Below are 109,744 nucleotides of genomic sequence, written 5' to 3' on the forward strand. Positions count from 1 at the left end.
CCATGGCAAAGGCCTCATGCTGATTGTGGGTCACAAGGAGGGCGCTGACACCGATATCCTTGAGTATGCTGCGCACATCGATGCAAAGCCGTTCCCGCAAAGCAACATCGAGGTTTGAAAAGGGTTCATCCAAAAGCAATAATTCCGGATTGGGTGCCAGGGATCTGGCCAGAGCCACGCGTTGCTGCTGGCCGCCGGACAATTCATGGGGGTATTTTCCAGCTTCGCCGGTCAATCCGACCAGATCGAGCATCTTCCCGACGCGATTATTTCTTTCTTTCGCTGGCAGATGGCTGAGACCAAATGCAACATTTTTCTCAATCGTTAAATGGGGAAAGAGGGCGTAATCTTGGAAAACCATTCCCAGCCGTCTGAGTTCAGGAGGAACCTGCCTGGTTGGGCTTGATACCAGCTGCCCGTCTATTCGGATAATGCCCGCGTGAACGGGTTCGAATCCGGCCATGCAGCGCAACGCAGTGGTTTTGCCGCAACCGCTCTCTCCCAACAGACAACCAATCTGGCCTTTCTCAAGATCAAGCGATAACGCGCTGATCACACATCTTTCGTTAAAGGCTTTTGAAATCGAATCTATCTGTAGCGCCATCGACATTTTCATGTTCCTTTATCATTAAAACGTTGCCCCTTCAGCCTTTTTGTTAAGCAGCATCAAGGGGATCAAACCTGCGGCTACCAGGGTGATGGATGGCAATGCCGCCCTTTGCCACTCGCCCTCCGATGTCAATTCAAACACTTTGACCGCAAGGGTATCCCACCCGAATGGACGCGTCATCAGTGTGATCGGCATCTCTTTCATCACATCCACAAATACCAGCATCGCAGCGATAAGAAGACCGTTTTTCAGGATGGGGATGTGGACGCGTCTAAGCAGGTCGATACCGGTAACCCCGATCAGGGTTGCGGCTTCATCCATGTTCCTGGTAATTCGAAGCATGCTGTTGTTGATGGTGTTGAATCCTGCAGTCAGAAAACGAACCGTATACGCGAACAGAACAACGACAATGGTGCCGTTCAACACTGAAGACAACTCGATGCCCAAAAGTTCCCTGAACATCCAGACCATCGGTTTGTCGGCCCAGTTGACGATGATGACGATGCCCACTGCCAGCACCGTTCCCGGCAAGGCATATCCCATCGTGGATAGCCGGATAAGCCATTTCGTAAAAAGATCGGTGTGTTGGCGTTGGATGTAGGCCAACAACACTCCAAGAAAGGTGATCGATGCAGCGGCCATTGAGGAAAACAGCAGACTTCTGAATAATAGCCCGAAGTAACGGCCATCCAGTTCAACGGATATCGTGGCCGTGGACCAGGCGATCAATTGCAGGCAGGGAATGACAAACGCAATTAATACGATCGACATCAGTGAAATGCAGGCCGTCCATTTTTTCCACCCCTCTAGCCTGAGTCGGTTCGCTGCAAGCGATATTTTCCCCACCTGATGGAACTGCATTTTGCTGCGCATCCGTTGCTCGACGATGATGATTAGAAAGACGAATACGAGGAGCATGGAAGAGAGTTGTGCGGCGGCGTTCAGTGAAAAGAAGCCGAACCAGGCCTTGTATATGCCGGTGGTAAAGGTATCGTAATTGAATATGGACACCGCACCGAAATCGGCCAATGTTTCCATCAGCACCAGCATCATGCCGCTGGCGATCCAGGGCCTGGCCATGGGCAAGGCCGCCTTGAAGAATGCCTTTGTGGGGCTATGCCCAAGGGCACGTGACACTTCCAGAACGCTTTTGCCCTGGGTTGCGAACGCATTGCGTGCCAGCAGATAGACATACGGAAACAACGCCAACGACATGACAAGGATGACACCCCCGGCTGAGCGGATATTGGGGAACCAATTTGCTGAAAGATTAAGCTGCTCTCTAAGAAACGTCTGTACGGGACCAGAGAAATCCAGCAGCCCGATAAAAACAAAGGCCAGCACGTAAGTCGGCATCGCCAGTGGCAGCACCAGCGCCCAGTTGAAAAATGATCGTCCAGGAAATTCACACACGGCTGTCAACCATGCCGACCCAACGCCGATAAAAAAGGTTCCCACCAATACACCCACACTCAAAACAAAGGTGTTTTTCAGCAATTCAAGTAAAAGCGTGTCAACGATGTGTTGCCAGATCTTGGTTTCCGGCTGGAGGATGGAAGAGGCGATCACCAGGAGCGGCAACAAAACACCACATGCCGCAATCACGGCAACGGCTCTAATGCTCAACATCGCCCGCAGCCAGTTCAGCAGGGTATTTCCTGAACGGTATTGAAGCTTACTGTCTGGTGCACAAATAGATATGGTCATGGCACGATTTGAAGCTGCCCATGCCCCCATCTGCCATGTTTAAATTTCACATTAGCGGGCACGCGCATTTAGATAAATAACATATTATACCAATTAGTTGTATCCCACGCGGTCCATCAACTGAATGGCAGCCGTCTGGTTTTCACCGGCATTCGCCAGGTTGATTTCACTTTGCTTGAACGACCCCCATACTGCGACGGTAGGGTTAATGGGAACGTTGGGGTTGACCGGGTATTCCATATTCACATCGGCAAATATCTGCTGGGCGCTCTCAGTTGAAAGCCATTCCAGGAAAGCGATGGCACTATCTTTATTTTTAGACGCGGCCACAACCCCGGCTCCGGATACATTTACATGGACGCCTCCGGTAGACTGATTCGGCCAGAACAGTGCGATGGGGATATTTGGATCTACTTTGGCCAAGCGGCCAAAGTAGTAGGTATTCACAATTCCCACGTCACCCTGACCGGCGATGATGGCCTCCATCGTCTTGGTGTCGTTTGAAAACGGAGGTGCCGCAAGGTTGTCCACCCAGCCTTTAACGATTTCAGCCGTCTTTGTTACGCCGTGTTCCTTGATCAACATGGCGACGAGGGACTGATTATATACCTTCTTTGAAGTCCTGAGGACCAGTCGCCCTTTCCATTCAGGATTGGCCAGGTCTTCGTAGGTGGTCAACTCACCGGTTTTAACGCGTTCAGTGCTGTACACGACTGTCCTTGCCCGCAATGACAGGCCAAACCATCGATTATCAAGATCACGCAGATGACTGGGAATGTTGGCTGCCAGCACTTCCGATTCCACCGGGTGGAGCACACCTTCCTTGGCGGCATGCCATAAATTGCCTGCATCGACCGTGATCAGCAGATCTGCCGGTGTGTTGCTTCCCTCAGCCTTGATTCGCTGGAGCAACACAGGTGCCTTATCCGTAATATACTTGATGGTGACGCCGGTCTCTTTTTTATAAAGTTCAAATACCGGCTTGATCAGGTGATCGTTGCGGGCGGAGTAAACAACGAGCTCTTGGCTGAATGCTGTTGTCGCATAAGCGATAATACCGAACAATGAAATGAGCAGAATTGCGCTGCGGTTCAATTGGTTCATCGAAACAGAATCTCCTTTTTATATTATTTATAATGTTTTTAGACACCTTTAACATAAGCACGCTTCGATTAATATGTTTGATATGTCAAACATTTTAATTAGTCAACGACATTTTTTTAAATGGCAATAAATTTTTGACATTTTGAATAAATTGTGCCATTTGTGTTTTATGAAAAGATGAATCCAAGATGGAAGGGGCTGAGACGATGGAGGGGTTGTCGGAAAATTTAGAGGATTATCTTGAAACCATTCTGGTCCTCCAAAATGAAAATAAAGTGGCGCGGGTGAAAGATATTGCTGAAAAGATTGGTGTCCTCAGCGGGACAGTTACTTCGGCATTACGAACACTCTCTGAAAAAAAGCTAATCAATTACAAGCCTTATAGCTTTATTACCCTCACAAAAAAAGGCGAAACCATCGCAAAGGAAGTCTTGAGACGGCATCATGTGGTTAAGGACTTTTTACAGTGCGTACTTCTATTGGATGAAAAGAAAGCCGAGGAGAACGCCTGCCGCATGGAGCACTCCATGGACAAAATTGCGATCAACCGGTTGGTTCAGTTTATAGAATACATATATCAATGCCCCCGTACCGGGGAGGATTGGATCAGCAACTTCACTACTTTCTATACGCAAAACAAAATCGCCGAGGCCAATTGTCCGGAGTGTTTAGAAAATTGCTTGAATCGGTACAAAACTAATGTTGCCCATGAAAGAAAATAATTTCTTTGAAGTAAAGACAGTCCAGGTCGTTCAAAATATCGATTGCAAAGACAACAGCCCGACCAACTGATCATCAGTCTTATACACCGCATCGAAACATTTTCCGGGAACATCACCGATGTTGGCCGGTGGCGCTTCAATCTCGCTCGGATCAACGGTGACTACATTTCCGATTCGATCGACCATCAGACCCACAGATTCCTCATCGGCATTAACGATTATGGTTCGCATGTCATCACTATTGTCGATCGCGGATAGACCAAAAAGCTTCCCAGTGTCAATCACCGTTACGATCTTACCCCGCAGATTGATAATCCCCATAACATAATCCAGCGATTGGGGGACGACAGTCAATGCTGATGGCTTGTTGATCTCCTGAATATTTGAAAGTGAAATGCCACATAGCGCATCCTTTAGATAAAAGGTCGCATATTCTGAAACCTCAAATTTTCTGATGTTCCGGGATCTATCCATTGACTCACGCCTCATTGAAAAAATCGGGTTTAACAATTTCAATAATTTGCTGAATGTCGAGTATCAGCGTCGTTTTCTCCATTAATAAAGCCGACCCCATCACTCCGGGCTGTTTCAGCGTTTTTGTATCCAGGGCTATCTCTACTTCGGCAGCATCTATGGGTGGTGTTGAAAGAACACCGATTTCTTTTCCGTCGATGTTGAAACAGATCACCAGATAATGATTTCTCTCCGGAAGCGGAGTGACCAAAAGGGCATCTTCCAAAGCTATCAGCGGCAGCGTTCCGCCACGGTATTTAAGCACCCGTTGCCCGCCAACGATTTCAATTTTTGTGGCTTCGATCTTTTCGATGCGTTCAACCATGTCTAACGAAACAGCAAATCGCTCCTTCTCGGAACTACAGAAAAACAAGTGGGACTGTGAAGAAGCGTTTTCAGTCGGTTTCACATTCTCAATACTGCTGATGTGTTTGGATGGTTTATTGTGGCTATCCGATTTCAGCTTGGTGATTTCAGCGATGCTGGCCACATCAAGAATTAATGCAACCTTCCCGTCACCCATAATGGTTGCACCGGCAAAACCGGTGCATCCTTTCAAATGTTTTCCAAGCGGTTTGACAACGATCTCCTCCGAGTCGTTCAATTCATCGACCACTAAACCGTATTTATATTTACCGGTCGAAACCACGGCGATGTTCAGCGCACTATGGGCATGGTATCGTCGGTCCTGATCCAGGCGTCGTTCCCGCCCGTCATAGTCCGTTTCCGGAGTTGCATGGTTTTTGGATCTTCGATCGGAAATGCTTTGACGTTTCTCCGGGTGAAGAAGTCCATCAGATGGATGTCTAAAAGAACGCACAACCCCAAGAATCTCGGAAAGATTGATCAACGGCAGCAGTTCGCCCCGCAGCCGGATCACACTGGCATCCCCAACCTTTTCAATGGTATGTTTGACCTGGTTGGCCGAAATCCTTAACAGTTCGCTCAGGTTCACTTGGGGGATCGCGAAACGTTCCTCACCCAGTTTGATAATCTGGCTTGGTATAATGGACAGTGTCAGCGGCAGTTTTATGCGGGCATGTGTTCCCTGTCCCAATTTAGAAATTACATCTATGGTGCCGCCGACCTTTTCAAGGCGGGAGTTAATCTCATCAATACCGGCCACCTGACCAAAAGGGTTGGATTCTTTTTGGTCAGCGAACAGTCCCGGCAAAAAAATATACTTCATTTTATCGGGCTCGGAAATGGCTTCAACTGCCATTTCTTCTGAAATCAGCCCGCTTTCGATAGCTTTGCGAACGATTGCATCTGGATCGATGCCTTTTCCGTCATCGATGATTTCAACGCTGACCTGACCGGCTTCATGGCAAGCCTTGATTTGAATGATTGCCTGCTCTTGCTTTTTCAGATCCTTGCGGATTTCGGCCGATTCAATACCCTGATCAACCACCTTTCGAATCATCCATGTCAATGGCTGCTCGATAGCTTCCATGATCGTTTTATCAAGTTCGACATCCTCACCAGCAACAGAGAGGTCAACCTGTTTTCCGGATCGAAGGGCAAGATCTCTGACGACGTGGGAAAGCCTGTCGAAAAGCATCCCCATGGGCTGCATACGCGTGCGCATGATCTGCTCCTGAATTTCGGAGGTCACCATGTTGATGCGCTGACTTGTTGTTTCCAGAAGCCGTTTGTCGTCGGCGCTGATGGCTTGCAGCAACTGGTTGCGGCCCAGAACCAGTTCTCCTGCCAGATTCATCAACGCATCAAGTGCAGTGATTTCAATGCTAACATTGGTGTTTTCATTAAGGGTTTGCATGGTTGTCCTCGTATGAATAAAAAACAGCGGGAACCTATTTCACCTGTTCCCGCTGCTCGTCAATGGATCAAATTTTAAACTGATCCACCAGATGCTTAAGATTCTCTGATAGGCTGGAAAGCTCCTGGGCGCTGAGATTGACCTGACTGCTGCTGGTGGACATTTCATTCATGGATACACTGACACCGGCGATGTCTCTGGAAATTTCACCGGACACCGACGAACTCTGGTTGACGTTCTCGTTGACTTCCTGGATGCCCTGGGATGCCTGGGCCACGTTGGTGGCAATCTCCTTGGTGGCAGCGGATTGCTGCTCGACGGCAGTTGCGATATTGCCAACCACATCATTGACATCGTTGATGACTTGTGTGATCTCAGTGATCTGTCCCACCGTCATGGACGTGGTCCCCTGAATTCCTTCGATTTTTTCTTTAATATCCTGGGTAGCGGCGGCAGTCTGTTTGGCCAATTCCTTGATCTCGTTGGCAACAACCGCAAAGCCCTTGCCGGCTTCACCGGCGCGGGCCGCCTCGATGGTGGCATTGAGGGCCAACAGGTTGACCTGTTCGGAAATGTCGGTAATGGTCTCGATGACTTTGCCGATGGAATTGGCTGCAGCACCCAATTGATCCATGTTGGTCGAGGCACTTGAAGCTTTGTGGGCTGCCTCATCGGATATCCCCCTGGCCTTTTCTGCATTTTTGGCGATTTCGCCAATCGTGGCGGACATCTCTTCGGATGCCGTGGCCACCATGTTCGTATTGGTGGACGACTGCTCCATGGCCGCGGCCACGGTGTTCATGTTGGCGCTCATCTCTTCAGCCGCGACGGATACGGTGTTGGACTTGTCGGATACATTCTGAATGCCCTGGGTCATCTGTTCAGAGATTGCTGAAAGTTCAGTTGACGATGAAGACAGGGTCTGAACGCCGTTAGTGATTTCCTTGATGATGCCCTGCAGTTTTTCGATGAACACGTTGAACCATTTGGCCAGTTCACCGACTTCGTCCCGGCTGGTGGCTTCCAGACGCATGGTTAGGTCGCCTTCGCCCTGGGCGATGTCCTTGAGACCGGCAACGGCTGCATTAATCGGTCTTACGATGGTTCGTGCGGCAAAGAGGATGACGATGGCCGTGATCAAACCGGCAATAACAGTCACCAGCATGTTTGAATTACGGATAGACCGTGAGGCTGCTAGAAACTCATCCTGGTTCTGGGTCCCGCTGATAGACCAACCGTTTATGCCCACTGGGGCAAAACCGGCAATTTTAGGTGTGCCTTTAAAAATGTATTGCTCCACGCCGGACTTCCCGGCCATCATTTGGTTATTAATGGATTCCATTTCCTTTGCGCTGGTAAGGTTTAACTTGAGCACATATTCAGGTTTCGGGTGAGCAAGGATTAATCCGTCTTTATCGATCATATAACCGTAGCCGGTTTCGCCGATTTTCCTGCCGGAGATGAGGTCTGCAAAATACTCCGCTTTGATTACGGTTCCCAATACGCCGAGGAACGCGCCACCGTCTGACTTGATCGACACACACGCCATGACAATGGGTTTTCCAGTCGCCTTGGAAATGGTCATTTCGCTGATGATTGGAGCATTGCTGTTTTTGGCTCGCACGAAAAATTCACGATCAGCGATGTTAATCCCTTTATAAACATCTCCATTTTCCAGAACGCCGTTGAATATCTGACCTGTTGCATCGGAGATATAGATCCCCTGGTAATGATCGCCCATTTGTGCAAATTGTCGCTTCAGCGACTCGAAGACCGCTTCGGCTTGCTGGCTGGATGCTTCAATTCCGGATGCTTTCACTGAGGCGACAAGATCGACAATCGGTTTTTGCGTTGCCATTGCTGCAACTTTGTCCTTTTCAGTTTCCAGGGTATTACGGGTCATTCTGGCTAAATCCGATGCAATTCCCTGGGCTTGTCCTTCAGATAGTGTCAAAAGGGCGGTCTCAGCTTTGGAAAAGGAAAGATAACCCACAATGACCATGGGTATCAGAACGGCGGCCAGACCACCCATAATCAGTTTCGAAGAGATGGATTGAAGATTGATTTTCATTTCAGTTGCTCCTTGCAGATCAAGTTAACATTAATAAAATGACTTATGGCAGAACAGATTCAAGCCATGGACAATTTGACTGGCCTCTTTTTCAGCCTGATATGCTTTAATCAGATCAGACATGACATATTCGGGAAGGTCCGAGAGCAAAAGCATCTCAAGCCTGCCATTGATCACTGCCAGATGCCGGTTGATTACTTGGAGTGCATTCAATATGGTTTTCCCAGTATCATCCGTCGTGTCTTCAAAGCTTGCATTCTTTATCCCCATCTTCTTTGGGCCTCCAAATATGGTCTTGGTGTGCAGATGTTCCGGTCTTTTTTCAAAGCAACACGCCTATTGTTCTTTTGTATCGGCAAAGGAGATGGGGGCTTAAGGATGAAAGAAACGGGGTAAAATGGGGGGTAAAAACACCTGTTATGGTCTGTGCCGAGGAGCTATTTAATCGCCAAGTGAAGCCAGGTAGTTGTAAAGATTGACTTTCTTATTGGTCAATCCAAGCTTTTCGCGAATGTTTTTCCGATGCCATTGCACTGAACTCGGTGAGAGTCCAAGCATTTGGGCAATCGCCTTGGAATTCTTGCCGTCACGGATAAAATCGGCGATACGAATCTCTGTGGGGGTAAGATTCATATATTTGGCGAATACGGTTTTTGAATAGTTGGAGACGATATCGTTCAGATTGGTATTGATGATATTCACATATGCCTTGGCATCAGCACTGATTTTGCACCCGTCCAGTTCTTCGAGATAGGGAAATACGAAGCGCTTTAATTTAATGAACATATTTTCTTCCACAGACCGTTTTTCAATCTCCCGATGATCAAGGGAAGCTTTCAAAGCCTGGTTGACTTTTTCAAGATAGCTGCTCTTTTCATCCAGTTCCCTTTGCCGCTCTTGAAGGGCGTGGATCATTGTTTTTCGTTCAGTGATATCCCGAACAATTGCTATTCCGTGGGGTGAATCAAGAATCATGAACCGGGTAAGGCTGACCTCCGCGTCGAATTGAGAACCGTTTTTTCTGATAAACCGCCATTCAAAGAATTGGGGCACATCCTTTAGCGCAACTGCTTGTTTTTTAATAATTCCATCCTTTGAGAACTCTCCACCGGGTTGGATCTCCGGTGAAAGCTCCAAAGGGGAAAGACCAATCATTGCTTTGCGGTTAGTGTTAAACATCTCCGACGCTATTTGATTGTAATCCACGATAAGCCCATCCTTGAGTATGAAGATGGCATCATTGGCGGATTCAAAAAGCTGACGGTAGCGGGACTCGCTGGCCCGAAGTTCCTGCTCCGCAATTCGTCGATCGGTGATGTCCTGAAGGGTTTCGATGGCACCGGTCACCCTGCCTTCCTTATCTTTTAGCGGAGCTGCAGTAAAGAACAGCCATTTGCCGTTTTCCCCTAGCTTCGGAAAAAAATCCTCGCCTTGGTAGCCCTCGCGCACCAAACCGGAATTGCTGAATTTATTACCATAGAATTTGGCAAGTTCATTGGAGCTCGCATTCTTTACGATAAGGTCGGCCATCAGTTCCCGGCGTTCAGCATAAAAGGCCTCGCGGTGTTTGTCGGTGCCGATCATATCCCTTGCCGGAATATTTGTCAGGATTTCGCAGGCCTTATTCCAATGGGTGATTTTGCTCTCGGTATCAACGACAAAGGTGGGGATAGGGCTTCCTTCTATAATCTGGGCCGACTTTTGGGTTTCGCCTTCTCGACGTGAAATTTCTTTCATGAGTGTTGATTGCGCAGCGGCGATAATATTTTTTCTTTCTTTCAGCCTCATGTGGCTGAAACCGAATTCGATTATCATTTCTACAAGTTGCTTCAGAGAATGTAAAATGGATTTGATCCGCTTTCCCGGCAAAATGGGCACAGCTGACAGCGCTTCAAGATAAGCGTCTTCATCAAACCCCCATTTCATTGCCCGTTGCTTATATTCTTCAATAGTAATTGCATCCGGAGATTTGAACAGGAATTGACCGGTAAACAGGTTGGCGATATGTTGAGCGTCAATGATAATTGGTACAGCTGCATCGATCATCCCATGAGGGCACTGGTAAATCGCACATCCAGTCCCAGTCAATAATTCATCATTAATTTTAATATCACTTTGAATACACATTCTTTCAGATTCGGGGTGTCTACGGTGAAAATCAGTGCAGATCTTCTGCCAGCCTGAGCCAATCAAAATTTTTCCATCAAGCGAAATAATGGATGCCGAAATCCCCGTTGCCGAATAAAATGCATCGAAAAGACTCTGGAGGCGGTCTACGTTAATCAATTCATCTATGATCAAGCTCATTATTTACCTATCAATTTTATTCATTATTTGTGTCTTACGGGCATGATTACCCGAGCAGGGAATTCATCCATCGGTTTCACTCTACATACCATACTTATAGTGATTTTCGGCCGATGGTGGGTTTTCTTAAAGGAAGATACTGATTTCTAAGGGAAGCTTTGGGTTGGTAGATAGGGTATAATAGGAAGCGATTTACGTAAACCGCTATTTCTTCAATTCGGGATAGATCACATCCTTACAATCTGGACAAATGGTGTGCGTAAAGTCTGAGTTTGTGTGCTCCCTGACGTAGATGTCCAAGGGTCACCACTTCCCATCATCGTCACGGATTCGCTTGCAGGCACTGCAAATAGGTAATAACTCCCGAAGCACCTTGATCTCATCAAGCAGTTTTTGTTTGTCCACCAACGCTTTGGCCAGTTCTCGATTCTGTTTCATCAGCAAATTTTCGAGGTTGTATCACACCCAAATAAGACACATTTGTAGCATATTCTTCATGAAAATTATTTTCCGAGCTCTTCTTTCACTACGATGCCAAGATTCTCTAACGTAAATGGCTTTCTTATATATTTCCCCGCACCCAGCTGTTGAGCTTTTTTAACATCATTTGTTTCAGCAAAACCACTTGCTATGATTGCCTTTTGGTTTGGGTTGTTTTCCAATATCCTTTCATATGTCTCTCGTCCGTTGATACCAGGGTCCATAATCATATCCAGGAGTAGCAAATCTACTTCATGTTTTTTCAAATATTCAATTGCTTCCTCTCCGCTGGACACAGAGATTGCCGAATATCCCAATCTTTCCAAAATCTTCATGGCAATTTCCCTTTGACTTTCGATATCGTCAACAACCAGAATTACTTCCCCATTTCCTTTGTAATCTTCTATCGGCTTGTGCAATTTTTTATCGGAGATAGCTTCTCTGGTTGCCGGAAAAAACAGATCAAAAGTTGTGCTGTTGGCCCCACTTTTCAAATCGATAAACCCTTTATGGTCCTGAACCACATTCCAAACCACAGCCAAGCCCAAACCGGTGCCACTTCGTCCCATCTTTTTTTTTGTGTAGAACGGTTCAAAGATTCTCTCTAAATCTTCTTTTGAAATTCCCGAACCATCATCGGAAACAGAGAGAACTACATATTCGCCTTCATGGAAATCATCAAACCCACGAAAAGGTTTGTCGATATACCGATTTTGGGTTGAGATCGTGATCTTGCCATTTTTCTCAATTGCCTCCGCTGCATTGGAAACCAAATTCATAACAACTTTTCGGATATGAACCTGAGACCCATTGATATTGAATACATTGTTATCCAGATTGGTTTCAATTTTGATGCTTTCATGGAACTGTTTGAGTTTTTCATATTCAGGTGACTTCAAGTAATCAATGATCAAATCATTGAGATTCGTGGGTTCTTTAGTTGTAGCAACACCTCTTGCCACGGTCAGAAGATCCAAAACGATAGCAGCAGCCCTCTGCCCAGATTCCTGTATAGTCTGAATTGGTTTTCGAAGGTTGCTGTCCTCCGGCAAATCCAACAAGAGCAGTTCCGGGTAACTTACGATACCCGATAAAAGATTGTTCAAATCATGTGCAACACCACCCGCCAATAGACCCAACGATTCCATCTTCCTGGATCTTGCTTTGATCTCCTGACTTTCCTGAATCATCCTTTCGGTTTGTTTCCTGTCGGAGATGTCGGACATGGTTGCCAATGCCCTGCCATCTGGTAAGAAAGTGCCCCGAAACTCAATATCTTTCACCTCGCCATTTTTACACGTGACCTTGAATTCGCGGATGACACTTTTTTGGCCCGTTGACATTCTCCAGTCAGCAAGTACCATGTCCCTATACTCAGGATCGGGGTAGGCTTTCGGGAACCAGTCTTTTAAAGTTTTGATTTCCTCCCTGGAATATCCGGTAATATCGGAAAAGCCCCTATTCGAAAGCAGCAGTTCGCCTTCCTGATTCCACACAGTGACCCCCAACATCACATTCTCGAACAAGCTGTCCAGGAGGTCTCGCTGGTTCCGAAGTTCAGTCTGTGCAATAGATTCCCTGCGCTGAAGCAGGTATTGTCGGACCAACAAGCAGACCATGCTGAAGGTAATGATTATGGCCAACACAAATAGCAGATTGACATTCAACAAAAATCGATCAAGTCTACTCCTCTGGTTTTCTAAAATTTTTTGAGCGCTGATTCTGGATTCGCGGATAAGTCCCCGAGATTTGTGATAGGCTTCCTGAATTCGTATCCATGCAATTGTTAACGTTTGCTTGGTCTCAGGACCGTACCCAGAAACACCATCAGATAGCCAGATCTGCAAATCGGCAATTGCCGGGGCAACGACCGCGTGAAAAGCGGACGCTTTTACCATATTGTCAAATACATAAGACTCCCGCAGACCAATGATTTCTTTGTAGACGGCATCAACTTTGGTTTTCAGAAGATTTAAATGCTTTGTGCTTGGTTGGGTCCTGGCTTGATCCGCAGCAGCAACGACCACCGCAAGATCTTCAAGCACGAAAGAAAGGTCATTAAGTTCAGAAAGGAGGGTATTCGGAAGATTTTTTTCGATTGAACGCAGGGTGATATTGGTCAAGATGCCTATTGTTATCATCCCGCCAATAACCACTGTCATGAAAAACCACAGTAGATTCTGAGAAAATGGACGACCATTCTTCATTGCTTTAAAGGCCATTAAAGCGTTTAGAATATTCCTGATAATACTTTTCTGCTCCGGGATGAAGTGGTATCGAGATGCCCACCAAAGCGGTTGCCGGTGTAATCGACTTGCCTTGGGCATGCCCCGTCTCAAACATGGAGTTCATCCGATGAGACCACAGGGCAGCCGTAATTTGATAAACCAACACATCATCCATTGATTCATTGACAACCAAAAGGGCGTGGACCTGAATCGTGGGTATCTCCGGAATGCCGGGGTATACGTTGGCCGGTATCTGACCGGGCACCAAATAAGGGTACTTCACTTCAATCCGGGCGGCGAATTCAGGCAGGATGGGAACAAGTGAGATTCCGATATTTGATAGCTGGCTGACTGCCGCCATGGGTGCACCGGCCATCATGACAAACCCCTGGAGCTCGCCGCTGACGATCTTCTCGTGCGTAAAGACCGGCTTCAGATAAACAGGTAAAAGGTCATTTTCGTTCATGCCGTATGCCTCCAAAACAATGCGCATAACAGCCAATGTCCCGGAACCAATTTCATCAATAGAGATTCTTTTTCCTCGAAGATCATGTACATTTCTTATGTTGGCGTCTTTCCGAGTGACGATTTGGAATTTTTCCGGATATAAGCTGGCAATCGCCCGAATGGATTTGGCCCGGTCGTTACCTGTAAATATCCGATCCCCCCCAAGAGCCCAGGCGGCAACATCTGCCTGAACCAATCCGGCTTCAATCGTACCAGAGACGACGCCTATGACGTTATCTATTGAACCTGCGGAATTTTGGGCAACACCGATGTACCCTGGTACGCCATTTTCGCCAGGTTTACCCGATTCCTCAATTGACGTGTCGCTTGTCAAGCCCCGAGCGATGATCTTACCAATTGGATAATAAACCCCTGTCTGCCCCCCTGTTCCGATGCGAAAAAGATTGGGTTCTTCGGCATTAGAAGATGTTGTCAGAAATAGAACCAATAAAATTAGCCATATACATTTATTGGTTTTCGACTTTAGTAAAAAAATTTTTTCAATTATATGCCGTATTGCGCCTTGCGGTTTTATCGACATTGTTTGAACCTCTTTCGATTACACCGGTTTTATAACGATTGAATAAGCATTCGTGTTGAATGCCTGTAGAAAAAACCAACGTGTGCAAAAAAAGAGCAATTCTGGCATTACCTGTTCTTTATCTTAGGGGAATTTCTAAGAAAATAGCAAGGGGCTCACTATCTTGCGGGTGTTTTTGGGTAAATGAAATGGAACCGGGAACTGTAGTTCGCTATTGGATCGATCGACAGGTGCTTGCTGAAAAGATCAGCCTGCGTAATGAACAGAGAATCATTCTTGCCCCGACCGTCTGGCATCCCAAATGAGGCGGCTATTCGGAAAGGCGATAGACCGATCGGGAATGCAGTCCTTTCATCACAAAAGATAGAAATTTCGATAGTTTATTTATTATTTAATTACAGATGGTTACAACAATGAATCGGAAATTGACAAATGATGGTGGAAAATCACCGGATATTGACAAAACTCATTAGCGGTCGTTGCCATTTTTCGTTGTGACTCGGTTAATATTGTCAATGATTTCAAGCCCCCCATTGTCACCGTTCGTTGGAGCTTACAGTGTATGTGGGTTCTCTCGAATGATGTCAATCCCACAACGAACGGTGACAATATTTCACAAGGAATGTTGTCATTGGAATAATTCCTTTTTATTCTAATGGGTTGACTTCTGAGAAGTCGGCCCATTTTTATTGGCATAACCTCATCACGCGGAATAAATGAATTGTTTCAATCGTTTTATCAGTTCTCACAAATTCGAAAAATGCCATTTAATGTTGGTCGCCGAGCACTGACGAAGGATCAAAACACACTATCTAATCTCTTCAAATCTAATCGCCTGCTCCAAAGCATCTTCAACAAAATCGATAAACCGAATGCCACAGCTATCGCAGTATGCGCTAAGCTCAGCATGAAGGTCAGGGTCAATTGGGATATGCGCTTTATCCATTAATGTTCCCAGTATCCTGTATTCTAAAAATTTTCTATTCGTTTGGGCAAGAAAGTAAACTGTTCAACCTTCATTAGCCTTATAGGACTTTGGATTTGCCTGCCAGATCCGAAACCGGACTTCGACGCCTTCGGGCACATAAACCACAACAGGCAAACGGCTATTATATCTGATTAGGTAGGGCTCTCCGCCGAGGCGGATAAATCGGTCCACCTTCGGTGCGTTTGGATCAACGGCCATCAGTGTGCCAGCCATTGGCCCCAACTCGCTGACCACATAGCGCGTAAAACCCCAGCCGACGATGGATTCTTTCTTAATTTGACCACCGAAAAAGTATTGGTTGCTTTCATCAATCTTGACGGTTTGGCCAACAATCAGTTCAACCTGATAATTTGATTCCTCATCTTGTTCGGCAAGTTGGATGACATAACGGATCTGCCCCTTATCAGGAGGTGGAAACGCTCTCATATTATCTCCGCCGTATACTGTAAATGCGATTAATGTGGAAAATATAGCTGTAACTGCTAACGCGACTTTCATTTTTTTCTCCGCTGTGAGGTTATTTATCCACGCAATATGTGCATATTGCATCTTAAATGATCTAATTTTCCTTCCTTCCTGAAATACCGATTAGTTATTAGGGCTATATTCATCACCCCCAACGATTTGAAGAATAGACTATCATTAACCAGAATCATCTTTTAGCATCAGATTTGCTCAGTTGAGATATTTACCCTTTTCAGAAGAAGTTCAAGATTCGCTACTGCAAAATTACATTATATTCGGTGTGTTATTAAGATTATCGTTCAATGGCCATATAAAGTTCAAAATCTTGAATTTTCTCCAATTAAACAATTGTAAATATAAATACAACGCTTTACGCTTTTGTTGAGTAAAAAAGGGTTTATAGTCGTGAATATTTTTCACAAAAACTTATGTCGTCAGCCAAGCCCACCAGAAAGAGCAATCGGCTGATATCACCTTAACATATTGTTATAGATAGGTATTAATTATTTCAATCATCACAATATCGAGTTCCGTCAAACTTGGCAAAGAATTTGCTTTGCAAGTATGTAACCTAATAATTTTTCATCTGTACTCCTCCTTAACGGTTAATCGGCTTCACCCCGGTTAACCGTTATCTTTTCTGATTGCTGAGAATTAGGTACTATCGAAAAACCGATCATTCTATGTCATGTTGCTCAATACGGCCACACCAAATTTCTGTTCAGGTTAAAAGACAACCACACTACGAAATCCAGCCCAACCTCCTTCATGAGATAGTTTTTTTTATTCCTCTGTAGTTGCCGATTTCCAAACCAAATACATAATTGAGATCAGTCCCGTCATTCAGTACCCCCCTCTGGAACATGAGTTCAATTTCAGAACAATTCGGGAAACCATGTTTTTCTTGAAGGTTGGTGTTTGGACACTAACAGAAAAAGGCAGAGCCCCGTTAGAGGCTCTGCCTTTATTGTTCCAACTGATCAGCGAGATAAATGATAGCTCTTGGTATATCGACGCTCTGCCGTTAATCATGCCCTCAGATCTTACAGGTTGCTCCTGATGTCCGGCCAGTCATACATCGGTTGATGAAGTAACTCAGCGTAAGCAGAGTAATCGCAGTTCCAATCATAGGGCACCGTCCTTTCAGTTAACCTGCAACATCGATCCCCATGTCACAGCCCAGGTTCGGGTCTTTGTTTTCACACTCGAAGTTTCTTTCGCGGGTGTCAACGTGTCCATCATTCTTGTTGTCAAAGTAATCCTGAATTCTATCGTCAGCCATGGTATCACCTCACAGGAATTTATTTAGTTGTTTGTTGGATTGACGGATGTTTCCGTTTCGTTGATAATAAATTACAGCATCCAGCCAAATATACAATGTGAGCCGGTTGACCGTATGGTAAGAGGTAAAAACTACCCACTCATTGTAAACTGACTGAGCCGTCGCCAACCTGCAGGATACCCGAACATCAGTCAGAACCTGATCTCGAAAATAAGGATCAGTGTTCAGGGCAAGGCTTGCAACGGCGAAAAAAGCGCAGCATACAGAAAGTATGTGAGCATGTTTAGCCGTTGCCTGACGCTGCCATGGGCGCTTAGACTATTTTTGATCAGGTTCTAATCTGATTTCCTGCACTTCATCTGCGGTGCACCAACCCCCCACGTGATCGACGCTTCGCCCCAATGCTCCCAATAGGTCTCGTTGCGGCCCTGATACTTTGCGCCACTGCCGCTGGGCTGCAGGTACATCAGCGAGACGCTGTCGCCGCGTTCGGCGATCACGGTCGGAGGATCGGTTGAAAAGAATGTGACGATGACCTCATTGGCGGGATTCCCGTCACAGATGAAGCGGACCGGGCCGATACCCTCAACCAGCCGATACTTGGCCTGCAGTTCGGCGATCCGACGTTGGTATTCGTCCTGGACGCATGCATGCGGGTCGTCGCTCTTCCAGCATTCGTTCCGCCCCTTGATCCAGCCGCGCTGCTCCGCCTTCAGAAAAGGCGGATGCGCGTTGGTCGCTTTCTTGGCTGCGGCGGAGTAGATGGCAGACAGCTTGCGATCGAGCGCGGACAAATCATCGTCCTTGCAGATCATCTCCTCGATGGTGTTGGCCCCTGCTTGGTCACAGTCGTACGAAGGGCCCGTTGAAAGGATCGAACCATTCAGGTTTTGATTATTTTCCGATGATGGGGCAAATCTTTCACGTACCATCTGATCGATGTGGCGGCACCAGGTTTGGCTGTCACGCCCGGGTAGATCCGGATTGCCTCGAATCCCGAGCTTAAACTCGATCACCGACTTCCATTCGTCAGTGCCGACATCCGGCCCGTGGCCGTGGTTGTCGCCTGTTGGTATGTTCGCTTCGATGAATCGGTACCACGGATCGGAGCAGAGCGTCCCCGCCGCCATGCCCGGCCGGCGATCATCGCTTGCCGGGGCGCACACGGCCATAAATGTGACGGCAATCGCTATCCACCTGATCATCGAGGGTCCTCCTGTATAACTGCTTTCATTGCATTCTTGACTTTCCCACAGCGATCACGACAGACCCCAACCGTTTTTCAGTCTCTACTCTTCGATGAGCATCGGCAGCCTGCTCAAACGAATAGACCTTGTCGACGATTGATTTGATTTTACCCGCTTCAATCATCTCCTTGAGAACGAGCAGTTCTTCTTCCTTTTCTCCGGCAAAGGCAAAAATCGCCTTCTTGTCCGTAAATGCTGAGGTCAGAACAGACCTCAGCATGTCGGAAATACGCGGATTGGCCATCAGGTAGCGCCCCTTGGGCGTCAGGGCATTAACGCACCCGGTATAGGAACTTTTGGCAACCATGCTGAAAATCACGTCATATTGCTGACCGCGTTTTGTGAAGTCTGCTTTTGTATAGTCGATGAAATGGTCGGCTCCGATGCGGCGCAGCATTTCTTCTTTGATGGTGCTGTCGACCGCCGTCACCTCGGCACCCATCGATTTGGCAATCTGAACCCCAAACGTGCCGATGCTTCCGCCTGCGCCGTTTATCAGGATTTTTTCTCCATTTTGGATATTCGCTTTTCTTAAAAAGTGAAGGGCGTTCAAGCCGCCCAGAGGCACCGCCGCAGCCTCTTCAACGCTCACATTGCACGGTTTCGGCGCCAGGGTGCAGCTGGCCGGCAGACATACGTATTCAGCATGTGCGCCCAACCGCAATCCGGCAGACCCAAAAACCGGGTCCCCCTTCTTGAATTTCGAAACCGCTTTACCGACGGATTCCACCTTCCCGGCAAAATATCCGCCCAGGATCTGTTTCTTTGGTTGTTTAAGTCCCCATGCAACCCGCAAAGGCAGCCAAAACCACTTGACCTGGAAATTGAAGCTTCGCATTTCACAGTCAGCCTTTGTCACCTCTGCCGCATGAACGTGAATCAGGATTTCATCGGCTTTGGGTACTGGTTTCTCAACCGTTTTGACCTGAAGCACATCTGGTGATCCGTATGTTGTGTATACAACCGCTTTCATCGATAGGCGTCCAGGGATGTTTTCGTTCAATTTTTCAAAATCCACCCTGAGGGCAGGGGTTTCTTCCTCGGATAGCACCCAAACTATCATAGGATTAAGAACGGCGACAAAGAAAAACAAAGGAGGCGGAAGCATGGCGACATCGATTGCTTTGGTAAAAATCCAGTAGTCTGGAACGGAAAAATTAACAAGGGGGTCGCCGTTTAGCGGGCGACCCCTTTTCCGCATCCCCATTTCCCGCCCGATCCACCGCCATCTGTTCGCCTGGCGAAAAGAACTACCGGGGCTGCTTTGCCGGCACCACCAGCAGGCGGGGTATCAGCACCTCGTCGGGCTGTTCGAGGATAAAGCGGACGCAGCGGGCCACGTCTTCAGGTGCCAGCATCCCCTGGGCCGGATCGAACTTTTGTTTCTCGGCCCAGTGTTCGAAGAGGTTGGTGTTCGTCCGGCCCGGCTCGACCACGGCCACCTTGACCCCGCTTCCGGCCAGCTCCATTCTCAGCGCGTCGGTCAACGCTTCCACGGCGAACTTGGTGCCGTTGTATACGCCCAGGTTGGGGAAGGTCTTGAGCCCCGCAAGGCTCGAGGTATTGATCAGAAAACCGCTTCCCTTTGATTTCATGTGTCGAAGCGCCACGTAGCTCATACGCACAACCGACTCGAAGTTGAGCCGGACCATGGAGCAAAGCGCCTCGAGGTCGGCCTCGTCAATGCTGCCGATGTTCATGACCCCGGCGTTGTTGAAAACGGCGTCGAGCCGTCCGAATTTTTCAATGGCGGTATCGACGAGCCTTGGCGGCAGGGCCGGGTCGATCATATCGCCGGCGACCACCTCTGCACCGGGCAACCGTTTTGCCAGGCGGTCAAGCCGATCCTTGTTGCGGGCGGTGAGCAGGCACTTCATCCCGGCTTCAGCCAGCAGTTCGGCGGTTGCTTTTCCGATGCCGCTGTTGGCCCCGGTAATGAGAATGACTTTTCCTTTCAGGTCCATTGTGCACCTCCACGTGATGGTATTGTATCTGTCGCTATGGGGTGTACGGTGTGACTGGCGAAAACCCGCCGGTTCCGTTTTGTCGATGCCCGGCAGCACAGACCCGGTTCACCCTGTTTTTGAGACCGGCGCCAATCCATTGCTCAATCGAGAAGGTTCGTCCTTATGGGATGGATCGCTGATGGGGGTCAAAATCAGGGCTCCCCGTCACCTCGCGCAGTTTTTCCTGGAGACGCGAATCGGTGACATGTTCGAAATGGTGAGCGTGCCGGTGGACGTCCTCATCGCAGTAGCCCATAACGTTGCAAAGATAAGTTTCCCATAGACGATGGGAGCGGATCAATCCCTTTGCTTTCTGCTCGCCTTTGTTTGTCAGGGACAGCATTTCCTTGCTTGATTGAACCAATCCTTGCCGCAAGAGCCTCCAGGCCATCAGACGGACGGTGGATTTGGCTTTCAGCGCATTCTGCAGCTCATTGATGGAAACCGGCGCTGTCTCCAGCGCTGACAGTTCCTGATAACGGTAGAGAAAGCCCAATATGTCGTCACCGACGATGCTCAATCCGAGGTGAAGCTGGCCCAGCGCCCGTCCAATCACCCCATAGCGCGGTGAAAAGAGAAATACCAACAGAAACAACAAGCCGGTGGTAAGGGCCATCATACCCGCCGTACTGGTGTCCTGGAAACCGAACCATTGCGGAATGGTAATGGCGCCCACATGTCCCAGGACAGCCGAAAGAATGGCAAAGACAATGCTCAAAGCGAGCATATTGCCCAACCGGTCGGTCATCAGGTGTGCAGCAGCGCCGGGAACGATAAGCATGGCAATAACCAGAATGCTGCCCACACTTTCGAACGCGGCGACCGTGGTTGCCGCCACCAGGGTCATAAAACCGTAGTGCATGAGGTTGGCATTGATACCCATCGTGGTCGCCAGGTTCGGATCGAAGGCGGTGATTCGAAGTTCTTTGAAAAAAGCGATCACGAATATCGCATTGACGAGCAACATCATCCCGCTGGTAACGGCGGCCCGGGGAATGTCGTGACCAAACAGCAGCATCGTGTCCAGCGGAGTGAGTTCGATCGCACCGTAAAGCACGCAACTCGGATCCAAGTCCACATGGTCGGCCGCCTGACGAATGAGAATCAGTCCAATGGCAAACAAGGTAGTGAAAACGACGCCCATAGACGCGCCGCGATCGAGTCCGCTGAGCCGATCGATGCTCTGGATCAGCAAGGTAGTCACCACGCCGATGAGAATGGCTCCCAAAAGCATGGGCAGGCTGTCGCGGCTGCCGGTGACTAAAAATGCGACCGCCAGCCCCGGAAGCACGGCGTGGCTGATTGCATCACCCATCATGCTCATGCGCCTGAGGACCAGATAGTTTCCCAAGAGCGCACAGGCGGCGGCGCTCAGGGCGCCGACCGCCACGATCCATGTATCGATAAAGGTCCATTCCACGGTCAGCGGGCTCCTTTCATATCGGTCAACCGGTGGGGACTGGGCGGCGGATCATGCTCCCGCTGGGAATCCAACAGCGTTCTCAGGCTTCGAATCAGGTCCGGATCCAGGACATGCTCGATGCGGTCGGCGCTGAGGTCCACCATGCCCGGGGCCACATCGGCATGGGTGATCAGGTAGGTTTCCCAGAGCCGGTGGCGGAGAACGACTTCACGGGCGGCAGCCCCGCCACTTTCAGTGAGCCGAATCGTCCCGTCATTGGGCTGGCGGATCAGACCCTGACGACTCAGCCGGTGCAAGGTCCGCTTCAGGTCCCTCGCCGGCCACGCCCGACGGAGCATGAGCGTTCCAGCCCGCGGTGGCCGCTTGTCGCCATCGGTCACCGACTCCCCCCATTCGTGCAAATCTCTGAGCAGGTTTTCGTTCATGATTTTGCGTCGCAGCCGCAATCGATCCAGCCCCAGACGCAGCAGCCCCCGGGTCGAACCGAAGACCATGCTGATGATGAAAAAAAAGGAAGCAACCAGGACGATGACGGCCCCGGCAGGCAGGTTGGCCATCAAGGCAGACATACCCGAACCCAGAAAACCGCTCAGTGCACCAAAAAGACCGGAAAGACCGAGCAGCGTGGGCAGACGATGGGTCCAGAAACGGGCAGACGCGGCCGGAATGATCAGCAAGGCCACAACCAGGATCAATCCCACGGCCTGCAGACCGATGACGGTTACCAGGACAACAAGGGTCATCATCAGAAGATCGAGCCGTGTCACGGGCCAGCCCTGGGTCTGACCGAAATCGGCGTCAAAACAGATCAGGGAGAACTCCTTGAAAAATGCGATGCAGGCAATGGCTGCCACCAGGGCTGTGACGGCGATCAAAAGGGCGTCGGAGAACAGCATGGACGCGGTCTTGCCATAGATAAAAGACGACAGGCCGGCGGCGTTGCCCGCGTCCATGCGAGTGGCCATGCCCATCAGGGCGATACCCAGACCGAAATAAACGCTCAGTACGATGCCCAGCGCCGCATCGTCCTTCAAGCGTGAAAATCGTTGAATGGCCAGCACGGATACGGTGCCCAATACGGAGAATACCGCCGCACCGACAATAAGTGGAAGCAGCTGTTTGCCATCACCCGTCAGCAGCGTCATGACGATAAACGCCAGGGCAATACCCGGCAGCGTGGCGTGGCTGAGCGTATCACTGAGCAGCGCGCGCTTGCGCAGCACCAAAAAGGTGCCGATCAACCCTGCAGCCAATCCGAGCAGCGTCGTCCCGACCACCACCACCCGGGTATTGTAGTCTTGAAAGGTGAACACCCGCATGACGTCACCCAACGGCTCATCCGCCAGAACGGCCTGGGCGTCAGCCGGGAAGACGGCCAACAGGGTGAACAGCAACACGGCGCCCGACAGGCGGATCCCCTTAGCGTTCAGGTCCATGACTCATCCTTGGGTTGGAGGAAAGTGAGGGCCTTTGGCCACCTCATCCAGCGCCTGGCTCAGCAGGGTGAGACGGCCGCCATAGGTTTTCTTGAGGTTTTCTTCGTTGAAAACCGGGTCGACCGGACCGGCGGCCACCAGGCGCATGTTCAACAGCACCACATGATCGAAATAGGTGGGCACGGTCTGAAGGTCGTGATGGACGACCACACAGGTTTTGCCGGCCGCTTTGAGTTCCTTGAGCAGGGCGATGATGGCCCGCTCCGTGGCCACGTCCACACCGGCAAACGGTTCATCCATAAAATAGAGCTGGGCATCCTGGGCAAGGGCTCTGGCAAGGAAAACCCGCTGCTGCTGGCCGCCGGAAAGCTGGCTGATCTGACGCTTGGCGAAATTGGCCATGCCCACTTTTTCCAGGGCTTCCATTGCGATCTGGCGGTGGGATCGGCTGATCGGCCGGAACCAGCCGATGCGCCGATATAGCCCCATGGCCACCACGTCAAGCGCATTTACCGGGAAATCCCAATCCACACTTTCGCGCTGAGGAACATACCCCACCAAATGCCGCTGGTTTTCATAGGACTCGCCGTAAATGGTTACCGAACCTGATGCGCGGGGCACCAACCCGAGCACGGCTTTGATGAATGTGCTCTTGCCGGCGCCGTTTGGGCCGACGACGGCGATCAGCCGGCCTTCGGGCAATGTCAGATCGATGTCCCAAAGCACCGGTTTGCGATGGTAGGCGACGGTGAGGTCGTTGACCCAAAGCGGCGCCTCCTCGGGTAGTGGCGTTGCGGGTGAGGATGGGATGGATGGTTGCTGGGATTGAGCCATATCTGCGCTTGCCCTTCCTGGTTGGATTGCCGGATGCAATACGGTTGACCCAATCAATCTGTTGAAAGCTTGTCCTGCATGCCCCTGGCGGGTACCTTGCCGCCCAAAGCCTTGGCAATCACCGTAATGTTGTGGTCGATCATGCCTTCATACGTACCTTCGTAGGTGCCCGGAGGTCCCATGGCATCGGAGAAAAGGCTGCCGCCGATACTGACCCGGTGGTCCCGGGCAGCCGCTCCCTCGATGAGCGCCTTGACATTCTTGTCCGAAACGCTGGTTTCAACGAAGACGGCGGGTATGCGACGGTTGACCAGCAGGTCCACCAGTCGGTTGATATCCTTGAGTCCGGCCTCCGATTCAGTGGAAATCCCTTGGATGCCCTTCACCTCGATGCCGTAGGCCCGGCCCATGTAGCTGAAGGCATCATGGGCCGTAAGCAGGACGCGCTGATTCTCGGGAATGGAATGGATCGCGCTGCGGGCGTATGCGTCCAGACGCTCGAGACGGGATTGATACGCCTCGGCATTTTTGCGGTATTCGTCAGCGCTGGCAGGGTCGAACTCGACCAGCTTGCTGGAGACGACCGCTACGGCCTTGCTCCAGCCCTGGACATCCATCCATACATGCGGATCATGGTGACCGGTTTGCCTGTCACGCAAGAGATAATCTTCACTTAACAACTCCGTGACGGCGTGAACCGGACGTTTGCGGGAGATCTTGGCCAGGATATCTGTCATTTGGCCTTCCAACAGAATACCCGAGTAGAAAATAATGTCCGATCTGAGCAGCACGGCCACATCGCCGCGGGTGGGGCTGTAGACATGCGGGTCCACCCCGGAACCGATGATGTTGGTCACGTCGGCCTTGTCACCGGCAACTTCGCGAACGATATCGGCCACCATTCCCACAGTGGCACCGACACGGATGGGGTAGTTGCCATTGAACGTCCTGGCCGGGGCCGGTGCCGCCCCCATCAGGACCGTCAGGACAGCCACGATCATCCAACGCGTCCATGCTGAGTACCCGATGCGTAAAAAATACGTCATGTTAATGCCCCCCTGCCATTATCTGGAAACGTCCAAGCGACACATAAAAACTAAGCCTGAATAATTTTAGGTCAACCTAAAAATATTTTTCGGAGATAAGATTCTTGAAATCATGCTCGCCCTGTCGGCACGGATTCCCGGGAACCAAAAGATAGTCGGAGTCGGATGCAATTCGGTTGGGTCTGACGTTTAACCTGACGTTGATTCGCTCAAAACGTAAATGTGCGCGGCGGCCTTAAGGCCGATGACCGTATCATGTGCACCTCGATCGCTGATGATCCGCAGACTGAGGGTCTCACCGACAGCGGACTGAGAAACGATTTCACCCATGCTGTCGATGCCGAGATCCAACTCATCCAGGTAAGTGAGTATGCCATCCATGCCAGGATCAACGCGCACGATGCGAAACCGTTCTCCAGGGACAAGCGACGCTAACGGTTCGCCCAGTGGTGAACCGATCCGGCCTGATTCGTCGGGTATCGGTTCGCCGTGGGGGTCGCGCGTCGGGTGATTCAGCAGGCTGTCCATTGCACGGATCACGCGGTCCGATAAATGATGTTCAAGCGCCTCAGCCTCTTCGTGGACCGAATCCCAGTCCAGCTTTAGAATCCGAGACAGGAACGTTTCCAACAGACGGTGCCTGCGGATAACATCGATGGCTTTCAATCGACCCTGCCGGGTGAGGGTTGCTCCATGATGCTGCAGGTAGTCAATCAAAGGCGGCGACATGCCTGCCATGCGTTTGAGCATCTCGGATACCGAACCGGATGAAATTCCCAGGTTTTCTGCCAGTGCACCTGTTTTGACAATGCTTTCCTTCTCCTGGAGAGCATATATCGCTTTCAAATAATCTTCGACTGAGGTTGAAGGCATTGCGAAACAATCCTGACTGAACCGCGATAGCGAGCGCATTCCCCGCTGCTTGCGGCGGGGTAAGCGAGCGAACTTAAAAACGATTTTTTTATCCCTACGGTGAACCCTCCCCGCGGATTGCCGCGGGGAGGGTTCAATCCCATCTGGATGCTGTATTTTTAATTCCTTCACCCGTTCATGAAAACTGAACATGCGGGTGTCAACGCTGACTCTGAAAAAATGGTGACGATGACTCTTCGTACCACATGCAAAGCGGTTTGTCTTGATGGACGATACCCTCGCACACCATTCGATTGACAGCGCTGAGTTGGCAATCTATAGATACCCCCGGACAAGCCTGAAGGTTGCAGTGCCGACCCAATCAGGGCATGTCATGGTGACGTCACGGGACATCCCTGTAAAACCGAAAAGCCGGCCCCCGAAAACAGATAAACCAAACAGTCACTCGACGCCATGCCCATTTCAGCGATTCTGATCGCCGCGATCTTTCTCATCTCCCTGGTGCTGACCATGGTCGGCCTTGGCGGGGGGCTTATTTTTTCACCGCTTTTCGTGATTCTCGGATTCGCCAAATCCGAGGCCGCATCGGCGTCGCTGTTCCTGAACCTGATCGCCGCGGCTTCGGCGGCATATACCTATTCATGCAAAAAGATGGTTGATTTCACCCTGGCCATCCCCCTGATCATATCATCGAGTCTGGCCGCGCCCATCGGGTCGGTGATCAATATGCGCATCGATCTGAAACCGTTCTTGATCACCATGGCCGTGGTGCTGGCCCTGGCCGGTGTTCGCATGCTGATATCACCGCCGGATGAAGCTGAAAGCGGCCGCATGAAATCGTCGGGGAAGATCATCGGGGGCATTGGCATCGGTGCCTGTATCGGCCTCTTGGGTGGGATGCTGGGTATTGGCGGCGGCGTGTTTGTCGTGCCGCTGCTGATCTACGTGCTTAAAACGCCGACCAAAATCGCCGCCGCGTCATCGACCTTCATCGTCTGTTTCTCGTCCCTGACCGGTTTTTTGGGTTACGCGTCCATGGAAACCATCAACTGGCTGTTCATCCTGCCCGCCGCCGTGGCCTCATTTGCGGGCGGCCAGGCCGGCGCAAGGATAATGAGCGCCAGATTGAAGGGTAAAAGCATCCGAATCATCTTCAGCTGCATTCTCTTCGCCTTGTGCATCAATCTGATCCATCGCTCATTGTTCACCTGACAAGAAGCATCCATGTCCGAAGGCGTCAAGTTTGGTTGAGTGAAGCTGGCCGAGCCATCGGCGGATTTCAAATGCGAGAATCCCGACAAGCACCTGGGATGTGATCGGGGAATCGATGGAATGGGTTAATTGAATCGAACTGCCCGTCTTACTGCTTTTTAATGCTCTAATTTCTTGTCTTGAGCGATTGACCCTTTCCCTCGGCAAACCACGGGCAATGCGCTGGCTGCCGCGATTCAATTCGAGCCAATCGAGCGGGTATGACAGCCAATCTGGTCAGCAAGCGCCAGGGCCTGATGGTAATAGTATGTAGCACTGTCCATATCGCCTTTTTTGCGCATCAGGTCTGAAAAACGGTGTAAACTTGGCAAAAGCTCGGTAAGGACTCCCAGGCTTGTCGATAGTTCAATGCTCTTTTTCATGTTCTGCTCAACCTTGTTCCAGTCCGGATATCTTCCCGCCGACGCCAACACCGCCATGGCGCGGTGGCTTGAAATTCTGCCCCATCGCTGCCCTGATTGACTGATCTCCATCGCATTTTTATTCATCGATTCGGCCTTGGCATAACTTCCATGCAGGGCCAGGTTTTCAGCGAAAAGAGAGTAAAAAAAATGCAGCGCCAGCACGGAGTCCGTGTTGAGCATCATTTTGATGGCCTGCTCCATAATTTTCAGCCCATTTTTCCGGTCTCCAGCATTGAACAGGGTCGCCCCCTTGAAGAAGGTCGCCCAGATAATGGGCAGCGAGTTATCCATTTTTTTGGAAATGTCGATACATTTCATGCAATTATTAATCGCTGCCGTCCATCTGCCATACCAGAAATGAATCGATCCCAAATAGCCAAAGGCCATCGCTTCAAATGTCGGAATCTTATTTTTTCTCGCAATCCTTATCGCCTCGGCAATGGTTTTCATGCCGCTCCTGTAGTTCCCGGTCATCCCCCTCAGCAACCCGAGTATGGCGGTGGAATAGACGATGTCATCCCATTTCTCAAATGGTTTGAGTCGTTCGAGGCCGTCGGTCAGGTATTTTATGCCTTTCGAATAATCTCCCGTATACAGGCAGGCACGCCCCAGCAGATTGTACGAAATGGCCAACAATTCATGCTCACCCAACTCTCCAGCCAATTGAATGCATTCTTCCACCCTGGGGATGGCTTCGACAAAATCTCCCTGCATGTACCCAAACTTTCCGACCCAGTAGAGCACCTCAGCGGTTCGTTGCCGTCTGTCGAATGCTTTCGCATAATCCAGCGACCTTTTCAGTGAACGCCTGATCTCATCTGAAGGGGCATATTGAGATACTTCAGCCCATTTAATGGAAAGGTCAATGTATTTGCGCTGGCCTTCGGGCGCTGATCCGGTTTCATCCAAAATCGTTAACGCAGTTTGATAATACTGCCTCGATTCCGACAGGGAGTGGACGCGGCCGGCCTTTTCCCCGGCCATTTCTGTATAGTGCAATGCTTTTTTCAGATTGGTACTTTTTGAATAATGATAAGCCAGTTTTTCGCATTGCTCCTCGAGGCGATCCGCATAAACGTCTTCCATCGCACGACCCACGGCGTTGTGAAACTCTTTTCGCTTTTTCAAAAGCAAGCTCTCGTATGCGGCAACCTGCGTCAATACGTGCTTGAACATATATTCCGCTTCCGGAGCCAAACTTGTCTGCTGGATCAATTCCTGTGATTTAAGGACTTCAAGCGAAACCGGCAGCTGGTGGTGGGAACGGGTTGTCCTTTCGAGGATGCGAAACGGAAATTCCCTGCCGATGACCGCGGCCAGCTGGAGCGTCTCCTTCACATGACTGTCCAGGCGATCCAATCTTGCTCTGATGACAGCCTGGACGGAAGCAGGCATGCTGAGCTTGTCTGGCGAATTGACCAGGGTTGCATGATTGTGGGCAATTCGAACAGAGCCGTCTTCAATCAACGCCCTGCACAGCTCTTCGTTATAAAACGGGTTGCCGCCCGTACGGTCGTGAATGAAGGATGCAATGCCGTCAGAAAGATCAGCGACTTTCCATACCGATCGGATTGTATTGGCTGTTTCCTGCAGCCCCATCGCTTTCAGGGAAACTTGCGTGTGATTCTTCCAATCGGGCCAATGGGTTGTGCGCTCCGGTCGAGAGAGGACCACGAGCATCAGCGGATAGGTTTCCATCTGACCGACCAGCCGTATCAGGATTTCATCCGAGGCTTCGTCCACCCAGTGCCAGTCTTCGAGAACGATGACCATCGGTTTTTGCCTGATGCTGGAAAAAATAAGTTCAATCAGTGCCCGTTTTAGTGATTGTTTAAGCTGCTGACCCCTTTGATCCTTCGAAAGCCGGTAGTTGCTGCTCGTTATGGAAAGCACATGCAGAAACAGGGGAAGATGCCTCTCCAATGAGGGATCGATGGCAAGAATGGCCGATATGGCTTTTTTTTCCAGTTCCGAAGGCGTGTCTTCCTCTTTCAGCAACAGCCCGCGTCTCAACAGATCAATAAATGGCAAATAGGGCATATTGCTGCCGAAAGCCTGACAGCGCCCCTGCAATACGATTATTTTGTTTCTGTCGATGCGGTGACGAAATTCATAGGCGAGGCGGCTTTTTCCCACACCGGCATCACCGATGATGGTTACGAATTGACCCCTTCCGGTCATGGCTTTATCCAGGCACACCTTGAGTTTTGACAATTCCTGGCGTCTGCCGATGAAATCCGTGAAGCCTTGACGCTGGGAGGCATCGAATCGGGTCCTTACATTTAACTTTCCCAGAACCTGATGAGGTTTGACGACCCGGGTTATTCCTTTAAGATTTACCTGGCCAAGCGGCTTGGTTTCGAAAAAAGGGGCAACCAGTTGATGGGTTTGCTGGCTGACCCATATTTCATTCGGCTTGGCAAGATCGGCGAGCCTCGAAGCCAGATTCAGCGTATCCCCCACAACGCCGTGGATGCCCTTTTCGACGCTCATGTCACCACTGACGACAAGCCCCGTGTGAATACCGCTATGCATGCTCAAGCGGTGGTCGATCCGATGGTTCAAATCGGGACTGACCGATTGTACGAAACGATGAATCTCCAGGGCTGCATTGACCGCTCTCACCGGATCATCCTCACGCACCGCCGGAAGCCCAAAAATGGCCAGGATGGCGTCCCCGATGTATTTTTCAATAAAGCCATGATGTTTCATCAATATCTTGGCGATCTCGGTAAAAAGGCGGCTTGATATCTCTCTGACTTCTTCCGGATCGAGTTTTTCTGACATGGTGGTATACCCGGAAAGGTCGCAAAAAAGAACAGTCACATGTTTGCGTTCCCCACCCGCTCCCGCCGTGGCTTCTTCTTTGATCCGTTTTATCCGGTGCAGTTCCAGACCGCACGCGCCGCAGAACTTGTGCGTCGCGCGCACCTCCATTTTACACCGCGGGCACAGCAAGGGAAGCCTGGACCCGCATTCGGTGCAGAATTTCTTTTCATCAGCATTCAAGGTACGGCAGTTCGGACATTTCATCGAAATTGTCCCCGAATGAAAAGGGCCGCCATCAGGCCTGAGCGCGGCGGCGCTTTGGCCTGACGTCCCAATAGCAGGATCGAACCCTCCCCGCGGCAAACTGCGGGGAATGTTCTGCCGGCAGCGGCGGCGCTGCGCAGCACCCCAAAGAAGAAACATCGATTTTCAGTTCGCTCGCCAACCCCGCCGCAAGCGACGGGGATTGTGCTCGCTGTCGCGGTTCAAATGTGTTGAATAGGCACCGGGAATGGTGAGAACCTTGTCTAAAATACCACAATGTAGTATGTTAGACAATCGACCCTTGTACGGCCCGCCGGCTGCCGATGGCAGGCGATCGAACGATGGCTGCCGTAGCGATGTCCGGGCCATTCACACTAAATGACTGTTTTACAAAAGAAATCAAGAGGAAATGGATCATGCATATCAAAAAAGATGATCTTCCCATAAAGGTAAATGCTCCCGGTGCGGTGGCGCGCCAGATGACGGACTTTGGCGATGCTTCAGATTATGGAATGCTCGGTGCTGAACACTTCAAGATGGACGCGGGGACCGATATTGCCCCCCTGCTCCAAGGTCTTGAAAATGACCACTGTCAGGCCCCCCACTGGGGTTACGTCGTAAAGGGCGAGATCGCCGTCACCTACACGGATGGAAAGAAGGAGGGTGTCCAGACCGGGGATCTTTTTTATTGGCCGCCCGGTCATTCCGTGAAAGTGATCCGAGATGCCGAATTCGTGCTTTTCAGCCCGCAGCACGAACACACGCAAGTGTTTGACCACATCAACGCCAAACTCAGTGCGTAATATCGAGGGATCGCCGTCGCCAGCATGCAACGCCATTGCTTATGAATTGTCAGTGCAGGCTGGGAATCGATGTCGCGGGATAGTTGAAAGGAAACTGCCCGATGACAGGTTCGACACCGGCGCGCACAGCGCTGGCCTGCTCGATTAACCCATGCATGGCAATGCAAGCATGGCCGGCCGGACATCGGCAGCCGCCTGCACGATCTGGGGGCATAATCGACAGCAGGGATTCAACACACCAGGTAATTGCATTCGAGCCCGCCGAACAGCGGTAAAAAGGCAGCGCCTGATACGGGGCTCTGCCTTTTTACGGGACCTGAAAATCCGCCTCGGTCAGGAAACACGATGGGTGCATGACTTTTTCAACGTGCAGGCTGATCGGCGTGAATGATTTAATTTATTGTTATGACTGAATATCCTTTTGCTTGATACCCGGCGATGGAGATGAAGCCGTTGCCTACATGATCCACTTCAGGCAATACCGTATCGGGGTCGATACCCATTACTTTTAACGCATAATCGCAGACCTCGAACGTCACCCCGTCCTTTTTCATTTGCCGGACCCTGTTGGCGAACGTGTCCAACGCCTCTGTATCGGATGCTTTGAATCCGTTACGATCGGTTGAAATCATTTTGACGGCCGGGCCGTGAAACACGACAGCGACTTGCGGCGGCTCGGAAAGGGCACGAACGCTTTTATCCTCATTCACATTGTTTACGGCCCAAAATACGATGTTAGCCGTCTGGGGCGATCCCTGGCTGACATCGAAAACGGTTTTAACTCCTTTAACGCCTTCCAATGCAGCGTATTCGTCTGACATTGCTGGCATCGCTGCCATAGCGAGAATAGCGATAGCCGCCGCGATGGTGTAAAAACAACGTAGAATCGGTTGATCGGTTTTATTCATGGTAAGCCTCCTTATTCCAAAGCCATAGGGCCATTTTTTTAAATGACTGGTAATTTTTGCGCACCCCGCTCACAGCCATGGGTTTATTGCGAGATGCCACCGCACGGATGGCGTGCTGCAATCAGGCTGGTCTCTACCGCAATCTGCAAGGACGGCATCGATGAGGATCAGATGTTCGAATCAGTAACGCTCAGGGTTTGAGATGACTGGGCGACAGGCATTAGCGTTCGGTGCCATACACACCAGACTTTGGTACCACAATGTAATACTTTCATAAAAAACTACAAGCTTTAAATCATAAGGTGATTAGGTGAAGCACGTATCCGTGAGGAACTTGATTCTGTTGTCGGCTGTTGTACTGATGGGAGTGATGGCGATGAACATCTATTCGGCCAGAGACTGGCGCACCGCCAGTCGCGAATCTGCCGGGATCGCCCCCGACCCCGCAACCACGAACGAAGCGGTTCTTCACGTCTACGGCGCCAGTGCCTGGGGGTGGCGCGGCTGGTTTGCCATCCACACCTGGATTGCCGCCAAACGGACCGGCGAGACCGCCTATACGGTTTACGACGTGGTCGGCTGGCGCGGCCATCACGGCCAGCCGGTCCTGAGAATTGCCCGGGACGTCCCCGATCGATATTGGTACGGCGAGAAACCCCGGATTCTCAAATCGCACGAGGGAACAGGAGTGGACGAACTGATCGAAGCCGTAGACAAGGCCGCTGGCGCTTACCCGTGGAAAAGCACCTACAGGGCCTTTCCAGGCCCGAACAGCAACACCTTCACGGCCTGGGTCGCCAGTCAGGTGCCCAAACTGGAGCTGAAACTCCCCTTTTCTGCAATCGGCAGTGGATACGCGGAGTGAAAGGCTGCCCGAAGCAGCGGTTCTCAACAGTCAACAAGGCCGTTGAAAAACCATTACGCCGGGCCGCATGACTTTACCCATTGGCTCGAAATACCCATTGAACAACTATAGACTGAGCCCTTTCGCCAGCTTCTGCCTTGTCCAGCCTGAACCCGGTTGTATCAATTCGAGGGTTGGCTGCGACCTGCTTTTAACGCGGCAACCAGTTCCCTGACATTTTCGGGCGGTGCCGGGAACCCGGGTTTGGCCTCCATGACGATGGCCCCTTCGGGGCAGCCGGTTGCGCATACCGCACAGCCGAAGCATCGGTCCATGTCCGCGGCCGGAAGCGGATCGTCCCCCATGGCAAGGGCTCCGGGCGGGCAGCGGTCGATGCAGGTTTCGCAGGCGACACAGCGCGCCGGGTCGAAACGGGGCTGGTAACCGGAGTTGAAGACCCGGCCGGGCCTGGGCTGCTTGAGCACGTTGCCGACCACCTCGCAGTGCCAGCGATCGCAATTGCACAAGAATTCGATCTCTTCGGTGGTGTTGCGGCTCATGTGGATCAATCCGGCCTGTTCCGACTGGTCCAGCAATGCCAGGGCTTGTGCCTTGGTCACCCTCCTCCCGCCGATGCGGGCCACCATGTAGTCCGCCGCCTGGCCGAACCACATGCACACCTCCATGGGCATATCGTGGATGTCTTCGCCGCGAAGCCTGGCCGCATGCCTGCAGTAGCAGGTGCCCACCCCGATGGAATCGTATTTTTGGATGTAGGTGGCCACCTGGTCATAGGTGTGGATCCGGTTGCCGGCATCGATGGTTTTATCCACGGGAATGACGCGGGTTACGGGAAAGGTGATTTTTTCAGGGCCCCTGGCAACCTCGCAGGCTTTTTTATAGTCATGGATCAGCCGGGCCAGTTCGCGGTAGCGGGCGGAGTCGCCTCCCCCGATGAACTGGTACTCGAAAATTCCGGGCATGAACGGCAAGCCCTGGTAAACACGCTGGCCATCCTTTACAAAGGTGGCGCAGAGCCCTTTGTCGGCCATGGCGTCGAGAAGTGCGAACAGCCCTTCGGGATCACGCTTCAATTTCAGGGCAATCTGCTCGAGGGTTTCCGGCTGCCGGGCGAGAACATTGTTGACCGCCGCCTCCTCGGGGGTGAACAAGGCTTGAACGAGCGCAAAGAACTCGGGAATGTCCAGTCCTGCATAGGGTCCCTTACGCGACTGCATCACGGTCAGCAGTTCCTCGTAGACGGATGACTTCATTCGGTACCTCCTGTGCTAGACCTGATTGTCTTGTTTTACATCACCCTGGATCCAGGGAGAAAAAAAGACGTCCATACACGCGCCGATCCTCCTGGATGCGCTAAAGAAGTTGCGCGATATAGACGGTTTCAGTGCTTCAGCCGATCTTCAAGTTCCCTGAGAATGCTTCGCGGGGGATGGCCGTTTCCGCCGATTATCCTCTGGATCTCGCGGGTCAGGCGGTTGCGGGCCACGATCCGGGAGAGCACCTGGACGCATTTTCTCAGCCTTTCTGCAGGCGAGGTCATCTCCAGCAACCCCTGGCGTTCGGCGGGTGCGAACCCTTCCAGCCCCGCGATTGCAAAGGAGAGCTGTTTCGGATCGATACGACTGCCGAACGCTGACGGACGGCCCCCGACATCGATCTCGCCCGCCTCCTTGAGCAGCGTCATGGCAGATTCAATGACTTCGTCCAGGCTGTCGTCGGAAGACACCGTTTGCGAATCATCGAAAAAAACAACCCGCGCCTCCATGTATGCCCGCACTTCGATCAACTCCCGGATGACAAAGCGCTCTGCACCCCGGGTCATGATATCCAAGCGGCCGTCATCGTAACGTTTGATGACCTTTTGGATCCTGGCCATGCAGCCGACCGAGTGGATGGCCTGGCCGTCGAACAGCACGATCCCGAACGGCCGGTGGTTTGCCAGGCATTCGGCGATCATCTGCTTGTAGCGTTCCTCGAAAATGTGAAGCGGCAGGTGCATGCCCGGCAGCAAAACCAGGCCGAGTGGAAACAGGGGGATTGTGGTGGTTTCTGTCACGGGCAACTCCAGTGGTCAAGGGGACCCGGTCTGCAGGCCTGGTGGATTGATTCTATTTTCCTCTTGGTCGACGCGCACTACTTCACGATCTTCAGCAGGGCCTTGAACGCTTCGCCCTCGGCCACCTCGAGCAATTCGAACAGGGCGGTTTCGACGCTCGTCCAGCCCGCACCCGCATCTTTCATTTTCTGCAACCCGACGGCCTTGTTCTCCGCGGTCCTTGAAGACACGGCATCGGTCACGACCTGCACCTCGTATCCCATATCCACCAGATCAGCGGCGGTCTGGTAGACGCAGATATGGGTTTCGATGCCTGCCACCAGGACCTGGTGGCGATCCAGGGTTTTCAACGCCTGCAGAAAGCTATCGTTCCGGCAGCTGCTGAAGCTCATCTTGGCAATCGGCTTCACATCGGAAAGCATGTCTGCGACCTCGGGTATGGTCGGCCCCAGGCCGGCTGGGTTCTGCTCCACCCAGAGCACGGGAATGCCTAAGACCTGAATGCCTTTGATCAGCTTCTGCAGGTTGTCGAACAGGCGTTCCTTCTCGTGCATCAGGCGGGCCAGCTTGCCTTGAACGTCCACGAGCAGCAGTACGGCGTTTATCTTTTTCAACATGGTCGAGTCCCCTCTTTGACACGAGCCCCGCCTTAGGCGACGGACATTGCGACCGCTGATGCGGTTCAGATTGACTGGTACGTCTCCTTTACCATCGCTTTGCCGTACTTTCTTTCAAGGCGCCGCACGATGAAATGGCCCCGCGCCATATCCTGGAAATGGTCGATGAACAGGGTGTTGACGATCGCCCCTCCCGCGGCACCGATTGCAGGGACGGCCTGGGCGGCGGCTTTCTCAGACACCTGGATGCTGAAGCGCTCCGCAATCTGAACGATCAGGCGAACGAGCGCGGGGGCGCTCTCTTCGGCCAGGCCTTTTTCGGCAATATATTCGGCGGCTTTCGTGACCGACTGCGCCAGGGCGGCACGAACGGCAAAGTAACCCGATTCAGCGGCGTCGTCACTGGCGTCCACGCCGCCCAATGCAAACACCTCGATACAGGCGATCTTGGACTCGATCGAAGTGATCGTCTCTGCTTCGCTTCTGGCGATATCGGCGATCGACCTCAACATGATGGTCGTCGATATGGGCAGCTCGACGGCCAATGCGGGCAGCCCGAAGAAGCCCCCGATACCGCCGGTTGCGGCCACGGCCAGTTTATGCCAGGTGGTCGAGGCCGCTTCGCCGGGCGCATCCTTCATGGTGAGAACAGCGGCATGGATCGCCTTGGTCAGGGCTGTCCGGGTCAGTTCACCGATTTTGGCGCTCCAGTTTTCGGGCAGCAGCGCAAATCCTTTTTCAATCGGCGTGCCCAGGAAATGGGTGATCTTGGCGGCAAGGCCCGGATGCTCCAGCAGCCGCTTGGCGTTGATCAGGTCCTCCATGTCTTTTTGATGCAGTGTCATGCCAGTTTTCCGGAAATGGTCGGATCGGAGACACGGCGCCTGGCGATGTCATCGGGCTGCCGCCCCCACAAATGGGTTGCTGCTCAATCCATGACCGGGTTTCACGATTCGGCCACCCAGCCGACCGTTTGTCCATCTTTGAAATTGACCAGGCCTTCCTCGCAGATTCTCAGAAAGGGAATGGCCGCGCCCGTCAGGGCGATCAGGCTCAGCAGCGGGTCGGGAAACGACACCCCCAGGTCCGCCGCCGCCTGCTGGATGGCCTTCAGCCGGTCGACGAGTTCCTCCAGGGACAGTTCCGAGATCAGCCCGAAAACGGGCATGGCCAGCTCGGCGGCGACGCGTCCGGCCTGGCAGACGACCGCCCCGCCCTGCATCTCGCGGATGCGGTTGACGCACAGGGCCATGTCCGTTTCGTCGGCCCCCACGACGATGACGCAGGAGGTGTCCCACGCCGCACTGCAGGCCATGGCACCGGCGTTCATGCCGAATCCCTTGATCAGCCCGGTGAAGCACTTGCCCGGAACTCTCGCCCGGTCGATGGCCGCAATTTTGGCCAGGTCGTTGGCGCCGTCCGCCTTGATTTCACCGCCGGTGACCGCAAGATCCAGCCGCACCTCGCGGGTGACCAGGTCGGTCACCATTTCGATCACGCGGCACGCGGCCGTGTTGCCGTCCCCGCTGAAAGGCAGGCCAAAATCGGACGGCCCGACGGGCTCGGGAATTCGAACCGTGTTCAGGCTGGCGGCCGCAAAGGTGTGTTTGCGCGGCGCCACCTCAAGTTTTCCATCCCGCGCGATAATGCGTCCCCTGCTGACGACGACCTTCGCCCGGATGGTTCGCGGGTCGGGAATCAGGACCAGGTCGGCGGTTTTGCCGGGGGCGATCCCACCGATGCGGTCATCCAGGCCGAAATGCTCGGCCACGTTCAGGGTCGCCATCTGCACGGCGGTAACCGGGTCGAATCCGCAGTCGATGGCCTTCTGGACCAGGTATTCCATGTAGCCCATCTCCATCAGCTCCGCCGGCGAAATGCCGTCCGTGGTCAGGATCAGCCGCCGGGTGTCGGCGACCATGTCCTTGATCCTGGCAATCTCGGCAAGATCCCGCCGGATGCTTCCCTCGCGAATCATCACATAGATGCCCAACCGGAGACGGTCCAGCACCTCATCGGCCTTGATCGGCTCATGACAGGAGGAGACCCCGCAGGCCGCATAGGCCTGGAGCCGGTTGCCCCTGGCCCCGGCGGAATGCCCCTCCAGCAGCTTTCGGTGGGCCGTGGTTTGGGCGAAAATCGGCAGGAACACGTCGGGGTTCTGCAGCACGGCCTGCCAATAGGACTCGCCCAGGCCGACGATCTCTTCGCGCGCCAGCAGGGTTTCCAGATCCGCCGGATCGATCCCCATGGCACCCCGGCTGGTGGAGACCATGGCCGGCGCCGTTGCAAAGAACGTGACCGGCTGATCTTTCAAGGACGCCAGAAAATCCAGGACACCGCTGATGCCGGCAACCGAGTAGGGCTCCAGGGTTTCGGTGACGATGGTGGTGGTGCCGCCCACGGCCGCATATTTCAAAAACTCGCCGGCGGTGAACGAGGAGGCCACATGCATATGGCCGTCGATGAACCCGGGGATGAGGGTGGCGCCGCCGGCGTCGATGACCGTCGTGGCGTCGCCGATGGCATACCCGGCATCCGGCCCCACGCAGGCGATTTGATCTGCGCAGGTGCACACCGATTGCCCGTCCAGGATTTCACCGGTGTAGACGTTGACGAGCCGGGCATTGACGATGGCCAGATCGCCGGGTGTGCGCCCCAGGGCCACATCGATTAGATTTTGGTTTCGGTTTCGGTTTTTCTTTCCGTTCATGATGGGTCATCGTTCCTTGGCAAAAGACCTATGGGATGGAGATGATCTCGTTCGACACGTTGTCCACGACAACCGGGGTCTCGAGATAGTTCAACACGGGTTCGGAGCCATATTTCCCGCGCACGAACGCCCGCCACTCATCGGTGTACTGGCGGTCTGCATCTTCGCGCGACTGCCACAGGTAGACACCGCCGGCGACAGTGCCGTCCGGGGAAAGAAAGTAGTACTTGCGGATCAGTCCGGGCAGCCCCTGGTACTTGGGGGCCGTGCTCAAAAAGATCTCCCGGGCCTGTTGGCTGGAGATTGGTTGGGGGAGTCCAAATTCGACGATGACCGTTATCATGGATGTCTCCTTCGTCCTGCTGTTGAGGCAGCCCACAATCGCGGGTTCGGCAGCGCATCGATCGGTCAGCGCCCCTTTTTCGCGAGGGCTGTTTTCAAATCGTTGACCTTGGGGCCATCCGGGCCCCAGGCGCGGCAGCTGCCCATCAGAGAATCGAGGCCCTCGACCGCGTCCAGGGACCCGGGCAGGGGCTGCCGGCTTTTGCGTTGGAGGGCCACATGGCCCTGGAATGCGGCCTGGCTCATCACCGTTAGAAGATGGGCCAGATGGACGCAGCCCTGCTCGCCGCCCATCATCTCACGCACCTTATTCTTGAACCCGGCGCGTATTTCAAGGCCGATGACACGTTGTATCGTTTCCAGGGTGCTGCGGCAGAATTCAAGGGGCACATGCTCCATTTCCGCTTCGGCATCCAGGATGGTAGGCGGGGTGCCCCCCAGCCTGAGCCGGATGACCATGTGATGCACCGGCCCCGGCTCTATTTTTTCGCCGGTCAGGGCATATACGGGCGCAAACCGGTCTTCCCGGAGCCACCCCTCGACCAGGATGGTGTCATCATCCAGGGCATGGCTGTTCATCTCTATGGACCGGCTGTGGAAGGGATTGCCGTTTGCCAGCGCTTTCAGGGAACCCATGGCACCTCTTTGGTGTTTTTTTCAACCGTAAACCCGGAACGCCCGACCCGGGGCATGACCGGCCCGGAAGGTTTCTACCGGCTGCCGACCGCCAGGCCGTCGTCGATCAGGTCCAGCACCGTCTGCTTTTCTTCCGGGAATTGATAGCCCTCATAGCTGTGGGTGAACAACAGCTGCCCGCGGCTGTTTTTCCAGGAGTTGCCGGCATGGTCGAAACAGACCCGGCCGGTGACGGACAGGTCCTGCATGGTCAGGCGCAGTTCCCGCAGCTGTTCTTCGGGAGTCAGCATCTCGAAGGTCTGCCCGGCCATCTCCCGGGCCATGGGCGTACCCGGCCAGGCGCGAAACGGTCGGGATCGGATGTAGTGCGGATCGATCTCGCTGAGCACGCGGGCCGTGTTTTTGGCATGATCCTGCCAGCGCGCTTTGCCGCCCAGGCCGGGCATCCAGTATTCCGAGAGCTGGAATCCCGCTGCCAGAGCCTTTTTGCCGCCCTTGACATGAATCTCGGCCGTGGCGCCCTTTTGGATTTTTTCGAGCAGCGCATCATCCCCGCTTTCCAGTCCCACATGCAGCCGGTCCAGGCCGGCCCGGCGAATGGCCTTGAGGTCGTCCAGGGATTTTTGCACCAGGGTTTTAGACCGCGCGTAGGTGGTGACCCGGACGATGGAGGGGAACGTGCGGCGCAGGTACCCCAAGACCTCGACCAACTGGCCGGTTTTCATGATCAGGCTGTTGGCGTCCTGCAGAAACGCGGTTCGGCCGCCGGACAGCAACCAGTGGTACAGCATGGCAAAGCCCGGGTGGTGGTTCAGTGCGGGGTGTCTCCCGATCAGGGCGACGGCGGCATGCCGGGTCGCCTCGCCATTCTTTCCGGACCGACCTGAAAGCGCCGCGAGGTCGTCGCGCAGGGCCGCCATGGCATCGATGTCCTTTTTGATTTCGGCAACCGGCCGTACCTGGAATCGCTCGGCTTTATACATGCCGCAAAAGGTGCAGCGGTTCCAGGGGCAGTTGCGTGTCAAACGGACCAGCAGGGAGTTGCTGCCCCCCTCGCTGGGCGGCCGGTAAACACCTGTTTCAAAATCATATTTATCAATAGCGGATGGTGTCATCGTCTGTCCTTAAGCCCTGCCTTCATCACCCGGCGCCGGCGTGCGTGCAGCGGGGTAACGGGTTCTGGTTTGGGGATCACCGTTCAGGCATCCAGGTGAAAAAATTCAGCCGCGTTCTTATTCAGCATTTTGTCCAGCCGGTCATCGTCCAGGCGCGAATCCCGCAGCCACTTCAGTTCCCGGTCCCAGGCATAGGGGATGTTGGGAAAATCGGATCCATACATGATCCGGTCGGGCCGGTAGGCGTTGAGGTCGATGCGCTCCGGGATGTGAAAATAGTCCGTCAGCGCCATGGTCGTGTCAAGCCACAGGTTGTCGTATTTCTCGGTCAGTGCCTTGTATTCACGTGTCTCGCTGAAACCGAGATGGGGCACGCAAAAGGTGAGCGTGGGGAAATCGGCCAGAACGCGTGCCAGCTTGTCGGCACTGCAGATCGCATAGGGATCACAGCGGTATACGGGGCTTTTGGGTTCTTTTCCGAAATGAACCACCACCGGTTTGCGGTTGGACTGGCACACGTCGAACAGGCGTCCGGTGTCGTCGGCATTGATGTCGAAGCATTGGACGTGGGCGTGCAGCTTCAGGCCGCCGAGTCCGGCATCGAAGGCATCCTGCAAAATCGTTTCGGCATTTTCCTCGCCGGGAAAGATGGTCGCCAGTCCGGTGACCCGGTCGGGGTACTGCCGGCATTGGTCGGCCAGGTAAGCATTGAGCTGCCCGGCAATTCCCGGGGCGTGGGCGTATTGCAGGGCGACGATGTGCGCCACGCCACGGGACAGCAGGAAATCGAACACTCCGGAAGTGGTCAGTTGATAGCGAATGTGCCAGGCGTTTTCATCGAACCACCGCCTGACGGCCTTAAAGATCCCGTCGGGAAAGACATGCACATGCGCGTCGATGACCCTGGGAAAACCGTCCGGAATCGCCTGGCCCTCGATGTCATCGAGCGAGGGAAGTTGGGGCGTTAACATGGTCGTTCCTGGCCTATCATTCATATTTGATCGGGTGGATCAGGAAAAATGGATTGCCGCCATCCGGACAGGCGCATCCCCGATCACACGGGTACAGTGCCCCTTGCCGGTAACATCGTCCAGCATGACGACATCGCCGGCCTGTCGACGACAGGTGTCCCCGTCACCCGCCGAGAACTCGCATTCACCTGCCATGAGTATCAACCATTGCCGTACCGGCGTCGGGTGCCAGTCACCGAACCACCCCACCGGCAGTTCCAGAAAAAGAGATGCCTCGGCCGGTTCGGGTGTAGATGTGTTCAACGGCATTGCCGGTGGTGCGTAATCGTTGGCTTCCAGTTCAACCGCTACAGTCCTGAAATGGGAGCAGCCATCCGAATCCGAATAGATTTGAAGATACTCGATCGTGCTCATCGCCTCTCCTTTCGTGCAACTGAGATGCCGTGACCCGCGCATCTCCTGCCACCGGCCGCACAACCCGGCCCCTGGCATCCGCGCGCGGCCCTTACCCCCCGCCGCGATACCGGATCAAATTCATGGCCATCATCGTGGCCACGACGTCGCCCGCCTGGTTGAGCATCTCGCAAAAGGAGAACAGCACCCCGCGATCGGGTTTGCTGCGCGACGGTTTTACCTTGTGTACGGTGACCCGCAGGGTGAGCGCATCGCCGGGGCGCACCGGTTTCAGCCAGCGCAGTTCATCGACGCCCGGGCTTCCCAGGCTGGCCGGTCCAGGCAGGTAGCGCTCCACAAACAGCCGCATGAACAGACCGCAGGTATGCCAGCCGCTGGCGATTAGCCCACCGTAAACCGTCTGCCTGGCGCCGTCCGGATCGGTGTGAAACAGCTGCGGATCGAACTGCCTGCCAAACTGGACAATCTGCGCTTCGCTGAGCGTAATCGGCCCGAATTCATGGACGGCCCCGGTTACATAGTCTTCCAGGTGGCGCTCCTGCGGTGGCGTGCTGAAGTGGCCTGTTGGCATGTGAGTCACTCCTCTATTACAATGCCGATCACTGGATTGGCCGATCGACCCATCCATCCAAAGTAAGCACAACCGGGCGGATTGCACCTTATCCATCAGGTTGGGCCACAATCATGCCATATTTGGCGCAGCGCTTTTGCACGCGTTCGATGGTTGCCTCGGATATGGATTGCTCAAATGCGCTCTCGTTATCCAATGCAACGCCAAATTCTATGAGAAAGCCTTCTAAACCCCTTGGAGACCCCGTCGTGATAAACCTGGCTTCGTCAGAAGTATTGTTCTTGAAGGTATGCACGCCATTTTTAGGAACGATGAGGCATTCCCCCTTTTGCAATGTCCGCCATCGGCCGTCAAGGTATATGTCCAACTTTCCGCTGACGATGTGAAACAACTCGCACGTATCGTTGTGATAATGCGGCGGGGGGCCCGGTAACCGGCTGTCGGACCTTATACACCGCACCCATCCCCCCTCGGCCCAGCAGGTCGCAGACATCGTATCGACCGCGTTTCATCTGCCTGCCATCATCCTTTCCGCTCCCTCACAGCAACCGCCGGGCATACTGGTCGGGCATACCTGCGGGTTTGAACCCGGCCATGGCCGATTTGATGTCATAAACCACAAAACGAACGGTCAACGTCCAGGTGTCCGTATCCCAGAGCACATATTTGGCCCGGTTATCGCCATCGCGGGGTTGTCCCACCGCACCGATATTGACAATATGGCGCAGGGAACGGTCCAGGATTTGATCGCCCTGCGCCAACGCATGGCGCCGGGCACGACGGCCGTCCCAGCTGATCCGTTCCAGTTCATGGGTGTGCCCGACAAAAGCCACCGCCTCGGTAAATCGTGAGAAAAGATCGGCCAAGTCCTCGCCATTGATTTCGTAAAGGTATCTGAAGGCGGAATCCGGCGGCAATCCGTGCACGAACAGACAGCCGTGCCGGATCAGAAACCGTGGCAACTCACGGATGTAGGCCACGCTTTCATCGGAAACCAGCTCACAGGTCCGCTGGAGGGCCTCACGCGATTGGGGATTGAACCATTGGCGGTATTTAGCCTGCGCCACGGCCAGTTCATGGTTGCCCTGAACCGACACGATGCCACGCTTGCGCAGCAGGGCCAGGCAGGCTTCCGGTTGCGGGCCGTAACCCAGCGTGTCTCCCAGTGAAACAACCTCGTCAACACCGGGATGTCGGCTGTCGATATCCTCGAGCACCCGGCGAAAAGCCTCCAGATTGGCATGAATGTCAGATAATACGGCAATTTGCATATCGCGGAAGTTACCAGAAAACCGCATCCATTGAAACGGGAAAACACGTCGGCGGCCTTCCTCTGCCACGTCGGGCCGGAGGGCGGTCGTGAAAACGGGTTCTTTTTAAGCATCGGACAAAGCGAAACAGGCAGGGAAACAATCGTTGAGGCGTTGCTCACATCCTCTTGCAGCCGCCCATTTACCATGCGCCGTAGAGGCGCCTGGTATTGTCCGAAACCGCCTCCATCACCGCCTCTATAGGGATCGCTTTGATCTGTGCGATCGCCCGGATGGAAACCGGCAGGTTGGCTGGTTCGTTGCGCACCGCCGCGGCCGGTCCAAGCACCGGGCTGTCCGTTTCGACCAGCAGATTGGCAAGGGGGAGCCGCTTGACCAATTTTTGTTTCTGGCGCGAACGGATCACCGAGGGGGGAATCGAAAAAAGGTAGCCTGCTTCGACCGCAGGCAGGGCGGCACCGGCCTTGCCGTCAAAGGCATGCATCTGGACGCGGGCGGCGTTGTTTTGCATCAGCAGGTCGATGGCATGGCGTCCGGCGGACCGCGAATGAACGTTCAACGGCAGGTCCAGCGCCTTGGACAACTCGACGAACCGTTTCAAGATTTCTCTTTGGACCTCTTTTTGGGAATCTTCCTTCACGACCCAGTAATCCAGCCCGACCTCTCCGATGGCGACCAGACGGGAGCGGTTGCGGCGAATGAAAGCGGCCATCTCATCGGCCTGATCCAGATCGAGAATCGTGGGATAGAGCCCGGCGGCCGCCTTGAGCATGGGATAGGTCCCGGCCAATTCCATATTTTTTCGGGCATCGCCGAGGTTTTCGCCGACAGCGACGATCGCCTCCAGGCCGGCTTTTCGTGCGCGTTCCAGTACCTCTGCCCGGTCCGGGTCAAAATCAGAAGCACAGATGTGGGCATGCACATCCACGAGGTGGCGGGTTGGCATGGGCTAGGTCGCCGACCGGTCGTTTACATTTCGATCAGTTGGCATTTTTTGCTGTCTTTTTGTTTGCACCCGATGGCTGCATGAATGGTACCGTCCATCCGGTCCATGTCCCCATAACCGAGGTCGCCCTTGCAGATTTCGGTGATGATGCCCTTGTAATCGATCGAGAAACAATCATGTGATGAACGCCAATAGGTCAGTTTATTGGAATTTTTATCCCTGTGAGGGTTGGTGTCGGATATCAGTTTGCAGTGATTGTGGGTCATTTTTTCATCCTGTTATGTCAACTTGCCGGCCGTGCTGCAGCCGACAATGAAAACAAAATAATTACAAGTGGTTAAAACACAATCGAAATGGGTCATAGATGCGGCCCAATACATATCTTGAACACTTGAACGCAGTTGTCAAGTCGGCCGGATGACCATCTTTTATCAATATGGGCAATCGAACTGTTCGCCGAATTGATCCAGCACCGCCAGCAGGGCGTCGGGCAGGTTTCGCCTGACCTGCCCGACGATGTCGGCGGGCATCGCCTTGTAATAGGCCTGGGCGATCGCACCGGCGATGCAGGCCATGGTGTCTGCATCGCCGCCGAGGGAGATGGCATTTATCACTGCGGTTTCGTAGTCCGTTGAGTCGAGAAAAGCGATGATGGACTCGGGGACGGAGCCCTGGCAGGAGACATCGAAACAATAACCCGCCCGGATCTCATCGACGCGGCATCCCAGGTCGTAGGCGAAGCGGGTTTCGATCTGCCTGCGTATGGTCGTTTTATCCGCATCTTTCCTGGCCAGGAAAACGGCCAGCGCGGTTGCCTGGGCGCCCTTGATGCCTTCCGGGTGGTTGTGACTGACCTCGGCTGACCGTTGGGCATGGGTCAGCACCTCTTCAACGGACTCGAAAGCGAACCCCACGGGAGACACCCGCATGGCCGAACCGTTGCCGTAACTGTAGTAGGGGATGCTGTTGGGATCCCAGATCCAGTGCCAGAAGGATCCGCCGTAGGGCAGATTGGGGAAATTCCGGGCAAAGCACTTGATCGCCCTGCGGTAGCTCTTGCAGCGGAGGATGGCGTTGGCCACAGCCAGGGTCAGGACCGTGTCGTCGGTATAGGCCGCCGCCACCATCGGAACGGCAACCGTTTTGATCGGGCGGCTTTCATAGGGAGAACCGATCATGTCGCCGGCAATGGCTCCGATCATCGTCAGGTCCTCGAAAAGTGGGTTGGAATCAGCCGATCCGTTCGGTGGACAGGCCGTTGCGGCCGGTACCGCGTTTTCCGGGTGAACGATTATCGCGAAAGGAGAACGGCTGTATCTGCAGCAGGCTCAGAAACCGATCAATGAGGGCCGGACTGGCGTAGCGGCATCAGCGCGTGGTTCGCAACCGCCTGAAAATTCGGATGGGATACAAACACATTCGCTGTATAGTAAGCAAAAGGTGTTTCGACATCAAGCAATCTTTAATGGTCAACCCCATTTTCTGGTTTAAGCCGGCCGGGATCGCACTCCCCACAGCGATTTCGCGACAGGCAGTTGCCGCGAGGGCCGCCCGTCGGTTCGATAAGGCAAAGGCTTTGACACCCGGCGGATTCTCTGGGAAGATAGCGAAGGCGGTTCGGCCGGCATCCACCGTTCCATTCATTCGACGCTTTTTTTTCCGCAACCCATAAGGGAGTGGGTTATGTCTGACCTGTTTGAGCCGATCATGCTCGCCGACGTGAAAATAAAGAACCGGTTCGTCCACTCAGCGACCCAAGAGGCGATGGCCGACGACGACGGCAGCATCACCGGCGAGATCGTCAGGCGCTATACCCGTCTCGCCCAAGGGGAGGTCGGCCTGATCATCCCCGGTCATCTTTATGTCCATCCACGGGGAAGGGCCCATCAACGGCAATGCGGCATTCACACCGACGCCATGATTCCCGGGCTGAAAAAAGTGGCCGATGCGGTGCATGCGCATGGCGGAAAAATTGCTTTTCAACTCGCTCACGGTGGCCGGCAATGTCCGAGCAAAATCCTGGGCCAGGCACCCCTGGCGCCTTCAGGCAGGGGCAGGGATCCGGTCAGCCTCAATAAACCCGTGCAAATGGATGAAAGCCAGATCCTGGAAACCATACACGCCTTTGCCGCCGCTGCACGGCGAGCCGAGGTCGCCGGGGCCGATGCCGTCCAGATCCATGCCGCGCACGGGTACCTGATCAATGAATTCCTCTCCCCTTTTTTCAACCACCGCAAGGATGGCTGGGGCGCTTCGGCGGCCGGCCGTTTTCGATTGTTGGAAGCGATCGTTAAATCGGTTCGACAGGCACTGCCGGATGGCATGCCGGTGCTCGTCAAACTGAACGCCAACGATTTCACACCGCGCACGGGTATCACGCCGGATCTGGCGGCCGTCTATGCCAAATGGCTGGTTGAACGCGGTGTGGCCGCTGTGGAAGTCAGCTGCGGAACCTATTACGGTTTTCAGACCATTCGCGGTGACATCCCCGGTGCGGAACTGGTCCGCGCGCTGCCGGCCTGGATGAGACCGGCAGCCAGGCTGAAGATGAAAATTCAGGGCCCGGCCAACCGGTTCAAGGAAGCCTACAACCTCGATGCGGCCCAAACGATCAGACCCGCTGTGAAAAGGACACCGCTGATTGTGGTGGGTGGCATGCGCAGGCTGGCTCAGATGGAAGAAACGGTCTCCCAGGGGACCGCAGACATGATTTCCATGTCCCGCCCGTTTATCAGGGAGCCGTCGCTGGTCCGCCGTTTCTCCCAGGGAAAAACCGCCGCGGCCGCTTGCGTGTCATGCAACCGGTGTTTTGCAGCCATGTTCAACGCGCTGCCGATACGCTGCTATCAAAAAGGCCTGCCTCAAGGCGGGTAAGCTTCTTTCAACGTGCCGTCATGCGCGACTGTCGCGCCGATCGTCGGGACCCTTTCCCGTTCAAGGGATCCTTGCTCATCAATCCGATAAACCGATCATTTCGCTGGGAGCCGCCATGAACCCTGCCGGTAAGGAGAGCAAACCTGAAATCATCGACCGGTTTCGCCGCCATGTCTCTGCGGGAAAGGCCGATTTTTTCGAGAGCGTCGGTGTCGACTTCGTTTTCGGCCGCCGGGAAGGACCGTTCGTCTGGGACGCCACCTCGCACAAGCGCCTGATCAATTGCCATTGCAACGGGGGTGTGTTCAACCTGGGCCATCGTCACCCGGCGGTCATCGCGGCGCTGCAGGCAAGCCTGTTGTCACTCGACATCGGCAACCACCACCTGATCAGCGGGCCCCGCGCCCTGCTGGCAGAACAGCTGGCCCACCTGCTGCCGGGCGATCTGACCTATACGGTTTTTGCGGTCGGCGGCGGCGAAGCCATCGATCTGGCGCTCAAGCTGGCCAGGGGCTTCACCGGCCGGCAGACCATCATTTCGGCGGGCGGCGGTTACCACGGTCACACCGGCCTGGCCCTGGCCACCGGCGATGCGCAATATCGCGATCCGTTCGGTCCCAATCCCCCGGGATTCGTGCAGGTTCCGTTCAACGACCGGTACGCGCTGGCCGAGGCCGTGGACGACAACACCGCGGCCGTTATCTTCGAGACCGTTCCCGCCACCTACGGCGTACCCGTTCCGAATACTGATTTTTATCCGTTTGTCCGCGACCTGTGCAATGAACACGGCGCCCTGCTGATCATCGACGAGGTACAGACTGGTTTGGGGCGCACCGGACGTCTGTGGGGCATCGAACACTACCATACCGTGCCGGATATCATGGTGGTCGGCAAGGGGTTGTCGGGCGGCATCTACCCCATGGCGGCCACCTGCATGGGTGCACGACTGGAATCCTTTTTCCACGCCAACCCGTTCGTCCACATCTCCACCTTCGGTGGGGCCGAAGTGGGCTGCCCGGTGGCCATGCGGGTACTGGAGCTCTCATCGACGCCCGCATTCCTCGAGCATGTCTCCGACATCGCCGGTATGTTCACGCGCGGCTTCGAGCAATTGAAATCCAGGCATCCGGAGATTCTGGTCGGCCTTCGGCAACTGGGTATGATGATGGGCATCGAGATGGTCGATGATGCCTGCGGCCCGCTATTGTCCAAGACGCTTTATGACAACGGCATTCTCAGCGTCTATGCCAACAACAACACCCGGGTCAGCCAACTGCTGCCGCCCCTGATCATCGATGCGCCGCTGGCATCCGAAATCCTGGAGCGGGTCGATGCGGGGTTGTCCGCGGCCAAGCAGATACTGGGGTTATGAATCATGTTGAACATCGACAGCGATCTGCTGCAGCGTTTCGAGGCCGGGCTCGATCCCCGGCAGCCGGCGGCCTCGGCGGTGCCGGCCCGAATCATCGGTTACGGCGAAATATCGGCTATTTTCCAGATTCAGGGAGACGCGGAGAACGTTTACAAGCGCCTGCCTATTTTTGAAGACCGGCCCTCCGCCGAAGGCTATGCAGCCATGCATGGCGAATACTGCGCGTTGCTGGAAAAAGCCGGCCTGCAGCTGCCGGCATACGCCACGCAGGTTGTCGAAAGCCCCGGCCGGCCGGTGGCTGTTTATATCGCCCAGCAGCGCTTTGCCGGGGAGCGCCTGTGCCATCGGCTGATTCACCACCTTGACGACGCCGGCTGCCTGAACCTGATTGAATCGGTCGCGGCCCAAATCGCCAAGGTGTGGGCGTTCAACGCCAACGCCGCGCCTGAAAGGGAACTGGCCATCGACGGCCAGCTCTCCAACTGGGTCGCGGTGGAATCCGATGGACCTGCCGCGCAACTGGTTTACATCGACACCAGCACCCCCTTGCTGCGCAAACAAGGCGTCGAGCAGCAGAATCCCGAGCGCCTGCTGAAAAGCGCGCCGGGATTTCTGCGCTGGATCATCCGATGGTTTTTTCTGGACGATGTGATGGGCCGCTATTACGTGCCCAGGCTGGTCTATACGGATCTTGCCGCCAATCTGTTCAAGGAGCAGCGGCCGGAGCTGGTGCCGGAGACGGTCGCCATTGCCAACCGTTTTCTAACGGATTCGGACGCACCGCTGACCCTGGCGGAGATTGAGCGCTACTACGATCAGGACAAACTGATCTGGACGGTTTTCCTGGCCTTTCGCCGGGTCGACCGCTGGATCAAAACCCGCCTGCTGCGCCGGCGCTATGAGTTTATCCTGCCCGGTGCCATTAAGCGCTGACCCGTCTTTGCGCGCGCCGGATTCCCGGCCGGACCTTGCGCGGCCGGTCCGGCTTGCCCTGGGAGCGTTGATTCCCGGCATCCCTGACCTGGACCCGCCGGCCGTCGAACGGAACGTCCTTCAGACTGCGCCGGACGCTGTCGGCGGCAGCGCGGGCCACCTCGAAAAACGAGAATTCACGCTTGAGTTCGATGCGGCCGATCTGGCGGGAGTCGATGCGGGCGTGGTCGCACACCAGGCGAACGATGGCGCCTTCATTGATCTTGTCCAGACGGCCGACATTGATGAAAAAGCGCTGGGCGCCAGGCTGGTCCGGCCGAACCGTGCGTCCGTTGCCGGCCGGGCGGACGGCCGGCTGAGGACGCGCCGCAGCATTGATGTCCCCCGCGTCGCGGTAGTCGTTAAAGATGCGGTTAAAATCGGCAGCCATGAAACGCAGGATCAATTCCTCCCGGTCGAAACCCGCTAGGGCCCGGCTGACCGTGGGCAGGTAATCGGCAAAGTCCTGCCGGTCCACCGGCGTCTCGACGATCCGGTCCACGAAACCGTCGAGCTGGCGTTCGCAGATCGCCCGACCGTCGGGAAATTTGCGGAATTCGAACCGCATGGTATTGGCCCGTTCCATCGCACGCAACCGGCCAACCTCGCGGGGGGTGGACAGGGCGATGGAAACGCCCGAACGCCCGGCCCGCGCGGTTCGTCCGCTGCGGTGGGTGTAAATATCGGGATCATCGGGCAGGTTGTAGTGAATGATATGGGAGATCTGGTCCACGTCCAGGCCACGGGCAGCCACGTCGGTGGCCACCAGGAGCCGGATCGACTGCCGGCGGAATTTGCGCATGACATGGTCACGCTGCGCCTGACCCAGGTCGCCGTGGAGGGCATCGGCCGGGTAACCCTCCTGCACCAGCGCATCCGCCACGGCCTGGGTTTCCCTGCGGGTGCGGCAGAACACCAGCCCGAAGATTCCGGGCGTAAAGTCAATGATGCGTTTGAGCCCCTGGTAGCGGTGCCGCTCGTTCATCACGTAACAGGCATGGGTGATGTGGGGGGCCATGGACTGGCGACCGCCCAGGGAGACCTTGCGCGGATTGTCCAGATAGGTCCGGGCGATGGCCGCTACTCCCGATGGCATGGTGGCTGAAAACAGCCAGGTTCGGCGGCCGGCCGGCATTCGTTCCAGAATCCGGTCGATGTCCTCCTTAAAACCCATGTTGAGCATTTCATCGGCCTCGTCCAGCACGCAGGTGGCGGTGTGAGACAGATCCAGCGCCCGGCGCTGCATCAGGTCGATCAGGCGGCCGGGGGTGGCCACGACGATCTGGGAGCCATCGCGCAGCCGGCTGATCTGGTGGGCGATGCTGGCGCCGCCATATACCGCCGCCACGCGGACCCCCGGAAGGTAGCGGCCATATCGTTTCAGGTCGTCGGTGATCTGCAGGCACAGCTCCCGGGTGGGGCACAGGATCACACCCTGGGGGCCCTTGCGGGCGGTATCGACCCGCTCGAGCAGCGGCAGGCCGAAAGCAGCGGTTTTTCCGGTGCCGGTCTGGGCCAGGCCGATAAAGTCGCGGCTCCCGTTCAGCAGCTCGGGCAGCGCCGCGGCCTGAATCGGCATCGGTGAGTCGAATCCCAGCTCCTCGAGGGCGCGAAGCAGTTCGTCCCGGATGCCCATTGTCTTGAAATCCATCTTTCCTGTTCTCCTTATTGTTCACCATAAAAAAAGCCGCCCAGCTCAATCCGGACGGCTTTATCGCTTTGAAATGGAAACCGGCTGCCGGCCGAATCCCATCAGCGACCGGCGCGCGGTTGGATGATCGTTGAGGCGGCTTATAGCCGTGTCAACGGGTTTTGGCAATGGTTTTGTGGACACCCCCTGTCATTCGCCTCAACCGGCGGCCGGCGGCGACACACGGGGAGCGATGCACGGCTGGCTCTCCTTCAGGGGATGTTTTCCGGAAATATTCCGGTAAAAGGAGCGGATCACGACCATGTCGGCCTCGATGTCTCCGGTCGGTCGAACGATCGGGCCGAACCCGCCGACCTTGCGCCGGTAGTCCAGAAAACCGAGCACGATGGGAACGCCGGCACCGTTGGCGATGTGATAGAAACCTGTCTTCCAGTAGAGCACGCGCTTGCGCGTTCCCGAGGGCGGGACCACGAGAAGCAGACGGTCGCGCCGGTGGAATCGTTCGATGGACTGGGCCACCACGTTGTTGGCGCGGGAGCGATCGATGGGCAGGGCACCCAACCAGCGGAACACGGGTCCTAACGGCCAGCGGAACCAGGCGTCTTTCATCATGATCACGGCATTCAACCGGTAAATGAAAGCCAGGCAGAGCGTAAAGATGAAATCCCAGTTGGAGGTATGCGGAGCGGCAATGATGACGCACCGGGGAAGATCCGGTTTGCGCCCCTCGGACGTCCATCCCGTGCATTTGAAGACCAGCAGAGCCAGCCACCGCACCAGTGTCCGGACAACGAGCGTTTCATGGATGGTCATGGTTATCGCCTTTTTGAAGGTTCGAACGCCTTTCAAAACCATACCATCGGGTTGCATGCCATCGACAGTGGACCATTGGGCCCAGGTAGACCGGGGGCGGTATATGTTGGCTTTGAGACTTGTTCAGTTAAACTAGAGTAGCCGTTTGTAAGCGATTGGCATCGGCATAACAACGGATATTGCCGTTTTTACAATTATTTTACACGGTCCCCGGCAAGTCGCGGTGTCGAACCGGCAGACACCGGCCCTCGTTATTGACGCAAGAACGGCATTTGACAACGGCGCCGGATTCCGAGAATATGGTTGGTATTAAGCGCGATCCCCCAACATACAACCGATTGAAACGCACCTGCTCGGGAATCTGAAATCGACCGGTATCCTTTTTGCGGATCGAAGGCAGTGAGGATTCGCGTCGTCCGAATCCTTCGGCCATGGCCCATCCGGCGCATCGGGCCGCTTGGTTTGCCTTGAATCGTCATCTGACGTCCGATTTTCGTTTTTTTTCCCGAAAATATTTGATAGTGCAGCCGCCACGTTTACCTTAAACCCATCGAGGAGCAGTCATGGACAGCCAATTCAACCGTCCCGATTCCGTTTCCAAAGGCGCCTATATCATCAACAGGGCCCAGAGCGTTAAACTCAACCCCAGCGTCCTTTACGAGGCGGTGGTGGATCTTTCATCAGAGGGCCTCTTGACCGCCAACTGCATCAACATGGCGGCGGGCATTCTGCTGGAAGATCTCGGGCTTCCCACCTATTTCTTCGAAAACATCAAGAAAGACTCCCTCAAGCATATCCTGGGCTCCATCGCCACCAGCATCACCGTCAAGGACGGCAAGGTGGTCCTGGTGGGGCGGGTGGCCCACATCGATTTCGACCTGGAGCAGGAAAACAATGTCCAGCGGGTCCGCATCGCCACCATAGAGACCCGGGACAGCATGGAAAAAATCCTGGAAAACATGATCGCCGGCCACCGGCGCGAGTACTACTTCAGCCCGGAGAGCAACTACTACACCTACATCATCCGGCCCGAAACCGTCCATGACTATCCCCGGGAGGCCTTCACCGAGTCCCGGTTCCTGTTCACCCTGGCCGGGGACTACATGACCACCCCGGAGCCCACCCGGCAGCGCTACGAAAAATTCATCAAGGCCGCCGAAAAGGCCGTCACCCCCCTGATCGAGGTGTTCAACCTGCCCGACACCGGGGAGATGCGCCTGATGTTCAACAGCGATTTCGCCTCGCCCCAGCTGCCCGTGCTGCGCAAACTGTTCGAAGACCACGGGCTGGTGCTCAAGCGGGCCTACTGGGAACCCTACTGGGGCAAATCCCCCGTGCCCTCGTCGATCTGCTCACTCTACATCCGCGGTGAACTGCCGCGCAAGAAGGAGGCGGAAGTGGTGGGCGACCTGTGCGCCTATCTCTCCTTCGGCGTCAACCGCGTTACAGAGCTTTACGTGGGCGGGCAGCTAACCTTCAACGAGATGCTCTTCGCCGGCAATGCGGCAGATTTCACCCACATGTTCATCTTCAAGGAGCGCGACAACGCCACGGACCGGGAGATCCTGCAAAGCCTGACCAGCAAGGACCACAGAGACGCCTTCGCCGGACGGATCCACGGCTCCAACAAGTCCACCTATGTCTACAAGGCCATCCTGGAGGCGGTTGCCGAGAACCCGGACCTGGTGAAATACCTCTACGCGCTTTTCGAAAGGCGCTTTCACCCGGCAGTCAAAGGCCGGATCCCCGCTGCGGCACTGGACGAGAAGTTCAGGGAGTTTGACAAGATCATCTCGTCACGGTTTATCGACAACTGGCTCCACTGCGACATCTTCCGCTTCATGTTCAAGATGGTCTCGTGCACCCTGAAGACCAACTTCTACAAACCTGAAAAGCGGTCCTTCGCCTTCCGCTTCGACAATGCCATCCTTGACCCCCTGGTCTTCGACCAGTTCGTCTTCGGCATTTTCTTCGTCAACGGCCACTACGCCTGCGGCACCCACCTGCGGGCCGGGGACATCGCCAGGGGCGGGCTGCGGCTGATCCGCGTCTCGGCGGCCAACTACCCCACCGAGGTCGACAATGCCGTGCTGCTCAACTACGCCCTGGGTCCCAAGGCCCAACGGCTCAAGCACAAGGACATCTGCGAAAGCGGGTCCAAGGGCGTCGTGGTGCCCCACGCCATATACTCCAGCCACGGCATGGACGCCCTGTATGACTATACCGAGGGCATCATCGACCTGGTGCTCGGCGACGACAGCATCGTCGACTATTACGGCAAGCCCGAGATGGTGTTCTTCGGCCCCGACGAGGGAACCGCGCCGTTGATGGATGCGGTGGCCATGCGTTCGCAGGAGCGCGGCTACCGCTACTGGAGGACGCTCACCACGGGCAAGAGCATCGGCATCCCCCACGACACCTACGGCATGCTGGAAAACGGCGACCTGTTCGGCCTTATCGACCGCAAGGAAAAAGGCACCGACCTGCAGGTCAACGGCACCTCCGTTGCCGTCACCACGGACATGGAGGCCATCTACGAACGAATCGGCGGCAAGGTCGAGATCAGCGGCATGACCACCACCGGGGTCATGGGCGCCTTCAGGACCCTGATCACCCACTACGGGGCCAGGGAGGAAGATCTCAACCTGATGATGACCGGCGGTCCCGACGGCGATCTGGGAGCCAACGAAATCCAGTGCTACAAAGGCAAGATCTGCCTGATCGTCGACGGAGGCTCCATCCTGTTCGATCCCCAGGGGCTGGACCGGCAAGCCCTGATGAAGGTCGCCTTCATGCGTCACAGCTCACCCCGGGCCAACAGCCGGCACTTCCCCGTAGAAAAGCTGAGCCCCCAGGGCTTCATGGTCCCCCTTGCCGCCAAGAACGTCACCCTTCCCGACGGCACGGTCGTGGAGGACGGGGCCCTGTTCCACCGCAACTTTTTGTCCGACCCCGACAACCGGCGCTTCGTCAGCCAGGCGGACATCCGGGCCTTCATCCCCTGCGGCGGCTTCAAGGACACCATCAACCGCGGCAACGTCAAGGCGTTTCTCTCCGTGTTCAAGGAGCTGCAGTTCATCGTCGACGGTGCCAACGTCTTTTTCGACGACGCCGCCAGGCGGACCATTGCCACCACCACCGGGATCAAGCACATCAAGGACACCACGGCCAACAAGGGAGGCGTCTTTTCCAGCTCGATCGCCGAAGTGCTCACCGCCTTTCTGCTCGGGGACGACTATGAGGCCAAGCTGCTGGGCGACACGCAAACCCGCTGGGCCCTGATACGGGACATCATGGTACTGGTGGACCGGTATGCCCGGGCGGAGACGGAGATGCTCATCCGCATCCATGAGGCCGATCCGTCCATTCCCCTGTTCGACCTGTCGGAAAAAACCAGTGAGCAGATTTTTGCCCTGCAGCGGATCTGCGAGCAGAATATCGAGGTCATCCTGAAAGACGAGGCGCTGGTCTGGAAAGTGCTGGAGAACTACATCCCGGCCATCCTGATCAAACGGCTTGGCCGGGACGCAATCATGAACACGCTCGACGCCGAGGAGCTGCAACCCTACCGGGATGCCATCCTCACCAAGAAGATCTCATCCATGGCCTTTTACCGCTTCGGCGCCGACTGGAAGGCCTTCACCGCAAAGATGGATGCCGACTTTGCCCGAGGCATCAAAACCATCGCTTCGGCAATGGGCTGATGGCTGCGCCTCCAACTGACGCCTGATCCATCGGCCGCCGGCCAAAACAACGGGTCACGTCTCCGCTGACATCATGGGTTGCGGAGACGTGACCCGTTTTGGTGTTGCACCGGCCGACAGCCCGGACCGGTCAGGCGGCGGCCGCGGCTTTTTTCAAGCGCTTGCGTTCGTCAAGCGGAAGCGCGAGGGTGGGATCCTTTCGAATCCTGAACTTCTGGATGTAGTAGACCAGCACCCACAGGACGATGCCTGCCGCATCCACCAGATAGGTGGGCAGGTCCATGCCGATGGCCCAGGTGACCGCGTGGGGAAAGAACAGAATCAGGGTGGCCACCGCCGAAATGACAAACTCAATGACCGTCAAAGGGCACAGGAAATAGCCCATGGTCAGGCTGCCGAAGGCGATGGTGCCTAAGATGATGGTGATCCAGGTCGAAATCACCTGGTACCAGGGCATGATGTGCCCCGGCCCCCCCAGCAGGAAGCCCGGCGAAAAGGCGAAGAGGAAGGGGCCCACGTAGAGCATCTTGGCGAACTTGAAGGATGTCCAGCCGGTTTTCCACGGGTCGGAACCGGCGATGGCCGCCCCCGCATAGGCCGCCACGCACACCGGCGGCGTGATGTTGGAGTCCTGGCTGAACCAGTAGACGATCATGTGCGAGGCGATCAGGGCCCACGAGACCTTGCCCATGATCTCCCAGCGTTGGGGGTCGTCGGGCATGAGGCTGTCCAGGGGCAGCTGCAGCTCCTGGAAACCGACCCCCCACAGGGTGCGCGAAAGCATGTCCGTCATGGCCCCTACCGCCAGTACCGCCGTGATGAGATAGGCGGCGGTGACCGGTACCCCCATGCCCAGCACCAGGGAGGCCAGCCCGATGAGCAGGATGGCGAAGATCAGGTTGCCGGCGGACAGCTCGATGATGATCTGGGAAAACTTGAGCCCGATGCCCGTGAGTTGGATGGTGCCCACGATAATGCCGATCACCCCCACCGTGGCCCCGATGATCAGGGTGCTGTTGGCCCCTTCGGTCATGGCCTTGAGAATTTCCCGGGGTCCCATGCGGTTCTCACGGGTCAGCCAGCTGACCGCAATGCACGAGAGCACGGCCCAGAACCCCGAGTAGCCCGGGGAAAATCCCCAGAGCATCAGCACCACGATAATGACCAGCGGAAAGGACATGAACCACTGCTGCTTAAGGATCTGCCAGGCCGTGGGGGCGTCGGCTTCGCGCTGGCCCTTGAGACCGTAGCGTTTGGCCTCGAAGTGCACCATGACGAACACCGACAGGAAATAGATCACCGCCGGGAAAATGGCCATCAGCATGATGTCCTTGTAGGGGATCTCGGTCATTTCGGCCATAATGAACCCGCCGGCCCCCATGATGGGCGGCATGAACATGCCCCCGATGGACGCAGCCGGTTCGATGGCGCCGGCCACATGCGGCCGGAAACCGTTCTTCTTCATCAGCGGGATGGTGAAGGCGCCGGTGGAGACCGTATTGGCAATGGCCGAGCCGGAAACCGACCCGAAAAAACCCGAGGCCATGACCGCCACCTTGGCCGGTCCGCCCACGGCCTTGCCGGCCAGGGCCATGGGCAGATCCAGGAAGAAGCGGCTGGCACCGGAGTATTTCAGAAAGGCGCCGAAAAAGATGAACAGGATCACGTAGGTGACCAGCACGGACGGCATGATGCCGAACACGCCCTCCTGGCTCAGGTAAATGTGGTGCAGGCTGCGGTCGACGGCAAAGCCGGTGTGGGCGAAGGACTCGAGCACGGGGATGCCGTGCAGCAGGTCACCCCAGAAGGCGTAGACCAGAAACCCCACCCCCACCAGGGTCATCGACCATCCCAGGGCCCGTCGGGCCACCTCGAGGCTGATCAAAATGCCCAGGGTGCACATGGCCGTATCCAGGGGCAGTTCGGAGCCCATGCGATAGTTGATGGCGGCGTATTCCATGATCCAGTAGCCGGTGGCCACAATGGCGATGAGGATCAGCAGGATGTCCGTGATGCGCGGCACCCGGTACCCGATCCGCCGCCGGTAAACCGCGTAGGCCAACAGCCCTCCGGCCGCGGCCAGGCCAGCCAGCAGATAGATGGGGTTGAGGCCGGTGAACGCCTGCCGGGCGCCGTTGGACCCCAGCAGAAAGTGGAGGCCGAAATAGACCGCCACGGTGATGCTGCCGAAAGGCAGCAGACCGTCGACGGCGAACTTGACCGGAAAGACCCGCGGGTCGATCCGGGTAAAGGGGTAGACCAAAAGGATCATCACGTAGGTGATGGTCACGTAAAGCCCCAGGAAGTATTGCGTGGACACCGGCACAGCGGCGCAGTACATGTAAAAAGCCACCATGAATATCCCCAGGGTGGCGGTCAGCATGTACCAGAACCCCTTAAGGGGGCGTCCGCTCCTTTCGTCCTTTTCTATTATTTTTTTAAGCTTTTCCTGGTCAGCCGCAGTGGCGGCAATCTCGGGTTCGCTCATGGCGGGCCTGCCTCATTCAGGTTCGTTGTTTCGCACAAGTGCGCCAAAAGGGAAGCCGGGGAGAGCGCACACCTGCGCTTTCCCCGGGGTTCATCGTCACGGCCGTTCGCCGCATCAGGGCATCAGCTTTTCCGGAATGGTCTTGCCCTGTTCCTGCCAGAATTTCACCGCGCCGGGATGCAGGGGCACCGAGGTTCCCTCGAAGCCGTTCTCCAGGTTCATCTCGTCGAAGGCTTTGCTGGCCGTGGTTACTGCGGCCATGCCGTCGGCAGACCACAGGGACTTCATCACAGCGTAGACCAGCTCCTCGGGAAGATCCTTATTGGCACACAGGATGGTGGCGTCCTGAAAGGTCTTGCAGGCGGGCATGTCCTTGCCGTAGACCCCGGCGGGAATCACCTTGGGTCCGTAGGCGAAGGCATTGTAGAAGTCTGTTTTTTCAGCATCCAGCCCCACATCCACCAGGGCGATCTTCACCTGGACGGCCGCCTCGATGATGGAGCGGTTGGGGTAGCCCACCAGCACCCAGAAGGCATCGATCTTGCCGTCCTGGAAAGCGCTGGCAGCCTGGCTGTAGCCTAAAAATTCAGGATTGATGTTATCCCACAGGCCGATATGACGGAAAAACCGCTCGGCACTGGCGGCTGCACCCGATCCGGCGTTACCCAGGGCCACACGTTTGCCCTTGAGGTCCATGGCACTCTGGATGCCGGCATCGGCCCGCACCACCAGCTGGGCCGGCGCACCGTAAAGATAGCCCAGGCTGCGCACGTTCGGGTAGGTGGCGCTGTCCTGGGGCAGTTGGCCCTTGGCGGCCAGGTCCAGGTCCACCGCATAGCACAGTCCGAATTCGGACTCCCCTTTGTGGACTCGCTTGACGTTTTCCACCGAGCCGCCTGAACCCACGGCCGAGGCCTTGATATTGGCATTCACCTTGGGCACGTGCACCGCCATGGCGTTGGCGAAGGTATTGAACGTACCCCCGGTGGGGCCGCCACCGATCTTGACGCTGTAATCTGCAGCGCCTGCAGGGACAACCACCATCGCTGCAGCAACCAGGGCCACCAATGCAATCATCCGCTGTCTTTTCATGCCTTTTACTCCTTTTGAATTGGAAATGGGTGTCGGCGATCCGATCAGGCGGGGCTTTTCAACAAATACCATCCCCCGGCAGAGGATCGCACCTGCTGTGCTCTTTCCCGCGACCGGCGGCTTGACTTGGCGGGGATGGCCGGCGCAGGGATGATCAACGCTTTATACCTTCCCAATTTTATAGTAAATATGGAAAATTTCGGATTATCGCGTAATGCTTTTACCTACAGCATCTGCAGTCGCGTTTGACGACCCGGATCGGTCCGATGAGAAGCACCATGAATGCTTTTATCCGGACAAGCACGTGGAGGAAAAGGGAGTTGGGGCTCAGGCTGAAGGCGCTGCTGGAAATGGTTGTTCGTTTGAAAGGCGATGGCGGCTTAATCAAATACCCGCATCGGGGTGTCATTTTTTCGGATGATCCGCCAATAGCGCAGCGACTGCCTCGGCGAGGGTGTCGAGCCCATAGGGTTTTTTCAGATAGCCCGCGGGTCCAAGCTGCTGGGCTTCGCGGATACGCGCGGTCTCGGCATAGCCGCTGGCAATCACGGCCTTTTGACCGGGGTGGATCGCAAGGATCCGTCGATAGGTTTCCAGCCCGTCGATCCCCGGGTCCATGACCATGTCCAGCAGCAGAAGATCAACCGGCCGCCGGGCGACATGGTCGACGGCCGCCTCGCCGCTGCTGGCGGTCTCGGTCCGATAACCGAGCTTGGTCAGCATGGCCGCGGCAATTTCTCGCTGCTCGGCCACATCGTCCACGATCAGTATGGTCTGTCCGTGCCCCTGATGATCGGCTAGCGACCATGGGGCCGTCGCCCCCTTGGGGACTTCCCGTGTGGCCGGAAAATAGAGGGTGAAGGTGGTACCGACCCCCTCGAGGCTGTGGGTGTCGATAAATCCGCCGTGATCCTTCACCGTTCCCCAGACCACGGCCATGCCCAGTCCGGTGCCGCTCTTGCCCATGACCTTCTTGGAATAAAAGGGTTCGAAAATCCGCTCCAGATCCGCTTCGGAAATGCCGGTGCCGTTGTCCTGAACGGTCAGGACGGCATAGTCCCCATCGGGAACGGCGCCGCTGTCTCCCGCGCCTGGATCGATACTCCGGTTGGCCGTTTGAATGGAAAGCTTACCCCCGTCCGGCATGGCCTCGGCGGCATTGCTGACCAGGTTCATGACGGTCTTGAACAGGTGGACCGGCGAGCCCTTGACAGGCGTCAGATCCGCCGCCAGGTGGGACGTCACCACCACCGCCGGGTGGAATTGGATCAGTTTTTCAAATTCAGGGCTTTCGAGGTACTCGGTCACGATGCGGTTGAGATCGAGCGCCTGGAAGTCCGCCACGCCCCGGCGGGCCAGGGTCAGCAGATCCTGAACGATTGCCGCGGCCTTGCGGCCCGATTGTAAAATGGTCTGTAGCGGCTTGCGCAGTCGGCTGTCGGCCGGCAGGTCCTGGAGCAGCAGGTCGGGATAGCCGACCAGCCCCGAGAGAATATTGTTGAGGTCATGGGCCACACCGCCGGCCAGGGTGCCCAGGGCCTCCATCTTCTGCGCCCGCTGCAGGTGCGCCTGCAGCTCGAGTTTCTCCGATTCGGCGGTCTTGCGTTCATCGAGCTCCTGTTGAAGGCGCCGGTTGGCCACGGCCAGCGCGTCGGTGCGCTCCCGAACCAGATCTTCCAACCGGTCCTGATAGGCCCTTACCTCGGTTTCGGCGCGCTCCCTTTCCTTGATCTCCATTTGGTAGGCGGCATTGGTCGCCTCCAGCCCGCGGGAAGCAATGGCCGAACGGTTGGCCAGGATCATCGCCTGTGAGAAGACGAAAAAGAGCATTCCATAGGGGATGGCATACCCGGTCTGAATCAGGTCGTTGGCAAAGAGCATGTCGTTGATCACGGTGGCGATGACCAGCAGCAGGCTGGCCAGCATCACCACCGCACCGAACCGCCGCCGCAAGGTCGCCTTGAGAATGACCCAGGCGATATAGCCAAGCATCAGGCCGATGATGGGCGTCATAAAAGGGTACATGCCGGTAAAAACGGTTGATGGCGCAAAAAGGGTGACCAGAGCCAGCGCCGCGCCGATGACCAGGCTGCCCTGATAGATCCCCGTCGCGCATTCTCCGGGAAACAGTGACCGGACAAAAGCGATGCCCAGCGGTGCACCGGTAAAAACACACAGCCACTCCAGGCGAACGGTCGTCTGCCAGTCAAGGTTGGGAAGCAGGTCGACCAGAAAAACCTCGCCGGTCAGTGCGGCCCGCAGGCCGAAAAATAGACACAACAGGGCGAAATAGAGATTGAAGCGATCCGACCGCCGAAAGGCAAACAGGGCCAGGTGGTAAATGCTCATGATCAGCAGGCAGCCGAAGACCACCACGTCCATGACCAGCGCCCGATGCTTGAGGATCGAGGCCTGGGAGGCGGCGACCAGGCGGATGGGCGAGCGCATGCCGCCCTTGGCATGCATGAAGTTGGAAATCTGAAGAATCAATTCGGCCTCGCCGGCCGCCTGCAAATCGATGAAGGCGACTGTCGTTCGATAGGCTGGCACCATGGTATCGGCACCTTTTCCCACCCGGCCGACGGTAATCGCCGGCCGGCCGTCGATCCAAAGCTTGTAGGCGGTAAACGCGTATGGAATAAGCAGGGCCAGTTTCCCTTGCCGTGGGTCGGCTCGAAGATGCAGCCGGAAGGTGGCGAAGCCGACTCCGCCCAGTTTCAGGCTGTTCACGGAAGCACCGTTCCATACCCCCGGCATGGAAAACCAGCCGGATTTTTCAGGCGTCGTTCCCAAGCGGAAGTCGTCCGGTGAGAGCAACTCCCCCCAGTAGAACTCCCATTGACCGGCGAGCGGCACGGGACCGTCGCGGTCAACCTGCCATTCGCCAAGATCGAGCACGCCGGCACTGGCTGTGGGCGGCAGGAGGCGTTGGGCGGCACCGGCCCGCACCGCCATGACCAACAGGGTCACGGCGAGCGTAAAAGCGATGGTAAAGGCAAATCTCTTCATAGGCGTCCACACGAGGCACGGACCGGTTGGGGCAGCCGCTCCCTTTCAAAGAGGTACTATCGGCAGGCCCGCAGCATTCTTGAGTCGCACGAAATGGGAATAATAGCGCTGCAACGGTGAGCATTTCGCGATGTTGTCAGATATCGACCCACTGCGGGGCTCGGGAGACAAACGCGTCGATGGAACCGGTCTCGGGACACGGTTTGAGATCGTCGGCGGTACCTTTCGCACCGGTCGGCTCGACCACAAAGGTGTCACCGTCACGGTGGAGACGGTGCTGCTTGCCGCATACGCGGCAATAGCCGACATCGCCGTCCCTGGCACTGCTGGAAACGGTGATCACCGGACCGCAGGTCGGGCAGCAGACCATACGCACCCCCCGCTGGCTGGTTCCAACAATCTCCTGTATGCCAGGCAGCCGGGAACGCTGAATGAAGGCGTCCAGCAAGCGGGCATCGAATTGACTGCCGCGTTCGGCTTTCAGCGCCTCCACCGCGGGCATCAGATCCACCCCGCGGCGGTAGGGACGTGTGCTCGTGAGTGCGTCGAAGGCGTCGGCGATGCTGACAATGCGCGCGAAGATGGAGATCTGGTCGCTCTGGAGACGATCCGGGTAGCCCCTGCCGTTGACCCATTCGTGGTGTTGATGGACGGCCGGCAGAGCCAGGCTGCCGAGAGGATGATCCTGTATCAAGGTGGCTCCGATTCCCGGATGGGTCTTGACCATTTCATATTCCGGTTCGGTGAGTTTGCCGCGCTTTCCTAAAATCACATCCGGGATACTGATCTTGCCGATGTCGTGGAGAAAGCCGCCCAGCCTGGAGAGGAAAACCATTTCCGCCGGCAGGCCGGCCGCTTCAGCCACATGCTGGGAATACTGGGACACCCGCCAGAGATGGCCACCGGTATAGGCATCCCGGGCCTCGATCACGGATGCCATCATGGCGAGGGATTTCAACAATTGTTTGTCGATTCGGATTTTCATCGATCACCCCCTTTACCGATAAAACCTGTCATCAGTTTCCCACAGGCAGAACGACCCCGTCAATCCATTCCAATTAATTTTAATGGACTTGGCAGTGGTTTCGGTTTACCAAGGACGGTATGAGCAGGCCATCCCGATGCAGCGTTCCGCCCGAACCGGGCACGGACCGGGTGGTTTCCTTCACCGCCCGGACACGGCGGCTTGCCCCGACGCGCGGTCGGCACGTCCGCCGTGCGGCAATGGATCGCTTCACGACCGGATAGCGTCCATCCATCGGCAAGGAGGTCTTCGTGCAATTCAACCTTCGATCTTTTTTTGAATCCAGGCGCGATGAGATCATCGCCAGGTGGGTCGACCTGCTGAAAACGGAAGTGGGTGAGCAATACGCGGCCCGGCCCAGCGAGGAACTGCGGGGAACCGTTTCCAAGGCCTACGACGCGGAAGTGGATGTCATCCTGCACAATGATTACAAAAAGATCAACGCCTTCATCACCGAAATCACGAAGATGCGGCTTGAAGCCGGCTTTTTGCTTTCCGACGTCCAAAAAGCGTTTGAACTGTTTCGCAGGCTGACCATCGATCTTCTGGTCAAAGAGACCGCGCTGGCAGCGTTCTCTGACTCCGTGATCCGGATGAACGACTGCCTCAACTACACCATCCACCGTTTCAGCGACCATTTCCAGGCCATGCATGAAAAAAAGATACTCGACCACAATCGGTTGCTGGAGGCTGAAATCCGGGTGCGCACGGCCGAACTGGTGGAGTCGGAATTGAATTACAAGACACTGGTCGAGGAGATCAACGATGGTTATTTCGTGGTTCAAAACAAGGTGATCGTCTTTGCCAACCAGGCGTTTTGCACCATGCACGGCTATGGCCTGCAAGAGGTGCTGGGCGGCACTTTTTCCGATTTTGTGGCCCCCGCCGACCGCGAGAAGATCGTCGGCATTTACAAAAAAGGGCTTGAGGAACGGACCAGTCCGCGAACCTTCGAGTATCTCCGCCTGACCAAACGAAAAGAGACCTATCCCACCGAAATCCAGTCGAAGGTGGCCCAATACGACAACAGCGTCTCCAGGATCGGCATCTGCCGCGACATCACCAACCGGGTCCGCCTGGAGAAGAAGATGCGTGAAAGTGAACGGATGGCCTACATCGGGCAGATCACCACCTCCCTGTCGCACGAGATCAGGAATCCGCTCTCCGCCATCAAGATGAACCTGCAAATTCTGAAAAAGAACCCCCAGATCATGGGCAACGACCAGCGCCGCATCGATATCTCGGCCAAGGAGGTCAACCGGCTGGAGCGTATCCTGGAAGAGGTGCTCGACTTCGCCAAACCCCTCCAGATCAAAACGGGACCGGTCGAAATCAACGCGGTCGTGGCGGCGTCGCTTGAATTGCTGGACATGAAGTTTGCGGAGGCGGGCATAGACATCGTCACCGATCTGGATCCGAACCTGCCGCCCATCCAGGCCGACGGGGAAAAACTGGGGCAGGCGTTGATCAACATTCTATTGAATGCCCTGGAGGCATCGTCCTACGGGTCCAAGGTTGAAATTCAGACCGCTTCCGGGCCAAACCATGCAAGCGAGGTCGAGATCGTCCTCGCCGACGAAGGCCATGGCATCTCCGGGCAGCATGCATCGGAAATCTTCAAACCCTTTTTCACCACCAAAAGCAGCGGTACCGGATTGGGGCTGAGCAATGCCCATCGCATCATCGACGCCCACGGGGGGCGGATCGATGTCGAGAACCGCCCGATTCCCGGTGCATTCTTTAAAATCATCCTTCCTGTCGAGCCGCGGGGGAGGGTTCAGCAACCAGACTGAAGGACCCCATGCATAAAATTCTGATCATCGACGACAAACATGCGATCCTGGAAAGCCTGGACATGTTTTTCACTGAAAAGGGATACCGGGTCTACACGGCCGACTGCGGGGCAGCCGGCCTGGCGCTTTTTTCCCACCACGAGCCGGATGTGGTGATTCTGGACATCCGGCTCCCGGACACCCATGGCATCGCCCTGCTCGAAAAAATCCAGGCCCTTGAAAAATCGTCCAAGGTCATCATGATCACCGCTTTCCAGGACATGGAAACCACCATTCAGGCCATGAAACTCGGGGCTTACGACTATATCCACAAGCCTCTGGATGTGGACAAGATCGAACAGGCCGTTGAGCGGGCGCTGTACACGCTTAAAATCGACCAGGAGACGCCCCTGGTCAGTGAGATTACCCAACCGCCGAATCCCGAGGTCATCATCGGCAAGAGCGACCGGATGCGTCACATATTCAAAACCATCGGGCTGTTGTCCCAGAATCGCGCACCCGTTCTGATCCAGGGAGAAACGGGGACGGGCAAGGAACTGATCGCCCGGGTCATTCATCGCAACAGCCTGTTCGCCATGGAGCCGTTCATCACCTTCGATTGTTCCGCCGTCGTGGAGACGCTGGTGGAAAGCGAACTGTTCGGGCATGAAAAAGGCGCGTTTACCGGTGCGACCCAATCCAAGGAGGGTAAAATCGAACTGGCCGGCAACGGCACCCTGTTTCTGGATGAAATCGGTGAACTGCCGTTGGTCATGCAGCGTAAATTCCTGGGTTTCTTGCAGCGCAGTCAATACGACCGGGTCGGCGGCAAGCACCCGCTCACCTCGAGGTGCCGGATCATTGCGGCGACGAATCGGGATTTGGCCGAAATGGTCAACAACGGCCTGTTCCGGCAGGATCTCTTCTACCGGCTCAAGGTGGTCATGATCCATGTACCGCTCCTGGCGGATCGGCGAAGTGACATAGCGGATCTGGTCAGTCATTTCCTGCGCAAAATCAACTGGGAACTGGGCACGGAAACATTCAGCCTTGAAAAGGGCGTGCTCGACCGGCTGAGATCACATACCTGGCCCGGCAATGTCCGGGAACTGGAGAACGTGCTGGTGGAAGCCGTCGTGCGGGCCAGGGGCAAGGTGATCCTTGTGGATGAAATCGAAAACATCCTTTCTTCCAATCATGCCATTACCCCCGCGCCCTTGACCAATTACTCGCTGCCGCACATGGAAAAGCAGCATATCCGCACGACGTTGGACCGGCTGAGCTGGAACCGGTCCGAAACCGCCCGGACGCTGGGCATCTCCCTGCCCACCCTGCGAAAAAAAATCAGAAAATATGGCATCGCTCCTTCCGGCCGCTGACGGTTGGCCGCATGAAAGTTTCTTTCCATCAATGAAAGTTTCTTTCTACGCATCTGAAGACGTCTGAATCCGCCCGGATGGTGATATCTACTAATATTTTATTATTTACAAATAGTTAGATACATTTCCGCCGGCCCGCCAATCTGGCACGTCGATTGCCTTTTAAAATTCATCAACTAAATCCCCCTCATTTAATTTTCAAACATCACTTTTTTTAACCATTTCAAGTACGGGGTCGGCAGGATGAAAATCAAAACCCTGCGGGACAAGGAACTGGAGCTCCTTGAAGCGGTCTTGACCAAAACCGACTGGAATCTTGAAAAAGCGTCACGCCTTTTACAAATCCCCCTGACCCAGGTGAAAAAGAAAATCCGCGAGCACGGCCTGCAAAAACCGGATGAACCGGTATGAGCATACAACCCAGTTGCCCAAACCATAAGGAGGGACAAAAGGATGAAAACAGCCCGTGGTAAACTGATACTGACCCTGCTGATCGCTTTTTTGATGGGATTTTTCAACGGCACCGCACTGGCGGAAAAGCCGATTGTCATCGGCTGCCCGCTCTCGACGGCCTTTCTCTACGGATGGGATGCCGAAAGGGGCGTGACCCTGGCCATCGAGGAAATCAACGCCCAAGGGGGGGTGGATGTCGGCGGCAAAAAACGCCCGTTTAAAATCGAAGTCATCGATACCCGCGACCTGGAGCCGGGCGTGCCGGTCAGTGAAGCGCTGCTGGCCGTCGAAAAGCTGATCCTGGACAAGGAAGCCGATTTTCTGATTGGCGGTCCGGTGCGGTCCGAGGCGGCCCTGGCGGCCATGCCGCTGCTGAGCAAATACAAGAAAGTGTCCATTCTCACCACGGGGGTGCTGACGCCCAAATACCACGCCATGGTGGCCGAGAATTACGACAAATTCAAATACTGCTTCCGGATTCACGGCGAAGCCAAGAACCTGGTGGGTGAGATATTCGCCAATTTTTCCGACCTGAAAGCCAAGTACGGGTTCAACAACCTGTTCATCATCGCCCAGGATGTCTCCCACGCCCGGGGCGCGGCGGAGATCATCAAGAAAGTGGCCACCGACAAGGGCTGGAATGTCACCGGTCTGGAGATCTATCCCACCGGTGCCACCGATTTCTCCATCGGCCTGCTCAAGGCCAAAAAGACCAACACCGAAATCATCAATATCTGGATGGATATGCCTGAGAGCGCCATCCTGCTGAAACAGTGGTACGACATGCAGATTCCGGCCCTGCCCTTCGGGTCCACCCTGGCCGCCGCCGAGCAGCCCGGTTTCTGGAAGGCCACGGACGGCAAGGGCGAGTTTACGCTCTGCAACGTGGTCAATGCCGGCAACGCCCCCTCCAACGCCACCCCGTGGACCATGAAGTTCTATGAGGCCTACACCAAACGCTGGGGGATCGAGCCCGAAGGACTGGGAACGTCGAGCAGCTACATGGCGGTGCATGTCCTCAAAGACGCCATCGAACGGGCCGGCAGCCTGGACCCCGACGAGGTGGTTGCGGCCCTGGAAAAGACGGACATGATGGGTGTTTACGGCAGACTGCGCTTTGACCCCAAAAGCCACCAGGTCATCCCGTCGACGGATCCCAAAGAAGGCGCCGTAGGCAGTATTTTGCAATGGCAGAATGGCCAGCGCGTAGTGGTCTACCCCAAGAGCATCGCCATGGGCGAGATTCAATTGCCGCCCTGGATGGGACGATGACGCATCCGGTTCCAAAAGACCCGGTTCAGCGCTGCCCTGATTGGGCGCTATCGACCGACACCTGAATGGAACCCTGGGAAGCAGGCGTCAGAATCCGGAATGAAGATGATGTTGCCCATTCACTTCGTTTTTAATGCATGGGTTGGGCCCAAGGCCCACCCATGCTCTTGAATTCTGACTTCTGGCTTCTGTATTCTTCATGCATATGGAACTGATATGGAAATCCTGATCTACGGTACCATCAACAGCGTGGCCCTGGCCCTGTATGCCCTTGGATTCGCCCTGGTTTACGGCATCTGCCGCCTGCCCAATTTCGCCCACGGCGCCTTGTATGTGCTCAGCGGATTCATTGCCTGGACCATGATCAACACCCTGGAAACCAATCTGCTGGTGGCCGTGGTTGCCAGCCTTGTGATTACCGGCATCATCGGTGCCATCATTTACCGCGTCTTTCTGATTCGCGTCAGGGGCATGGAAATCTCGGAGATCATCGCCTCCTATGCCATCGCCCTGGCCATCCTCGAAGGCCTGCGCTGGGGGGGCTTCAAGGGCATGACCTACACCCTGCCGGTCTTTATCGAGGGCAGCACGATTATCGGCGGCATCTCGGTGGACTATCAGCGCATTTTCTCCGTGATCATCGGCGCCGCCCTGGTGGCCTCGCTCTGGCTGTTCACCCGCTACACCCGCGTGGGCCTGGCCCTTAAAGGGATGGCCCAGGACGAACGGGCGGCGCTCATGCTGGGCATCGACTCGGACGTCATGGCGGTGGTCGCCATGGGAATGGGGTCCATGCTGGCCGCGTTCGCCGCCATACTGCTGCTGCCCTTGGGCAACATCGTGGTGGAATCCGGCTACAACGTGCTGATTCTGGCCATCGCCGTCTGCATCGTCGGCGGCCTCGGCAGTTGGATGGGGGCCGTCCTGGCGGCCTTTCTGATCGGGTTTGCCCAGATCCTGACGGTGGTCTACCTGGGATCCCATTACCAGATGATGGTGGCGCTTCTGGCCATTATCCTGACACTCATTTTAAAACCGTCGGGTCTCTTCGGCCAGCAAAAAGAACTGGAGGAACGCGTTTGAAACCTGCAGCGCAAGAACGTCGCAAAGAAAGAATCGACCGGGGGATCAAGGTTCGCACCGACGGCCTGTATGCGTTGATGTCATGGCGGGAAATGGCCTACCTGATCGCCCCCCGGCTATTGCTCATCGGCGGCCTTCTGCTGCTGCCCCTGGTGGTTCCCGGCATGTACTGGCTGCGGGTGATTTCAATCGTCTGTATTTACGCCCTGCTGGCCCTGAGCTTTGATTTTCTGGCCCATTATGTGGGACTGGTCTCTCTTGGGGGGGCGTTTTTCGTGGGTGTCGGCGGCTACCTCACCGCGCTGTTCAACACCGAGTTGGGAATCAGCCCCCTGGTCGCCATCCCGGCCGCCGGCATTCTCGGCGGCGTGATATGCACCATCCTGCTGCTGCCCTGCCTGCCCTTGAGAGGCGTCTACTTTGCCATCGTCACCCTCATGTATCCCCTTTTCCTCGCCCGGGTGATCGAAGCGTTGAACATCCTGGGCGGCACCGACGGCATCATGGGCATCGACGGCGTTCCCTATGTGTGGCTGGAGCAATACGGGATCATCGTGATGCTGCTGTTGATTCTCTTCGGGTTGCGCCGGCTGGTCAACACCGACCTGGGGCTGGTGATGCGGGCGGTCAAGGACAACGATCAGGCGGTCAGGGCCTCGGGCATGAATATTACCCACTACAAGGCACTGGCCGTTTTCATCGCATCCTCGGTGGGTTGTCTGGCCGGGGCCTGCTTAGTGCACACCTACATGTGGGCGGGGATCTCCACCTTTGCCCTTGATTTCTCGATTCTGCCCATCGCCGCCACCGTCATCGGCGGGGGTGGAACACTGGTGGGACCGGTGCTGGGATGCCTGATCCTGGTGCCCATATCCGAACTGCTGCGGGACTTCGGCACCCTTCGAATCGTGTTTTATTCCCTGATCCTGTTGGGTTTTATCGTATTTCGCAGCGACGGGTTGATGATTTACGGCCAACGCAAATATCAGCAATTTGAAAGATGGACGGACATATGACCGACACCCCCCTTTTGCAGGTCGACGGCGTCACCAAGACCTTTGGCGGCATCATCGCCCTGAACAACGTCAGCTTTTCGGTGAACGAGGGCGAGATTTTGGGAATCATCGGCCCCAACGGCTCCGGCAAGACCACCGTGGTGAACTGCATCACCGGATTTGTCAGGGCTTCCGCCGGCAAAGTCCGCTTTCGCGGCAAAGACATCACCGCCATGCCGCCCCACAAGATTGCCGACATGGGGGTCCTGCGGACCTTTCAGATCATGCGGCCCTACTTCAGCCTGCCCGCTTACAAGAACCTGGTAATCCCGCTGTGCTCCCCCCGGGCGCGGCGAACCGGGGGGTGGCGCGGCGGCGGCAAGCTGGGCGACCGCAACACGGTGAGCATCGACATCCTGGAAGAGATCGGTTTCGAACGCGACTCCTACGTACCCTACAAGACCACGAACACCCTGCCCACCGGTTACCTGAAGCGCCTGGAACTGGCCCGGTGCCTGGCCCTCAAACCGGAGTTGATCATTTGCGATGAAGTGTTTTCGGGGCTCAGTATGAGTGAAATCGCCAGCATGGTACCCCTGATCGAACGGCTGCAGATGGACGGCATCACACTGATCATGATCGAGCACCGGCTGCGGGAGCTGTTTCAGGTGGCCAACCGGATCATGGTGCTCAACTTCGGCGAGAAACTGGTGGAAGGCAGTTCCGAGGAAGTCATGGCGGATGCTCGGGTACGCGAAGCCTACTTTGGATCCGAAGTGGTCGAGGAGGTGATGAACCATGCTTGAGGCAAGCGGTCTGATGGTCTTCTATGAAAACAATCTGGCACTGAACAATGTTCACATTCGTTGTGATCAAAATCAGATCGTGGGCGTATTCGGCGCCAACAGCGCCGGCAAGTCAACGCTGATGCACGCCCTGTCCGGCATCGTCTTGGACATGCAGAAGAAAGAAGCCATGGCCGGCGGTGAACGCATCACCGTGGCCGGCAGCGTCCGCTACCAGGGAAAAGAGGTGATGGCCGTCAGTCCCAGCCGCCGGGCGAAAATGGGCATCGTGCTCTGCCCGGAGCGCAGACGGATCTTCAAGGAGAGCACCGTCCTGGAGAACCTGAAGATCGGCGGCTATCTGGCCACCGCCGCCCAGGCCAAAGAGACCCTTGCGTATGTGTTCGAGGTCTTCCCGGCACTTGCCCGGCTGAAGAATCGCATCGGCGGATTCCTCAGCGGTGGCGAACAGCAGATGCTGGCCATCGGTCGCGCACTGATGGCCCAGCCCAGAATTCTCCTTCTGGACGAACCCCTGCTGGGGCTCAGCCCGTTGATGCAGGCCATGCTCATGCGCACCACCCGGGAGATTCGGGACAAAAGAAAGATCTCCATTATCGTTACCGAACAATACGCCCGCCCGGTTTTTCCCATCGTTGACTACGCCTTTATTCTGGAAAACGGATCCGCTGTGCTGGAAGGCACGCGCGAGGAGTTGATGGACAACCCGGACGTACGCTCGGCCTATTTCGGTGTTTAGTTCAGGTGTTAAGCGAATTGATTTTGACTGTGTTATCGGTCGTCGCAGTATAACCTTACGGCTTCCTCTCTCGGGTCTATCCGAATTAATAAGCCTAACGCCTGTAACAGTGGTTCCGATTTTCCGGCATCATTTGGCAGTCAAGGATTGGTAACCCTCAAAACAGCGAGCGAGAATAAGTACATGCAGACCAGCGCCGACACTCTGGAAAAAGAACTGACCTTCAGCCGATTCGACCGGATGAGTGAGAAATACCCGGACCGGTCGGCCTTAGTCTATCTGGGCGAACACTTCTCCTACCGCCGACTGAGGGATCTGAGCGAACGCTTCGCCGGCGGGCTTTCGGCACTGGGCGTGGCCAAAGGTCACCGGGTGATGATTTATATCCCCAACTGCGCCCAATGGGTCGTCGCCTTTCTGGGCATCCAGAAACTCGGTGCGGTGGCCGTACCGGTCGCCCCCATCTACACGTCCCATGAAATCATTTACATGATCAAGGATGCCGGGGTGGAATCCGTGGTCTGCACGGACACCAATTTCTGCTATGTCAAAGAGGCCTTTGCCGAAACCGATCTCAAACGGGTCATCGTCACCAACCTGACGGACATGCTGCCGGCCTGGAAGCGGGTGTTGGGGCACCTGTTCGACAAGATCCCCACGGGCAAGGTGGACGCCGACCCGCGGGCGCATCGCTTTTCCCGTTTGGTCAGGCACGCGCCCCTGTCGGAAACCGTGGAAATCGATCCCCGCAACGATCTCTCCTACATCCTGTATACCGGGGGAACCACCGGATTTCCCAAGGGGGTTCCGGGCAACCACATGGGCATGACCTCCTATGTCAATGACGTCACCGAAGACGTTGCCGGGGATCATCTCAAAGAGGGCCAAGACACCTACATCGCCATCAATCCCCTCTTTCACATCATGGCCCTGGGCCTGTTCATGGCCGTCGGGCTGAACAAGGGCAACACCACCGTGCTGATGCCGTCCCCTCAGGTGGATGCCATCCTTGAGGCCATCGGGCGCTTCAAGGTCCGTTGGCTGCTGGGGGTGCCGGCCCTGTACCGAATGATTCTGGAGAACGACCGCCAGGACCGCTACGATCTCAGCTCGCTGACCTATTGCTACTGCGGCGGCGATGTGCTGCCCGAAGAGGTCAAGGAACGCTGGCACAAGCGTTGCGGCATCCCCATTTACCAGGTCTATGGCTCCACCGAAGTGGGCCACGTGGCCTATAGTCATATCGGTGTGGAGCCCAGCCCCCAGGCGATCGGGTTCCCACTGAAAAGCCGGCGCTGCCTGATCGTCGATCCCGCTACCCTGGAGCCGGTGCCGGAAGGCACCAGCGGCGAGCTGCTGGTCACCTCTGCCTACACCTTGAAGTCCTATTACAACAAGCCCGAAGAGACCCGGAAGGCCTATGTCGAAATCGACGGGACGACCTGGTGCCGCATGGGCGATTTCGTCAGCGCCCTGCCTACCGGGGAGCTGATCTATATGGAACGCTCCGCGGACATCATCAAACACAAGGCCTTTCGCGTATCGGCCTCCGAAGTGGAGGCGGTCCTGCAGAATCATCCCACGGTGATCGGCGCCTGCGTGGTGGGCATTCCCGACCCCAAGGTGGGCGAACGCATCAAGGCCATCGTCGTGCTCAAGGAAGATGCCCGCGGTGTGGGCGGTACCGAACTGATGCACTGGTGCCGGGACCACCTGGCCCCCTACAAGGTTCCCTCCTACATCGAGTTCAGGGATATGCTGCCCAAATCCAAAGTCGGCAAACTGCTTCGCCGTGAGGTGCGTGATGACGAAATCCGGCGGATATCCAAAGACAAATCCGCATCATCTTGACAGCCTGTCAGAAAGGACAGTGACATGGATCTTTTTTCAGCCATCCAGACCCGTACCAGCTGCCGACAATTCCTCCCCGATGCCGTGGCCAGGGAAACCATCGAGCAGATCCTGGCCGCAGGAGTCAGGGCGCCTTCGCCGCTGAATGCCCAGCCCTGGCAGTTCATCGTCATCAGATCACCTGAGAAGAAGCAGGCGATACTCGACGAAGCCGACCGCTGCCGGACCTGGGCCATTGAACAAAGCGGCTGGAAGTGGCTGAAGGCCTACAAGATGGATTTTCTCCTGCAGGCGCCCGTTCTGGTTGCGGTGGTGGGCGACCCCAGGAAAAGCGGCATGGACATGTTCCAGGAAGATGGACCGGTGGGTTATCAGCTGGCCTGCGCCGCCGCCATCCAGAACATGCTGCTGGCCGCCCACGCCCTTGATCTGGGCAGCCTGTTCTTCACCCTGTTCGACAAAAGCCAGTTGCGGCGCATCCTCGACATATCAGAGGAGAAAACGCCAGTGGCGCTGGTATGCATCGGGAAGTCCGGGGAACCTCAGAAACCGGTCCCCCGCAAAGATGTTTCGGAGAAAACCATTTACATCGACTGAGAAAACCCGTGGCGGCTTTCGCCCCACCACGGCAATCGCTGGAGTGTTGCCATGTCGGAAAGCATACTTGACGGTAAACGCATACTGGCCGTAGATGATGAGGCCGATGTTCTGGAAACCCTGGAAGACCTGCTCGACGGGTATCCCGGGCTGGTTCTGGACCAGGCCTCGGATTATGAAAGCGGCTACCACCTGCTGCGCTCCTGGACCTATGATGCGGTCATCCTGGACATCATGGGCGTCCGGGGCTACGATCTGCTCAACGCAGCGGTGCATTTGGGATTTCCTACGGTGATGCTCACGGCCCACGCCTTGTCGGCCAACGATTTGAAGCGGTCCATCACCCTGGGTGCACGGGCCTACATTCCCAAGGAGCGAATGACTGACATTCCCGCATTCCTGGAAGATGTGATCACCCTCGGGCATCGTTCGAACCTGAAGAAGATGTTTCAGCGGCTGGGCGGCTTGTTCAACAAGCGATTCGGATCCCAGTGGATGGAAGATGAAAAGACCTTCTGGGATCAGGTGAGATCGGGAGAATACCAGCCGAAACCGGTCATCCTAAAAAAATAACCGCCCGTTTTTGACCCTGACTTCGACACAGGTCTTGACATCCGCCATGGATTCACGGCCGGCATCACTCCCGCCGGACGAAACGCACCGGCGAGAAAAAGTCCACGTCGATCGCGGGGATCAGGCCTTCGAGCAGATCGGCCAGTATTTCACCCAGCACCGGTGCGAACTTGAACCCGTGTCCGGCCAGCGCCACGGCGAATACATTCCCGTTTTGGGGCAGCGGCCCCAGTAAAAAATGGTCATCGGGGGTCAGGGTGTACATGCAGGTGTCGGAATGGATCGGCCTGTCGGACAGCGGCGGCAGAAACCGCTCCAGAACGGCCCGCATCGCCGTCTCCTCCGCGGTGGATACCGGCAGGGGCGGGAGTTCCGGGTCGACGTCGGCAAGCCGGTTGTGGAAGGCGGCCTTGACCCGCCCGCCGGGTTTGACGGCCGGCAGGGCGTAAAACTCGCGGTATGCGGCAGGGTTGCCGGTGTTCCCGGCCATGGGGACCTGCCAGAAATTGACCGGGAACCGCCCCAGCTGATAAGCGGTCGCATCCGGCGGGGTGATCCAGTGGACCGGAATCCGTTTGGGTGTCAGCAGGGCACCGGCAGGACCCAGCAACCTCCCTGCACGCGCGCCGGCGGCGATCAGGACCCGTCCGGCGGTATACCTGCCCGAAGCGGTGCGAACCTCGATGCCCCCCGGCACGGCTGCCCACCCGGTCACCCGTTCATCGAACTGGAGCGTTGCCCCGGCGGTTTCAGCCATGGTGAGGAATACCCGGATGCACGTTTCCGGGAAAACGATCCCCGCCTCTATTTCCAGGCCGGCGGCAAAGTGGCCGGGCGGTGCCAACGGCGGCCACCGCTTTCGGATGTCGGCGGCGGTCAACCAATCATGGGGTATGCCGCCGGCCCGGGCGCTGGCCAGAAATCCGGAGATGGCCGGCCCATCCGGCGGACCGATGGTCAGGTTGCCGGTGGTGACCAACAGCCTCTCTCCGGCGTCTTTTTCCAGCCTGCGCCACAGGTCCCAGGCCCGGAGCGCCATGGGCAGGTAGGCGGTGCCCTCCAGGTAAGCCCGCCTGATGCTGCGGGTTTCGCCATGATGACTGCCCAGGGGGTGCGGCGGATGGAACGCATCGATCCCCAGAACCGACACACCCCGCTGCGCCAGGGTCATGCAGGTTGCCGATCCGGCGGTACCCAGGCCGACAACGATGACGTCATAGTGATGCATCCCGCCTGCTTTCTATCGGGGGGATCGATCATCGCCCCGGGAACCTGCCGCCTTCAGGGTCAGGCGACCACGTTCTTTTTGCCGCCGTAGTACTTCATGAACTGCACCCGCTCGTAGATCGACGGATCCGCGCTCTTGGCCTGACTCATTTTGCCCTTGAAACTGCTGATCTGCCTGAATCCTTTGCGCGACATCCAGCTCTCCAGGCGCTCGAGCATCTCTCCCAGATAGGCGACGCCGTGTTGATACAGGCACGAGGCCACCTGAACCGCATCCGCACCGGCCAGCAGTTGCTTGATCACCGCATCCCCATCGTGGATACCGGTGGAGGCGGCCAGGTCGCAGTCGACCTTTTCGGCCATGATGGCAATCCAGCGCAGGGACATGGCCAGATCCGACGGGGCGCTGAACACGAAGGCATTGGTGGTCTCGAATCGATCGATGTCGATGTCCGGGCTGAAATAGCGGTTGAACAATACCAGTCCGCCGATACCGGTCCGGGACAACCGCTGGATCATCGGCCCCAGATCGGTAAAATAGTGGCTGATTTTCAAGGCCGTGGGAATCGACAGGTGTTGGGTCACCTGCTCGGTGACCTTGAAATAGATGCCCTCCCGGTCGGCCCGCTTCTGCTTGAAATCCGTCGGGGGAAAAAACATGTTCAGTTCCAAGGCATCGGCACCGGCCGCTTCCAATTGTTTGGCATAGGCCATCCACTCGACCGACTGCAGAAAGCAGTTGATGCTGGCAATGACCGGTATGGACACCGCCTTCTTGCTCTCTTCGATCAGGGTGACGTATTTTTTCAGGTTTTCTTCCCGGACGACATAGTTGTAGTACTCGATGGGGACCTTGCGTCCGTCGTAATCGAAATACTGACTGTCAGGGGCAAATTTTTCGGCCGTTTTCATGAAATCCGCATATTCAAGGGCCACCTCCTCTTCGAAGATGGATTTGAGCACCACCGCAGCGGCACCGCTTTTTTCGGCGTTCTTGATCTTTTCCACCGAACCGGTCAACCCTGAACTGCCCATGATGATCGGATTGCGTAACTCGAGCCCCATGTATTGCGTCGATAGATCCATTGTGCCTCCTCAACGAAAGGTCGGATTGAACAGCCATGAGACATCCTGCCTGCTGACGGCTGCGGCGTGATTGGGAGAAATCGATGATATCCCGAACCAATCGGGTTTTTCTATCAATCGGCCATATTAACCAATTTGAGAAAAAAAATCCACCGTCACCTTCCGGACAGCCGGCTCGTCACAGCATGCACGACCGCCCGCCGCACAGGCACATCCGCATGGCGTGAATCGGTACGCTTGTTTATGGTCAATTGGAAAGGGTCTGCTGGCGGAAGAGGTGGCTCACCAGCCGCCACGTGCAGGGCCTCGTTCGAGGCTCTGCACATGTTTTGTCGCCCCGCTGGTTGTGTCTATAGTTTCGACCGCTGGTATTGAAACCCTATCGCTGATCGGTTTTATGGCGGGGCTTGCAAAAGGATTTACCGGTGCGGTCAAAGCGGCAGTTGTTCAGATAGTATCGTATCAATGCCATCGTCCGTTCAAATCCGGTCATGGTATCACCTCTCAGCCTGAGCGTTTGGTTGGTGTTGCCATTGGAAAGTTGCCCTTCATCTTAAAGGTCCTGCAAAAATAGGCAATGGGAGTCGATTGGTCGCATGGTGACAGGTCAACGCTACCCAAACATCGCGCATACGTGAGGACAGGGACACCGGCCGGTCCATGGCAGGCAGCGGGACAGGGGGGTGATGGACTGGCCGGGGGTGACCGGTAACGCCGAAAAACCCGCCTTGCATCAACAGCCGGGGCGGCTCACGGCTGTTCGGCCGGGCGCAACGCTCTTCCGGCCCGACCGGCGAGATAGGCCTCATGAGACGAGTATTTGCACAGCTCATTGTAGTCGCCCATGATGGCAGTTGCCGTACGCTTTCCTACTTTGGCCCTGAACAGTTTTTTCAGATGGGCCGCTGCAGCCAGTTCCAGGGGCGATTTGATGAATTGAAACACGCGCTCGGAGAGATCGAACCCGGTCTTGTGGCTGATCAGCAGGATACGATAGGCGATCAGCAGCTTGTCCGGAATGAGACCGCTGTTGAAATCGATCACACGGTCCCTGACAGCCGCCGTGCACCCCTTTTCAACCAGCCTTTTTGTCTTGAAATCGTATAAAACGGCATTGACCGTAAAATCGATTCCACCCAGCAGGTTGTCCATGGTCGGTTCGAGGTGGTAGGTATCGATCACCACGAAATCGGGAAGCAGGCACAGGTCGAACGCCAGGCCCGAGGCAACCGGATACCAGCGCAGTCCCTTCAGCGCTGTCGGTTCAACCGCCTGACCGTCGAGGGCGTCGGACAGGCGGAAACCGTCATCCAGTCCGCCGACAAACAGATCGATGTCACGGGTGGGGGGTGCGCGGCCGTGAATCGCGTCGATGATCAGGTTGCGAAGGGCACCACCGGCAACGGCTATTTCAGCCGACCCGGGCAGACGGCGACTGAGATAATCCAGGTTGCCGTGTATTTCAGGACGCTGAAAAAACCCCTCAACGACCTGAACGATCGCCGCATCGGTCACCGTTGCCATCATTGGCGTCTCCTGAAACGAAAAGGGTGATCGGTTTTTGAACCGCCCACCCGGCCCGCCGCCGGTCAGGGAAAACGGACCTGCATGGGGCGACGCATCCTGGCTCGAGCAGTCAGGTTTCGCATGAGAAAATCAAGGCGGGGCGCTTGTCCCTTAACGGCTATTGGACGATCCCGCAGGCTTTCCGGGGTCCGCCGCCGCCGAGCGCTGCGGGGTGGTCCGAAAAGTTATCCCCGCCGGCATGAATCATCAGGCTGCGTCCCTTGAGGTCGGCCACTTTCAGCCGCGGCGCCAGGACCGGCAGGTTCGATCCGCCGTTTTCGTCGACGTAGAGCGGGGGCAGGTCGCCCAGGTGGCCGTTGCCGTAAGGGCCTTCATGCCGGCCGGTCCCGGCCGGGTCATAATGCCCGCCGGCGGCCAGACCCGGCACCACTTTTCCGTCTTTTTGCCCGGGACCGCAGTCTGCATTCTCGTGCACGTGAAAGCCGTGCAATCCCGGCGACAAGCCGTTTACATCCGGCGTAAACATCGCCCCGTAAGGCGTGTCGGTTACCGTTATGGTGCCGACGGCGTTACCGGGTCCGCTGTCCGTTGCGATGAACATGCTGACCGTCGCCCCACCGGCCCAGGCCGGACTCGAGATAAACCATACACCTGCAAGCAGGACAATAAACCGTTTCATGGCTGTGTTTCTCCTTTCAGTCAGTGGAAGCCTTGAAATACGATCAAATAAGCCGTCAAACCAACCGGGCGGTCATCCCATCGATCTCAAGGGTAGTGATTCTATAGGAAGGTAATACATTCTCCACAAATGAAAAGAACCGCTTACATGCTTCGGAGAGGGATACAGAAGGCGACCCTTTGCACCGCGATAGCGAATCGATTTTCCGTCGCGTGCGGTGGGTGGAATTAGCGAGCTGGCTGGAAATCGTTTGTCATCATCACGTTCCCTCAACCGCAGGCGCGGCCGGCACCGCTGAAAGAACAGCGGGCACACGCAGGGCTATCCTCAGTCCGCTGCGCCCTCCCCCGCTTTCTTGAACGCCGACTGGGGGAAAAAGCAATACGGGCATTCATCGGGCGCCTCGTCACCGTAATGGACATAGCCGCAGATGCGGCAGCGCCAGGCCGTCTCGTTCGCGTCGGCCCCGAGGGGATCGGCGTCCCGATGCAAGGGGAGGTCTTCCAGGGCCGGCATGGCGGGCTGGTACTGGCTCATCACGGCACCGGCGACGATCATGCGCTGGACCTCGCTGGTGCCTTCGTAGATGCGCAGGAGGCGCACATCGCGCAGCAGCTTTTCGACGGGATACATCTTGGTATAGCCATAGCCGCCAATGATCTGCAGGGCTTCATTGGCGACCTCCAGGGCGACCTCGGTGGCGTAGAGTTTGGCCACGGATGCATTCAAGGTGGGGTCCATACCCTGGTCGGCCTCCCAGGCCGCCTTCAAGGTCAGCAGGCGGGCGGTCTCCACCTTCTGGTACATCTCGGCGATTTTGAACTGAATCGCCTGGAATCCGGCAATGGGCATGCCGAATGCCTGCCGCTTCCTGGCATAGTCCATGGCGTACTCCATGGCCGACCGGGCCGCGCCCACACCGAAGGAGCCGATGATGGGCCGCGTGCGCCCGAAGGTCTTCATGGCCAGGACGAAACCGTTGCCCGGCGGCGCCAGCACGTTGGCTTTGGGTACGCGGACATTGTCGAATTTGAGCCCCACGGTGTTCGAGCAGCGCTGGCCCATTTTGGGGATGGGGCGACCGACCCGGACACCGGGCCAGCCCTTTTCCACCAGAAAGGCGCAGATCCCTTTGTGGCCCTGCTTGGGATCCACCGTGGCGAAGACCGAGATGTAATCGGCCAGGCCGCCGTTGGTGATCCAGTATTTGGTCCCGTCCAGGATGTAATCCTCGCCGTCGGCTTTGGCCCGGCAGCGGATGCCGGCCACATCCGACCCCATCAAGGGCTCGGAGGTGGCAAAACATATCAACTTGAAATCGTTGAGGATACGCGGGAGATAGCGTTTGCGGATCTCCTCGTTTTCGGACAGCAGCACCGGCTCCATGCCCAGGGAGTTGTCGAAAATCGAAGTGGCCAGGCCGGGGCAGGCGGCCGCCAGTTCTTCCGTCAGGATCGCGGCTTCGACCAGCCCCAATCCCTGCCCCCCGTACGCCTTGGGGATGTCCAGGTTCATGATCCCGGCATCAAAGGCTTTGCGCAACACCGGCAGCGGGATGTCGTCCTTTTCGTCATAGTACCAGGCCACCGGCAGCACTTCCTTGAGCGCAAAGTCACGGGCTTTCTGCTGCAGCGCCAGCTGCTCGGGCGTGAGCGTAAAATCCAGCATGGATCCCCCTTTTTCCATGGATCGATCGATTCGGTTGACCCGGCGACCTGCCAATCGGTGCGCTGGCGGCCGGTTAATGCACCACGAAAACGTCTGTTCGCGGGAACATGGCCGTGGCCAATCCTCGCATGCCTGATTGGGGGATGCAAGTGGTGAAAGCCATCGACCTTGCCTTTGACCGGCGGCGGATACGCTGCCCGTGGAAAAATCGTTTGCGGGGACACGGAAATGGCCAGCCGGACCTCGTGGCGGCGTGTCGACGAGTCAAGCGAGCGGGTCCGGTATGGTTGTCCGTGAGGGATTGACCCGGCGGGCGTTCAGACCGGGGGCATCACTGGTTCGGCGCAACGGGGATGACGGTCACCGGTACAGGCGAGTGTTTGAGCACCTTTTCGGCCACGCTGCCGAAACGGAAGTTACCCTTCTCGCCGTGGCTGGCCATGACCACCAGATCCACCTTCTCTTTTTCGATGAGCGTGAGGATCTCCCTGGCGGCATCACCGACCGCCACATGCTTGATGTAAAGCGGACAACCGTCAAGGTACTTTTCGCAGATCTGACCCAGCCGCGCGGTTGCCGTTTTGTTGGCATGCGCCATGAGTTCTGCGACCCGCTTTTCTTCGAACGCGCCGTACCAGCCGTCATGGTGGGCGATATCCTCGATCACGTAAAGAACGTGGATTTCCGCGCCGTATTTCTCGGTGAGCGATTTAACGTGCGGCAGGGCGCTTTCGGATATTGCCGAAAAGTCCGTCGGCCACAGTATTTTCCTCACGTCCATGGTTGACCTCCTTTGTTTTCCGGATCGGTTGATCCTCTCCTGTGTATTGTCCATCATCCCCACCGGGTGTGGGAACGACCGTGGATCAGCAAATCAGCCGGTGTGAATACCCCTACTCGATAGTGCTCGAATGCGGGCTTGCTGAAGCGTCAGCATCTGCAGGTTGGGCGGGATCGTCATAACGGGTGGATGAACCGCAACCGTGCCTTATAATGTGAATATAAGGCCGGGAGCAAGGCGTCGTCAAGCGGCTCATGGGTGGCTGGGCGTGGAAACGGACAGCCTCGACAGTCGATTGTCATGTAACCTGAGCCATCTGACTGGAACCGCGGTTTGACCCGGCATCAGGATGGATTAGATTATGGGCGATGATCATGGCGTCCCATGCAACGGGCACGGTTCGCTTGATGGGTGAACCGGAAGCGGTGAACGCCAACGATTGCATGATTGAACACGACACGTTCAGGAAGGTGAGACATGAGACTCAAACAGATAGTTATCATCGCTGGCCTGGGGCTTTTGATTGTGGCCGTCGGCGCCGCTACAGCCGAGCCGGACCGTCTGGTCGAAGCGATCAAGACCGGCGGCCACGTGCTGATGATCCGCCATGCCAACGCCCCGGGAAGCGGGGATCCCGATCACTTTCGGATCGGCGACTGCTCGACCCAGCGCAACCTTGACGACCGGGGGCGCATCCAGGCCCGGCGCATCGGCCAATGGCTGCGCCAACGGGGCGTTGCCTCGGCCCGGATCTACGCCAGCCAGTGGTGCCGATGCCTCGAGACGGCCGCCCTGATTGGTCTCGGTCCGGTTGCCGAGCTGCCGGCCCTGAATTCCTTTTACGAACGGCCGCAGGACCGCGAGCCCAACCTTGCCGCCCTGCGCGCGTTCCTGGCCGAACAACCTGCAGACGGCCCGCTGATCGTCCTGGTCACTCATTTCGTGACCATTTCGGCCATCACCGGCGAGGGCGTGTCTTCCGGCGAGGGAGTGGTGGCACGCCTGGACGGTGAAGGTGGCGTTGAAGGATTGGGGCGGCTGGGCTTTGATTTCTGAGCGTTGATGCCATTTGCATCAATGGCCGCAGCCCGCCGCACCACCGGCTCGCTCAGCTCTCATCCCGGAGAAAGGCCAGGAGCGCGTCCGGCTCGGGATGGTCGGCGGGATCATTGGCATCGTGGCTGAAACGGATTCGACCGCTGTCGTCAATGATGAAAACCCCGGGCAGCTGACGGACATCGCCTTTGGGAATGCCTAAACCGTGGCCCCTGGCCATGGCCGACAACCCCTTTGCGGCCATCCTTACGGACAGCAGGCCCCCCAGGGATGCCTGCTTGAGATGAAACGCCCTGAAGAGCCGCTTCTGCGGATCGGCAATCATGGCAAAGGGGACCTGAAATCGTGCTTTGAAGGCCGCGGTTTCCTCCGCTGTTCCCAGTCCGACGAGTACCACCCGGGCGCCGATCTGCTTAAAGCCATCTTCTTTCTGACGCAACTGCGCCACCTGATCCCGGCAGAAGGGTCACCCGTAATGGCGCAGGAAAACCAGCACCAGCGGGCCGCTTTGCCAGAAGTGACTGAGGCGCGTGACCGTATTGTCCCACAGCACCACCTCCTGGTCACGGACTGTCTTTACCTCTTTGGACATGGCGGTTCTCTCCGTAGCGGTAACCGAATCCCGGCGCGGCGCACCGGTTGTTGGTTCACTGTCGACGCCGGCCGGTTGGCGTTCCGTTGGACCGTTATCGACCGCCGGCAGGAACGACGTGGAAAAGGACGGCAAAAAAGTGAAAAATGCTGCCGGCCAGCACAAAAAGATGCCAGATGGCATGATGATAGGGAAGGTTGCGCAACAGGTAAAAGCCGATGCCGACGGTATACGACAGGCCGCCGGCAAGCAGCAACAGCAGGCCGCCGGGGGCAATGCCGGCCAGCAGGGGTTTGACGGCGGCGACCACGGCCCAGCCCATGCCCAGGTACAATCCAAGCGACAGCGCACGATACCGGTGCAGTGGGGTCAGTTCAACAACGATTCCGAAAAGCGCCAGCCCCCATACCACGCCGAACAGGGACCAGCCCCAGGGGCCGTAAAGAGTCACCAGGGTGAACGGGGTATAGGTCCCTGCAATCAGCAAAAATATGGCACAATGGTCAACGGTCTGCAAAACGGCCTTGGCGCGGGGGGTTCGTGCGCTGTGGTAAAGGGTCGACGCCGTATACATCAGAATCAGCATGGACCCGAAGACACTGACGCCGACCAGGTGCCGTAAATTTCCGTAAACGCCGGCGGAGGCGGTCAACACCCCCAGGCCCGCGACAGCCAGGATGATGCCGACACCATGGGTGATGCTGTTGGCCGTCTCTTCGGCGCGGCGGTGGTGATCGTAGGTGATAGAGCGGTTCATCAGCCGGTCAGCGCTCCTTGTGGGGGTTCCCGCAGGCCGACTTGCCTGAACGGTCGGATACTTGTGAGGGTGAGTAAAATCCGGCGTAAAGTCAAACCAATTATCCAGCCGGCCCGGCGCTGACATTTCTTTTACATGGAATGGGGATGTCAGGAAGCGGTCAAGATGGATGATAACCGCGCTTGCCGTCGACAACTCCGCGAACGCCGCCTTCAGGGCTTGCCGTGTCGCCGTCGCGCCGTGGGATCAGATGGATATGGGCATGAAACACGGTCTGTCCGGCCGATGCGCCGATGTTCGTTCCGATGTTGAAGCCGGTGACGGACGGGTCCCGGAGCCGGATCTTTTCAACGAGGGCGCGGATCAGTGTTTCGCTGTCGCTGATTTCCCGGCGGGTCATGAAAAGCCAGTCGGCCGTATGGCGCAGGGGAACGATCAACAGGTGGCCGGCTGTCACCGGGAAACCGTCGTCAAAGGCGGCAACCGTGTCGAGCGTCTCCACCGCCTTTCCCGCCCTGATCCACCGGCAGAAGAGGCAGTTTGTGTGGCCATCATACGGACGTTCCATCGTTTACCGCCTCCCTTCTCCTGCATTTATTCTCTGCCGGCGATCCGCAAACATGGGCGTCGCTGCGCCGCCTGAGGTTGGCCGGCAGCTTGCCCACCGTTGCCCGCCGGCAGGAAATGATAAACCATTGACAGGTACCGCCATCTTACCCTAAAAATTGGAATGAGCCAATCAATCGATACCATAGCGTTGCCCCCGGGCCACCAAGCCGTTCCCGACGCGCTTTTTCCTGACACGAAGCCCCATACGGCCCCCGGCAACATGACGCCATAAGCGGATGGCCCGGACGGTTTAAACCACCCCCCGGCGACCATCGCGCGAACAGCCTCGACCAAGCCATTTCCCGGGGATATCCACTAGCCCCACGGATCATACATAGCGCACTGCATCCAATATTCGATCGACCGGAATCCTAACCAGCGGGAGGGCATGATGAAAACAACGGTGATGGACGTCTTTGGTGAAACGGTGGCGGCCTATGGAGACAGAATTGCCTTGAAGCACAAGCGCGGCGGTCGTTGGGAAGCGATGACCTGGCGGGACTACCATGTTCAGGTCCGCACCGCGGCCAAGGCTTTTATGGCCCTGGGCCTCGAGGCCGGCAAAGCGGTCAGCATCCTCGGGAACAACTGCCCCCAATGGTTTATCAGCGATCTGGCCGCCATTTTTTCAGGAGCGATCCCCGGCGGCATCTATACCACCAGCACGCCGGAACAGTGCCTCTATATCGCCGAGCACAGCGAAGCCAACATCGTGGTGGTGGAGGATGCGGCCCAGCTGGCCAAGTTCGCAATGCTTTGGGACCGTCTGCCCGACCTGAAGGCTATCGTGATGATGAACGGGTCGGACGCCGACGAGCGGGTGCTCGCCTGGCAGGACCTGCCCGAACTGGCCGCCACGATCACCGACGAGGCGCTGGATGCGCGCATGCAGCACCAGGCCCCCACAGACTGCTGTACGCTGATTTACACATCCGGTACGACCGGCAACCCAAAAGGGGTCATGATCACTCACGACAACATTGTCTGGACGGCCCGCAAAGTGGTCGAAATCACCGGGAGCGATCACCGGGACCAACTCATCAGCTACCTCCCCTTGAGCCATATCGCCGAGCAGATGGTCAGCCTGATGGTGCCGCTGACGATCGGGTGCACCTCCTGGTTTGCCGAAAGCCTGGACCTGCTGGGCGAAAACCTGCAGGAAGTTCGGCCGACCATATTTCTCGGCGTACCGCGGGTTTGGGAGAAAATTCAGGCCAAGATAGCCGCGGCCGGCGCCCAGAATCCACCGCTTAAAAAAAAGATCGCCGCCTGGGCCCGCAAACAGGGTCTCGCCGGCGGCTATGCCCACCAGGTCGGCAAACCCCTACCCCTCTTCTATTCGCTGGCAGACAAACTGGTTTTCTCGAAGGTCCGCGATCGGCTGGGGTTTGATCGCTGCCGCCTGTTCTTTTCCACGGCCGCGCCGATTGCCGAGGACACCCTCGAGTTCTTCATGAGCCTGGGGATCCCGATTGCGGAGATATACGGCATGAGCGAGTGCACGGGACCGACCACGATCTCCATGCCCCACCCGCATCGCTATCGCACCGGCTGGGCCGGACCGGCCATGCCCGGAACGGAACTCTCCCTCGGAGAGCACAACGAAATTCTCATGCGTGGGCGTCATGTGTTCAAGGGGTATTACAAAAACGAATCGTCCACCAGCGAAACCATTGACGAGCAAGGCTGGCTTCACTCCGGCGATGTGGGTGAGATCGACGAGGCCGGTTTTCTGAAAGTGACCGACCGCATGAAGGAGTTGATCATCACCGCAGGCGGGGAAAACATTCCCCCCCAGGTCCTGGAAGGCAAGCTGAAGTCGATTCCCGTCATCAACCAGGTGGTGGTGGTCGGCGACCGGCGCAAGTATGTCACCGCCCTGCTGACCCTCGATCCGGCCAAACTCGAACCGGCCGCCGACGAGGCGGGCAGCCGCGCAAAAGACGTTGCCGGCGCAGCCGTATGCGAAACCTTCAACCGCTACCTGCAGCGGCAGGTGGCGGTGGTCAACACCACCCTGCCCCGCCCCTGGACGATTAAAAAGTTTACGATACTGCCGGAAGAGCTGTCGCTCGAGAAGGGCGAACTGACACCGACCATGAAGCTGAAACGCCGGATCATCAAGGCCAATTACGCCCGCGAGATCGAAGCCATGTATCCGGATTAGCCGGCGTCGTCCTGCCGTCAAACCGATCCAACCCCCTTGCGTGGGTGAAACCCGGCCGATCGGCGGGTGTCGGCAGGCCGTTGGCCGGATCGTTGGAGACTGCATGCGGGCATCCCGATCCGGCCGATTTCAAGATCAAATAAGTGTTGACAAATAGTAATGATTACTATTTAAGAGCCACATGCAAAACAAAACGTTGGCTCAGCGTGTGAAGCTCTTTATCGAAACCTGCCACCGCCACCGGTTGAAAATAACCCCCCAGCGTGTCGGCATCTACCGGGTGCTGATTCAATCGAAGCGGCATCCCACGGCCGATCTGGTGTTCAGGGCAGTTAAAAAAGAGTTCCCGAACATCTCTTTCGATACGGTCAACCGCACACTGTTGACCTTTGCCGGGATCGGGATGGTGGAGGTCGTGGAGACCTTCGGTGGGCCCAAGCGCTTCGACCCTGACATCAGCGACCATCACCACCTGCACTGCATGGCCTGCGGCAGGATCATCGATTTCGAATATGAAGGCTACGCCCTTCTGGAAGTACCGAAAGCGATCACCACCACCTTCAAGGTGATCAGCAGACGGGTCGTCCTCAAAGGCCTTTGTGACGCGTGTACCGCAAAGCAGTAAATGGTCTGAAAGCCGCCGTCGCTGCACCAGCGGAATGCCGGACCTCTTTTTTCATTCGCAACCCACTCACCAACCAGCAAGGAGGAAAAAATGAGCAAGACCACCGACAATCTGAAAGCGGCCTTCGCCGGCGAATCCCAGGCCCGCAACAAGTACACGTTTTTTGCCAAGGTTGCCCGCAAAGAGGGCTATCACTACATTGCCAAGATTTTCGAGGAGACGGCCTTTAACGAAATGCAGCATGCCAAGGACCACCTGAAACTGCTGGGCGGCATCGGCGACACCCTGACCAATCTGAAGGAAGCCATGGGCGGGGAAGACTACGAGGTGGAGAGCATGTACCCGCAGTTCGCCAGGGAGGCGGAAGAAGAGGGACAGACCCAGGCGAAGATCGCCTTCGAGCAAGTGGCCAAGATCGAGGCTCACCATCGTTCACGCTACAAGAAACTGCTTGCGATGGTCGAGGCCGGGACCGTGTATAAACGCGAAAAGCCGATCAAATGGAAGTGCGGCGTCTGCGGCTATATTGTCGAAGGCACCGAACCGCCCCCCATGTGCCCGTCCTGTAAGCATCCCAAAGAACATTACGAGCCGGCCAACATGGATTTCTGATTGTCGGCCTATTCTAAAGCACTACCGTTGGAAGCCGGGCGGCGCCGGCAAATGATTGCGCGGCGGCGCCCGGTATCACCGCCGGCGACAGGCTGCCGGCAGGGATCCTCGGCATCGAGGAGGATGTCGTGCACCCCCGGGGACGCCGGGTTTACCCCCGCTCAGCCATCAATGTCGCCACATGACGGGCAATGGCGGGGCTGGCGGTAAGTCCGGGCGACTCGATGCCGATCAGGTTGATCACCCCGGGAAACCCCTTGGACGTTTCCTCGGCGATGATAAAATCCCTGGCCGGATCTCCGGGTTTTTGGAGCTTGGGCCGGATTCCGGCCATTTCCGGCTGCAGCTGGTCAAGCGCGATGCCGGGCAGGTAGCGGCGGGCTGCCTCGTAAAAGGACTGCCGGTCCTGCGGATTCACGGAATAATCGATATTTCTGTCCGGCTGGTAGGTCGCGTTGGGGCCGAGTTTCACCCGGTCGCTCAAGTCGATGGTGGCATGGACCCCCAGGCCCACATGGTTGGCCTGGGGAACCGGATAGACCAGATGGCCAATGAACCCCCGAGGTACATCGAGACTGAAATACTCCCCTTTCCAGTAGTGCAGCCGGTAGCCGCACCTATCGATGTCAATTCCCATGGACGCGGCGATTCGATCGGATTCCAGGCCTGCACAGTTGACGATCCAGCGCGACGAGAATGCGTCTGTCTGGCCGTCCGGATAGACCACATGAACCCGGTAGCGGCCGTCGCCTTGTTTTTCCACCCGTGAAACCGTCGTATTCGGCACGAACTGGGCACCGTTTTTTTGGGCCCGGGAAGCATAATGGCGCATCAGCCGATGGGAGTGGATGATGCCGGTGGAGGGAGAAAAGAGGGCGGCACAGGCCTTTATATTGGGCTCCATGGCCTTGATCTGCCTGGCGCTCAACATCTCCAGGGCCTCCGCCCCGTTCTCGCGGGCGTGCTCCTGGATGGTCGCCAGAATCGCTTCTTCATCTTTCTGGGTGGCCACGATCAGCTTGCCGCAGCGCCGGTGGGGAATCCGGCTCTGCTCGCACAGCCGGTACAACAACCGGTTGCCCTCGACGCAGAGTCTGGCCTTCTTGGAATCCTTGGCATAATAGATGCCGGCGTGGATCACTTCACTGTTGCGGCTGGAGGTTTCCTGGCCAAAGCTGTCATGACGCTCCAGGATCAACACCCCCTTGCGGGTCCTGGACAGTTCCGCAGCCACGGCGAGACCGACAACGCCTGCCCCGATGATGGTCGATGTAATTTCCATGAGTACCCCTTGAAGTCCAAAACGGCGGTCAGGCGCGGGCGCGATCCCTGTCCGCTCCGCCCGCCCCTCCCCGCGCCATAAATCTCAAATAGGCCTCGACCACATGCCCGGAATCGATCTGCAGGACCTCGGCATAGGCTTTTAAAAATTGCCTGACATAGATTTCGGCAGGCAGGTCTTCGAACTGGTCGGCCTCGATCCTTTTCAGGGAGTCGCCGCTGATTTTGGTGACGGTGTATATTTCGGAGATTTCGATACCGTAGGCTTGCCTGAGCTGCTTCAATTCCTGTCCGGAGATCATCTCTTTGGAGAGCATCGTTTCGATGAGCTGCCTGATTGCCGGCGTATCGGCTTTCTTCCGGACCCATTGCCCGAGGCTCTTTTCATCGGGAGTGATTCTTGTGTCGGCGCCGGCGGCCGGCTTTCTGTGGCTCTGCCCGGAAAAATCGGCCGCATCCACCTGGCCGGTATCGATGAGCATCCGATTGTAGGCGGTTCTTTTGTCTTCGTTGATCAGGGTGTCAAAGGCCGTCTCAATGGCCTGCAGCAGGCGCTCCCGTTGCTCGTCGGAAAAAAGTGAATAGGTGGCCACGCTTTCCGCTTCGTAAATGGCCAGCGCACCCCGGTAGGCGTGCTTGATTTCATCTGCAGCCGCATTGGCGGGAACCTGCAGGATCTGGTAGTAATTCTCATTTTCAAATGTTTTCATAAACCCTGCAGCACTGCGGATGAAGCCGGCTGACCATTGGTGAGCGATTCGGCAATTTGTTTTAATTCCATGGTGGTGACGGTCGCCGGATAGCTTTTCACATACAACTTTCTTGCGTAAATCGAATCGATGACGCGCTCGTCGAAAGCCACCTGCCCCCAGAATTCAAAGGGTGAATAAAAATGGCGGTTGCATACGGTCTCTATCTTTTCGCCAAGTGAGAAATCGGCGTTCCTGCGAAACTGGTTCAAGATCAATTTGAATTGAAACCGGCCGATCCGGTCCTTTAAAAACGCTATATTTTCAGGATCGTATTTCTGTACGACATCCATGATATCCTGGGCCCTCAGCGCATTGGAATCCGCTTCCAGGACCGCCGTTTTGACCCGCGAATCGAAATCGTACCGTTTGATCAGCTGTTTTAATTTTCTCAGATAGACGGCTTTGATAAACCGAAACGCGTTTTCAATGGAGGTGGGTTCGGGGGTGCAGACAAAGACCCCCTTGCGGGAAGTCAGGAAAAAATCGAGGGTGTTGAAGTTGGTCCCGGCACCCAGGTCGATGATGATATAGTCAAAAGGCAGTTTTTTGATGGCATTGATCAGCTTGATTTTCTGGGCATAGAACAGGTTGGCAATCTCCATGGAGCAGGTGGATGAACTGACGAGAAAAAGATTGGCGATCGGAGTGGGGACCGCCGTGCTCTCCAGTGTTTGCGCCGTTTTATCCAAAAAGCGGTTCAACCCGTCCGTGGGCGCCGGCATCCCCAGGAAGGTATGCAGGTTGGAGGCGCCCAGATCCAGGTCGATCAGGGCGACTGCCCGGCCGTGCCTGGCAATCAGCGCCCCGAGGCTCGCGGCGACAAAGCTTTTTCCGACCCCGCCTTTGCCGCCCCCTATCGGATAGATCTTCGGCATCGGTTCGATATTTTCGCTGTGCGCCACGCAAGCCACCTGCCCACCCGAGATCTGTTATAAGCAATCATCAGAACCCTGCCGTATTCGCCCGCCACGTGCAATCGTCACCGCTGCCACACCGAACGATGCAGCCGGTTGGCTTATCCGCCGGGTATCCAGCCTTGATTGTTCAATAAGCTATTTTTGGGTCACAAATCAAGGTCTGCCACCTGTTCAGTGCGCACCCGGCCCAAAGATCGGCCGCAGTATTAAAAAAAGATTGTCAAGCACGGACAAATCAATCAACAATACAATCATCCGCCACCCCCTTCCTCAACCTGCTGGTTCCGTTGCGGTACAGTAGAATGCTGGCGATGCCATTCCCGGGGACCTGGACCAATCACCGAAGCGACGGCGGGTGGTTATGTGTTCACTGTCTGCGAGGATTTATCATTGGCAAAAAAATACGTAAGAAGGAGGAAGCGAATATGTTCAAGAAACAGAAAAATCCGCTGTTGGTTCTGGCAGTCGCAACCTTTTCATGCGTGCTTTTCTTCAGCGGCAGCGCAGCCGGTTCGGGATTCGCCATCATCGAGCAGAGCGCCGCCAGTGCAGGGTATGCCTACGCCGGCGTGGCGGCCGCGGCACAGGATGCCAGCACCGTCTTTTTCAACCCGGCCGGCATGGCCCTGCAGTCCGGCAGCCAGCTGCAGGTCGGCGCCCACTATATCATTCCGCAGGCCGAGTTCAAGAACCAGGGCTCGACCACCGTGCTGACGACCCCTCTCACCGGGGGCAACGGCGGTGACGGTGGCGAAGCGGCCCTGGTGCCCAACCTGTTTTTCATGCACAGCTTTTCCGATCAGTGGAAAGCCGGCATCGGTGTCACCGCTCCCTATGGATTGGCCACCAAATACGACGATGGCTGGGTCGGACGCTATCACGGCATCAAATCCGAATTGGCCACCTTGAACATCAACCCGTCCGTCGCCTATCGCATCAATGACCAGTGGTCGCTGGGCGTGGGCGTCAGCTTTCAGCAGGCAACGGCCGACCTGACCAACGCCATCGACTACGGAACCGCTCTGTTCGCCGGTGGTTTTGCACCGCCCACGGCATCCCAAAATCTTGACGGCAAAGGCGAAGTGGAGGGCGACGATTGGGGCATCGGCGCCAATGTAGGCTTGATTTTCGAACCGCGGGCCGGCACCCGGGTGGGGGTTCATTATCGATCCCAGATCGAGCACACCTTAGAGGGTGATGCCACCTTCGAGACACCGGCCGCCGCCGCCGCCTTCGCCCAGGCGGTCGGACTGGTCGACACCACCGCCACTGCCGATGTGACCCTGCCGGAAACCGTTTCGATCAGTGCCTATCACGCCTTTAACGAGCGCTGGGCCATCCTGGCCGATCTCACCTGGACCAAGTGGAGCCACCTGGATGAATTGAGGATCAAGTTCGCCTCCGGAGCGGCTGACAGCGTGACCACCCTGAACTGGGACGACACCTGGCGTTACTCCCTGGGAGGAACCTTCAAGCCGATGGAAGCGTTGGAACTGCGGGCCGGCGTTGCCTTCGACGAAACACCGATTCCCGACGAACGTCACCGGACGCCTCGCATTCCCGGTGCCGATCGAATATGGGTGACCTTTGGTGCCGGCTATCAGTTCACCGAGAGGATTACGGTCGATTTTGCCTATGGCCATCTGTTCATCGATGACCCGAAAATCGACAAAGATGTCACCGAGGCGGAAAACCGGTTGCGCGGCGCGCTGGTCGGTGAATATGATGCCAGCGTGGATATTATCAGCGCGGCGGTCTCGTTCCGGTTTTGACCATGCCGACCCGTAATCGCCCGCACCGGCAAATCGTCTTGGTTTGTATGCAAGTTGGTGTTGCCGGAAAATTATAGCCGACGGCGCCACCCGAACAAAAAGCTCGGGGGCGCCGTCAATTATACGAGATGGTAATGGCAGGCTAGTCCATAGGCGTGACTGTCATAACCTCGATAACCTGGCCGTCGTCGGTCTCGGCAATCGCGCCGGTGACTTTGACCAGCTGACCGATCATGTCCGACAGGTCCTTACCGGCCACCACATAGGAATCCGTGCCTGTGACGACCGCCAGTCCTTTTTCAGTCTGGACCAGCCTCCCGTCGATCTCGGCAACCTCGGCCGCATCCGACGCCGCCACCCGGGGCGCCGTCTCCGTTTCGGTTTGTTCGGCCTGTCCCACGGTGGCCGGCGGCTTCTCCGAGCAGGCGATAATGAGAAAACAGGCAAAGCCCAAAGCGGCAATGATGATAAATGTCTTCATTTCTTCCTCCTCTCATGGTGAGCATTCAAAAAGCCATTTCAATCCACGCAGCACGGTTCAGCACACGGCCTGTCATGGCGCAAAAGCGGCGATTAGTCGCGATCCATCGACAGGTTCAGCCATTGATTGACACGGATTGGCCAAGCGCAATCGATTTTCAACATCCTGTCGGTGTTTTTTGAAATGGTCTCACGTTGGTGATGCGACGACACGGCGTCGCGACTCCCCAGGCCCATCGAGAACAGGAAGCGAAAGGGTGTGGGTCTCATGCCAGGGTCCGGGCAACAGGCCTTTCAACGCGGAGCTGGAACAGGCGTCGTTCCAAATGAAAAGCAATTTCGATTCCATTTTTTTATCCATTGAAATCATTTGAAATTTATCAGTCCGCCTAAAAAACGGTCATCGTCTGGTTGCAATTTTTGCGCACCGGCTGGAAAAATTTTGGTCGACCATCATTTCGTGACCGGGTTCGCCGGTTCCAGCGGAGGGGTGAAGACCTGATGGAAAGGCGATGGCGGCAGCGTGAGCGGATGCCGCAGCACAGAAAAGGATAGCATCGCCATGGCTGCGCACAGGCGGTGGACCATCAGAAGGGCAAGCCGGCCCCGCTCCGAAAATAAACTTGTTAAACCGCCGTTTTCTGAATAAATTGAAATGGCCATCCCGCTGCGGGTGTCGCCCGCTGAAAAAGCGCCGATGGGCGCAACCGCCTGCCGGCGGCAGATGTGGCGATAAAATAGACCGAGATGCACCGCCGCCCGCATCGCCTTCAACGGCTCATTTTTATCAAGGAGAAGATGCCATGGAAATGAAAACCGTCACGATCGACAATCCCGAACAACTCAATTTCATCCTGGGGCAGTCCCACTTCATCAAAACCGTGGAAGATGTTTATGAAGCCATCGTCAATACGGTTCCCGGGGCCAAATTCGGCGTCGCCTTCTGCGAAGCCTCGGATGTCTGCCTGGTGCGCTTTGCCGGCACGGATGAGGGCCTGATCGCACTTTCCCGCAAAAACGCGCTGAACCTGGGGGCCGGCCACAGCTTCATCATCTTCATGCGCGACATGTTCCCGGTCAACATCCTCAATACGATCAAACAGGTGCCGGAGGTTTGCCGGATTTTCTGCGCCACGGCCAATCCGGTCGAGGTGATCATCGCCGAAAGCGCGCTGGGGCGCGGCATCATGGGTGTCATCGACGGTTTTGCCGCCAAAGGGATTGAAGGTGACGCCGACATCGCCAAACGCAAATCCTTCCTGCGCACCATCGGCTATAAAATGTGAACCGCGACAGCCAGCAAACTGAAAAATCGACGTTTTCATCCGCACGTCCGTCATGTCCACCCAACGGGCACCGGACCGATGGCTGAAGGGAGTAACGCACGACATGCTGAAACACCGCGGCATCCCATGCTGAACGATCTGCGCAGCCGGCACCTTTCAGGCCGGACCGGCGGTCAGGTGGCGGTCTGCTCGGCGCATCCACGGGTATTGGCGGCCGCCGCCGCCAGGGCAAAAGAGGGTGGAGACCTGCTGCTGGTAGAGGCCACGGCCAACCAGGTCAACCTGTCCGGCGGGTATACCGGCCTGACGCCGGCTGATTTTGCCGACCGAATGACGCGCCTGGCAGCCGAGAAGGGATTGCCAGCGGAGCAGATCCTCCTGGGAGCGGATCATCTCGGCCCCCACCTCTGGCGTCACCTGCCGGCCATGGAAGCCATGGCGCACGCCGAAGCGCTGGCGCGGGCCTATGTGGCCGCCGGTTACCAGAAGCTGCACCTGGACACCGGACGCGGGTGTGCCGACGATCCCCGGGACCACCTGCCGCTGGAAAGCGCCGCGCAGCGCGCCGCCTGCCTGTGCCGGGCCGCCGAATCTGCCGCCCGGGACGTCTGCAGGCAACCGCCGCTGTATGTAATCGGGACCGAGGTGCCGGCGCCGGGCGGGGCACTGGGTCGGCAAGGGGTGGTGACCGTCACCGACCCGCAGGACCTGAGCGATGAACTGACGGCCTATGAGGAAGCCTTCAACCGGGCCGGGGTCAATCAGGCCTGGGAGCGGATCATCGCCGTGGTGGTTCAGCCCGGTGTGGATTTCGACAACCATCGGGCGGCCGCCTATGATCCGCAGGCGGCCGCCGCACTCTCGGCATTCCACACCCAGTTGCCCACCGCCATGACGTTTGAAATTCACGCCACCGATTACCAGGTCCCGTCGGCGCTGAAAGAGATGGTAAGGGATCACTTTATACTGCTCAAGATCGGCCCCTGTCTGACCTTCGCCCTGCGCGAGGCGTTCTTTGCCCTGGCCCACATCGAAAATGAACTCCCCGGCCTGGCCCATCCATCCAACCTGATGGCGGTCATGGAGCGGCTGATGCAGACCCACCCCGAACACTGGAACACCCATTGTCATGGCACCGATCAGGAGCGTTACTTCCTGCGCCGGTATGGCCTGCGCGATCGCATCCGCTACTACTGGCCCCGGTCCGAAGCCCGCCGGGCCTGCGAACGATTGATGCACAACCTGCATCGGCCCATTCCGCATGCGCTGCTTAAGCAGTTCCTCCCTGACCTGGTCGGGGCCATCGCCGGCGGCGCCCTGCCCGCGACACCCGAAGCGATCCTCCAGGCGCGCGTCCGGTCCGCCCTGCAGCCCTATGCCGACGCATGCCGGGGTCACGCGCATACGGCGTGAAGATGATATCGCTGCAAAAAGGATTGGCCGACATCTGTTACCGCCGGCAGCGTCGAAAAAGCGGAGCGACCAGGCAGGTCGCAAGCATGTCGGGCCGCTTCACCACCCGGCCATGGACGCTCAGGCTGTTTTTAAGACCGGTCATAGAAGTCTCCGGTTGCCCCATGGATAACGATACGTTCCTCTATGGGCTATCCAATTCCTTTTCTATCGGCAGGCAAACATCCATAATTTTCTGGCCATGGTAGTTCTTGCCGCTCACGTAACTGTGCGCAAGGTACCCGCCGGTTTCAACCGGCTGCACCCATCCGACCCTGGCATCTCCAAAAACCAGTTCGGTGATTCCCTGCCGGTTGGTCAGCCCCGCACTCAATATCGACTTCATCTTCCGCTCGCTTTCAACATTATCCGGTGCCTTGGATTTCCAACATCGACCCACGTGACGACATCACCGGAAGGATGCACCCACCCATTTTCCAGTCGAGCGGCATCGATGTGGCGCTTGATTTCCAGTTCGCTTGCTATCGCGGTTCAACAGACTCCAGGAAGGAGCAATCGGCTTGCCAATTGCTTAACGGAACAGAATCGCGCTGCATCCGTCGGGCCGGAGTCACTTGCCATGCAGAACCTTGAGTTTGGCGTCGATCAGCTGTTTGTGGGAAAGGCCGAGAAGGTTGGAGAGCTTGTTCATCAGGTAATGCTCATATTTGTCCATTTTACCGTCGACGTAGACAATCTGCCACAACCGTTCGATCAGTTTTTCTTTTTGGGGGATGCTGTAGCGCTCATTGATCACCCGGGCGAACTGCCACAGATCGACACTGGCTTCCAGCTCACGATCCGCCTCGTCGAGCAGGGCGGCGGCATCCTCACCGGAAAGACCGTACTTACTGGTGAGTATGGAAATCACCTTGGCCATTTCCGGCTCGGTGAATGTTTCATCGATGCGCCCCATTTCCAGGAACAGGGCGCCAATGGCCACGATCAGATCCCTTTCGTCATCCTGGCCGGCGGCGTTGTCGGCAGCACTGCTGAAAAAACGGCTGAACAGGTCGATCATCGGTCGTCCTCCGGGGTTGAAGGGTATGCCATGGAATATATGGGCAAAAAAGCGACAATCAAGGCTCGGCATCCGGATCCCGGTCAGCAGACCAGGGCCCGTCCGCCGCAATAATGCTCCTCCCGCGCCTTGGCCACGGCGGGGCTCGCCAGATAGTCGTCGTAGTTCATGACCCGGTCAATGGCGCCCGCCGGGGTGAGTTCTACGATCCGGCTGGCCACGGTGGAGACGAACTGGTGATCGTGGGAAGCGAAGAGAACCACCTCGGGAAAGGCAACCAGTCCTTCGTTGAGAGAGGTGATGGCTTCCAGGTCCAGGTGGTTGGTGGGCTCGTCCAGCACGAGCACGTTGGACCCGCTGAGCATCATGCGCGCGAGCATGCAGCGCACCTTCTCCCCGCCGGAAAGCACCCCCGTGTTTTTCAGGGCTTCTTCGCCGGAAAAGAGCATGCGACCGAGGAATCCGCGGGCAAAGCTCACCCCCTCTTCCGGCGCATATTGAAGCAGCCACTGGACCAGGGACATCCCGGCCTCGAAAAACCGCCGGTTCTCCTTGGGAAAGTAGGAGGTGGTCACGGTCTGGCCCCATCGGAAGCTGCCGGCGTCCGGTGCCATCTCCCCTGCCAGGATCTGGAACAGGACGGTTTTTGCCAGGCTGTTGTCTCCGACAAAGGCGATCTTGTCCCCGCCGTTGACCACCATGGAGAAGTTGTTGAGGACCTTCTCTCCATCGATGGTTTTGCTGAGTCTGTCGATTTCCAGGATCACGCTCCCGCAGGGGCGTTCCGGCCTGAAGGCGATCCAGGGGTACTTTCGCGACGAGACCGGCACATCATCCAGGGTGAGCTTGTCCAGGAGTTTTTTGCGGGAAGTGGCCTGTTTGGCCTTGGAGGCGTTGGAGCTGAAGCGTTGGATGAATGCGGTCAGTTCCTTGGCCTTTTCGGCGGCTTTCTTGTTTTCGTTCTGTTTCTGCTTCTGGATCAGGCGGCTCGCCTGGCACCAGAAATCGTAGTTGCCCACGAAAACCCGGATCTGGTCATAGTCGATATCGGCAATGTGGGTACAGACCTGGTTGAGGAAGTGGCGGTCGTGGGATACCACGATCACGGTATTTTCGGAACGCGCCAGGAAATCTTCCAGCCAGGCGATGGACCGGTGGTCCAGGTGGTTGGTAGGCTCGTCAAGGAGCAGAACATCGGGGTTACCGAAAAGGGCCTGGGCCAGCAGCACGCGGACCTTGTCGCCTCCTTCCAGTTCTTTCATTTTCAGCTGGAGCGTCTCTTCCGCCATGCCCAGGCCCTTGAGGAGCACCGCTGCCTGGGATTCGGCCTCGTAACCGTCCATCTCGGCGAATGCCGCCTCCAGTTCACCGGACCGGATGCCGTCCGCTTCGGAGAAATCCGTCTTGGCGTAGATCGCATCGCGCTCCATCATGATGGCATGCAGCCCTTCGTGCCCCATGATCACCGTGTCGATGACGGCTTCCTCGTCGAAGGCAAAGTGGTCCTGCTTCAAAACGGCAATGCGCTCGCCGGGCCCGGTGCTCACCGTGCCTTTGTCCGGCTCTATCTCCCCGGATAGGATTTTCAGGAATGTCGATTTCCCGGTACCGTTGGCGCCGATCAGGCCGTAGCAGTTGCCGGGGGTGAACTTGATATCGACGTCTTTAAACAGAACACGCTTGCCATAGGCAAGCGCGATGTTGGATGCGCTGATCATGATGGGTTCCTCATCGGTCAAACAATAAAAAAACCACGGGCCGTTCCAACCCGTGGTTCGTGCGACGCGTGCTTATAGCCTATCACACGCCGGCTATCAACCTTTTTTTCGGTTTAAGGTTTCAGGTTTTTTGGGTCGATCACCTTTTGGGAAAACCGATGCTGATTTTTTCGCCGCCCTCTTTCTTCTTGATTTTAACGTCGAGTTCGATGCTGCTGTCGCGAATGCCCAGGGCCAGGGCCGTCTTGCCCTTATCCGCGTCGATGTGCGTCATCTCCCTGAATGTTTCGAAAATCTTGAGCCCGGCATCATGGCCCGGAGACGGCAGTTCGGTGATCCGGTATTCGGCAAGAACGGTAATCCTGCCGTCATCCCCGCGGTGAATGGATATCTCCTTCGCATTGCTGTTGACACCGTGCAAGGCCGCCAGGGCCAGCCACTTGACTGCGGCAGCCTCGGTGTCGGCATCGGTTTTAAGCCTGGACATCTCCTTGAGCGGATCATTGGTTGCATAACAATCGCACATCTCCTGCACCTTTTTGTGCATGCTGCCCGGATCTTTCATGGCCGGCCTCCTTTTGCTGGACGGTTGACGGGATGACAATGACGACGCCACCCGATGTGAGTTGGATATTTGGCAAAAAATTACCATCTACCGGCCCATCGTCAACGACAGCGGCACGAAACAAGCCGCTTCAAACCCCACTGGGAATGGTAAAGCGCGTCCCGTTAAACCCGTTATATACGAGTGCTTATATCGTCACAAATGACGATTTAAATTTATTTTAGTTTATTTTTCGTCATTTTTGACGATATATAAATAATAATTGCTATTCGTCAAGCTTGGCGATATATAGCACTATATGATTATATATCGCCAAATTTGACGACTATGGTATTTTTCAAAGACATGGGAGATGATGCGGTTCTCGAAGAGCTCGGCAGGCGCCTGGGGCAGCGGCGGATTGCGCTCGGACTGACCCAGGCGAAACTGGCCCTTGAAGCCGGCGTGTCCAAAAGAACCATAGAGCGAATAGAGGCCGGGGCGGCGACGCAAACACTCAACCTTGTCCGGATCCTGCGGGTGCTCGACCTCCTGCCGGGCCTCGGCCGCCTGGTCCCTGAAGCCGGCCCCAGCCCCATGGACCTGCTCAAGCTCAAGGGAAAGGCCCGCCAGCGGGCCGCATCGAGCCGGTCGGCCAATCCGGCAGATGACGACTGGTCCTGGGGTGATGACGCATGAGCACGGTTTCCGAGGTCCGCCTCTGGGGGCGCACGATCGGCGCGGTGGCCCTCGATGAAGGTCGGGACGTCGCCGTTTTTGAGTTCGATCCTGCCTTTGCCAGGAGCGGAATCGAGATCGCGCCGCTGACCATGCCGCTTTCCGGTCAGGTTTACACCTTCCCTGAATTATCCAGAATGACCTTTCAGGGTCTGCCGGGACTGCTGGCGGATTCACTGCCCGATCGGTTCGGCAACGCGCTCATCGATGCCTGGCTGGCCATCCGCGGACGGGTGCCTGAGTCCTTCAATGTCGTTGAAAGATTATGCTATATCGGCAAGCGGGGTATGGGCGCCCTGGAGTTCGAGCCATCTATCGGACCGAAAGCGCGCAAGGCCACCCGTATCCAGGTCGATCGACTGGTTGCGCTGGCATCGGAGATACTGGCTCAGCGCAACCATCTCAAAGTTTCGTTTGACACCAAGAGCAGGGAACGGGCCCTCAAAGACATCCTGCGGGTCGGCACGTCGGCGGGCGGCGCCAGGGCCAAGGCGGTGATTGCCTGGAACCCGTCGACCAACGAGGTACGCTCCGGTCAGATCCAGGCGGGGGAAGGATTTGAGTACTGGCTGCTCAAGTTTGACGGGGTTGCCGGCAACCGGGACAAGGAGCTGGAGGATCCCAAGGGGTACGGAACCATCGAGTATGCCTATTACCGGATGGCATCCGACGCCGGCATCACCATGAGCCCGTGCCGACTGTTCGAGGAGAACGACCGGCGGCATTTCATGACCCGGCGCTTTGACCGGCGCGACAACGGTGAAAAGATCCACCTGCAGTCGCTGTGTGCCCTGGCGCACTACGATTTCAACATGGCCGGCGCCTATTCCTACGAGCAGGCGCTGCAGGTCATCAGGCGGCTGGGCCTGCCCATGCCGGCGATCGAGCAACAGTTTCGCCGGATGGCCTTTAACGTCATTGCGCGAAACCAGGACGACCACGTGAAAAATATCGCTTTCCTGATGGACAAGACCGGCCGGTGGTCGCTTTCACCGGCCTTTGACATGACCTACAGCTTCAATGCTTCCGGCCGATGGACCGCCAGCCACCAGATGACGATGAACGGTAAGCGCGACGACTTTACCATTGAAGACTTCAATGCTTGCGCCCGAGCGGCGTCGATGAAACGGGGACGCGCCGAAACCATTGTCAACGAAGTCATGCAGACCGTATCGGGTTGGCGGGATTATGCGGATGAAGCCGGCGTCTCCCCTGCATGGCGCGATCACATCCAGGACACCCTGCGCGTGAAAGGCTTTTGAACCGGGTTTGCCCCAGGCCGGCAGGTTGGCTTGCCCGACCCTATCTCACCTGATCTCATCCAGATCCTTCGCCCCGCCTCACTTTCGGGTAAAGCTTTTGACTTGAGCCCGGCCCATTTTTTCAATCCCGGCGGCCCATCTCCGGCATCATTGATCACTTAACTTGAACAAGTAGCTGGCACCTTCAAACCGTGCCCTGCTGAACCATTTTCAATATGGCTCGGATAACCGATAGATATTGTATGGTTAAATGAGGTTTGAAAATATTTATAAAAATAACAATTAATTAGATTGCCTTCTCCTTGGATATGATTATCTTGGTTCAATCAATTAAGTTCTGTGTCTGATTTACAGGACGGTTTCTTTCTGCAGGAACAATCCATTTGGTCAAAATGGCACCCTCCAGCTAGCGACGTTGAAAATTATTTAGAAAGGAGGATGCTATCATGTCCAATGGCACGGTTAAGTGGTTTAATGACTCAAAAGGTTTTGGTTTCATTGAGCAGGAAGACGGCGCAGATGTGTTTGTTCATCATTCAGCAATCAATGCGACCGGGTTTAAATCCCTCAATGAAGGCGACCGGGTTTCCTTTGACATCGGGCAAGGGCCAAAAGGTCCTTCCGCAACCAATGTCACTGTCGTTTAGCCTTATGCGCTGAGTACAAAAAAGGCATCCCTTCTATGGTAAAAGGGATGCCTTTTTATTTGGTTTTATGTCTCTGAATGAAGGAGATGGTTCCTTCGTTTAGATATTCGGATGAAAAGGAAAAAAGATATGCGTCAAAAATATTTGATTTCTCGAGAAGGTGCCAATCATAAACTTAAAATCAGCGAATATGCAGTCATCGATAGGGATTTGAAAAATGCTTCGTCGTCGATGCTGCAGCCGGCAACTTACGCATATCTTTGCGAAGAAACCTATGATAACGAGATCATCATCAGCTCCATCTCCAAAGGAATGAACGCTCTGATTGGAATCCTTCGGACGCACAATATATTCCCCATCGAACCTTATGTCACAGAAATTGCCAAAACAGTAATGGCGTTATACCAATCACCCGAAGATAATTCGGTAGAGCTGTTTTTTGATGACAAAGATCGAGTATCTGTTTGATAAGTGATCGTTATTTTGAAATCAGGTATGCCATGCTGACGGAGCCGTGACAGCCAGCGCTGAAGTAACGGAAAAAGGCCATCCAGTGGGCACTACCTGTAGTTGACACATGCCTGCAGGCGGATGAAATTGCCGCCCAGCACCGCCGCCTCGATCGCCGGTTCCAGCTTCAGGCTGCGCACTTTCTGCAGTTCCGATGCCGGGTCGCCAAAGGGAAAATCCGATCCGAACATCAAGCGACCGTGACCGTAGGTGCGAATGTATTCGCGGATCTCAGTCCGGTCGGCCAGTGCGGTATCCGCCCACACGTTCTCCTGCGCCCACAGACCGGCCTCGGCGATGGATCGGAAACCGCCGTTGAGCATCCCCAGGTGAGGAATGATCACCGTGATCCCGTGTGCCAGTTCCCGGATGAAACGCACCGTATGGTCGAATTCCTCCTCCAGGACCACCGGCAACCTCCTGCGCCGGATCTCGTCCAGGGCCGCCCGGCATCGGGGGTCGTCGTAGTGGTACACCGGCTCATCGTCATGGCGGTGCCACTTGATGCCGCAGTGAGCCGCCGAGAGCTGCTCTACGGCAAAGTCGTTCCAGATAAAAAAATAGGGGTAAACGGTCATTTCTGCGGGTTTCAGCGAGAGCAGGTAGGCGTTGCTCTCCTTGCGGCGCAGGCGCCAGGCAGGCGTATCGGCAAAGCCGGCGTCATAGCGGTCGTATATCTCGGCAACCGGTGAGAAAAGGGCCGCCCCGCCGATATCCGTTGTGGCTGCGTGCCTCGCATACGCCGGGTACGATTGCGGCCAGCCGCGGTCGATGATTCCGCAGTGGGCATGTGCATCGATTACCGCCGGCGGCGTTTTCACCTTATCTTTCACCATAGCAGACTCCCTGTGGGTTCTTGATGCCATCCCGCCGGATGGGTCCGGCCCCGGATCCCATTGTATTGACAAAACAGCTATCCGTCCACACCCTTTGCTGTCGACGATGATCCCGTGGCGACCCGCCTGGCGGCGTCGGCATACCATTGGATCCCGGTCGTGCGGTCAGTCCTGATCCGGGATTGCCCGGCGCCGGGCGAAACGGAGGCTGCATCATGAACACACAAGACCTGATGGATCAGGCCCAACAGATAATGACGACCTATGTTTGCAGGGATACGGATGGCGAGGAGCGACTGGAAATGACGCGCATGGTACAACGGTTTTTCAACGAGCATGCCAGCCGTCTCGACACGTCCGAAATCATGGCGCGCATGGCCACCCCGATGAAGGCCCTGGATTGGTTCAACGGCTATTTTTGCCAATCATTCTGGCGTCGCTGCTGCGCCGGTCCGGTTCCAGACGGCGCCGACACCTGCCGGCTGGCCTGACGGCCGGTTGGCGGCAGGAAGGTGCCGGGCGTCCGGCCAGTGCGACCAACGTGCGGTCACGATTGTTTTGAACAGCACCGAAAGGAAGAGAATCGATTTCCACGCTGCTCGATAACTCCGCCGCAAGCGACGGGAAAAACGTCCGCCGTCGCGGCTCAAACGGGCCGATGAGCTGTCATTCTGGCGCTGTTTATCACCTTTCGACCCTGCCCGTCCCATGCCGGCATGCGGTCGGAGATCGATCACCTGCTCCTCACCATCGACACGTCCGGCTGCAGTTTCAGGCGCAACGGAGATATCCATAACGCTCAAGCGGCAGGCGAGCACATTCGAAAAAAAATACGCCCATATGAAACGGCGGATAAAATCCACCGAGGATTTCATCCGCTATGCCGCAACCCAGAGCAGCCTGAGCGGCCAGCCGTATCAGGTGTCATGCGGCGGCATTGAAATGCCCACCGCCGAGTGGCTGATGGAAGCGCTTGTCCGCTTCAGGGAGAAGAAACGGCGTGTCGCCTATCCGCAGCGGATAGCGGAAGGGCTGCCGTAAATGCTCGCCGGTAATTCTATCAGGACCGCGTTAAAAAAGTTAGGGAGGACCCCATGCCTCAACGTAAAACACACAATCGCCGTATCGTGTTGGCCAAGCGCCCGCATGGCGCACCGCTGCCCGAAAACTTCCGGATGGAGAACACGCCCGTGCCTGAACCGGCCCGGGGCCAGGTGCTGTTGCGCACCGAGTATCTTTCCCTCGACCCGTACATGCGGGGCCGAATGAGCGATGCGCCCTCCTATGCGCCGCCGGTGAAGGTGGGTGAAGTCATGGTGGGCGGAACGGTCTGCCGCGTGGAAGCATCCCGGCACCCTGACTTCCAGGAGGGAGAGTGGGTCCTGGCCTATAGCGGCTGGCAGGACTATGCGCTTTCCGACGGCACCGGACTGACCCGATTGGGGAACAACCCCCCGAACGCCTCCTATGCCTTGGGGATATTGGGCATGCCGGGGTTTACCGCCTACATGGGGCTGTTGGATATCGGCCGCCCCCAAGCGGGAGAGACCCTGGTCGTCGCTGCGGCCACCGGGCCGGTGGGGGCGACGGTCGGGCAGATCGGCAAGTTGAAAGGCTGCCGGGTGGTCGGCGTTGCCGGCGGCAGCGAAAAATGCAGCTATGCCAAAGCGGTCCTTGGTTTGGATGCGTGCCTGGATCACCGATCACCGGATTTTGCCCGACAGCTCGGCCAGGCCTGCGCCACGGGAATCGACATCTATTTCGAGAGCGTCGGGGGCAAGGTGTTCGATGCGGTCCTGCCGCTGCTCAACACCAAAGCCAGGATCCCGGTGTGCGGGCTGATCTCCCACTACAATGCGACACGGCTTCCCGATGGACCGGACCGGCTGTCTATGCTGATGCGCGCCATTTTGGTCAAACGGTTGAAAGTCCAGGGATTCATCATTTTCGATGATTACGGCCACCGCTACGAGGAGTTCTCCAGGGATATGTCCCAATGGCTGGGCACGGGGCAGATAAAATACCGCGAGCACATGGTCGACGGGCTGGAAAGCGCACCGGACGCGTTCATCGGCATGCTGGTCGGCAGGAACTTCGGGAAACTGGTCGTCCGGGTGAATGACGAAAACTGATTAGGCAATCATTGTCATCACTGAAACTTTCGGTTGTCGATTGTAAAAGCGCTGTCGATGGATACCCACGAAATTAAAACGCCTCGAGTTGACGACACGGCTGGCGACAGGGAAGATATCCATGGAATTATCGTTTAAACCTTTGGACACGGGCCAATGGGACGACTTTGTAGCTTTGTTCGGCGAGCGGGGGGCATGCGGTGGATGCTGGTGCATGCTTTGGCGTCTCACGAGAAAACAGTTCGAGTCACAAAAAGGAGACGGCAACAAACTGGCCATGAAATCGGTCGTCGACTCAGGAGAAGTTCCCGGAATCCTGGCCTACCATCACACTCAAGCAATCGGTTGGTGTGCCATTGCCCCAAGAAGCACTTATTCGTTTTTATCGAGGTCCCGTATCCTTCGGCCGATAGACGACCGGACATGCTGGTCTGTCGCCTGCCTTTTTATCGACAGGTCATATAGAAAAAAAGGTGTTTCAACCGAGCTCTTACGAGCTGCATGCGAATTTGCCCAATCGCAGGGCGCAGAATGGGTAGAAGGATATCCGGTTGAACCTAAACCGGATAAAACCATTCCGCCCGCTTTTGCCTGGACCGGCATACCCACAGCGTTCATTCGTGCGGGCTTTAAAGAGGTATTGCGACGTTCACCGACACGACCGATCATGAGGAAAGCCTTGAAATGATCGTAACCCAGGCGTGGAGCAGGAAAGCGGCACTAAAAATACTTACGGAAATAGCGGCCGATTCGGCTCAAGAGGGTAGAGGGCATCTCGAAAATCTCGACTAGGAGGTTACGATGATCTCTTTTTCCGGAATGCCCCAGCTTAAAGTCGGACCGAAACCTGTTGCCACATGAAGGACAGGCCATGAGCATCCCGCCGATGTTCGTGGGAAACCGCAGCTGCTGGCCGCATTTCGGGCACGTTTTTACCGTATGATCGGTCATGGCTGGTTTAGACCTGTCTGCATATCTTGAAAGATAATGGGCAAGGGCGACCCGCTTTCCGAGAGTCAAAAGCCGACCCGACCCCGCTGACCGTGCCCCCCGCCAAAAATAATTTTCAGGTGTCTCGGTCGAAGGCTGAAGGCGTGTATGGCGGGTTGTATACCATTCATCCTGAATTATCCACAGAAACCCAATCCCATGTCCGCTTGATTTTGCCGGGAACGGTCATACACTAATCATATTAAACCAACCCCGTTAACCCCCGGCAGGCCACAGCACAGACAGCGGTGATAAAATGGATAACCCATCACACAGCGATCAGGGGCTCAAACTGATGGTAAAAAAGTGCCGCAGTGAATTCGAACGTGAGGAAAATACGGACTATTACGAAGACTATCGGGCGGCCGAGAGGAAGTTTGTGAAATACTGCCTACTCAACAAAACCGGGTAGAGAACCTATGGCGTAGTGAAAAAATCGGTTTCCTGCCTGAATCATTGATGACCGTCAATATAGCGGTGCCCGCCCCCGTATCGCACCTTTTCCACCCGCTTCGACGCCTCCCCGTCAAGCGTCTGCTGCCGCATCAGGAAGACAATACCTTGATCATGGTCGCCGAATCGATGTTGCCGCCGCTCAAGATGATCCCGACCCTGCCCTTGGGCGCAACCGACCGGCTGAGCAGGGCCGCCAACCCGAGCGCGCCCGACGGTTCGACGACCAGCTTCATCCGGTAGAACAGAAATTTCACCGCTTCTATGATCGCCGCTTCCGGGACCGTTTTCATGTCGTCCACGTATTCGAGCACCAGCGGAAAGGTTATCCTGCCCAGCGACGGGGTGCGGGTGCCATCGGCGATCGTGGGCGGGTTGTCGATCCGTTGCAGGGTTTGGGTGTGAAAGGACCGGGTCGCATCATCGGCGAGCTCGGGTTCGATGCCGATCGTTCGGCAGTTCCCCGAGGTTCCCTTTGCCGCCACCGCACAACCGCTCAACAGCCCGCCGCCGCCGCAGGGCACCAGCAGCATGTCGAGATTGCCCACCGCGTCGAACATCTCCAGGGCGGCCGTCCCCTGGCCGGCGATGACGTCCGGGTGGTCGAACGGTGGAATCATCACATAGCCATGTTTGCTCTCAAGCTCCCTGGCGATGTCTTCACGATTGGCGCTGGCAGGATCGTAATCAAGAATGGTCGCGCCGTATGCTTCGGTGGCGGCTCGTTTGGTTGCCGGGGCATTGTTCGGCATCACGATGGTCGTTTTGGTACCCAGCATCTGCCCGACCAGAGCGACCGCCTGGGCGTGGTTGCCTGAGGAAAACGTGACAACCCCACGCGCCTTTTCCGCTTCCGAAAGCTGCGAGATGCTGTTGAACGCGCCGCGAAATTTGAATGCACCGATCTTCTGAAAGTTCTCACATTTGAAAAAGACTTCCGCACCCACCATCCGGTTCAGTGTCCGTGAACCCATGACCGGCGTAACGTGGGCATGGCCTTCCAGTCGTTTTTTTGCGGCAAGGATGTTTTCGAACATGCTTTCTCCGATTCGGTTAAGCTCAGATGGACGCCCTGAGCCTGTGGATAAACACCGGTGTCGTGCCGCAGCAGCCGCCCACGATGTCGACGCCGAGCGCCTTGATTAATTTTATGTTCTCGGCAAAAAAGATCTCATCCTCGGGATACGATGAGTTCCATTTGACCATGCCTTCTTTTTTCTTCACTTTTCGACCACGGAATACACGGATCACACGAAACAAGAAACATGAAAACATTCTGTGTGTTCTGTTTGTTCCGTGGCAGCTAATCCTTAATGAACGATGCCGGCTCCACCTCCACCCGACTGCAGTGAAACGCACAGGTGCCACCGGCGTCGGTCAGTCGCTGGCTGGTCAGTTGATTGGCCCCCCTGCCTCCCCGATGAAGGCCGGGCCAGCGAAGCCCTTCGGCAACCAGCAGCCCTGGCCGGGTATCCTCGGTCACCCTGGCCGTCAGGCAGCATTCGCCGCGACCGTTATGGACGCGAACCAGGTCGCCGCTGGCAATCCCGCGGGCGGCGGCGGTCCCGGGGTGGATCAGGACGACAGGTGGTCCGGCCTCCTCCCTGAGAGCGGCGATTTCGTTAAACGCCGAGTTGAGAAAAAGACGGTGGGGCGGCGTGATGAACTCCAGCGGGAATCGTTCACCGCCCTCCGGGTCTCGAACCGGACGGCCATCGGGAAGCGGGTCGAGTCCCTTCGCTTCCCAGGCCCGGGAGTAGAACTCCACCTTGCCCGAGGGGGTGTTGAAGGATTGGGTGTAGGGGTTGTCCGGGATATTGAGGGACACGGCGCAACCGGATCGGACCCGGTCGGCGTCGACACCGGCCATATACGGTGACGGCTCCTTCAGCAGCCGATCGACACACTGGTCTTCCGTCAGGGAAAAGACATCCTCCGCAA

General features: G+C 56.4%; 102 protein-coding genes and 2 pseudogenes. 37 read left to right on the forward strand and 67 right to left on the reverse strand.

The features are described from left to right. The 3 genes from ACZCED_RS07430 to ACZCED_RS07440 all read right to left on the reverse strand — a co-directional run. Positions 1–610 (reverse strand): ABC transporter ATP-binding protein (locus ACZCED_RS07430; protein ID WP_464860526.1); only part of this gene is annotated, 610 nt, incomplete at its 3' end. Between the two features lie 18 nt (positions 611–628). Continuing rightward, positions 629–2,317 carry an ABC transporter permease gene (locus ACZCED_RS07435; RefSeq protein WP_464860527.1) on the reverse strand — a complete coding sequence of 563 codons (1,689 nt, stop codon included), beginning with the start codon at positions 2,315–2,317 and terminating at the stop codon, positions 629–631. 93 nt (positions 2,318–2,410) lie between these two features. Further along, complete coding sequence (locus ACZCED_RS07440; RefSeq protein WP_464860528.1) at positions 2,411–3,421, reverse strand: extracellular solute-binding protein; 1,011 nt, start codon at positions 3,419–3,421, stop codon at positions 2,411–2,413. Between the two features lie 188 nt (positions 3,422–3,609). On the opposite strand from ACZCED_RS07440, the gene ACZCED_RS07445 reads away from it, so the two are divergent. Then, positions 3,610–4,143, forward strand: a complete 534-nt coding sequence (locus ACZCED_RS07445) for a metal-dependent transcriptional regulator (RefSeq protein WP_464860529.1) — start codon at positions 3,610–3,612, stop codon at positions 4,141–4,143. 30 nt (positions 4,144–4,173) lie between these two features. Here ACZCED_RS07445 and ACZCED_RS07450 read toward each other — a convergent pair whose 3' ends face one another. The 7 genes from ACZCED_RS07450 to ACZCED_RS07480 all read right to left on the reverse strand — a co-directional run bounded on the left by ACZCED_RS07450 (position 4,174) and on the right by ACZCED_RS07480 (position 14,570). Next, positions 4,174–4,617 carry a chemotaxis protein CheW gene (locus ACZCED_RS07450; protein WP_462968029.1) on the reverse strand — a complete coding sequence of 148 codons (444 nt, stop codon included), beginning with the start codon at positions 4,615–4,617 and terminating at the stop codon, positions 4,174–4,176. 4 nt (positions 4,618–4,621) lie between these two features. Next, positions 4,622–6,436 carry a chemotaxis protein CheA gene (locus ACZCED_RS07455; protein WP_464860530.1) on the reverse strand — a complete coding sequence of 605 codons (1,815 nt, stop codon included), beginning with the start codon at positions 6,434–6,436 and terminating at the stop codon, positions 4,622–4,624. 67 nt (positions 6,437–6,503) lie between these two features. Further along, positions 6,504–8,507 carry a methyl-accepting chemotaxis protein gene (locus ACZCED_RS07460; RefSeq protein ID WP_462968031.1) on the reverse strand — a complete coding sequence of 668 codons (2,004 nt, stop codon included), beginning with the start codon at positions 8,505–8,507 and terminating at the stop codon, positions 6,504–6,506. A 30-nt stretch (positions 8,508–8,537) separates the two neighbouring features. After that, the gene (locus tag ACZCED_RS07465; protein ID WP_462968032.1) at positions 8,538–8,777 is read right to left on the reverse strand and encodes a hypothetical protein; all 240 of its coding nucleotides are present in this window, start codon (positions 8,775–8,777) and stop codon (positions 8,538–8,540) included. A 171-nt stretch (positions 8,778–8,948) separates the two neighbouring features. Then, positions 8,949–10,808 (reverse strand): PocR ligand-binding domain-containing protein, encoded by a 1,860-nt coding sequence (locus ACZCED_RS07470; RefSeq protein ID WP_464860531.1) that lies wholly within the window; start codon positions 10,806–10,808, stop codon positions 8,949–8,951. A gap of 509 nt (positions 10,809–11,317) precedes the next feature. Then, on the reverse strand, positions 11,318–13,621 hold the full coding sequence (locus ACZCED_RS07475; protein WP_464860532.1) for a hybrid sensor histidine kinase/response regulator: 2,304 nt from the start codon (positions 13,619–13,621) through the stop codon (positions 11,318–11,320). Next, on the reverse strand, positions 13,506–14,570 hold the full coding sequence (locus tag ACZCED_RS07480; protein ID WP_464860533.1) for a TAXI family TRAP transporter solute-binding subunit: 1,065 nt from the start codon (positions 14,568–14,570) through the stop codon (positions 13,506–13,508). Before ACZCED_RS07480 ends, ACZCED_RS07475 begins: the two co-directional genes overlap by 116 nt. 59 nt (positions 14,571–14,629) lie before the next feature. On the opposite strand from ACZCED_RS07480, the gene ACZCED_RS07485 reads away from it, so the two are divergent. Next, positions 14,630–14,875, forward strand: a complete 246-nt coding sequence (locus tag ACZCED_RS07485; protein WP_464860534.1) for a hypothetical protein — start codon at positions 14,630–14,632, stop codon at positions 14,873–14,875. Positions 14,876–15,579: 704 nt separating this feature from the next. Here the strand turns inward: ACZCED_RS07485 and ACZCED_RS07490 are convergent. The 10 genes from ACZCED_RS07490 to ACZCED_RS07535 form a co-directional block, all read right to left on the reverse strand. Next, entirely contained in the window at positions 15,580–16,056 is a 477-nt protein-coding gene (locus tag ACZCED_RS07490) for an ecotin family protein (protein WP_462968038.1), read from the reverse strand. A gap of 1,114 nt (positions 16,057–17,170) precedes the next feature. Continuing rightward, the gene (locus tag ACZCED_RS07495; protein WP_462968039.1) at positions 17,171–17,305 is read right to left on the reverse strand and encodes a hypothetical protein; all 135 of its coding nucleotides are present in this window, start codon (positions 17,303–17,305) and stop codon (positions 17,171–17,173) included. 335 nt (positions 17,306–17,640) lie between these two features. Next, the gene (locus ACZCED_RS07500) at positions 17,641–18,510 is read right to left on the reverse strand and encodes an MliC family protein (protein WP_462968040.1); all 870 of its coding nucleotides are present in this window, start codon (positions 18,508–18,510) and stop codon (positions 17,641–17,643) included. Positions 18,511–18,535: 25 nt separating this feature from the next. Further along, a complete protein-coding gene (locus ACZCED_RS07505; protein WP_464860535.1) occupies positions 18,536–19,753 on the reverse strand; it encodes an NAD(P)-dependent alcohol dehydrogenase in 1,218 nt (405 codons plus the stop codon). A gap of 49 nt (positions 19,754–19,802) precedes the next feature. Then, positions 19,803–20,516 (reverse strand): SDR family oxidoreductase, encoded by a 714-nt coding sequence (locus ACZCED_RS07510; RefSeq protein ID WP_462968042.1) that lies wholly within the window; start codon positions 20,514–20,516, stop codon positions 19,803–19,805. Between the two features lie 163 nt (positions 20,517–20,679). Then, positions 20,680–21,978 (reverse strand): metal ABC transporter permease, encoded by a 1,299-nt coding sequence (locus tag ACZCED_RS07515; protein ID WP_462968043.1) that lies wholly within the window; start codon positions 21,976–21,978, stop codon positions 20,680–20,682. Between the two features lie 2 nt (positions 21,979–21,980). After that, positions 21,981–23,417: a metal ABC transporter permease gene (locus tag ACZCED_RS07520; RefSeq protein WP_462968044.1), complete on the reverse strand. Its 1,437-nt coding sequence runs from the start codon at positions 23,415–23,417 to the stop codon at positions 21,981–21,983. Between the two features lie 3 nt (positions 23,418–23,420). Then, a complete protein-coding gene (locus ACZCED_RS07525; RefSeq protein ID WP_462968045.1) occupies positions 23,421–24,251 on the reverse strand; it encodes a metal ABC transporter ATP-binding protein in 831 nt (276 codons plus the stop codon). Positions 24,252–24,304: 53 nt separating this feature from the next. Beyond that, positions 24,305–25,297 carry a metal ABC transporter solute-binding protein, Zn/Mn family gene (locus tag ACZCED_RS07530; protein ID WP_464860536.1) on the reverse strand — a complete coding sequence of 331 codons (993 nt, stop codon included), beginning with the start codon at positions 25,295–25,297 and terminating at the stop codon, positions 24,305–24,307. A gap of 189 nt (positions 25,298–25,486) precedes the next feature. Beyond that, positions 25,487–26,362 (reverse strand): metal-dependent transcriptional regulator, encoded by an 876-nt coding sequence (locus ACZCED_RS07535; protein WP_464860537.1) that lies wholly within the window; start codon positions 26,360–26,362, stop codon positions 25,487–25,489. A gap of 261 nt (positions 26,363–26,623) precedes the next feature. Here ACZCED_RS07535 and ACZCED_RS07540 point away from each other — a divergent pair, with 261 nt between their 5' ends. Further along, complete coding sequence (locus ACZCED_RS07540; RefSeq protein ID WP_462968048.1) at positions 26,624–27,382, forward strand: sulfite exporter TauE/SafE family protein; 759 nt, start codon at positions 26,624–26,626, stop codon at positions 27,380–27,382. A 236-nt stretch (positions 27,383–27,618) separates the two neighbouring features. On the opposite strand, the gene ACZCED_RS07545 is transcribed toward ACZCED_RS07540, so the two are convergent. Continuing rightward, complete coding sequence (locus ACZCED_RS07545; protein ID WP_464860538.1) at positions 27,619–31,038, reverse strand: AAA family ATPase; 3,420 nt, start codon at positions 31,036–31,038, stop codon at positions 27,619–27,621. Between the two features lie 257 nt (positions 31,039–31,295). Between ACZCED_RS07545 and ACZCED_RS07550 the strand changes: the two genes are divergently transcribed. Then, positions 31,296–31,682: a cupin domain-containing protein gene (locus tag ACZCED_RS07550; RefSeq protein ID WP_462968050.1), complete on the forward strand. Its 387-nt coding sequence runs from the start codon at positions 31,296–31,298 to the stop codon at positions 31,680–31,682. Positions 31,683–32,074: 392 nt separating this feature from the next. Here the strand turns inward: ACZCED_RS07550 and ACZCED_RS07555 are convergent, their stop codons facing one another. Beyond that, positions 32,075–32,590: a DsrE family protein gene (locus tag ACZCED_RS07555; protein ID WP_462968051.1), complete on the reverse strand. Its 516-nt coding sequence runs from the start codon at positions 32,588–32,590 to the stop codon at positions 32,075–32,077. Positions 32,591–32,900: 310 nt separating this feature from the next. Here ACZCED_RS07555 and ACZCED_RS07560 point away from each other — a divergent pair, with 310 nt between their 5' ends. Beyond that, positions 32,901–33,455 carry a DUF3750 domain-containing protein gene (locus tag ACZCED_RS07560; protein WP_462968052.1) on the forward strand — a complete coding sequence of 185 codons (555 nt, stop codon included), beginning with the start codon at positions 32,901–32,903 and terminating at the stop codon, positions 33,453–33,455. Between the two features lie 161 nt (positions 33,456–33,616). Here ACZCED_RS07560 and ACZCED_RS07565 read toward each other — a convergent pair whose 3' ends face one another. The 16 genes from ACZCED_RS07565 to ACZCED_RS07640 all read right to left on the reverse strand — a co-directional run bounded on the left by ACZCED_RS07565 (position 33,617) and on the right by ACZCED_RS07640 (position 46,309). After that, positions 33,617–34,708, reverse strand: coding sequence for a 4Fe-4S binding protein (locus tag ACZCED_RS07565; RefSeq protein WP_464860539.1), 1,092 nt, complete (start codon positions 34,706–34,708; stop codon positions 33,617–33,619). A gap of 128 nt (positions 34,709–34,836) precedes the next feature. Next, complete coding sequence (locus ACZCED_RS07570) at positions 34,837–35,511, reverse strand: LON peptidase substrate-binding domain-containing protein (protein WP_464860540.1); 675 nt, start codon at positions 35,509–35,511, stop codon at positions 34,837–34,839. A 77-nt stretch (positions 35,512–35,588) separates the two neighbouring features. Beyond that, positions 35,589–36,128 carry a hydrolase gene (locus ACZCED_RS07575; RefSeq protein WP_462968055.1) on the reverse strand — a complete coding sequence of 180 codons (540 nt, stop codon included), beginning with the start codon at positions 36,126–36,128 and terminating at the stop codon, positions 35,589–35,591. A 65-nt stretch (positions 36,129–36,193) separates the two neighbouring features. Continuing rightward, the gene (locus ACZCED_RS07580) at positions 36,194–36,973 is read right to left on the reverse strand and encodes an EcsC family protein (protein ID WP_462968056.1); all 780 of its coding nucleotides are present in this window, start codon (positions 36,971–36,973) and stop codon (positions 36,194–36,196) included. Positions 36,974–37,074: 101 nt separating this feature from the next. After that, positions 37,075–38,841 carry an adenine deaminase C-terminal domain-containing protein gene (locus ACZCED_RS07585; RefSeq protein ID WP_462968057.1) on the reverse strand — a complete coding sequence of 589 codons (1,767 nt, stop codon included), beginning with the start codon at positions 38,839–38,841 and terminating at the stop codon, positions 37,075–37,077. Positions 38,842–38,869: 28 nt separating this feature from the next. Further along, entirely contained in the window at positions 38,870–39,184 is a 315-nt protein-coding gene (locus tag ACZCED_RS07590) for a YdhR family protein (protein ID WP_462968058.1), read from the reverse strand. A 65-nt stretch (positions 39,185–39,249) separates the two neighbouring features. Continuing rightward, the gene (locus ACZCED_RS07595) at positions 39,250–39,819 is read right to left on the reverse strand and encodes a DUF2889 domain-containing protein (RefSeq protein ID WP_464860541.1); all 570 of its coding nucleotides are present in this window, start codon (positions 39,817–39,819) and stop codon (positions 39,250–39,252) included. 74 nt (positions 39,820–39,893) lie between these two features. Then, positions 39,894–40,934, reverse strand: a complete 1,041-nt coding sequence (locus ACZCED_RS07600; protein ID WP_464860542.1) for a radical SAM protein — start codon at positions 40,932–40,934, stop codon at positions 39,894–39,896. An 83-nt stretch (positions 40,935–41,017) separates the two neighbouring features. Further along, complete coding sequence (locus ACZCED_RS07605; protein ID WP_464860543.1) at positions 41,018–41,905, reverse strand: amidohydrolase family protein; 888 nt, start codon at positions 41,903–41,905, stop codon at positions 41,018–41,020. A gap of 39 nt (positions 41,906–41,944) precedes the next feature. Further along, on the reverse strand, positions 41,945–42,319 hold the full coding sequence (locus tag ACZCED_RS07610; protein WP_462968113.1) for a cupin domain-containing protein: 375 nt from the start codon (positions 42,317–42,319) through the stop codon (positions 41,945–41,947). A 91-nt stretch (positions 42,320–42,410) separates the two neighbouring features. Further along, positions 42,411–42,890, reverse strand: a complete 480-nt coding sequence (locus ACZCED_RS07615; protein WP_462968114.1) for a MaoC family dehydratase — start codon at positions 42,888–42,890, stop codon at positions 42,411–42,413. 88 nt (positions 42,891–42,978) lie between these two features. Further along, positions 42,979–43,383: a cupin domain-containing protein gene (locus tag ACZCED_RS07620; protein ID WP_464860544.1), complete on the reverse strand. Its 405-nt coding sequence runs from the start codon at positions 43,381–43,383 to the stop codon at positions 42,979–42,981. A 46-nt stretch (positions 43,384–43,429) separates the two neighbouring features. Continuing rightward, entirely contained in the window at positions 43,430–44,161 is a 732-nt protein-coding gene (locus ACZCED_RS07625) for a metallophosphoesterase family protein (RefSeq protein ID WP_462968116.1), read from the reverse strand. Between the two features lie 181 nt (positions 44,162–44,342). Continuing rightward, positions 44,343–45,107 carry a TatD family hydrolase gene (locus ACZCED_RS07630; protein ID WP_462968117.1) on the reverse strand — a complete coding sequence of 255 codons (765 nt, stop codon included), beginning with the start codon at positions 45,105–45,107 and terminating at the stop codon, positions 44,343–44,345. Between the two features lie 23 nt (positions 45,108–45,130). Next, entirely contained in the window at positions 45,131–45,373 is a 243-nt protein-coding gene (locus ACZCED_RS07635; protein ID WP_462968118.1) for a hypothetical protein, read from the reverse strand. 165 nt (positions 45,374–45,538) lie between these two features. Continuing rightward, positions 45,539–46,309, reverse strand: coding sequence for an ADP-ribosylglycohydrolase family protein (locus tag ACZCED_RS07640; protein WP_462968119.1), 771 nt, complete (start codon positions 46,307–46,309; stop codon positions 45,539–45,541). 481 nt (positions 46,310–46,790) lie between these two features. On the opposite strand from ACZCED_RS07640, the gene ACZCED_RS07645 reads away from it, so the two are divergent. From ACZCED_RS07645 to ACZCED_RS07655, 3 genes are all read left to right on the forward strand, one after another. Next, complete coding sequence (locus ACZCED_RS07645; RefSeq protein ID WP_464860545.1) at positions 46,791–47,981, forward strand: oxidoreductase; 1,191 nt, start codon at positions 46,791–46,793, stop codon at positions 47,979–47,981. Between the two features lie 115 nt (positions 47,982–48,096). Next, positions 48,097–49,353: a class-III pyridoxal-phosphate-dependent aminotransferase gene (locus tag ACZCED_RS07650; RefSeq protein WP_462968121.1), complete on the forward strand. Its 1,257-nt coding sequence runs from the start codon at positions 48,097–48,099 to the stop codon at positions 49,351–49,353. Between the two features lie 3 nt (positions 49,354–49,356). After that, the gene (locus ACZCED_RS07655) at positions 49,357–50,286 is read left to right on the forward strand and encodes a DUF6206 family protein (RefSeq protein WP_464860546.1); all 930 of its coding nucleotides are present in this window, start codon (positions 49,357–49,359) and stop codon (positions 50,284–50,286) included. Here ACZCED_RS07655 and ACZCED_RS07660 read toward each other — a convergent pair. Both ACZCED_RS07660 and ACZCED_RS07665 read right to left on the reverse strand, forming a co-directional pair. Then, on the reverse strand, positions 50,276–51,976 hold the full coding sequence (locus ACZCED_RS07660; RefSeq protein ID WP_462968123.1) for a DEAD/DEAH box helicase: 1,701 nt from the start codon (positions 51,974–51,976) through the stop codon (positions 50,276–50,278). The genes ACZCED_RS07655 and ACZCED_RS07660 overlap by 11 nt on opposite strands. 198 nt (positions 51,977–52,174) lie before the next feature. Next, on the reverse strand, positions 52,175–52,789 hold the full coding sequence (locus ACZCED_RS07665; RefSeq protein ID WP_462968124.1) for a lysophospholipid acyltransferase family protein: 615 nt from the start codon (positions 52,787–52,789) through the stop codon (positions 52,175–52,177). Positions 52,790–53,352: 563 nt separating this feature from the next. Between ACZCED_RS07665 and ACZCED_RS07670 the strand changes: the two genes are divergently transcribed. Continuing rightward, a complete protein-coding gene (locus ACZCED_RS07670) occupies positions 53,353–56,493 on the forward strand; it encodes an NAD-glutamate dehydrogenase domain-containing protein (RefSeq protein WP_462968125.1) in 3,141 nt (1,046 codons plus the stop codon). A 130-nt stretch (positions 56,494–56,623) separates the two neighbouring features. Here ACZCED_RS07670 and ACZCED_RS07675 read toward each other — a convergent pair whose 3' ends face one another. The 4 genes from ACZCED_RS07675 to ACZCED_RS07690 form a co-directional block, all read right to left on the reverse strand. Next, positions 56,624–58,981, reverse strand: coding sequence for a TRAP transporter permease (locus ACZCED_RS07675; protein WP_462968126.1), 2,358 nt, complete (start codon positions 58,979–58,981; stop codon positions 56,624–56,626). A gap of 114 nt (positions 58,982–59,095) precedes the next feature. Beyond that, positions 59,096–60,073, reverse strand: a complete 978-nt coding sequence (locus ACZCED_RS07680; RefSeq protein WP_462968127.1) for a TAXI family TRAP transporter solute-binding subunit — start codon at positions 60,071–60,073, stop codon at positions 59,096–59,098. A 405-nt stretch (positions 60,074–60,478) separates the two neighbouring features. Further along, on the reverse strand, positions 60,479–63,082 hold the full coding sequence (locus tag ACZCED_RS07685; protein WP_464860547.1) for a 7TM diverse intracellular signaling domain-containing protein: 2,604 nt from the start codon (positions 63,080–63,082) through the stop codon (positions 60,479–60,481). 136 nt (positions 63,083–63,218) lie between these two features. Further along, the gene (locus ACZCED_RS07690) at positions 63,219–64,067 is read right to left on the reverse strand and encodes an HD domain-containing phosphohydrolase (protein WP_462968129.1); all 849 of its coding nucleotides are present in this window, start codon (positions 64,065–64,067) and stop codon (positions 63,219–63,221) included. A gap of 290 nt (positions 64,068–64,357) precedes the next feature. Between ACZCED_RS07690 and ACZCED_RS07695 the strand changes: the two genes are divergently transcribed. The 11 genes from ACZCED_RS07695 to ACZCED_RS07745 all read left to right on the forward strand — a co-directional run bounded on the left by ACZCED_RS07695 (position 64,358) and on the right by ACZCED_RS07745 (position 75,626). After that, the gene (locus tag ACZCED_RS07695; RefSeq protein ID WP_462968130.1) at positions 64,358–65,899 is read left to right on the forward strand and encodes an ATP-binding protein; all 1,542 of its coding nucleotides are present in this window, start codon (positions 64,358–64,360) and stop codon (positions 65,897–65,899) included. 8 nt (positions 65,900–65,907) lie between these two features. Continuing rightward, a complete protein-coding gene (locus ACZCED_RS07700; protein ID WP_464860548.1) occupies positions 65,908–67,257 on the forward strand; it encodes a sigma-54-dependent transcriptional regulator in 1,350 nt (449 codons plus the stop codon). A 243-nt stretch (positions 67,258–67,500) separates the two neighbouring features. After that, the gene (locus ACZCED_RS07705) at positions 67,501–67,668 is read left to right on the forward strand and encodes a helix-turn-helix domain-containing protein (RefSeq protein ID WP_462968132.1); all 168 of its coding nucleotides are present in this window, start codon (positions 67,501–67,503) and stop codon (positions 67,666–67,668) included. Between the two features lie 42 nt (positions 67,669–67,710). Beyond that, positions 67,711–68,982 carry an ABC transporter substrate-binding protein gene (locus ACZCED_RS07710; protein ID WP_464860549.1) on the forward strand — a complete coding sequence of 424 codons (1,272 nt, stop codon included), beginning with the start codon at positions 67,711–67,713 and terminating at the stop codon, positions 68,980–68,982. Positions 68,983–69,198: 216 nt separating this feature from the next. Then, positions 69,199–70,065 carry a branched-chain amino acid ABC transporter permease gene (locus ACZCED_RS07715; RefSeq protein ID WP_462968134.1) on the forward strand — a complete coding sequence of 289 codons (867 nt, stop codon included), beginning with the start codon at positions 69,199–69,201 and terminating at the stop codon, positions 70,063–70,065. Beyond that, complete coding sequence (locus ACZCED_RS07720; protein ID WP_462968135.1) at positions 70,062–71,081, forward strand: branched-chain amino acid ABC transporter permease; 1,020 nt, start codon at positions 70,062–70,064, stop codon at positions 71,079–71,081. The genes ACZCED_RS07715 and ACZCED_RS07720 overlap by 4 nt, the downstream gene beginning before the upstream one ends. Further along, the gene (locus tag ACZCED_RS07725) at positions 71,078–71,866 is read left to right on the forward strand and encodes an ABC transporter ATP-binding protein (protein WP_462968136.1); all 789 of its coding nucleotides are present in this window, start codon (positions 71,078–71,080) and stop codon (positions 71,864–71,866) included. The genes ACZCED_RS07720 and ACZCED_RS07725 overlap by 4 nt, the downstream gene beginning before the upstream one ends. Beyond that, entirely contained in the window at positions 71,859–72,605 is a 747-nt protein-coding gene (locus ACZCED_RS07730; protein ID WP_462968137.1) for an ABC transporter ATP-binding protein, read from the forward strand. Before ACZCED_RS07725 ends, ACZCED_RS07730 begins: the two co-directional genes overlap by 8 nt. 183 nt (positions 72,606–72,788) lie before the next feature. Next, on the forward strand, positions 72,789–74,456 hold the full coding sequence (locus ACZCED_RS07735; RefSeq protein WP_462968138.1) for a class I adenylate-forming enzyme family protein: 1,668 nt from the start codon (positions 72,789–72,791) through the stop codon (positions 74,454–74,456). Between the two features lie 24 nt (positions 74,457–74,480). Next, entirely contained in the window at positions 74,481–75,053 is a 573-nt protein-coding gene (locus ACZCED_RS07740; RefSeq protein WP_464860550.1) for a nitroreductase family protein, read from the forward strand. Between the two features lie 51 nt (positions 75,054–75,104). Then, on the forward strand, positions 75,105–75,626 hold the full coding sequence (locus ACZCED_RS07745; protein ID WP_462968140.1) for a response regulator: 522 nt from the start codon (positions 75,105–75,107) through the stop codon (positions 75,624–75,626). Positions 75,627–75,690: 64 nt separating this feature from the next. On the opposite strand, the gene solA is transcribed toward ACZCED_RS07745, so the two are convergent. From solA to ACZCED_RS07775, 6 genes are all read right to left on the reverse strand, one after another. Further along, complete coding sequence (solA, locus tag ACZCED_RS07750; RefSeq protein WP_462968141.1) at positions 75,691–76,854, reverse strand: N-methyl-L-tryptophan oxidase; 1,164 nt, start codon at positions 76,852–76,854, stop codon at positions 75,691–75,693. Positions 76,855–76,913: 59 nt separating this feature from the next. Next, positions 76,914–77,939, reverse strand: coding sequence for a dihydroorotate dehydrogenase-like protein (locus tag ACZCED_RS07755; RefSeq protein ID WP_462968142.1), 1,026 nt, complete (start codon positions 77,937–77,939; stop codon positions 76,914–76,916). A gap of 750 nt (positions 77,940–78,689) precedes the next feature. Next, positions 78,690–79,466, reverse strand: a complete 777-nt coding sequence (locus tag ACZCED_RS07760) for a hypothetical protein (RefSeq protein WP_464860551.1) — start codon at positions 79,464–79,466, stop codon at positions 78,690–78,692. Between the two features lie 157 nt (positions 79,467–79,623). Next, the gene (sodC, locus tag ACZCED_RS07765; protein ID WP_462968144.1) at positions 79,624–80,145 is read right to left on the reverse strand and encodes a superoxide dismutase [Cu-Zn] SodC; all 522 of its coding nucleotides are present in this window, start codon (positions 80,143–80,145) and stop codon (positions 79,624–79,626) included. Positions 80,146–80,472: 327 nt separating this feature from the next. Further along, positions 80,473–81,813, reverse strand: coding sequence for an acyl-CoA dehydrogenase family protein (locus ACZCED_RS07770; protein ID WP_464860552.1), 1,341 nt, complete (start codon positions 81,811–81,813; stop codon positions 80,473–80,475). Between the two features lie 331 nt (positions 81,814–82,144). Next, entirely contained in the window at positions 82,145–82,594 is a 450-nt protein-coding gene (locus tag ACZCED_RS07775) for a universal stress protein (protein WP_462968146.1), read from the reverse strand. Between the two features lie 477 nt (positions 82,595–83,071). Between ACZCED_RS07775 and ACZCED_RS07780 the strand changes: the two genes are divergently transcribed. Continuing rightward, positions 83,072–83,650: a histidine phosphatase family protein gene (locus ACZCED_RS07780; protein WP_462968147.1), complete on the forward strand. Its 579-nt coding sequence runs from the start codon at positions 83,072–83,074 to the stop codon at positions 83,648–83,650. A gap of 52 nt (positions 83,651–83,702) precedes the next feature. Here the strand turns inward: ACZCED_RS07780 and ACZCED_RS07785 are convergent. From ACZCED_RS07785 to ACZCED_RS07800, 4 genes and pseudogenes are all read right to left on the reverse strand, one after another. Next, positions 83,703–84,104, reverse strand: a pseudogene (locus tag ACZCED_RS07785) (AhpC/TSA family protein); the annotation flags it as partial. A gap of 12 nt (positions 84,105–84,116) precedes the next feature. Continuing rightward, positions 84,117–84,242 carry a hypothetical protein gene (locus ACZCED_RS07790; RefSeq protein ID WP_462968148.1) on the reverse strand — a complete coding sequence of 42 codons (126 nt, stop codon included), beginning with the start codon at positions 84,240–84,242 and terminating at the stop codon, positions 84,117–84,119. A gap of 94 nt (positions 84,243–84,336) precedes the next feature. Beyond that, the gene (gene trhA / locus ACZCED_RS07795; RefSeq protein ID WP_462968149.1) at positions 84,337–84,999 is read right to left on the reverse strand and encodes a PAQR family membrane homeostasis protein TrhA; all 663 of its coding nucleotides are present in this window, start codon (positions 84,997–84,999) and stop codon (positions 84,337–84,339) included. A gap of 160 nt (positions 85,000–85,159) precedes the next feature. Beyond that, complete coding sequence (locus ACZCED_RS07800) at positions 85,160–85,567, reverse strand: HIT family protein (protein WP_462968150.1); 408 nt, start codon at positions 85,565–85,567, stop codon at positions 85,160–85,162. A 429-nt stretch (positions 85,568–85,996) separates the two neighbouring features. Here ACZCED_RS07800 and ACZCED_RS07805 point away from each other — a divergent pair, with 429 nt between their 5' ends. The 3 genes from ACZCED_RS07805 (at position 85,997) to ACZCED_RS07815 (ending at position 89,012) form a co-directional block, all read left to right on the forward strand. Continuing rightward, positions 85,997–87,775 carry an AMP-dependent synthetase/ligase gene (locus tag ACZCED_RS07805; RefSeq protein WP_464860553.1) on the forward strand — a complete coding sequence of 593 codons (1,779 nt, stop codon included), beginning with the start codon at positions 85,997–85,999 and terminating at the stop codon, positions 87,773–87,775. 181 nt (positions 87,776–87,956) lie between these two features. Continuing rightward, positions 87,957–88,400: a Fur family transcriptional regulator gene (locus ACZCED_RS07810; protein ID WP_464860554.1), complete on the forward strand. Its 444-nt coding sequence runs from the start codon at positions 87,957–87,959 to the stop codon at positions 88,398–88,400. Between the two features lie 90 nt (positions 88,401–88,490). After that, positions 88,491–89,012 (forward strand): rubrerythrin family protein, encoded by a 522-nt coding sequence (locus ACZCED_RS07815; protein WP_462968153.1) that lies wholly within the window; start codon positions 88,491–88,493, stop codon positions 89,010–89,012. 151 nt (positions 89,013–89,163) lie between these two features. Here the strand turns inward: ACZCED_RS07815 and ACZCED_RS07820 are convergent, their stop codons facing one another. From ACZCED_RS07820 to ACZCED_RS07830, 3 genes are read right to left on the reverse strand one after another with little or no spacing between them, the layout of a single operon-like run. Further along, positions 89,164–90,294, reverse strand: a complete 1,131-nt coding sequence (locus tag ACZCED_RS07820) for an NAD(P)/FAD-dependent oxidoreductase (protein WP_464860555.1) — start codon at positions 90,292–90,294, stop codon at positions 89,164–89,166. Between the two features lie 28 nt (positions 90,295–90,322). Further along, a complete protein-coding gene (locus tag ACZCED_RS07825; protein ID WP_462968155.1) occupies positions 90,323–91,003 on the reverse strand; it encodes a helix-turn-helix domain-containing protein in 681 nt (226 codons plus the stop codon). Next, on the reverse strand, positions 91,000–91,947 hold the full coding sequence (locus ACZCED_RS07830; RefSeq protein ID WP_462968156.1) for a MinD/ParA family ATP-binding protein: 948 nt from the start codon (positions 91,945–91,947) through the stop codon (positions 91,000–91,002). Before ACZCED_RS07830 ends, ACZCED_RS07825 begins: the two co-directional genes overlap by 4 nt. 440 nt (positions 91,948–92,387) lie before the next feature. Between ACZCED_RS07830 and ACZCED_RS07835 the strand changes: the two genes are divergently transcribed. Further along, positions 92,388–93,734, forward strand: coding sequence for an OmpP1/FadL family transporter (locus ACZCED_RS07835; RefSeq protein ID WP_462968157.1), 1,347 nt, complete (start codon positions 92,388–92,390; stop codon positions 93,732–93,734). Positions 93,735–93,876: 142 nt separating this feature from the next. Here ACZCED_RS07835 and ACZCED_RS07840 read toward each other — a convergent pair whose 3' ends face one another. Both ACZCED_RS07840 and ACZCED_RS07845 read right to left on the reverse strand, forming a co-directional pair. Next, positions 93,877–94,215, reverse strand: a complete 339-nt coding sequence (locus ACZCED_RS07840) for a hypothetical protein (RefSeq protein WP_464860556.1) — start codon at positions 94,213–94,215, stop codon at positions 93,877–93,879. Positions 94,216–94,667: 452 nt separating this feature from the next. After that, positions 94,668–94,988: a hypothetical protein gene (locus ACZCED_RS07845; protein ID WP_464860557.1), complete on the reverse strand. Its 321-nt coding sequence runs from the start codon at positions 94,986–94,988 to the stop codon at positions 94,668–94,670. A gap of 29 nt (positions 94,989–95,017) precedes the next feature. On the opposite strand from ACZCED_RS07845, the gene ACZCED_RS07850 reads away from it, so the two are divergent. Both ACZCED_RS07850 and ACZCED_RS07855 read left to right on the forward strand, forming a co-directional pair. After that, on the forward strand, positions 95,018–95,500 hold the full coding sequence (locus ACZCED_RS07850) for an adenosine-specific kinase (RefSeq protein WP_464860558.1): 483 nt from the start codon (positions 95,018–95,020) through the stop codon (positions 95,498–95,500). A gap of 126 nt (positions 95,501–95,626) precedes the next feature. Beyond that, positions 95,627–96,913, forward strand: a complete 1,287-nt coding sequence (locus ACZCED_RS07855) for a class II D-tagatose-bisphosphate aldolase non-catalytic subunit (protein WP_464860559.1) — start codon at positions 95,627–95,629, stop codon at positions 96,911–96,913. Between the two features lie 184 nt (positions 96,914–97,097). On the opposite strand, the gene ACZCED_RS07860 is transcribed toward ACZCED_RS07855, so the two are convergent. The 4 genes from ACZCED_RS07860 to ACZCED_RS07875 form a co-directional block, all read right to left on the reverse strand. Further along, positions 97,098–97,298: a hypothetical protein gene (locus ACZCED_RS07860; RefSeq protein ID WP_464860560.1), complete on the reverse strand. Its 201-nt coding sequence runs from the start codon at positions 97,296–97,298 to the stop codon at positions 97,098–97,100. 225 nt (positions 97,299–97,523) lie between these two features. Beyond that, entirely contained in the window at positions 97,524–97,973 is a 450-nt protein-coding gene (locus ACZCED_RS07865; RefSeq protein WP_464860561.1) for a tellurite resistance TerB family protein, read from the reverse strand. Positions 97,974–98,056: 83 nt separating this feature from the next. Further along, positions 98,057–99,691 carry an ABC-F family ATP-binding cassette domain-containing protein gene (locus tag ACZCED_RS07870; protein ID WP_464860562.1) on the reverse strand — a complete coding sequence of 545 codons (1,635 nt, stop codon included), beginning with the start codon at positions 99,689–99,691 and terminating at the stop codon, positions 98,057–98,059. A gap of 139 nt (positions 99,692–99,830) precedes the next feature. Next, positions 99,831–100,256, reverse strand: coding sequence for a hypothetical protein (locus ACZCED_RS07875; protein ID WP_464860563.1), 426 nt, complete (start codon positions 100,254–100,256; stop codon positions 99,831–99,833). Positions 100,257–100,583: 327 nt separating this feature from the next. Here ACZCED_RS07875 and ACZCED_RS07880 point away from each other — a divergent pair, with 327 nt between their 5' ends. The 4 genes from ACZCED_RS07880 (at position 100,584) to ACZCED_RS07895 (ending at position 103,350) form a co-directional block, all read left to right on the forward strand. Further along, complete coding sequence (locus ACZCED_RS07880; protein ID WP_464860564.1) at positions 100,584–100,934, forward strand: helix-turn-helix transcriptional regulator; 351 nt, start codon at positions 100,584–100,586, stop codon at positions 100,932–100,934. Then, positions 100,931–102,235 (forward strand): type II toxin-antitoxin system HipA family toxin, encoded by a 1,305-nt coding sequence (locus ACZCED_RS07885; RefSeq protein ID WP_464860565.1) that lies wholly within the window; start codon positions 100,931–100,933, stop codon positions 102,233–102,235. Before ACZCED_RS07880 ends, ACZCED_RS07885 begins: the two co-directional genes overlap by 4 nt. 446 nt (positions 102,236–102,681) lie before the next feature. Continuing rightward, the gene (locus tag ACZCED_RS07890) at positions 102,682–102,882 is read left to right on the forward strand and encodes a cold-shock protein (RefSeq protein ID WP_462969352.1); all 201 of its coding nucleotides are present in this window, start codon (positions 102,682–102,684) and stop codon (positions 102,880–102,882) included. 111 nt (positions 102,883–102,993) lie between these two features. After that, positions 102,994–103,350, forward strand: a complete 357-nt coding sequence (locus ACZCED_RS07895; RefSeq protein WP_464860566.1) for a hypothetical protein — start codon at positions 102,994–102,996, stop codon at positions 103,348–103,350. 92 nt (positions 103,351–103,442) lie between these two features. Here the strand turns inward: ACZCED_RS07895 and ACZCED_RS07900 are convergent, their stop codons facing one another. Then, entirely contained in the window at positions 103,443–104,228 is a 786-nt protein-coding gene (locus ACZCED_RS07900) for an amidohydrolase family protein (protein WP_462969350.1), read from the reverse strand. A 215-nt stretch (positions 104,229–104,443) separates the two neighbouring features. On the opposite strand from ACZCED_RS07900, the gene ACZCED_RS07905 reads away from it, so the two are divergent. The 6 genes and pseudogenes from ACZCED_RS07905 to ACZCED_RS07930 all read left to right on the forward strand — a co-directional run bounded on the left by ACZCED_RS07905 (position 104,444) and on the right by ACZCED_RS07930 (position 107,762). Further along, positions 104,444–104,719: a hypothetical protein gene (locus ACZCED_RS07905; protein ID WP_462969349.1), complete on the forward strand. Its 276-nt coding sequence runs from the start codon at positions 104,444–104,446 to the stop codon at positions 104,717–104,719. A 225-nt stretch (positions 104,720–104,944) separates the two neighbouring features. Further along, positions 104,945–105,028: pseudogene (locus ACZCED_RS07910) on the forward strand (hypothetical protein); the annotation flags it as partial. Beyond that, positions 105,021–105,269, forward strand: a complete 249-nt coding sequence (locus ACZCED_RS07915; RefSeq protein ID WP_464860573.1) for a DUF5329 family protein — start codon at positions 105,021–105,023, stop codon at positions 105,267–105,269. The pseudogene ACZCED_RS07910 and the gene ACZCED_RS07915, both read left to right, overlap by 8 nt. 53 nt (positions 105,270–105,322) lie before the next feature. Further along, positions 105,323–106,360, forward strand: a complete 1,038-nt coding sequence (locus ACZCED_RS07920; protein WP_464860567.1) for an NADP-dependent oxidoreductase — start codon at positions 105,323–105,325, stop codon at positions 106,358–106,360. Between the two features lie 121 nt (positions 106,361–106,481). Beyond that, positions 106,482–107,048: a GNAT family N-acetyltransferase gene (locus ACZCED_RS07925; protein WP_464860568.1), complete on the forward strand. Its 567-nt coding sequence runs from the start codon at positions 106,482–106,484 to the stop codon at positions 107,046–107,048. Between the two features lie 558 nt (positions 107,049–107,606). Next, positions 107,607–107,762: a hypothetical protein gene (locus ACZCED_RS07930; RefSeq protein ID WP_464860569.1), complete on the forward strand. Its 156-nt coding sequence runs from the start codon at positions 107,607–107,609 to the stop codon at positions 107,760–107,762. Between the two features lie 133 nt (positions 107,763–107,895). Here ACZCED_RS07930 and ACZCED_RS07935 read toward each other — a convergent pair whose 3' ends face one another. The 3 genes from ACZCED_RS07935 to ACZCED_RS07945 all read right to left on the reverse strand — a co-directional run. After that, complete coding sequence (locus ACZCED_RS07935) at positions 107,896–108,840, reverse strand: threo-3-hydroxy-L-aspartate ammonia-lyase (protein ID WP_464860570.1); 945 nt, start codon at positions 108,838–108,840, stop codon at positions 107,896–107,898. Between the two features lie 22 nt (positions 108,841–108,862). Next, positions 108,863–109,027: a homocysteine S-methyltransferase family protein gene (locus tag ACZCED_RS07940; protein WP_464860571.1), complete on the reverse strand. Its 165-nt coding sequence runs from the start codon at positions 109,025–109,027 to the stop codon at positions 108,863–108,865. A 79-nt stretch (positions 109,028–109,106) separates the two neighbouring features. Next, a partial coding sequence (locus ACZCED_RS07945; protein ID WP_464860572.1) for a molybdopterin dinucleotide binding domain-containing protein occupies positions 109,107–109,744 on the reverse strand: 638 nt, incomplete at its 5' end.

This window comes from Desulfosarcina sp., assembly GCF_055467485.1.

Excerpts from the sequence above, each read along its gene's own strand:
- ACZCED_RS07435 (WP_464860527.1), bottom strand. The coding sequence starts at position 2,317 with ATGACCATATCTATTTGTGCACCAGACAGTAAGCTTCAATACCGTTCA.
- ACZCED_RS07440 (WP_464860528.1), bottom strand. The coding sequence starts at position 3,421 with ATGAACCAATTGAACCGCAGCGCAATTCTGCTCATTTCATTGTTCGGT.
- ACZCED_RS07445 (WP_464860529.1), top strand. The coding sequence starts at position 3,610 with ATGGAAGGGGCTGAGACGATGGAGGGGTTGTCGGAAAATTTAGAGGAT.
- ACZCED_RS07450 (WP_462968029.1), bottom strand. The coding sequence starts at position 4,617 with ATGGATAGATCCCGGAACATCAGAAAATTTGAGGTTTCAGAATATGCG.
- ACZCED_RS07455 (WP_464860530.1), bottom strand. The coding sequence starts at position 6,436 with ATGCAAACCCTTAATGAAAACACCAATGTTAGCATTGAAATCACTGCA.
- ACZCED_RS07460 (WP_462968031.1), bottom strand. The coding sequence starts at position 8,507 with ATGAAAATCAATCTTCAATCCATCTCTTCGAAACTGATTATGGGTGGT.
- ACZCED_RS07465 (WP_462968032.1), bottom strand. The coding sequence starts at position 8,777 with ATGGGGATAAAGAATGCAAGCTTTGAAGACACGACGGATGATACTGGG.
- ACZCED_RS07475 (WP_464860532.1), bottom strand. The coding sequence starts at position 13,621 with ATGCCCAAGGCAAGTCGATTACACCGGCAACCGCTTTGGTGGGCATCT.
- ACZCED_RS07480 (WP_464860533.1), bottom strand. The coding sequence starts at position 14,570 with ATGTCGATAAAACCGCAAGGCGCAATACGGCATATAATTGAAAAAATT.
- ACZCED_RS07485 (WP_464860534.1), top strand. The coding sequence starts at position 14,630 with ATGCCTGTAGAAAAAACCAACGTGTGCAAAAAAAGAGCAATTCTGGCA.
- ACZCED_RS07490 (WP_462968038.1), bottom strand. The coding sequence starts at position 16,056 with ATGAAAGTCGCGTTAGCAGTTACAGCTATATTTTCCACATTAATCGCA.
- ACZCED_RS07495 (WP_462968039.1), bottom strand. The coding sequence starts at position 17,305 with ATGGCTGACGATAGAATTCAGGATTACTTTGACAACAAGAATGATGGA.
- ACZCED_RS07500 (WP_462968040.1), bottom strand. The coding sequence starts at position 18,510 with ATGATCAGGTGGATAGCGATTGCCGTCACATTTATGGCCGTGTGCGCC.
- ACZCED_RS07505 (WP_464860535.1), bottom strand. The coding sequence starts at position 19,753 with ATGCGGAAAAGGGGTCGCCCGCTAAACGGCGACCCCCTTGTTAATTTT.
- ACZCED_RS07510 (WP_462968042.1), bottom strand. The coding sequence starts at position 20,516 with ATGGACCTGAAAGGAAAAGTCATTCTCATTACCGGGGCCAACAGCGGC.
- ACZCED_RS07520 (WP_462968044.1), bottom strand. The coding sequence starts at position 23,417 with ATGGACCTGAACGCTAAGGGGATCCGCCTGTCGGGCGCCGTGTTGCTG.
- ACZCED_RS07525 (WP_462968045.1), bottom strand. The coding sequence starts at position 24,251 with ATGGCTCAATCCCAGCAACCATCCATCCCATCCTCACCCGCAACGCCA.
- ACZCED_RS07530 (WP_464860536.1), bottom strand. The coding sequence starts at position 25,297 with ATGACGTATTTTTTACGCATCGGGTACTCAGCATGGACGCGTTGGATG.
- ACZCED_RS07535 (WP_464860537.1), bottom strand. The coding sequence starts at position 26,362 with ATGTTCAGTTTTCATGAACGGGTGAAGGAATTAAAAATACAGCATCCA.
- ACZCED_RS07540 (WP_462968048.1), top strand. The coding sequence starts at position 26,624 with ATGCCCATTTCAGCGATTCTGATCGCCGCGATCTTTCTCATCTCCCTG.
- ACZCED_RS07545 (WP_464860538.1), bottom strand. The coding sequence starts at position 31,038 with ATGTTTCTTCTTTGGGGTGCTGCGCAGCGCCGCCGCTGCCGGCAGAAC.
- ACZCED_RS07550 (WP_462968050.1), top strand. The coding sequence starts at position 31,296 with ATGCATATCAAAAAAGATGATCTTCCCATAAAGGTAAATGCTCCCGGT.
- ACZCED_RS07555 (WP_462968051.1), bottom strand. The coding sequence starts at position 32,590 with ATGAATAAAACCGATCAACCGATTCTACGTTGTTTTTACACCATCGCG.
- ACZCED_RS07565 (WP_464860539.1), bottom strand. The coding sequence starts at position 34,708 with ATGAAGTCATCCGTCTACGAGGAACTGCTGACCGTGATGCAGTCGCGT.
- ACZCED_RS07575 (WP_462968055.1), bottom strand. The coding sequence starts at position 36,128 with ATGTTGAAAAAGATAAACGCCGTACTGCTGCTCGTGGACGTTCAAGGC.
- ACZCED_RS07580 (WP_462968056.1), bottom strand. The coding sequence starts at position 36,973 with ATGACACTGCATCAAAAAGACATGGAGGACCTGATCAACGCCAAGCGG.
- ACZCED_RS07585 (WP_462968057.1), bottom strand. The coding sequence starts at position 38,841 with ATGAACGGAAAGAAAAACCGAAACCGAAACCAAAATCTAATCGATGTG.
- ACZCED_RS07590 (WP_462968058.1), bottom strand. The coding sequence starts at position 39,184 with ATGATAACGGTCATCGTCGAATTTGGACTCCCCCAACCAATCTCCAGC.
- ACZCED_RS07595 (WP_464860541.1), bottom strand. The coding sequence starts at position 39,819 with ATGGGTTCCCTGAAAGCGCTGGCAAACGGCAATCCCTTCCACAGCCGG.
- ACZCED_RS07600 (WP_464860542.1), bottom strand. The coding sequence starts at position 40,934 with ATGACACCATCCGCTATTGATAAATATGATTTTGAAACAGGTGTTTAC.
- ACZCED_RS07605 (WP_464860543.1), bottom strand. The coding sequence starts at position 41,905 with ATGTTAACGCCCCAACTTCCCTCGCTCGATGACATCGAGGGCCAGGCG.
- ACZCED_RS07610 (WP_462968113.1), bottom strand. The coding sequence starts at position 42,319 with ATGAGCACGATCGAGTATCTTCAAATCTATTCGGATTCGGATGGCTGC.
- ACZCED_RS07615 (WP_462968114.1), bottom strand. The coding sequence starts at position 42,890 with ATGCCAACAGGCCACTTCAGCACGCCACCGCAGGAGCGCCACCTGGAA.
- ACZCED_RS07620 (WP_464860544.1), bottom strand. The coding sequence starts at position 43,383 with ATGTCTGCGACCTGCTGGGCCGAGGGGGGATGGGTGCGGTGTATAAGG.
- ACZCED_RS07625 (WP_462968116.1), bottom strand. The coding sequence starts at position 44,161 with ATGCAAATTGCCGTATTATCTGACATTCATGCCAATCTGGAGGCTTTT.
- ACZCED_RS07630 (WP_462968117.1), bottom strand. The coding sequence starts at position 45,107 with ATGCCAACCCGCCACCTCGTGGATGTGCATGCCCACATCTGTGCTTCT.
- ACZCED_RS07635 (WP_462968118.1), bottom strand. The coding sequence starts at position 45,373 with ATGACCCACAATCACTGCAAACTGATATCCGACACCAACCCTCACAGG.
- ACZCED_RS07640 (WP_462968119.1), bottom strand. The coding sequence starts at position 46,309 with ATGATCGGAGCCATTGCCGGCGACATGATCGGTTCTCCCTATGAAAGC.
- ACZCED_RS07645 (WP_464860545.1), top strand. The coding sequence starts at position 46,791 with ATGTCTGACCTGTTTGAGCCGATCATGCTCGCCGACGTGAAAATAAAG.
- ACZCED_RS07650 (WP_462968121.1), top strand. The coding sequence starts at position 48,097 with ATGAACCCTGCCGGTAAGGAGAGCAAACCTGAAATCATCGACCGGTTT.
- ACZCED_RS07655 (WP_464860546.1), top strand. The coding sequence starts at position 49,357 with ATGTTGAACATCGACAGCGATCTGCTGCAGCGTTTCGAGGCCGGGCTC.
- ACZCED_RS07660 (WP_462968123.1), bottom strand. The coding sequence starts at position 51,976 with ATGGATTTCAAGACAATGGGCATCCGGGACGAACTGCTTCGCGCCCTC.
- ACZCED_RS07665 (WP_462968124.1), bottom strand. The coding sequence starts at position 52,789 with ATGACCATCCATGAAACGCTCGTTGTCCGGACACTGGTGCGGTGGCTG.
- ACZCED_RS07670 (WP_462968125.1), top strand. The coding sequence starts at position 53,353 with ATGGACAGCCAATTCAACCGTCCCGATTCCGTTTCCAAAGGCGCCTAT.
- ACZCED_RS07675 (WP_462968126.1), bottom strand. The coding sequence starts at position 58,981 with ATGAGCGAACCCGAGATTGCCGCCACTGCGGCTGACCAGGAAAAGCTT.
- ACZCED_RS07680 (WP_462968127.1), bottom strand. The coding sequence starts at position 60,073 with ATGAAAAGACAGCGGATGATTGCATTGGTGGCCCTGGTTGCTGCAGCG.
- ACZCED_RS07685 (WP_464860547.1), bottom strand. The coding sequence starts at position 63,082 with ATGAAGAGATTTGCCTTTACCATCGCTTTTACGCTCGCCGTGACCCTG.
- ACZCED_RS07690 (WP_462968129.1), bottom strand. The coding sequence starts at position 64,067 with ATGAAAATCCGAATCGACAAACAATTGTTGAAATCCCTCGCCATGATG.
- ACZCED_RS07700 (WP_464860548.1), top strand. The coding sequence starts at position 65,908 with ATGCATAAAATTCTGATCATCGACGACAAACATGCGATCCTGGAAAGC.
- ACZCED_RS07705 (WP_462968132.1), top strand. The coding sequence starts at position 67,501 with ATGAAAATCAAAACCCTGCGGGACAAGGAACTGGAGCTCCTTGAAGCG.
- ACZCED_RS07710 (WP_464860549.1), top strand. The coding sequence starts at position 67,711 with ATGAAAACAGCCCGTGGTAAACTGATACTGACCCTGCTGATCGCTTTT.
- ACZCED_RS07715 (WP_462968134.1), top strand. The coding sequence starts at position 69,199 with ATGGAAATCCTGATCTACGGTACCATCAACAGCGTGGCCCTGGCCCTG.
- ACZCED_RS07725 (WP_462968136.1), top strand. The coding sequence starts at position 71,078 with ATGACCGACACCCCCCTTTTGCAGGTCGACGGCGTCACCAAGACCTTT.
- ACZCED_RS07730 (WP_462968137.1), top strand. The coding sequence starts at position 71,859 with ATGCTTGAGGCAAGCGGTCTGATGGTCTTCTATGAAAACAATCTGGCA.
- ACZCED_RS07735 (WP_462968138.1), top strand. The coding sequence starts at position 72,789 with ATGCAGACCAGCGCCGACACTCTGGAAAAAGAACTGACCTTCAGCCGA.
- ACZCED_RS07740 (WP_464860550.1), top strand. The coding sequence starts at position 74,481 with ATGGATCTTTTTTCAGCCATCCAGACCCGTACCAGCTGCCGACAATTC.
- ACZCED_RS07745 (WP_462968140.1), top strand. The coding sequence starts at position 75,105 with ATGTCGGAAAGCATACTTGACGGTAAACGCATACTGGCCGTAGATGAT.
- solA (WP_462968141.1), bottom strand. The coding sequence starts at position 76,854 with ATGCATCACTATGACGTCATCGTTGTCGGCCTGGGTACCGCCGGATCG.
- ACZCED_RS07755 (WP_462968142.1), bottom strand. The coding sequence starts at position 77,939 with ATGGATCTATCGACGCAATACATGGGGCTCGAGTTACGCAATCCGATC.
- ACZCED_RS07760 (WP_464860551.1), bottom strand. The coding sequence starts at position 79,466 with ATGATGGCAACGGTGACCGATGCGGCGATCGTTCAGGTCGTTGAGGGG.
- sodC (WP_462968144.1), bottom strand. The coding sequence starts at position 80,145 with ATGAAACGGTTTATTGTCCTGCTTGCAGGTGTATGGTTTATCTCGAGT.
- ACZCED_RS07770 (WP_464860552.1), bottom strand. The coding sequence starts at position 81,813 with ATGCTGGATTTTACGCTCACGCCCGAGCAGCTGGCGCTGCAGCAGAAA.
- ACZCED_RS07775 (WP_462968146.1), bottom strand. The coding sequence starts at position 82,594 with ATGGACGTGAGGAAAATACTGTGGCCGACGGACTTTTCGGCAATATCC.
- ACZCED_RS07780 (WP_462968147.1), top strand. The coding sequence starts at position 83,072 with ATGAGACTCAAACAGATAGTTATCATCGCTGGCCTGGGGCTTTTGATT.
- ACZCED_RS07790 (WP_462968148.1), bottom strand. The coding sequence starts at position 84,242 with ATGTCCAAAGAGGTAAAGACAGTCCGTGACCAGGAGGTGGTGCTGTGG.
- trhA (WP_462968149.1), bottom strand. The coding sequence starts at position 84,999 with ATGAACCGCTCTATCACCTACGATCACCACCGCCGCGCCGAAGAGACG.
- ACZCED_RS07800 (WP_462968150.1), bottom strand. The coding sequence starts at position 85,567 with ATGGAACGTCCGTATGATGGCCACACAAACTGCCTCTTCTGCCGGTGG.
- ACZCED_RS07805 (WP_464860553.1), top strand. The coding sequence starts at position 85,997 with ATGATGAAAACAACGGTGATGGACGTCTTTGGTGAAACGGTGGCGGCC.
- ACZCED_RS07810 (WP_464860554.1), top strand. The coding sequence starts at position 87,957 with ATGCAAAACAAAACGTTGGCTCAGCGTGTGAAGCTCTTTATCGAAACC.
- ACZCED_RS07815 (WP_462968153.1), top strand. The coding sequence starts at position 88,491 with ATGAGCAAGACCACCGACAATCTGAAAGCGGCCTTCGCCGGCGAATCC.
- ACZCED_RS07820 (WP_464860555.1), bottom strand. The coding sequence starts at position 90,294 with ATGGAAATTACATCGACCATCATCGGGGCAGGCGTTGTCGGTCTCGCC.
- ACZCED_RS07825 (WP_462968155.1), bottom strand. The coding sequence starts at position 91,003 with ATGAAAACATTTGAAAATGAGAATTACTACCAGATCCTGCAGGTTCCC.
- ACZCED_RS07835 (WP_462968157.1), top strand. The coding sequence starts at position 92,388 with ATGTTCAAGAAACAGAAAAATCCGCTGTTGGTTCTGGCAGTCGCAACC.
- ACZCED_RS07840 (WP_464860556.1), bottom strand. The coding sequence starts at position 94,215 with ATGAAGACATTTATCATCATTGCCGCTTTGGGCTTTGCCTGTTTTCTC.
- ACZCED_RS07850 (WP_464860558.1), top strand. The coding sequence starts at position 95,018 with ATGGAAATGAAAACCGTCACGATCGACAATCCCGAACAACTCAATTTC.
- ACZCED_RS07855 (WP_464860559.1), top strand. The coding sequence starts at position 95,627 with ATGCTGAACGATCTGCGCAGCCGGCACCTTTCAGGCCGGACCGGCGGT.
- ACZCED_RS07860 (WP_464860560.1), bottom strand. The coding sequence starts at position 97,298 with ATGAAGTCGATATTGAGTGCGGGGCTGACCAACCGGCAGGGAATCACC.
- ACZCED_RS07865 (WP_464860561.1), bottom strand. The coding sequence starts at position 97,973 with ATGATCGACCTGTTCAGCCGTTTTTTCAGCAGTGCTGCCGACAACGCC.
- ACZCED_RS07870 (WP_464860562.1), bottom strand. The coding sequence starts at position 99,691 with ATGATCAGCGCATCCAACATCGCGCTTGCCTATGGCAAGCGTGTTCTG.
- ACZCED_RS07875 (WP_464860563.1), bottom strand. The coding sequence starts at position 100,256 with ATGAAAGATCCGGGCAGCATGCACAAAAAGGTGCAGGAGATGTGCGAT.
- ACZCED_RS07880 (WP_464860564.1), top strand. The coding sequence starts at position 100,584 with ATGGTATTTTTCAAAGACATGGGAGATGATGCGGTTCTCGAAGAGCTC.
- ACZCED_RS07885 (WP_464860565.1), top strand. The coding sequence starts at position 100,931 with ATGAGCACGGTTTCCGAGGTCCGCCTCTGGGGGCGCACGATCGGCGCG.
- ACZCED_RS07890 (WP_462969352.1), top strand. The coding sequence starts at position 102,682 with ATGTCCAATGGCACGGTTAAGTGGTTTAATGACTCAAAAGGTTTTGGT.
- ACZCED_RS07895 (WP_464860566.1), top strand. The coding sequence starts at position 102,994 with ATGAAAAGGAAAAAAGATATGCGTCAAAAATATTTGATTTCTCGAGAA.
- ACZCED_RS07900 (WP_462969350.1), bottom strand. The coding sequence starts at position 104,228 with ATGGTGAAAGATAAGGTGAAAACGCCGCCGGCGGTAATCGATGCACAT.
- ACZCED_RS07905 (WP_462969349.1), top strand. The coding sequence starts at position 104,444 with ATGAACACACAAGACCTGATGGATCAGGCCCAACAGATAATGACGACC.
- ACZCED_RS07920 (WP_464860567.1), top strand. The coding sequence starts at position 105,323 with ATGCCTCAACGTAAAACACACAATCGCCGTATCGTGTTGGCCAAGCGC.
- ACZCED_RS07925 (WP_464860568.1), top strand. The coding sequence starts at position 106,482 with ATGGAATTATCGTTTAAACCTTTGGACACGGGCCAATGGGACGACTTT.
- ACZCED_RS07930 (WP_464860569.1), top strand. The coding sequence starts at position 107,607 with ATGGATAACCCATCACACAGCGATCAGGGGCTCAAACTGATGGTAAAA.
- ACZCED_RS07935 (WP_464860570.1), bottom strand. The coding sequence starts at position 108,840 with ATGTTCGAAAACATCCTTGCCGCAAAAAAACGACTGGAAGGCCATGCC.